Genomic DNA, 115,128 nt, shown 5'->3' with positions numbered 1-115,128 from the left:
TGCTTCGCCGTGAGCCTTCTTTTGGGTTGTTACAAAAGTAGAATAAACAAAAAAAACAGCAAAATAGACTTGGAATTTATCACAGAACCTCTGTGGCTTTCGCTATAAGTATTTTACTACTTACACGGGCAAGATAACGAGCAAACTAATGTTGTTAAATCAATGAATATTTATCCTATTAGAAGCTTATGATTGATGAATATTGAAATTGCTCTGTGTTATTCTGTGTTTCTGTGCCTCAGTATTTAGTCTTACTATTTCTAAAAATCTTAAATGCGGTTACCCTGGTTGTTTACTTCCCTTTTCATACTTCCCCAAGTTTTACTCGGGGCTATTAATGATGAAGTTTTGGTATTAGTAAAGTAGCCTTCGATTTATTCTTGCCTTTATTTAATGCAGCACAATGTCCTCAGAGAAATAATGCTGTAAGGGTTGAATGCGAATAGCCTCGCATGCTATGTGGGGGAATAACGCCCATACGACAATAACCGGAAGGAGGTTAAATAGCGTGCATAAAATTAGGCTGCAACTTCATTTTGCATGAATAATATGCTACAAGGCCCTAACCGTTGCTGTATACGTACTGTTCTATTTTGTCCGTAGGGCATAAAGATTTGTAGTAAGCAGCTATACCCCTATTTACTTCGTAGAGGTTAAGCTGGCTATTGGCTTATGGCAGCCTTTAGTAAGGCTGCTGCTTGCAGGAGAAGCTATTAAGGGGCTCGATGGTGAACTGTTTTGTGTTAGTTGGCATTGGTTTTATATAGCTTGTTTATCCTCCATGCTTGTATCTACGTAGTCTTTGTACTGCATGTCGGTGTGTAGAATGTGATTTAGAAACCACTTTTTCATAAACTCTAAAACTTTTTCATCTAAGAATTTTCCGTTGAAGTTGCTTTCTATCCTAAACTTTTCAACCTGCTGTGTGAAGTATAGGTGCTGGCTGATGTGTACATCAACATCTGGGTAATCAGTATTCTTGAAAAGATCTTCCTCTATTCTGAAGTGAAATATTAGGTAGTCTTCTAGTTTTTTTATTGTGTCATTTTCTTTAGAGCCATTTTGGGCAATGCTGTCGAGCATGTTAAAGAAAGTGGCGTGCTGCCTATCAATATGGTCAATTCCCAGCAGTGGGTAGCTAAATTTGTTGCTAATGTCGCTCATATCTATGGTTCGTTGAATTTTCTGTTTTACTCCTTACTCTTTTGGACGCCCAATCCTTCCCGGGTCATATTTCCCCATGATTTCTTTTTCTTTCGGAAAAAGAAATCGATGTTGCCTGAAATTGCAAAGTAAACGTTTAGCGGATGCGATACGAATAGCTCCAATACGGCTGTGTAAACAACCTTTACGAGGTAGGTAAAGCCTTTATAACGGGCAAAGAAGTAGGATTCGTAAAAAACGGAAATGGCGGTTAGCGCTAGCGAGAATAGAAATACCACAGCCAAAAGAAATAGGAATATTGGAAGGTTTACCTTTCCAAGGATAAGCATAACCGTAAAGTAAAGAAGGCCGATAAATTCGATAATTGGGGCGAGCCATTCGAAAAGCACCCAGAAAGGGTAGCTAAGTAGCCCAACAATGCCATACTTCGGGTTGAAGAAAAGATCGCGATGCTTTAAAACGGTATCTACCGAGCCTCTGGTCCATCTATTCCTTTGCCTCGAAAGGATTTTAAGAGACGATGGTACCTCTGTCCAACAAAGCGGGTCGGGGATAAAGGCAACTTGGTATTTTTTCTTCTCCACCTTGTGCATGTGCTTTCGCATTCTCACCACCAGCTCAAGATCTTCGCCCACCGTAGTTGTGTCGTAACCACCAACGGCCATCGCAATGCGGCGATCGAACATTCCGAATGCGCCAGAAATAATTAATATGCCATTAAGCTTGCTCCAAGCCATCCGGCTCATTGTAAAAGCCCTAAAGTACTCCAGAACCTGAAAGCGAGCCCACATGTTTTTAGGGAAAACCGCCTTAACGAGCTGTCCATTTTCGATGTGGCACGAGTTGGCTACTCGGACAGTGCCGCCAGATGCAATCACCTGCTTCCCTTTTTCCTCTTCAAGAAAGGGCTTTACCATTTTGTATATGGCATCGTGCTCTATAACGCAATCTACATCAACGGCAAGGAACAGGTCGCTGCGTGAAATATTAATACCTGCATTTAGAGCATCGGCTTTTCCTCCATTCTCCTTGTCTATAACAATCAGGTTCGAATAGGCTATGTTCCGCGATTTGTAAACGCCTCGGATGGTTGCTGTGGGTATGGTAGCTTCCCACGATTGATCAACCTTAACAAGATCGTAGTGCTCTATGGCTATTTCGAGGCTTCGGTCGCGGCTACCATCGTTCACAACTATCACATCGGCCTTGGGGTAGCTTAGCAGCAGTAGGCTTCGGATGTTGTCTATAATATTTTTCTCCTCGTTGAAGCAAGGCGCTATAATTGATACCGATGGAAGATGCTTGTATCCGGCCATTGTGTGGTACCTGAAGTGTTGGTTCTTGCGTATGTAAAACGAAACCTGAAAAGAGCTGAATATCCCTATAAGTATATAGAAGCTGAAAAGTACGACCCCATATACCAGAAATATGTTGTTTAAAGCTTCGAGTGCTATTTGAGTAATAAGTTCCATGGTGTGGTTATAGGTAAAAGTCAACTACTTCTTTGTATGCCTTCCCAATTTTGGTATCCTTGCTGGATGCATAGCTCGAGATTAATGCAATATCGTGCTTAAACAGGGCCTTCATTGCCGATGCTTTTATGGATAGCGACATGTCGAACTCAACAAGCCGCTTTAAAAAGCTTATGTACGACTCCGATTGTACCAGCATGCCTTTCGAAATAATCAGGTGCTTTACTTTATCCGATTGCAACGGGTAGTTGGCGACAATAGCTTCTTCCAGCTTTCGACCATCGTTTTCCAGTGAAAGAAATGCATCCCACGCTTCAAAACTAAGCTGCTCGTTGGTATGGTTAAGCAGAGGTATAAGCTTATCCTTTAGCGACCTAATTTCTTTATGCTTGATTATTTTAACGGCTATCATTTTCTTGTTCGGATGATCAGCCATTAGTAGCGAATCGTAGTCGATTTTGCTATTCGACGCTTTGAGTACCGCATTCACAATTATATTAACATCCATCATGGATACGATTGCCGAATGGTTAATTATATCCGATATGTTGGAGAAATCATCGTTCTCGGATAGCATGATTAGCGAAACTATTGCTTCCGTGCGTAGCGCATGGTTGTTGCTGTTGAGGTAGCTCTCAATCTCTTTGTTGTACTTCTGTATTTTAAGTGCCGAAATAATCTTGAAGGCTATTATCTTGTCGCTAAAGTCGTTGCTATAAAGCAAAACCTCTATTTTTTTTCTGATATCGAGGGTGTCAAGCAGAATTAAGAATTTATTGCTGAAGTCGACGGCAATAATTTCCTGTATTCTTGTGTAAACGACGAAAAAGGCGAGAATGTTCTTCTTGGAGCGAAGCTGCAATTTCAGCCGTTCTACCAGTTCGGGTGTCAGGTCGGTATTGTCGGTAAGGAGGTAATTTGTCAGGTAGCTTGTGAATAGGGTTTGTCTAAGTTTTGTTCTTCGCGAATTTCTTGCCTTCGCATACGTTATATAGGCTATTAGAGCACCAAGTGCAACTAAAGCGGTAGCAGAAACGATGGCGATGAATCCCATTGGGTATAGCCACCATGCTTCAGCACCGATAAGCGTAATGGCTGCTTTTTGTAAAAAGGCATCAGGAGTGCTCGTTTCTCGTAAAAAAACTAAGAATATCAGAGCGAAAAAAACTAACGCCGATGCTGCTTTTAGGAAAATCTTAAGTGCTGTTTTGATGCTGTTTATCCTGTGCTTTTTCATTAGAACCTTTTTTTGTACTGGATTTCTAGCATGATTTTGCTGCGGTAGCTGCCGGAGATTGTTTCTTCGGACCCAAAACCTACTGAAGGTTTTATCTCGTTGAGCCTTCCAATAATTATGTTCTTTTCGAGTTTTATGCTATAGCCTTGCATTCTAAGCGTTTCGGCATTTGTGCCTAGGTAGTAACGCTCGTCGGGCGAATTGCCGTAGCTTATATCAACTTTCCAGAATGCTCTTGGCTTCCCGGTGTAATACTTATAGGTAAGAACGGTGGACACCGAATTCCCTTTTTCTCCTTTTACATAAAAGGGCCTTAAGGCAATCCACGATGCTCCTACGCTTATTCCGGCCTGGCCTGTTAAAATGTAAACCGGATTGTCCTTAAATCCGAGATATCGACCGCCTAAGGAGACCTCTAGAGAGTGTGCGATGGGGAAAAAGAATTCGGCCCCTGCTTTATGTGCCGGAAACAGCTTTTGGTTTAGCGAGTAGCCATAGTTGAGGTAAAGGTATTTGCCTCCTGTAAATACATGATAGAAGTCTGCTTCGGCCTGTAGATCGTTACTAGGAGCCCAACTGGAGTAGTTTAGCTTAAACACTAGGCTGTTGCGGTTTATGTTGAATCCGTATTCTGCAAAAGTTAGGTGCTTTGAGCTAATGTCTGGAGAGTCAAATAAGTCGATGCCGTAAAAAAGCGACAGCTGCTTAATCTTCGTTTTAGAGTACATTTCGTTGTACAGCGCCTTAATGGTGGGATTGTCGAGCAGCTCGGGTTCCAGCTTTTCGGCATAGGCTATTCCTTCATGGAGCCGTTTCGTTCCACGAAAAGCTAGTAACATCTTTTGGGCTATGTTTTCGCCGTTGCTATACCCATTATTTTGCGCTATTTCGCAAGTTTTTGGTATTTCGGAGAATGATTGGCTCCAGAGCAGCATGTTTAGCCACGAATCGTAGATGTCCATATTTTTTGGGTCGGTAGCGTATGCCCTCTTGATGTAGTATCCTGCACTGTCGAATTTTGCCTGCCAGCCGTAAATGTTGGCTATATGTACCATTACCTCTGCTCGGTTCGGATTTGCCCTAAGGGCGGCGTTGGCATCGGCTAAGGCTTTGGCATAGCTGTTTTGGCGTGCATGGTTAAGTGACGACTGAAATAGCGAGTCGGCGTTTACTTGGCAAGTCCCTTTGATTACTGCTATAAGTAAGAGTAAGGTTATTGTTGATGTGATCTTTGTCATTCTACGCTCCCAAATTTTTCGTTACTACCGAAATAAGGTGGTCTGTTGCAATTGGCAATGTGATTATGAGGTTTGCTCCAAACTTTAGAGCTTTGACACTTTCGTCGTCAGAATTGTTGATGTATATGAGCGGGCCAATATATTTTTTTGCAAATCGGAGATGGTCGATAATCTCTAATCCCGTAGTCCCGTTAACAGTTCCGTCAACAATAATTGTTTTATCCTCGAAGCCATCATTAACATTAAAAGCCCCATTGCTGTCCATTTCGACGATGGCTATAGAGTTGATCTTGTCTGTCAGTATTTTCCGAATTAGAGCAACCATTATTAGGTCTTCGCCTATAATAAGAATTCTTTTCGTGTTCTTGTTCATGCCTAAAATTTGAATAAATGAAGTGAAAAATAACTAAAATAAGAACTCTTTTTACCCTTTTTTTAGTTGTTAGTTTACTGTTTAAGGATGGGTCCTTTGGCGTAAACATTGCTAAATGGCATACACCGTACGGTAACAAGGCTTTACATCGTACTATGTTGAGGCTTCAAATCGTGCGATAGCAAGGTCTAACATCATACGATAAAGAGGTGCGACATCGTACGATAACAAGTTCGAATATCTTACGATAGCAAGGTGCAACATTGTACGATAATGGGGCATTACATCGAACGATAGTAAGGTCTAATATCATACGATAACAAGGCTTTACATCGTACTATGTTGAGGCTTCAAATCGTGCGATAGCAAGGTCTGACATCATACGATAAAGAGGTGCGACATCGTACGATAACAGGTTCGAATATCTTACGATAGCAAGGTGCAACATTGTACGATAATGGGGCATTACATCGAACGATAGCGAGGTCCAACATCGAACGATAGCAAGGACTAACATCATACGATAATGGGGCATTACATCGAACGATAGTAAATTCCAACATCGAACGATAGCAAGGACTAATATCTAACATCTAATATCTAAAATCTAATTCCTTGCGTCTTATAACCAAAAAAGCCCCGGCGCTATGCCGAGGCTCTATGCTACTACCCGTGGGGGCGTGGAGATCTTTGCTGTTGCAGTCACTATTCTACTACAACCGACTTTTTGAGCGTACCGCTGCGGAGCTCCTTGCTGGTTCCGTATGCCTTGCGCACTTCCATATAGTACGCCCCTTTGGCAAGGGTTGGCTGCGTAAACATTAGTTCCGAGCTGGTGATCTTGCCGAAGTGCTCTACCTTAACTTCCGCGTCGTTCTCCTCGTTGATAATGAAAAGACCTTCGGAGGGGTTGGTCTCGTCGAAGTTAAGATCCTTACCTGCCAACTTGCCAATGAAACCGGAGGAGTAGGTAGACGAAGTACTGGTTTTACAGTCGGTGTAGAGCATAACTCTTGGACCACGTTCTATGGCTTCCTGACGGCTTACCTGTATGTTGCTAAGGCTACGTAGCACAAACTCGCCTGGGGTAACCCTTGGCAGTACGGTGTGGCGGCTACTATCGAAAGGCTCGATAGGGGTAGCGAAGCTTCCGCTAATAGCAGGTCGAATGTTCACAATTGGGAGGCGGATGCTCCCACCATCAGCAACAACATCGCCCACCACCGAGAAGAAGATCTCCATAACGGCCTTGATGTCGGCAAAGGTAGCCGTGCTATTATACTTCTGCATTAGGCGTACGATCTTGTTCAAATCGTAAACGCCGTTAGACTTTACACGTGCCATGTAGGCATCCTTATCCTTTATTAGAGGATTCTGTACAAGGTAGTAGTTAAGGCTACCTCTGTTCTCGTTAAGCTCTGCCATGAATTTTAATGTGTTTGGGGCAGTTTTAACAGTAATAATTTTCGTATATCGAACCTTTTAGTAGCTTTGCCGTTAAATTAACAAAGCATAAAAGATTGTCGGAGAGCTTAGGACAGAAGCATCCCCTTCGAAAGTTTACTTCTGAACTATGGGAGTTCATCTGATTTTTGACAATTGCTTTTTATTCGGCCATTGGTAATGGATGTTGCCGCATCTTTTACCAGTGGCTATATTTTTTGAGGGACGCTGCGTTCCTCAAAAAATTGTTCGTAATTCTACACTGTATATTCTTTTTCTTAGAGTTACATCTTTACATAGCAAGTATAAAAACATTTCTAATAAAAAGCAGCACTTTGCAAAAAAAAGATATCAACAGTGCTAGTAACACCTCCAGAAAAATAGCCACCTAATTACTCACTTTTGCGGCTTGAAATTTTTCTTTTGTACGATGTGGCTGTTGATAACTGGTAGAAATATCCAATTAGGCGAAGGCTTCATCCCGATGTTGTCAACTTAGGCACATCTCAAAATTGGTGCTGTCATGCCGGACTTGTTCCGGCATCTTAAATCGGAATCCAATAGATTCTAAAAAAACGCATCTCGGGATTTCGGCTTCGCTACAGCCTTCGAGCAACTCTTTAGATCTCGCGACAAGCATGGAATGACACTCCGAAGGAGCGTTGTCCATAAAGCAGACATCAATTGCTAGGTGTCTTAAAGTAAAGCGCTAAAACCTTGCGCCACTTTAGTCGCCGGGGTGTTAACTCGTGGCAGGTAAACGGCAATCTAGCCCCGAAGGGGCGGCCCCAAATGCATTACCTTCTTAATAAAAGGGGCGCCCCATTCGGGGCTGTTAGGATAGGGGGGTGTTCTGCATTCACGGATTTCATCCCCGTTTACTAGGCACTAGTTACTTCGTAGTAGGCTTTACGGCTACAGGTTTCTATGCCCATAGCAGAACATCGTCTATAAGGAATTCGGTTTCGCGTTACCCCCTTCTTCGTGCTATCCTTAGTGTGCCCTTCGTGGTTAAAAGATCAGCAAAAGATTCCACGTAGGTAACTTCGGGGCTCTGATGTCCAGAAATTATCGGCTAAAAGAAGGGGTAGTGCTAGCATCTGGGCTTTTAAAATACTTATTATACGATATTCCTATCGGTTTTTATAGCTGGCTCTTTATCCAAGCCTTAATGTCGTCGTCAGAGTTTGTTACGGCACTTCCTTTAATTGCTATACCTCTACGAACAGTGGCATTAGGGCACAACCTTTTGACGTCTTTTTCGCTTGTGCCTAGTCCGCTCCCTTCGTGGGTGCAGAATGGGATAATTGTTTTGCCAGAAAAATCGTACGATTCTAAAAATGTGGAAACTGCCATTGGGAAAGTTCCCCACCAATTGGGGTAGCCAAGGAAGATTACCGGATATTCGTTAATGTCTTTAGGGGAGTTGGAAAGTTTTGGACGTGCGTTTGATTGCAGTTCTGCTTTGGCAACTTTAGTTGCCTCTAGGTAGTCGCTGGGGTAGGAGTATGCTGTTGCTATTTCGAATAGATCGCCATTGGTTAATTCCTTTATCTTGTTTGCAACAGTAGCCGTATTGCCTACTGCTAGGCTTACAATGCTGCCGTTAACATAGTTGTTTCCTTTGCGCGAGAAGTAGGCTATCAGGCATTTGCTATTTGTATTTTCCATATCGAGTGCGGTGTTCAAAAATGCAGATCAGTATTAGAGAAATTCTCATTCAAATGTAGCAAAAGTGCTTTAATAGAGGTTTGCTGGAGGTTGTTTTGTCCTTTTACCTTTTTCATTATTCGGTGCTTTCATGTTTTTGAACATGTTGGTCGTTCTTTCTACTGTTAACCAATTCACCCTTCCTGAATTTTTTCATACTTTTGGCTCAACTTTAACAAAATAGTTTAGTTATGGCAGAAGATAAAGATGTTAAGTTATTTGCCGAATTTGCTCCTGTTACAACTGCGGAGTGGGATGCGGTGATTAACGTTGACCTTAAGGGTGCCGACTACGACAAGAAGCTGGTGTGGAAACCATTGGAAGGCTTCAGCGTACGTCCGTACTACCGTGCTGAAGATTTGAAGAAACTCAATCACCTTCAGTACCTTCCTGGTCAGTTTCCATACGTTCGTAGCAACAACACCAACAGCAATGCTTGGTTAGTACGTCAAGAAATCCTAGTTGAAGACGTTAAGGCTGCCAACGCAAAGGCGCTAGACGTTCTTATGAAGGGGGTAGACTCTCTAGGTTTCGTGTTCAACAGCTGCAAGGAACTTACCGCTGCTGAGCTTGACACCCTTCTTGAGGGTATCTGCGTAAGCGCTATCGAGGTTAACTTCGTTTGCTGCTGCAAGAGCCGTAACCTTGCTAAGCTTTTCATCGAAAAGATGAAGAAGGCAGGTGTGAACCTTGCTGATGTTCGTGGTTCGATCAACTACAGCCCACTTAGCAGCCTATCGCTTAACGGCGAGTGGTGCTCCGACGAAGCTGCTGCTTTCGCCAACACCAAGGAGATGATCGAGGCTGCTGCTACTCTTCCTAACTTCAAGGTTCTTTCGGTTGATGGAAGCATTTTCCACAACTCAGGAGCTACTTCAGTTCAAGAGTTAGCTTTTGCCCTATCAATGGGTAACGAGTACCTAGCAAAGCTTACCGATCTTGGAGCTTGCGCTACCATGGTTACTAAGGCTATCCGTTTCAACTTCTCGGTTAGCTCTAACTACTTCATGGAGATTGCTAAGTTCCGCGCTGCTCGTATGCTTTGGGCTGAAATCGTAAAGAGTTATGGTGTTGCAGAGAACGATGCTAAGATGAGCATCCACGCTGAAACATCAAAGTGGAACCAAACCATCTACGATCCATACGTAAACATGCTTCGCGGTACAACCGAGGCTATGTCGGCTACCATCGCTGGTGTTGACTCGCTAACCGTAGTTCCTTTCGATGCTGCATACCGTCAGCCAACCGAGTTCAGCGACCGTATCGCTCGCAACGCTCAGCTGCTGCTTAAGGAAGAGGCTCACTTCGACCTAGTGGTAGACCCATCGGCTGGTTCGTACTACATCGAAACCCTTACCGATTCTATCGCAAAGGCTGCTTGGGAACTATTCAAGCAAGCTGAAGAGAAGGGTGGATATGTTGCTGCATTCACTGCTGGATTCGTTCAGGAGACCATCAAGGCTACCGCACAGAAGCGCGATATGAACATCGCTACTCGTCGCGACATCCTACTTGGTACCAACCAATATCCTAACTTCACCGAGGTTGCCGAGGCTGAGGTTACCCTAGAGGCTATCACCCGTGCCGAGGCTAAGAAGGGCGCTGTTGCCGAAAGTCTTGCCCCATACCGTGGTGCAATGGCATTCGAGGCGCTACGCTTCAAGACCGATAAGAGCGGCAAGGAGCCTAAGGCTTTCATGCTTACCATTGGTGCTTTGGCAATGCGTCGTGCTCGTGCTCAGTTCGCTTGTAACTTCTTCGCCTGCGCTGGTCTTCGTACCATCGACCATAACGGTTACGCATCGGTTGAGGAAGGCGTTAAGGCTGCTCTAGAAGCTAAGGCTGACGTAGTTGTTATCTGTTCTTCGGATGATGAGTATACCACCTACGCTCCTGAAGCATACGAAATGCTTAAGGGTAAGGCTATCTTCGTTGTTGCTGGCGCTCCAGCTTGCGAAGAGGAGCTTAAGGCTAAGGGCATCACCAACTTCATCAGCGTAAAGAGCAACGTGCTTGAGACACTGAAAGGTTACCAAGCAGAGTTAGGGATTTAATTATTGAGATATTAGACGTTAGACATTAGACGTTAGAATATGCACAATTTTAAGGAGCTGAACGTATGGCAAAAGGCTAGGGCTTTCTCGAAAAGCATCTACGCTATGACATCTGACTTTCCTAAAGAGGAACTGTTTGGTGTTGTAAGCCAATTGCGTCGGGCTTCAATTTCTATATCATCGAACATTGCTGAGGGATCAGGAAGAGGTTCGGATAAGGATATGTGCAGGTTCTTAGATATCGCTTTAGGGTCAGCTTTCGAAGTTGAATCATTGCTATACCTTGCTTTAGATTTGGGCTATATCAATCAAAATGATTTTGATAATTTGAATTGTCAAGTGCTTGAGATTGGTAAAATGCTTTCGAGTTTAAATCAATGTTTAGTAAAGCGACAGCAGTCTAATATCTAAAATCTAACATCTAAAATCAAAAACAATTACCATGCGTCCTAAATTTGACGAACTTAAGATAGATAATACCTGGATGACTGCCGAGCAGATCCCGGTAAAGGAGGCATACTCTGCCGCCGACCTCGAAGGTATGGAGCACCTTAACTATGCTGCTGGTATTCCACCATTCCTCCGCGGACCATACTCAACCATGTACGTAAACAAGCCTTGGACTATCCGTCAGTATGCAGGTTTCTCTACTGCTGCCGAGTCTAACGCTTTCTACCGTCGTAACCTTGCTGCTGGTCAGAAGGGTCTTTCGGTAGCGTTCGACCTTGCTACTCACCGTGGCTACGATGCCGACCATCCACGCGTTGTTGGCGACGTAGGTAAGGCCGGTGTATCGATCTGCTCGGTTGAGGATATGAAGGTTCTTTTCGATGGTATTCCATTGAACGAAATGTCGGTTTCGATGACCATGAACGGTGCGGTACTTCCAGTATTGGCGTTCTACATCGTTGCTGGTATGGAGCAAGGCTGCTCGTTAGATCAGCTTGCTGGTACCATCCAAAACGACATCCTTAAGGAGTTCATGGTGCGTAACACCTACATCTACCCACCAGAATTCTCGATGCAAATTATTGCTGATATCTTCGAGTACACCTCTAAGAACATGCCTAAGTTCAACTCGATCTCTATTTCGGGTTACCACATGCAAGAGGCTGGTGCTACTGCCGATATCGAGCTAGCATACACCCTTGCCGACGGTCTTGAGTACCTACGTACCGGAACCAAGGCAGGCCTTTCAGTAGATAAGTTTGCTCCACGTCTATCGTTCTTCTGGGCGATTGGTATGAACCACTTCATGGAGATTGCCAAGATGCGTGCAGGCCGTCTACTTTGGGCTAAGATCGTTAACAAGTTCGGACCAAAGAGCGCTAAGTCGTTGGCATTGCGTACTCACTCGCAAACTTCAGGCTGGTCGCTTACCGAGCAAGATCCATTCAACAACGTTGGACGTACAGCTATCGAGGCTATGGCTTCGGCTCTTGGTCACACCCAGTCGCTGCACACCAACGCTCTTGATGAGGCTATCGCGCTACCAACCGACTTCTCGGCACGTATTGCACGTAACACCCAGATCTACCTACAGGAAGAAACCAACATCTGCAAGGCTGTTGATGCTTGGGCTGGTTCGTACTATGTAGAGGCGCTTACCCAAGAGCTTGCTGAAAAGGCTTGGAAGCTTATCGAAGAGGTTGAAGAGCTAGGTGGTATGGCTAAGGCTATCGAGACCGGTATTCCAAAGATGCGTATCGAGGAAGCTGCTGCTCGTAAGCAAGCTCGTATCGACTCTGGCAACGATGCCATCATCGGTATCAACAAGTACCGTCTAGAGAAGGAAGATCCATTGGATATCCTTGATGTAGACAATACCGCTGTTCGTCTTGAGCAGATAGAGCGTCTTAAGACTCTTCGTGCTAACCGCGACGAGGCTAAGGTTAAGGCTGCCCTTGCTGCCATCACCAAGTGCGTAGAGACTAAGGAAGGCAACCTGCTTGAGCTAGCTGTTGAGGCGGCTAAGCTTCGCGCTACCCTTGGCGAAATCTCTGACGCTTGCGAGGTAATCGTAGGACGCTATAAGGCTAAAATTCTTACCATCTCTGGTGTATACTCTAAGGAAGTGAAAAACGACGAAAGTTTTGCTCATGCAAAAGAGCTTTGCGAAAAGTTCGCTAAGCTAGAAGGTCGTCAGCCACGTATCATGATCGCGAAGCTCGGTCAGGACGGACACGACCGCGGTGCTAAGGTAGTTGCTACCGGATACGCTGATATAGGTTTCGACGTGGATATGGGACCATTGTTCCAAACTCCAGAGGAAGCCGCTAAGCAAGCCGTAGAGAACGACGTTCACGTAGTAGGCGTATCTTCGCTTGCTGCTGGTCACAAGACTCTCGTTCCTCAAATCGTTGCTGAGCTTAAGAAGCTAGGTCGCGAAGACATCATGGTAATCGTAGGAGGTGTAATTCCTCACCAAGACTACCAAGTTCTTTACGATTCTGGTGCTTCGGCTATCTTCGGTCCTGGAACTCCAGTTGCTACCGCAGCTATCAAGATTCTTGAGCTGCTTCTTGCCTCTACTGAAGAGTAATCTTTTACCTTCACATATAGAAAAGGTCTCCTGTTTTAGGAGACCTTTTTTTTTGATGCTAGCCTTTAGATGTTAGATCTTAGACGGTCAACACAGAGGCGCTGAGAATACAGAGGTCCACAGAGGTTTTTCTTGATAATTATTGGGAGAGGTGTTAAGCAGATTCGATCAAAGTTTATTGGAATAGGATAGTGACATGTAGTATTGTTTTATATCTTAAAATATTGATAAATAACAGTATCGTGTTTTAGAAGGGTGCTGTATCGTGCGGGTAACATTTTGCTTGCTAGGAATTTGTTCTCGTGAAAACGAATATGAATTCTGAGAGTGAAAGGTCCTACCTAGCGAAATCAACCGCTGCAGGTAGGCCTACCAGTATGATGTAAGCATCTTATAGAAGGATAATGGTGGCAAAGAATAGGGAAAAATAAAATTCGGTTTGCCTGTGCCTGAACTGGTGATGGTAGGCTTCGTGTGTTAAGCAGTGTGTATAATATCCTCCTAATAAGCTGTAATAATAGGCCAAAGATAGGTACTAATGTTTCACTAAAAGAAACGATTGGTTTTTGTATTTTGTTTTGATACAATAGTTTAGTGCTTGATTCTAGCTTGTGTGGATGGTTGTTAGCTTTAAATGTGTTAGCAAATGTGCTGTTTAAATTCTTTTTTCTTCGCTTGCGATTCTTCACTTTTGATACCACTGAACGCGTTTAGTTAGCCATGTTTTACGTCTTATTAGTGAATAAATGGATACAAAAGGAAGCATATCAAAATATGCATGGATTGTAGTTGGGCTACTATGGGTAGTGGCCATGCTAAACTACTTAGATCGTCTGCTACTAACCTCTATGCACGACCCCATTAAGGAGTCAATACAGATGACGGATGCCCAGTTTGGTCTGCTCACCTCTGTATTCTTATGGGTTTACGGATTTTTAAGCCCGTTTGGAGGTTACTTTGCTGATAGGTATAGCCGAAAGCTGGTGATCGTTTTCAGCGTGCTGATTTGGTCGGCAGTAACCTTGTGGACTGGTTTTGTAACTTCTTTCGAGGAGATGCTAGTGGCCCGTGCGCTAATGGGTATAAGCGAAGCCTGCTATATTCCTGCTGCTTTGGCATTAATAACCGACTACCATAAGGGTAGAACCCGATCGCTTGCTACTGGCCTGCACGTTAGCGGCCTGTATGCAGGTATGGCACTTGGCGGTATTGGCGGTTTTATTGCTGAGTTCTGGGGCTGGCGCTACGGATTCCATCTTTTTGGAGGTTTCGGTGTGGCCTATGCCGTGCTGCTGTTCTTCTTGCTAAAGAATTCTCCTAAAGAGGACGAGGCTCCTGATGTGGAGGTTAAGGAGAATAAGGGTAGTAATAATAGCGAGGGGCACATTGGTATTGTAGATTCGGTGCGTAACCTCTTTGGTAGCCGCTCGTTTTGGATACTTCTTTTCTATAATGCGGTACTCGGAATGTCGTTCTGGCTGATTAATGCTTGGCTGCCCACTTTCCTGAAGGAGCAGTTTAACTTGGGCTTGGGCGAAGCGGGTGTTTCGGCTACAGGATACATTCAGGTAGCATCGTTTGTAGGCGTGCTGGTTGGCGGTATTTTGGCCGATCGTTGGGCACGAACAAACGTTAGGGGCCGACTTTACCTGCCAATTATTGGCTTTACCCTTGGTGCTCCATGCCTGTACCTAATGGCTACAACCGGACTGTTTGGGGTTGCCATTGCCGGAATGATTGTGTTTGGTTTGGCTCGTGGCTTCCACGACTCTAACCTGATGCCGATCATGTGCCAGGTTGTCGATAAGCGATTCCGTGCTACCGGATACGGCGTTCTTAACTTCTTAAGTACGATTACCGGTGGAATTATGATATACATTGGAGGGGCAATGAAGGATGCAAACTTCAGCCTGTCCTTTGTCTTCCAGATCTCTGCTGTTGGGATGCTTCTCGCAAGTTGGTTTTTGTTTGCCGTTAAGCCAACTAAAAATAGTGATTAGAGTAGACTTTTTTGCGATCAGGCTAGTAGTAGCAGCTTCATCAGGTGTTAGGTTTGGTTTTAAGCGATCCATCTCAACGTGTTGATGAATTCGCGACGAAGTATCGTCAATAGGGTTAGCAGAGATGGATGAATTTTAAAGGGAGGAACAACTTTGTTGGACCTCCCTTTTTATGTTGAACGAATTATTATCCATCGCGGAGATAGCCTTCGGTATGGAGTTGTGCATTTCCCTAAGAGAAAGTTCTGTCGTAGCCCTCGGGTAGAGCATTTCCTTAAGAGAATGCTTCGTCGTAGCCCTCGGGTAGAGCATTTCCCTAAGAGAAAGCTCTGTCGTAGCCCTCGGGTAGAACATTTCCCTAAGAGAATGTTCTGTCGTAGATCTTGGGTAGAACTTTTCCTTTGGGAAATGCTCTAATGCCACCTTCGTGGTAAAAAGGATCAGCTGCGTCAGGCTTATACTCACCTACAACCACCCCTATCTACGGCGATCCCTCATTGAAAAGGGGAGGAGTCTCGTTAATTGTACGTTATGCTAATCCGCTAATAGTACCTTGAGCCTTACGTCTTTTGCCAAGCATCAAGTATCAAGTGTCAAGACGCAAGACTTTGATTCTGCAGAATCGTTAGACTATTATCTTGCATCTTGTATCTTGATACGTGCTCATTAGAAGTCGAAGTTAATGCTAGCCTTGTAGGTAACCGTTTCTTCTAGTGGCACCTTTACGGCATCGCCGTAGGCTACGAACGCCCCAGCGCCGAAGCCCAGGTAGAAGAATCCTAGCATCTTAAAGCGAAGAAGGCTGCCTAGTACCAATCCCGACTCGAAGTAGCCCTTGCGCATGTCCTTTACATCGAGGCCTTCGTATCGGACATGGTTGGCAAGCCGCGACCATCCTGCAGCCTGAAATATGGATACGGTGGGCTTAAAGTGCTTTGTGGATAATAGTAGCGAGCCAAGGTCGTAGTAAACAAATGTGCTGCCGTAGCGCGATGATGCGTACTCGAACGGCCTGGCACAGTTGAAGGAGTTGTTTACCAGAAATGGGAAGTAGCTGCTTTTGGTTCCGTTGGTACCGTACAGCAGCGAGTAGGGGACACTGCCGTTAATGCTACCTGCTAATGCGGTTATGCGTAGCACCCCCGCCTTTCTGATTACAAAACGCTTATACAGGCCCGCCTCGATGCTGGTGTAGCGGTAGCAGCCATTAAGCGCTCTTACTCCCTGTCGGATGCTTACGCCAACTACCGGGTAGCCCTGTGTTTCGTAAATGTAGGAGTTAAAGAATTTGGTCTCGCGCTCCTTGTACCCTAAGCGAACCGTAAGGTCGAGTTCCGAGTTGTTGGTCCATAGCCTATGCTGTTCTATGCCGTTGTAGCGATAGCTGTAGGTTGGTGCCAGCTGCTGCCGTTTAGCCCCAGCCGAAATGTCGAAATCCCATATCCTAAACGAGGCTTTTGCGGCGTATTCGATTATTCTGTCTGCCTTGTCGAGGAGAAATCGGTTGACGAGCACGTTTCGCTTCTCGCCTATCAGGTAAAAGTGCGTGGCCATCTCCACGTCGTTTCGGTAGCTTAGCCTTAGCGATGTTCTAGGATCGCCCGTTGGGAAAATGGTAATAAATCCTCCGTACTTCCATTCGGCATCCTTTGTTCCGTAGGCAAAATGACCTCCAATTGACGCATACTTGCAGAGCCTTCGGTTGGTTTCCAGCGCAAGGCCATAGCGGTTTTTCTCGTACTCGTTGCTGCTGTATATTGACGTGAGCGGTATGGATAGCCACCGCACCGGAATCTTGGCCTGGAATAGGTTTTCTGCTAGAAACTGAAATCTGTCTAGGTTGTACTCTCGGCTAATATCCTCGTAGGTTCGGTAGGTAGTCGAATCCTTTTTTGATAGCGGTAACGATCGGTAGTGCTCTATGGCTTTGTATGCCTTGTTGGCGGTGTCGGCAATTTCGACCGTGCTACGTGTTAGGTCTTTTGGTGCCGATTTCGAAATTACAACATCGTACACTGTGCCTACTCCTTCCATGTACGAGCACAGCCCGAAGCCCGGAGGATAGTTGTTTAGCGTAACCCTGTGACGGTATTGGCTGGGGAACCACTTGCCCTTTTGCAGGGTGTACTGCTGCTCTATGTTGATGTCGATACCTGCCTTATCAGCTCTTTCGGCAGCTACGTTCTGTATGGCCCAGCCGTTGCTGTTAATATGCAAAAAGCCCTTTAGCCCATCGAAGTTGGTGTTACGGCGGGGCGTAAACTGAATTACAAAGGTGGTGTCGTGTCCTGCAATGAGCGTGTCCTGCATCAGAAAGAAGTAGCTTTTGGTGCTATTGGGGCTTATTGGGTTCAAAAAGTTTTTGTCGAGTAGCGTTATGTTCGTTTTGTAGAAGTGTATGGGCTGAAAAGAGGTGGTGTTGAAACTGAATAGCGGATTCTTGAAGCCGCTCACCCTGTTGGCAACAACCTTTTCTTGGGTGATATCCTTGTATCGGTATACCCTGTCGGCAACCGATTCGGTAACCAGCACGTTCATGGTGTCGGTAAAGCTGCGGAAGGTTGCCTCGTTTTTCGATTTGGCGTAGGGCTCTACGCGGAGTATGGTCTTACTGTATATGCGGCAGCTGTACGAAGGGTTCTCGTCGGGGTTGTTATCGGGTACATGTGCAATTGCGTTGTTGATGATTCGGTGGGCGGGGTTTTCGGAAGGGTACACCGTTATTTCGTCGATGCTGTAATCGGAAGGCTTTAGCAGTATCTCGTTGCCTGAAGGCTTAAGGGTTAATGCCGCTACCATGCGGGATTCGTACCCCATGTAGCTAAACGTTAGGCTTTGATCGGAAAGCGAGGTGCTGATGGTAAACTCTCCGTGAAGATTGGTGGTAACCCCCTTTGTCTTGTTGTGCGATACTACAACAGTGGCAAAGGGTAGGGGTTTTAGCGTCACCGCATCGCGTACCGTTCCGCTATATCTGCCTTGCGATAATACCTGTGTTGAAGCCAGAATAAGGAGAATTGATAAAATTTTTTTCATCAGTTTATTTAGGCAATATTAGGCGTAGTGTTAACTGCAAGTTAAGCATAAAATGAATTGCTTCGAGCAGGGAGTTGTTTTTGTTGTCGATATTTGGGGCCTTATCATTGTTTAGAGGATGCTGCAGAACTGTTTTATTGGTTTGTCGCTTATTTTTTTGGGGGTGCCTTCTGCTAGTTGTAGCTATTGCCAATAGAACAGCCGAATGTGGCTCGTTGGCTCCTTAAAATGGGCGATGACCAGAGCGGCTAATAGATGTAATTAATGGGGCTAGAGTAGCCTACAACCTGTTGTAAAACCTTTGTTTTGGTGTTGTTGTGTCGAATTATTTCTTACTTTTGTGGGCATTAATACTGCCGCTTAGCGGTATTTTATTAAAATGAAAAAGTTTGTTCTAGTAGTAGTCGCAATTGTTGCATTGGTATCTTGTAAGGAAGACGGGCAGGTCTTGTCTAAGAATAAGATGGCCAGTGTTCTTCGCGATGTACACCTTTGTGATGGGGTATTTAACACGCAGAGGTATGCGGTAGGCAGACTTGAAAATCTTGATTCTCTCTATCTCTACGATGGTGTATTCAAGAAGAATAAGATAACCCGTGAAGAGTTTATTTATAGCTTGCAGTATTACAGCAAGTACCCTCGTAAGCTCGACGAAATTTATACGATGGTTGTAAACGACCTCTCGGCCCAGCAGGAAAAAATGCGAGAAGAACTCCGTAGTGCTGAGCCTAAAAGAAAGCCTAAGGCGAAAAAAGAGTAGGCGTTGGGGCTTGTTTTACACCACTTTTCTTTAGGTTTTACAGTATTGTACTTTTGGGAAACATGGCTACAAGCGGGAGTAGTGTCCTTTTTACTTCAGTGATTTAGGACTTTAGTTTTATTGAGAGTTCTGCTTGTTTTTTGAATTGTATGTAAGGAGATAACATAAATCAAAAGGCATTTTAAAAAGTTAAGGAGTGTTTTGAAAAGTTAATATTAATTTGTACTTTTCGGCGCTCTAGTTTCAGAAAGGCATCTAGCATTATTGCGTGAGGGCTTCATATATGCGATAGAGCCTAAAATAATGATTTTGCAATGAAAATATACAGCATGAGTGAATGCTACAAGATAACCCTTTTAAATGCAAGCGTGAAGCTTCCATAGTTAATTCCCTTGACTGCATAGTATCATTCCCTTAAAATCCCTATGCAGTTACACCTTTTTTAATCGTAATGAGCACCCTGTAGATTCAGCCCTACAGGGTGTTTTTTGTTTGGCTATAAATAGCACATTGGGCGACTCTTTAGATTACTACGATTAGCTTGCGTTGCTCGGTTCCGTGACAAGCGTGGGATGGCATTCCGAGGGTGAACTTTTCCTTTTAATGACATTGTTTTATCAGCCCTGGGTGGGGCTTAACCTTTTTGAATAGGAGTAGCGTCTTTGGGGGCCGCCCCTTCGGGGCTAGGCTGACGTTTGCTAAATGGTTTTGGTGTGACACCTTTGGTTGCCTAAACGGGGCTGTTCTAAAAAGAGAAGCAAGTGTCGAATGACGGGAGTGTCGCGTAGCTGTTATAACATGTAGAGGTGTGCCTTGTCGTTGTTATGCCAGGCTTCTTTGTGTATCTGAAGTGGGATTTAGTAGAGGAAAATATACTTCTGGCAATTTTATAGCAGAGCCATCTGCTCTGCTGCGTGATAAGTTCGGGTAGGCTGTCTCTTGGCTTAATCGATGTTTTGTTTGCCGGATGCAGGTGTAATTCCGATGGCACTAACAGGTGTTTTGTGCAGTGAATTTCGGTTTTTACGTGTTAGCTTACGGCACGTAAAAATAAACACAAATTAATTAAATGGTGCAATCTTTGGTGTGTAGTAAAAAATAACAAATAAGAAAAAACATCTCGAAATACAAGTAAACATGAGGGATTTGGCTCTTATAATGCTATGTTAAATTTGGGTTGTGCTCAAGATTTGATGTTGTATGTGTTTTTTTATTGAAAGTAAGTTTTATAAATTTAACGCACATTTATTAAACCAACAGTCAAATTTTATGAAAAATCTAAAGTTCTTGTTTGCCATGTTTGCGTTAGGCATATTCATGGCTAGTTGTGTAGACATTGAGGAACCAAAGGGGATCGAAGAGGTTCGCGGTGCCAAAGTTGAATTCCTAAAAGCACAGGCCGCGCTACAGCTTGCCGAGGCGAAGCTCACAGAGGCAAAAGCGGCTACCGAGCAGGCCAATGCTAAATTGCAGGAGGCCTATGCAAAGGGGCTCGAAATCCAAAACTCTGCCAATGAGGCACGTAATGCATTCGATAAAGCGAGGCTAGAGTTAGAACTGCAGCAGATGCAGGTTAATAATCAGCTGATGATTATTAATGTTCAAAGGCAAACAGCCGAGGCTCGCATTGCTTACGAGCAGGCGTTGGCCGAGTTGAAAATTGCCCAAACCGTAGGTATCCCTCAAATGTACATGGAAAAGCTCTATGAAGTGAAGGAAGAACTTGCCGATATTATGAGCGAGATTAGCGCAGTAGAAGGAGAAATTGTTATGGAAAACCTTCACCTTAACCTATGGGTTGCTAAGGATTCGGTGAACTACGACTATGCCCTTAGAAAAAGCATCGCAGCAAAGACTAAAGAGTTACAGGTTGCTAAGGATTACCTTGCGTTGATGACCGAAGTAAAGAATGCCAATCAGGCCGAAAGGGCTGCCCATAAGGCCTCCATTACTACAAAAATCAAGGATCTAACCCTAGAAAGAAATGCAGTTGACACCAAGATTGCCAACCTTAATGCCGAGATTACAAATTTGAATAACCAAAGCAGCGGTATAGGCTTCCAACTGAATTCTAAACAGGACTATTCTGCTACTGTTGCTGTTCCTGATGCAATTAAGGATGTTGTAAAGGGGGATTATTATAATTATATGAAGACAGATCTTGTTTCTGTTGTTTCTGTTGGTCGTTTGGGGAACCTGTTAATCTTTTTGAGTGACTTGAAAACTTACGCAAACAACAAGAAGGCTGCTAACCCTACAGTTGCCGAGTGGGATACATTCATTGCTTCTATTACTGCTGAGTACGATAGACTGAATGCAGTTGGGACAACCTTGCAAAATGAGCAGCACGATCTACTTATTACGATTGCTCAAAAGAATGCAGAGTTGACAACGCAAGAAGAATACCGTGACACTATTGATGGCTATATTGGATTCTATACAAGTGCTCTATCCAACATTGATATGATTGACTACAATTTTGAAGGCAGAGTTGAGGATGCTCAACGCAATGTAAATATGCATCAGTCTGATCTTGATGGGCTAAATATAGACCTAAAGGCATGGGAGAGCGGCTATAGCAAGGATATGGGTGGTAATTTCGAAAATGTAAAGGCAGAATACCAAAGGCAGCTGGCATCAATGGAGTCTTATCTGAATAGGTTGCACGATAGATTCAACGCTGTAACCAAGCAAAAGGACGAGCTGGTTAAGCTAATTAACGACTATAACAAATAGGAGAGGTCTCATGATGGTAAAAAAAACGGTAGCGATGGCATTTATATGCCTAATCTCTACAAGTCTTTTTGCCCAAGCTCCAACTGGTTCTGAGGATGTTTTTGCCCCTCGTAAGGGCGATTACCAGTTTTCGTTGGTGTTTGGTAAAGGGCAGTTTATAAACGAGAATACAACATACCTCCTTCCTGCCTACAATGCGACCTCGGTTGGGCTACCCAGCGGTAATGGGCAGTCGGGTTCGCCTGCTACCTACCTTAGGCTCGGTAGCATGAACAACAACTCGGTTGTAAATATGGTTGGTATACAAGGGAGGTATTTCGTAACCAATAATTGGGAAGTAAACCTAATGGTTAGCATGAACATCAACCGTACTCCAAAGGTAGACTATGGTGAGGGCGATCTTTCGGTTCCCGACATGCCAATCCCCGAGTACAAGTGGGTTGATGGGGTTTATGCCAATAACTACCTCTCGGTACTAGGCGTTAACTATTGGTTTAAAACTCGAAATCCAAGGCTTTATCCCTATTTGGGAGTAGCCGGTAGCGGTGCTATTGCTACAATTGCTACCGAGCGTCCTTATACGGGTGAGGTTGATAGCGACGGCGATCCTATTGCTGCCTCGTCGGCTTCGTCGAGGTCGGGTAGTGCATGGGCTGTAACTGGGGCTATTGTTGCCGGTGTCGATTACTCAATATCGCAGGGGTTAACCATCGGAATCGAGGTGCAGCCATTTGCCTACACCTATAGCGCGGTTACCATGGAGCCTACCGGATACTACAAGTTCTCGGCAACCAACCACGAGATGCGCGTCTTCCAGATGCCAATGCTCAAGTTGGGGGTTAGGTTTTAACGATTCAACGAAATTCAAAAATGAAAAAAATATTTTTAGTTATAGCAGCAGCGATATTTCTGTCGGGAATAACAACCAGCTGCGTGGATATGCCCGAAACCAAGGGCGTAGAGGAGGTATACTCCGCTCGAGCCGAGTTTATCAAGGCTCAAGCAGCACTAAAGAGTGCTGAGGTGAAGCTGAAGGAGGCTCAGGTGGCTACCCAAAATGCTCTTACAAAACAAAAGGAGGCCGCTGTTCGTGCCCAAGAGCTGGTTAACGCAAGAGATCAGGCTTATACCGATGCCGACAAAACGTATTACAACCTTCAGCTGGCCCAGATGCAAGCTATGAGCGAGCAGAATCTTGTTCAGGCTCAAATAGCGCTTACCAATGCTCAAAAAGAGTATCAGGCGGCTCTAGCGCAGCTCGAAATTGCTAAGGTATTCATCCCCGAAATGTATCAAGATCAGCTTATGCGTATCGTTCGGAGGTTAGATAGGATTTCGAGAAACATTGTAATGAATCAGTCGAGACTGGTTGGCCTAAACTTTACCTTGAACTCCTACATTGCTAAAGACTCGGTGCAAGTTGCTACTCTTCTAAAGGGCGAGGTTACCTCTGCTCAGCGTAATCTTGCGATGGTAACCGAGGTGCTAAACCTTGCCAAAGAGGCTAGAACCGGAGATTTAGAAACCGTTAAGGCTACTGTGGCTGCAAAAATTGTAGAGCAGAACAAGGCGGCCGAAGTAGCAATGTCTACGGCTGTAGGAATTGCTCTGGAGGCTAGAAAGATGGAAGAAAAAGTGGATAGCCTAGACTTTGAAAGATATGAAAAATCCGATTATAGGGTTAATGTGGCAATTCCAGAAGCTGTAAGGGCCGATTTTGATGCCTACTTTGCAATGTCTCTTGCCGCCAATTCTTCCAATAAGCTATCGGCGGATAAGGCCACTTACAGCTACATAGGAACCCTAGGTAACCTGATAGCGCAACTTCAAGCGGTGCTTACCGAGGTGGGAAACCGTGAAAGCGCCAACCCATCGGTTCCCGAATGGACAACCTTAAAGGAAAATGTACAAGCTCAGATTGACAGCTTTACGGCGGTACGTACAAAACTCGAGAATCTGATTAAGGATTTGAGCATTGATGCAAGAGCTAAAATGAGCGAGGCTCAAACATACGCTAATCAGTATGGCCTTTACTATGGTAATGCAGAAAGGTTGGATGACCTTAAAGACATGCTCGATAACAACATTAACGATATTAACGATTATATTGCCGCTTTAGAGCAAGATACCGTTGATGCACAAGTTCGCTACAACGAAGCGGTGGTTAAGTTCGAGGCGTTTAAGAAGAACGGCATTAGCGATATGTTCCCATCTTCTCAGATAAAGGGTATTCGCGATGCTATTGCCGAGCTAACCCAGTATATTGCCGATCAGCAGGTCGAATTTACCATGCTAGAGAAGCAAAAGAATGCTCTTGTTACGGTGATAAATAATCTTGGCAAGTAGCACTTGCTCCTTAATTCAATAAGCAGAGCATACAAGCAAAAATGTTTTGAGGGTACCACCGCAGGTGGTGCCCTCTTTAATTTTACGGGGCATACAGTTGGGCTAATCGGCGGGGCACGACACCACTCTGCTATTTGCATCCTACACCCGGCCCTATGGAAGCTGCAGAATGGCTCATTGGAGGCTTGCCTACAAAAAGCATTCCCGGCTACGAGCAGGCTGCTACGCTTAGCCGCTAGCGGTACCAAAACGGCAACTTTGAGAGCTCTTTTGGGGCGCTTCTGGCAGCTTATGGCGTAAAATGTAAGCGTCAGATTGAAAGCTGTTTTTGTTTTTAATGCACGATGCTTAAACGGGAAGCTTTGCAGAACTCGATTTTGAGCAGTGTGCAGGGATGGGGCTAATGTTACGTTTTACATTTCTGCGTGTAAAAGATCCAATATGGGTGTTTGTAAACGGATTTTTGCTGTTTTTTGGTCTACACCCGCTTTTTGACGTAGGTTAAACGAACTATAATCAACTTTAGGGATTGTTAATCGTGGTAGGGTGCTTGTGTTGCGTGTAAGGTGTTGAAAAACAGTATTTGCACTTTTTGATAGCACTGTTGAATGAAGATTTAACAAAACATACCTTAAAAATATTTGTTAGTATACCTTAAAGTTCTGAAATATTGTATTATTTTGCAGCGTACAATGTGGGGAAAAGTGTGGAAATGGAATTGTGTTGTGGAATGCGCGCCAATGCTAGGCCGTAAGGGATTCCCTCCTCAAAAATTACCCTCGAAACAGCAGCCAATTAATGAGAGAAAAATGTACCGTGCAGCCTCCGCTGTGCGCTGAATTTGGAATAGGTTTAACAACAATAATTAGTTTTAACACGCTTTTGGTATGAAAAAATCTAGAATCCTAGGGTATGCCCTTACCCTTGCTGCAACCCTTATGGTTGGTAGCGCAATGGGGCAAGTTGATAATACATTTGCTTCAGGAAAATTTATTGATTTTGCTACAGAGGCAACCGATTATGTAACGGTAAATACAACTACCGCATACTATGCGACACCAGATGCTGCATATCATCCAGGTTGGAATGCAGGTACTAAAACTTGGACTATTACTGCAGGTACAACTTGGGTTTGGACAGTTCCTACACCTCCTGGTGCTGCGCCTACAATTAATATTGCACCAGCGGCTACTCCTAAAAACTATGTGGAGGTTACTTGGAATGCAGTAGGTGATCATGATCTTACAGTGTATGAGAAGTTGCCAGATTCGTTTGGTGGATCATGTTTAACGAGTACTCCAGTTGTACACACAGTTAGAGTAATTGATGCACCAACTGTAGCGTTTACTACTAATTATGCTTCAGGGCAAACTGCGTTTGTTCATTGTTCTGGAGATGCTGCTCTAACTACACCTTCTCTAGGTGTAGCGTTTACTGAAAGTTCTCCTGGTACTGATGATAGGTATGTTTTAGGGTATACAATTAAGAAGGATGAATATTCTGCAGCTGGAACATGGACTGATAATGCCGCGGGTGCAGTTACTAAAGAAGTAATATCAGCAAAGACAGGTAATATAACCCTTCCTACATTAACCCTTACTGCGGGTTCTACAAGAACAAGGTATATTGTAACTTTGACATACTTGAGTTCTACCATCACGAGAAAAGGGAAGGTAGATATCCTTGCTAATTTATCTTATAATGGTCCAACTGCTACTGATGATGACTTAAAAGCAATAGATTGGAAGGATTTTTTAACAACAGAAACAGAGAATCGTGTATTCATTGTTAATGCTAAACCTGTTACAGGACCTATTTACCACATTGGAAATAATAAGGCGAAGTAATCTTTGCTAGCAACTATTTAGAACCACAAATCAGCAACAAACCGTTACACGATTTAATGCATAAACGACTCCACATACTTTTTTTTGTTGTGGTAGCCGCACTACTTACCACGGCGGCGTATGGGCAAAACCTGCCCTACGCCTGCCAAGGTAGTGTAGAGCGCTACTGGGTAAAGGGCTTTAACGGGGAGTCGAGCTTCGAGTGGAAGATTTCGTACACAGTAGGCAAGGATACCCGATGGGTGCCTGCCGAGGCCATTAAGGCGGTAAATGCCGGTTCCGATACCGTAGAGGTTAGCTGGAACTTTGCCAACATGACCGGCGGTATATATACGTTTCATATAGTAGAAAGAACAAAGTGGGGCTGTACGGGCGAGGAGTACACCCAGGACTTGGTGGTTAACACCCCCGAGATTTTTGTCCCAATCTCGCTATTTGCCAATACTAAGGATAACCTTATTAACCTCTGTAAGGGGAGCACCTACGAGCTGGAGGTGCAGCTTAAGGATGGTAAGCGAACCATTGCAACCAACCTAAGCAAGTGGATGGACCAGAACGAGGCCTTTGCGGTAAAGCGCATTGTGTCGGCTTCGGGTACCTATGCCGTAAAAGTGGTGGACGATTTGGCAACCTGCTCGTTCGACACCGTAAAAGTTATTTCACACGACCTTCCGAAGGTTGATCTTGGCGATGATGTTACCATCTGCAAGAATCAGCCAACTACCATAGTGCCCACCGTAGATAAGGGCAACCTGTACTCTTGGTACATCAACAACGAGCTGGTATCAACCGCTACCTCCTACTATGCCGATCGGGCTCCTGTAGATTTGGTGCTGTCGGTTACCGACGGTTTTGGTTGCGTAGGCTCCGATACCGTAGCCGTAAACCTGTGCAAGATAAACAGCGTACGCATCCCAGCCGCCTTTACGCCCAACGGCGATGGCTACAACGATAAGTGGACGATACCCGAGTTCGATCCTCAGATGAACGACTACAAGTACGACGTAGAGAATCTGGAGATGGAGGTGTTCAACCGTTGGGGTACGCGCATTTGGAAGTACAACAAGGGCAAGTACGCAAGCGAAGAGATGTGGGACGGAAAGGACTCGAGCGGTAGGCCTTTACCTGTCGACTCGTACCACTACATCATCCGATTTAAGTATAACGGCGTTACGGAAACCTTAAAGGGATCGGTAACCATCATTCTGTAAGTATAAACAGCCTAGGTTAACAATGATGACAAAACGGACATATACGCTATCGGCTCTTACCGGACTTCTTCTGGCTCTTGCCCCATTGGCAACAAGGGCGCAGCAGGAGCCGTTAATTGGGCAGTATATGTTCAATCCATACCTCATAAATCCGGGCTTTGCCGGATCGGAGGGCTTCACCAACTTTACGCTTACGGCCAGCAACCAGTGGGCGGGCTACTCTAAGGCGCCCAAAACCTACATTGCCTCTTTCCAGACGAGCCGGTTGGGTAGCGTGCTCAACATCTTTAACCGAAGCCGCGGATGGAGCAGCCGTATGCGCAGCAACCGTTCGGCAGCTACGGGTATTGGCGCCATGATCTACAGCGACTGGAACGGCGACGTATCGCGTAACGGCTTTCAGGCCACCTACGCCTACCACACCCCGCTGCAGCGCGACGACAGGCTGTCGCTGGGGCTTTCGATAAGCGTTTTCCAGTTTAGGGCCAACGTTACCAACGAAGATCTGCCCAACCCCGACAACGATCCGCTACTGATGCCGGGCAAGCGGGTGTCGCAGATGTCGCCCGAGGCCAACTTTGGCGCATACTATACCAACAAGGGGTTCTTTGCCGGGGTAACGGTGAATAACCTGCTGCAGTCTGCCGTTCGCTTTGCCGTAGACGACAAGGCCTCGAAGCCCGAGGTGCTCCGCCACTACTACCTAATGGGCGGCTACAAGATGAAGGTGAACTACTACGTAGACTTCGAGCCATCGACCATGATAACCCTTACCGAGCGCGGACAGTTTAACGCCGACCTCAACCTAAAGGGCTACTACCGCCAGGACTACTGGGCGGGGCTGTCGTATCGAACTGCCGGAGCCGTTCTGGTTCTTGTAGGGGCCAAGTATCAGGAATTTAAGTTTGGCTACGCCTTTAACTTCGGATTTGGCGATGTGTCCACCTTCTCGAAGTTTGGCTCGCACGAGTTTATGGTGGGCTACTCCATTGGCGACAGCCGCAGCCGCTACCGTTGGATGAGGCGACGATAGAAATCAGGTACAAAATTTTAGACAGAAACGATATAGGCGCTGAGAACACAGAGGTTCGCAGCGTTTTTTTTTGATGGCATTTGCGTAGCATATGCTGCATAGCCGTTAGGCTGAAGGCTAAAGGATAAACGCCCAATAGCAGCACGTAATCCCCTCCGTTGGAGGGTTAAGATTGCTAATTGGAGTGAAAAATGATGATTTAAGCGAACAAACCATCCCCTGCCCCCCTCCCAAGAGGGGATTGCGTGCTTCAATTATGCGTTGATGCTGGCAGCTAATCCTTTTCGTTCGAGAATATTACTATTCGTCGCTTAGCTATGACGGGCATAGGCAATACCCTATCCGTACGATGACCACGCTGTGCTTACCTCGCGGTGTTGTACCGCTCCTTGATTAGGCTCTCGATCTCCTCGAGCTTATCCAGGGGAACGGAGTTTAGCAGCTGGGTGAGGCCCTCCACCTTTTTGGCCCTTTCGAGCGGCTTAAGCGGATGATTCTCCACCGCAGCCTGTTCGGGCGATGGCTCCCACTCAATAAGGTCGTTGGGGGTGCAGCGGAACAGCTCGCACAGGCGCTCCACCATGTTGAGGTCCATTCGGCGGGTTTTGTTCTTGATGATGCGCGCCGAAAAATCGGAGGAGAAGCCTGACGCCACCATGTAGGCGTAGGGCTTCTCTACGCCACGGATCTTTAGAAGACGGTTGATGTTAAACGTTAGCATAGCCTTTGTTTTTGGGGTTAAGCTTTGCCCTAAAGTTACAAATAGTAGGCTAAAAGTCGGCTATTGCTACGGTAAAACCGTAGCCTGCTATCCCGAAAAGGAGATTGGTTGGTAGAAGTGGCTAAATGCTTTGCAGAAGTTGAATATCGATGGGTAAAAGTTGCTTTCCGATACGATTAAATTATTTATCGCTTTGCATAAATTAGATTCTGCTTTGCAGAAATCATTTTCCGATCTGCAGAAATGGTTTTCTGATTTGCAAAAACATCTTTCCGACTGGTAAAAGTGCTTTATCGGTATGTAGAAATTAGTAGTAGGCAGGTAGAAACTGTATTCCGATAGGTAGATCGGATATTATGCCTGTATAATCCATATTTTACTTTGCAAAAGCTATAAAATACTTCGCGAAAGGTGTGCTGAACTGGGATAAAAGCGAGTAGGGGTGAGTGCTGATAGTTGGAGGTTTTCTGCTATTTGGTGTGGGTAACCTTTTTTACTTCGCCATTCAACCGCTTCGCGGTTGTCGCTACATTGCACATGCCTTCCCCGCATTGCATGTGGGGCTATTCAGGTTCAATCCTTTCAGGATTGCTCTTCGTCAGCTTGTAGTTACCCTACTATTCGTGGATAAAAGCAAGCTGTACTACTTTTTACTGCTATTTGAAGCCCTTAAGGGCTTCAGTACGATTAGCCCCGAGTGTAATTCGGGGAAATTAAGAAGGGTAGGAGGTAACCACGTGGTGGTTGAATCTTGCCTTCAATAGGTATCGAATGATGCTAGACGACTCGCACCATTCAGCATAGGGCCAAAAAGGAAAAGGGCCTTGCGGGCCCTTTATCTATATTAGTCGATGAATGTTTTAATGCGTTCGGCTTTTACCTCGTAGGGGTCGTTGCTATCGTGGAGGTAGATAAGGCCGTCCCAGGCGCGCTTGCTCTTTGCGCCGAGCCACTTGTCGAATCCGTTGCGGAAGTCGAGCTGCTCCATGTCGCAGCCGTTCTGCAACCCTTCGAGGATTCCGGTAACGATAAGCTCCTTGGCATCGGTGCTGGGGTTTTGGAACGCCTCCTCGATGTTGGCAAAAATTGCCGAAAGATCGGAGGTGTCGTCGCTACGGAACTTCTCTATGATATAGTCAACAACGGTTATGATATCGATTAGGTCTTGACGGTTTTCCTCGTACGAACCTTCGTACTCCTCGTCGATGGTGTTATCCCAGTATGCTTTTAGCTCGGGGTTAGAGTTTACAATTAGAGCAATAGCCTCGTCAACGGTTGTTTTTCCCTCTTCGTTAATGGCTTCTTGTCCGATAGAATCCACATCTTGTTCCTGCATGTCGTCGTTTTTTGTAGCTTTTAATATCGATCAAAAGTACGAAAACATTGCTGAGAATGTTAAAAGGGAAATCTTATTTTTTTGATAAAATATCATATGGGGAGTAGGGAGTAGGGAGTAGGGAGTGTCCTACTTACTATTCCCTATTCCCTATTCCCTATTTAATCATCTCGGCCACGATGGGCTTAAGCCCGCTGAAGAAGAACTCCACCGCGATCACCATCACGATAAGGCCCATCAGGCGCATCATCACGTTGTTGCCGGTTTCGCCCAGCACCTTAAGGATGCGCGACGAGCTGTACAGGATGATGTAGGTGAGCAGCATTACCACCGTAAGGGCGGCAATAAGAATGATCTTATGGGGTATGGTGTTGGCGTCCTCCATTAGCACGATGGCGTTGGTGATGGCCCCCGGGCCGCAGATCATCGGAATGGCCAGCGGGGTGATGGAGATGTCGTTGACGTATGCCTTTACCTCCGACTTCTTTACCTTGGTGTGCACCAGCCTTGCCTTAAGCATGTCGAGGCCCATAATGAAGAAGATTACGCCACCTACGATACGGAAGCTGTTTACCGAAATGCCGAAAAACTTGAAGAGCAGCTGTCCCGAAAAGGCAAATGCCAGAATGGTGATAAGCGCCGCAATGGTGGCCTTCTTGGCGGTTCGGGTACGCTCGGCATCGTCTAGGGTCGAGGTCATGGTCATAAAGATGGTCATTGTACCCAACGGGTTGATGAGGGTGAAGAATGAGGTGAAGGCCAAGAGGCCAAAGGCGAGCAGCTCGTTGTTCATAAGAGGGGGTATTGGTGATTTGTAAGCTGCAAGGTAGAAATTTATGATGGGCGAAGGTGCATCTTGGGGTAGAAGAGGGGGGGATATAACAAATTTTTGAATACCGAAGCCCTGTGGAATGGTATTTCTACTCTTTTGGGCCAGCCAAAAATAATAGAAAGAGAATAAAATTCTAAGGCTAAAATTACAAACGCCATACACGATCCAACTGAATTTTGTTGTTAGATTTTTAAAAGCGAAGCCCTTTGCATATGCACTTTTTAAGTGGAGTAGGGATGCGTTAATTTAGGCGAAAGCCCTTTGGTGTCGGCGAAAATCATTATAATTTTGACCCGTTGACTAAAAAGGTCAAATAGTAAGAAAACGGAACAGCTATGGTACTAATTACCCATTGCGGGGGAAATACGGATAAGATAAACGAGATACTCGTTGCAGCACAGCGTCGTTTCGGAATGTACGGCTTCGAAAAGACGTCGGTATCCGAAATTGCGGCCGACCTGCACATGTCAAAGGCGTCGATCTACTACTACTTTGCCGATAAGGGAAAACTTTTTGGTGCGGTGATCGAGAAGGAGCACTCGGAGTTTATCGAAAGCGTTGAGCAGGAGTGTGAGACGCTAATCGATGCTTCGGATATGCTTCGTGCTTACGTGAACATCAACATCGAATTTTTCAGAAAACTGCTCAACCTAAGCCGGGTGAAGCATTCGGACATTATGGAGAATAGGTATGCGCAGGAGCAGATGGTGGAGCTGCGCCAGAAGGAGCTGGTAATAATAGAGAAGACCCTGACAAAGGGAAACGAGCAAGGAACGTTCAACGTCGAAAACTCTTTCGAGATGGCGCACCTATTTCTCGATCTTCTAAAGGGGCTTCGAAAGATGACAATAGGACGAAAGGATGTGTTTTACCTAAACGATGAGGAGTATAACGATCTGGTGAAGCGGGTACGCGATTTCACAGAGATCTTTATCAAGGGAATTAGCATTTAGTATTCGAATCGTAAAGAGAAATAATTGGAGCCATATAACATATTGTAATCAACCATGGGAAACCCAAAAAAGAAGAGTAAGAAGGTATTTATTCCGCTTGCTGCCGTTGTGGCATTGGCTATTGGCGGGGCATACTACTACTATGCCGAGTATTCGCGCTATATAAAAACTGACGATGCGCATGTCGATTCCGATAATGTTGCTGTTAGCGCAAAGGCGCTCGGACGTATTGCCAAGCTTTACGTAGACGAGCAGGATTCGGTAAAGCAGGGACAACTGGTGGCTGAGCTCGATAGCACCGATTTAATGGCGCAGAAGGGTCAAGCCGAGGCTATGATAAGCCAGGCACAGGCCAATCAGGTGCAAGCCGAGGCTAAGCTGGCATACGATCAGGAAAATATTAAGGTGCTGGAGGTAAACCTAGCACGTGCAAGGGAAGACTACGACCGTGCAAAGCAGCAGATAGCAGGGGATGTTATAACCAAGGAACAGTTTGGACATATCAAGAAAAGCTATGAGGCAGCAACTGCTCAGCTTGCGGCAGCAAAGACGCAGCTAAGCGTGTCGCGTTCGCAGATTGCCAGCGCCAATGCCGCCATCGGAAGCGCTAACGCGCAGGTTGGAGTAATTGTTTCGCAGCTTCGAAACGCTAAACTTTACGCTCCGATGGATGGCGTAATCGCAAAACGTTGGCTGCTTGCTGGCGATGTTGCCCAACCCAGCCAATCGATATACACCATAACCAACACCAGTAAGCTATGGGTTGTGCTGTTTATCGAAGAGTCTAAGCTATCCGGTGTCCACATTGGGCAGGCTGCCGACTTTACGCTCGATACCTATCCGGGGGTAACATTTACCGGAAAGGTGTACGCAATTGGTTCGAACACTGCCGGACAGTTTTCGCTAATTCCTGCAAATAATGCCTCGGGCAACTTTACCAAGGTAACGCAGCGTGTTTCGGTCAAGGTTTCGATTGATGGTACAAGGGGCGAAGAGCCTGTTTCGAAGTATCGAATCCTCTCTGGAATGTCGGCTGTAGTTAAAATCATTAAAGACTAACCATGCGAAGGAAGATAACACCTTCACATAGGATTCGAAAGCTCATCCGTAAGCGCGATTCCTCGTTCCACCCTAAGCACGAATCGTACAAGTGGTGGTTGCTAGGAAACGTGATGATCGGGACCTTTATGGCTGTTCTTGATGCAACTATCGTAAACGTGGGGTTGCCAAAGATTATGGCTTCGTTTGGGGTTGGACTCGACAAGATAGAGTGGGTGATTACCGCCTACATGTTGGCCATGGCCGTTATGCTGCCAACAGCGGGCTGGCTGGCCGATAAGTTTGGGTATAAGCGCATCTACTTTATGGGGTTGATGCTTTTTACCGTCGGTTCGCTCCTTTGCGGAATGTCGGGCAACGAGAATATGCTCATAATTTCGCGAATTATTCAAGGATTTGGGGCTGGAGCAATTCAGCCTGTAGGTATGGCAATCGTAACACGCGAGTTTCCGCCACAGCAGCGTGGGGTGGCCCTTGGTTTTTGGGCAATATCGGCTGCCGCATCGGTGTCGTTTGGTCCCCTTATCGGAGGGTATTTGGTAGATACCTTTAGTTGGCCGCTGATTTTTGACGTGAACGTTCCTGTTGGTATCATCGGATTGCTTGCAACAATTGTAATCCAGAGGGAGTACAAGAACCCTCGCATTAAGGGTTTCGATTTTTGGGGATTTATCACGGTGAGTACGTTCCTTCCGCTGGTGCTTTATGCTCTAACCGAAGGAAATGCCGCAACCAATTCTGCTGGTTGGCATGCTCCATATATTCTCGTTTGCTTTGCCATATCGGCAATTGCTTTCGTAGGATTTATCACGGCAGAGCTAACGGTAGAGAATCCGCTTATCGATTTACGGCTTCTGACCAACCATAACTTCGGATTGGCCAATTTGGTAACCTTCATCTTTAGTGTGGGGATGTTCGGGAGCACCTTTTTGCTACCTCTATATCTCCAAAACTCTTTAGGGTATACTGCAATTCAATCGGGAGCAGTTTTTCTTCCTGTAGGGATAATTCAAGGGGTAATGTCGCCGTTGTCGGGTTTGATGGGCGATAAGCTAAATCCAAAGATTCCTATTGCCACGGGGATAATACTGCTTGCTACCTCGTTCTTCTTGAACTCGAAGCTGTCGTATTTAACCGAGCACCACTACATAATGCTCAGTCTTTACATTCGAGGCTTTGCTTTAGGAATACTTTTTACCCCTCTTAGCGCTGTATCTCTTTCGGAGATCTCGCGCGAGAAGATGGGGCAGGCATCGAGCATTTCGAATGTGCTTCGTCAGCTGGCCGGTAGCTTTGGTGTCGCCATATTGGCAACCATGCTTACCACCCGTGTAACCTACCACTCGCAGATGTACGCACAAAGCGTCGATCCACAATCGCCCGCCTACAAAACGGTGATGGCAAAGTCGGCAACTCATATACAAACCCATGCGGGGAGTTCGCCTACCATTGCTCAGACACAAGCAAAGATGCTGGTGGTGCAGCAGCTGAACAAGGAGGCATACATTCAAGGTATCGACGACGATTTCCTGATTGCAGGGGTGATAACGCTTCTGGGAGGAATTCCACTATTTTGGTTACATACCAAAAAACGATCATCAACAAAAGAAAAACCAGCTATTCATGAATAAAATAAAAATAGCCAAAGGGGGTAGCGCTCTAGCCAAAGGGGTAATCGCTGTAATCTTGCTTGCTATTACAAACTTAAGTGCCGTTGCTCAAAGTGCCGATACGCTCTCAATAGATCAGGCTATCAAGGAGGCTGTTGATACGCATCCAACGGTTTTACAGGCCACTGAGGCTCTGAAAGCAGCCGATGCGCGCATTGCGCTATCTAAATCGAACTATCTTCCCACTGTAGATGGAGTGGCAACGGTATCGCATATTGGACCTGTTCCGAGCATCGACTTCGGAGGGAAATCGTTCAAAATGGCTCCAGATAACAGCTACAATGCAGGGGTAAACGTTAATCAGCTTATTTACGATTTTGGTAAAACCAAGAATGGCATCTCTGCCGAGATGCAAAGCAAGAACTTGGCCGCAATTACCATAGAGCAGGCTAAGCAGCGTATCGCTTCGTCGGTAGTAGGAACCTATCTCTCTTTGGTTTACCTTCAAAAGTCCAAGGACATTAAGGATGAGCAGCTGCGAACGCTTCGTAGCCATCTCGATTTTGTGTCTAAGAAGAAGGCAACCGGATCGGCTACGGAGTACGAGATCCTTACAACCAAGGTGAGAATATCAAACATCGAAAGTCAACGGTCGGATATCATCACCTCGTTGGGAGTTCAGCAAGCGGTACTAAACACCTTATTAGGACGTGAGGTTGGAAGTCCAATTGCCGTTTCAAAGAGTATTCCAGCAAATCAAGCAAATGTTGCTTCCGATTCGTTAGCCCAATATGCCTTTGCTAATCGAAACGAGTTAAAGGCAGCTTCCGAGAAGGCTACAATAGAAGAGATGAAGTATAAACTTGCGAAGTTGCAGAAAAATCCATCACTTTCATTTTTTGCAAACGGTGGGGTAAAGAATGGTTACGTTCCTTATCTAAACGATCCTAAGCTGAACTATGTCGTAGGCTTATCCTTCCGCATTCCCATTTTTGATGGTAATCGTACGGCGAACAATGCTACTATTGCGCATACAGCAGTAGTTAGCAGCGGTTACGAAACCGAAGCTATTCGTCGTAGCGTATCAGTCGAGGTTGCGGAGGCAAATCTAGGTGTGGATGCCGCACGGTCGAAGATCATCCAGTTTGAAATGCAACAGCAGCAGGCTCAAAAGGCGCTTCACCTGGCAGAGGAAAGCTACAAAGCCGGAGCCATTACAAACCTCGATCTGCTTGATGCTACAACATCGCTTTCCGAGAGCCAGCTGTACCTAATAAAGGCTAGAATTGATTATTGCAATAGCTTATATAAGTTGAAGGTAGCATTGGGCGAACGTCTTTACTAGCATTTGAAAGAAGAGAGCATAGATACTTCTTATGCTATAACAACGAGAAGGAGCACCAAAAAAATGAGTGCTCCTTCTCGTCGTTAATGCACGTTGATATTTCTATGCTAAAATGTGACTTTAAATTCAACGCGCCTATTTAGGGCTCGGCCTTTGGCCGTGTAGTTGCTGCTAACCGGTTCGGTATCGCCAAACCCGCTGGTTGTAATTCGATCTGGCGAAATTCCTTTAGAGGTGATGTACCGTTTTACCGCTTCGGCTCTATCCTGCGAGAGCTTTAGGTTGTGCTCGGCATTGCCCGTGTTGTCGGTGTGGCCGTTTATCTCGAGGTTGTAGGCGCTATTGTTGCTTAGCATCCGAACAATCTCGTCGATTATGGGGTACGAGGCTGTTAGGATGGTAGACCTGCCAGTTTCGAATTGGATACCCCGGAGAGCCTTGTCGAATAGGAGCTTTTCTGCTGCCGATATCTCTGGACAGCCCTTGTTGGCGGCAGTGCCGGCTTGGTCTGGGCATTTGTCGTCGATGTCCGGAATTCCATCGCCATCTTTGTCTGGACAGCCGTTTAGCGCAACAGCTCCTGGTATGGTTGGGCATCTATCCTTAGGATCGGGGATTCCGTCGCCATCGGTGTCGGGACAGCCTTGGTACTGGGGTAGTCCTTTTATAGTTGGACATTTATCCTCGGAGTCTTGAATGCCATCGTCGTCGGTGTCGGGGCATCCTTTAAATTTGGCAATGCCTTTTACGGTTGGGCACTTATCTTCGGAATCCTGAATCCCGTCTTCGTCGCTATCGGGGCAACCTTGGAATTGAGGTAGTCCTTTTAGGGTTGGACATTTATCCTCGGCATCCTTTATGCCATCGCCATCGGTATCGGGGCAGCCCTGAAATTGGGCTAATCCTTTAACGTTAGGGCATTGGTCTTCGTAGTCCATGATACCATCGTTGTCGGAGTCGGGGCAGCCTGATAGGTTTATTACGCCGGGGACGTCAGGACAAAGATCTAGCTTGTTAATTACGCCATCGTTGTCGTTGTCCTTGTTTTTGTTGCTACCAATGCTGAAAACCATGCCAAGTGCGTGCGAGGCAAACTGCTCGTTATGGTTGTTGGCTCGGCCATCGCGCTTGTCCTGGTCGGTAAAGTGGTAGAGGAGCTGGTACTGCAATGCAACGTGCTTCGAGATGTTGAACTTAATCCCGCCTCCTACCGGAACAATGTAGTCGCGCCCATTCCATATCCTATTGCCAGAGAGGTGTGCAAAGCCAAATCCAGCCGAGATGAAGGGTGCAAGCCTGACGTTTTCGTTAAAGATGTAGCCATTGGCTAGCTTGTAGGTAAGCAGCAAGCTGGCATCGGATTTGGTGCCAAAAAAGCTGTGGGTGTTGTCTTTTTTGTAGCCATATTCGCCGTAAGAGGCAAATATGCCTAGGTCGAAAGAGCCAGTAATGTATCGGTTGATCGATATTGCTCCGATTGGGTAGAATGCCTTGTTGAATTTAAGGAATGCGTTGCCCCAATCGCCATTGTACTCTGTTTTACCACCGAATACACCTATCGACCACCTGTTCTCTGCATTCTGTGCAAAAGATGCCGAAAGGAGGCATATTAGCAACGATGATAAAAAAATCTTCCTCATAATAGTTACTTCATTAGTTGGTTAGACTCCTACTTTTTTGCTTTTCGGATTCGCCCTTTTAAGTGGTTTGCTAGTATCCACCGGATGGGGTTGTTCGTAAAGTTGCAGCTCGATTGATCTTTAGGCGTTTTATTGCCTTGATTCTAGAAACGGTTGAGGGTGCGCGTTTGTTTATATTTAGTGTGTTTTTGTGATTTTTAGGATAAAAAAGTTGCATAAGCTGCGCGTTGCAACTTTTTAGTCTGTTAAAAACGGATTATATGCTAACTTCGCAGCATAATGCAATAGATGCTAATGGGTTTAAAACGAGCACTTGTTCTTACCTACTACTGGCCACCGAGCGGTGGTGCCGGGGTGCAGCGTTGGCTGAAGTTCGTGAAGTATCTTCGCGAATACGGCTACGAACCTGTGGTTTACACAGCCGCTAACGGCGAAATGCCGGTTTACGATCCTACGCTGGCAAACGACATTCCGGAGGGGGTAGAGGAGATACGTACTGAGATATGGGAACCGTACCATCTGTACAAAAAGATGGTTGGCGGAAACTCTAAAGAAAAAATTAATACAGGATTTCTTTCAGAAAGTGGGAACCCAAAGTTTACCCAAAAGTTGGGCGTTTGGATTCGGGGAAACTTCTTTATTCCTGATGCTCGCTGCTTTTGGATAAAGCCATCTGTAAAGTACCTTACACAGTACCTGAAGGATCATCCGGTGGATGTGATCATATCTACAGGGCCACCGCATACCATGCATATGATTGCATTGGGGTTAAAGCGTAAACTTGGGACTCCTTGGGTTGCCGATTTTCGCGATCCTTGGACAAATATCGACTTTTATAAGGATTTGATGTTAACCAAGCTGGCCGACTGGCGTCACCATAGCATGGAGAGGAGGGTTGTTCGTAATGCCGACTATGTGGTTACCGTTACCAAGCAGGATAGAGACGATTACCTTCGAATGGGGGCGAAGCGAGCAGTAACCATAACTAATGGCTACGACGAGGACGACTTTAAGCAGGATGGCATAACGCTCGACGAGTTGTTTACCCTTTCGCATATTGGGACAATACCTCCGTCGCGTAATCCCGAATCGCTTTGGAAGGCCATGTCGTTGTTGGTGAAAAAGAATGAGGATTTTGCCCGTGATTTTCAGCTTAAGCTGGTGGGCAAGGTTGATGTTTCCGTTCGCCAGATGATAGCCAAGTACGGGCTAGATGCTAACGTCAACTTTATAGACTATTTGCCACATGCCGAGGCGGTGAAGCAGCAGCTACAGTCGCGAGCGTTGCTTTTGCTGGTGAATAATACTCCCAACGCAAAGGGTATACTAACAGGAAAGTTCTTCGAATACTTGGCAACAGGTCGTCCGGTGGTGGCTATTGGCCCAACCGATGGCGAGGTGGCTGCCGTGCTTCGAAGTACAGGTGCCGGCTCGTGCTCCGACTTCGGGGATGCCGATACGTTAGCCCAAAGTATTGAAGTGCTCTATAGGCAATTTAAGGAACAAGGCGATTGCCGCAACGCATCGTCGGGAGCTAGCCAATTTTCGCGCCGCAACCTCACCGCCCAAATGGCAAAGGTGTTGGATGAGGTGGTTGGATGTAGACTTTAGACATTAGATGTTAGATATTAGATGACTGCCAACGGAAAGAGTAGATTTTCTTTAGGCTTTCCGATTTGTTTCGATTTGTTTTGCGAAGGGGAACTCTAACGTCTAAAATCTAATATCTCAATACTAAATTTTGTATGAAAAAAATCGTTACTATAGTGGGGGCTCGCCCACAATTCGTAAAGGCAGCAGCCGTATCTCGAGCAATCGCTCAGACGAGCATTAAGGAGGTGATTGTTCATACTGGACAACATTTTGATAAAAACATGTCGGATGTGTTTTTCCAGGAGATGGAGATTCCTAAGCCCGACTATATGCTCGATATCCACAGCCTTAGCCATGGAGCTATGACCGGGCGTATGATAGAGAAGATAGAGGATGTTCTTCTGTACGAAAAGCCCGATGGGCTGATGGTTTATGGCGATACCAACTCGACGCTAGCCGGGGCCATTGCCGCATCTAAGCTGCATATACCAATTATCCATGTCGAGGCAGGTTTACGCTCCTTTAACATGATGATGCCCGAAGAAATTAACCGAATTCTTACGGATAGAATATCGAGCCTACTTTTTTGTCCTACGGATGCTGCCATCGATAATTTAAAAAAGGAAGGATTCGACCATTACGGGATAAAGATCGTCAAGAATGGCGATGTGATGCAGGATGCTGCTATTTTTTATGCGGCACGTTCGGCCGAAAAGTCGAAGGTTATAGCATCGCTTGGTGTTGAAGAGGGTTTTGTGCTAGCCACCATTCATCGTCAGGAAAATACCGACGACCCTGCTAAGTTGCGTGCTATTGTTGATGGACTAAACATCATTAACCAAGAGCGTAGGGTTATTGTTCCGCTGCATCCTCGCACCCGAGGTATTCTTGCTGCACAAGGTATTGTTCCCGAGTTTACCATTATCGAGCCCGTGGGATACTTCGATATGGTAGAGCTGCTGAAGCATTGTGCTCTTGTGGTTACCGATAGCGGAGGCGTGCAAAAGGAGGCTTTTTTCTTTGGAAAGCCTTGTGTTACCGCTCGCGAACAAACCGAGTGGGTAGAGCTGGTTGAACATGGGTTTAACACCCTAGTAGGCTCCGATACTGATAAATTGGTGGATGCCTACCGCCGCTCGATGCAGCGCAGCTACAATTTTAGCATCGACCTTTATGGAAATGGTAAGGCTTCGGCTGTAGTAGCACAGGAGATAGAACGGTTTTAGAGGTTTTACGCCAAATCCATCGGCATAAAGCGAAATGTTTTTTACTTTTACGGATTAGTTGTTAGGATGGAATCCAAAGGGAGCCCATCGGCCAAAATATAATTGAAAAGAAAAGAGCCAATGCATCCATTTTTGAAGAAATCGTTGCCCCATGTTGCGGCAATTCTATTTTTCTTGGGGTTATCATATGTCCTGTTTTCGCCACAGCTACAGGGAATGCAGCTGCAGCAGAGCGATAATCAGCAATTTCAGGGAATGTCCAAGGAGCTAAACGATTATCGTGATCGAACGGGAGAAGAGGCCCTTTGGACCAACAGCATGTTTGGGGGAATGCCATCGTACCTAATATCTACGGTGTACAAAACCAACTATATTCGCTATGTAGATGGTTTCCTTCAACTAGGCCATTCGCGACCAGCCAGTTTTTTGTTCATAATGCTGCTGGGGAGCTACATCCTGATGCTTGCCTTGGGGATGAATCCTTGGTTGGGTGTTATAGGTTCGCTGGCTCTTTCTCTTTCGTCGTACTACTTTATTATAATAGCAGTTGGTCATAACTCAAAAATGATAGCCATTGCCTACCTCGTTCCTCTTATCGGAAGCATAATTCTAGCGTACCGTAAGAAGCTATGGCTGGGTGTTGCGTTGGCCGGACTGTTTCTTGGGTTGGAACTCTATGCTGGACATCCACAGATAACGTACTATGGGGCATTTGTCATCTTCTTCTTTATACTCGCCGAGGCGATTCGTTCGTATCGCGAAAAGATCATGAAGCATTTCGTAAAGGTATCTGCAGCACTTGGAATTGCGTTGGTGTTGGGCATAGGTGCAAACTTCTCGCACCTCTACTTAGTTTGGGATTACGGGAAAGACTCCATTCGAGGGAAGAGCGAGCTAACCCATAATGCTGAAAATAAAACATCGGGTCTCGATAAAGATTATGCGCTAAGCTGGAGCTATGGCATTGCCGAAACGTTCGACCTTTTTATTCCAAACCTAATGGGAGGTTCTTCTACTATTGGTCTTAAGCCCGATGGAGAAACAGCAAAGACGCTAACTGCAATGGGGCAGCCTGCCGAGATTGCTACCCAAATTCCTTCGTACTGGGGATCGCAGCCTAGCACCTCGGGGCCTGTATACATAGGCGCTGTGGTTATATTCTTCTTTGTGCTAGGGCTATTTCTTGTAGGAGGGGTAACGCGCTGGTGGCTTGTAAGCGTAACAGTACTTTCTATCTTGCTTGCGTGGGGAAGCAACTTTTTGGCGTTTTCCGAGTTCTTCCTTAAGTATGTGCCAATGTATAACAAGTTCCGTACTGTTTCGATGATTCTGGTTATTGCCGAAATCACCATCCCAATTGTTGCGTTGCTTGGCTTAAAGAAGATGGTTAATGGAGAAGCAGAAAAGGAACAGGCAATGAAAGGTCTAAAATGGGCTTTGGGTATTGCAGGTGGTGTCGCCCTATTCTTTGTGCTAATGGGTGGTTCTCTGTTTAGCTTCATATCGGATAACGATCGACAAATGTTGCCTCAGGAGGCGTTAAACATGCTTGCCTCTGCAATGTCTGCTGATAGAGCTGCGCTGCTATCGGCTGATGCTTGGAGAACGCTAATTTTTGTTGCTCTTTCGGCTGGCTTAGCATGGCTGTTTATTGCAAAAAAGATAAAGCCCGTTTACTTTATGCTCGCCCTTGGCGGACTTATTCTGGTGGATATGGTTCCGGTTAACCATCGCTACCTAAATAAGGATAATTGGGTTCCCGAGATGCAGGCTCAGGTACCATTTGCTCCATCGCCTGCCGATCTTCAAATAATGAAAGATCCTGGTAATTACAGGGTGTTAAACCTTACTGTAAGCCCTTTCAACGATGCATCAACCTCTTACTTTCACAAGTCTATTGGGGGGTATCATGGGGCCAAGATGCGTCGCTACCAAGAACTTATCGATTTCCACCTGTCTCAAAATAATATGGCTGCATTTAATATGCTTAACACCAAGTATATTATTGTACCTAACCAGCAAACACAAGCGCCCGAAGCTCAGCAAAATCCAGGTGCTCTTGGTAATGCTTGGTTCGTGAATTCCGTTAAGCTTGTGCCTAATGCCGACGTAGAAATTGAAGCGTTAAAAGGGTTTGAACCTCGCCGTATGGCTATTGTTGATAAGCGATTTGAGAAAGAGCTTAATGGCTTTATTTCAAATGCAGACACCACTGCTCGAATAGAACTTACCAAGTACGAACCAAATCACCTAACCTACAAATCGGACAATAAATCGGCGCAGTTGGCCGTTTTCTCTGAAATATACTATAGTAAAGGCTGGAATGCATATGTTAATGGGAAACCAGCATCACACCTACGTGCAAACTATGTGCTTAGGGCGATGGTTGTCCCCGCCGGAGAAAATACTATAGAGTTTAAGTTCGAGCCAAAAATGTTTAAGGTTGGCAAAACTGTCGACTTGTTCTGCTCTTTATCTATCCTGCTGTTGGCATTTGGGCTAATTGGATACGAACTTTCTAAGATATTTCGTGCACAAAAACTAGATAGCAAAACTAATGGTTAAAAGCGAAACTAAATCTATTCGAAGAGGCATCCGCAACTCCTACCTGTCGTCGATAGTGAGCGTAACGCTGGTGCTATTTCTCCTAGGCACTATGGGAATGATAATGCTAAACGCCAAGCAGCTTTCCGATAACGTTAGGGAGACTGTTGGGTTTAACATCTTTTTGAACGAAAACTTGTCGGATGCTGAGGTTAACCTTTTCAACAAGTCGTTGAAAAGCAAACCCTATGTTTTTGACACCAAGCTGACAACGAAGAGCGAAGCGGCTCAGCAGTTTTCGCAGGAGTTGGGCGAAGATTTTGTAACCTTTCTCGGGAAAAATCCGTTGCCTGCCTCGATAACAGTGCAGCTCAAGGCGCAGTATCTTATAGATGCAAATCTGAAAAGGGTTCGTGCTGATATAGAGCAAATGCCACAGGTTCAGGAAGTAGTGTTTCAGGATAATCTGGTAGAGGCTATAAATGCAAACGTAAAAAAGGTGAGCCTTATAATTATGGTATTTGCAGGTCTTCTTCTTTTTGTTTCATTAGTGCTGATCAACAATACAATTAGGCTAGCCGTGTATGCCCGTAGGCAAATTATAAACACCATGAAGTTGGTTGGGGCAACTTCGAACTTTATTCGTCGACCATTTCTGCTTCGAGGCGTTGCTCATGGCCTTTATGCAGGTCTGTTCGCTGTAATGCTACTTGTTGGCCTGTACTTCTTGGCCAAAGAGGAGGTTGGAGATGTAATTTATCTTAATAATATCCAATGGATCATTGTGTTGTTCGGTGCAATCATTGGCATTGGTGTTGTAATAAACTTTATTTGCACTTACTTTGCAGTAAGTAAGTTCCTTCGATTAAAATCGGACGAAATTCACTATTAAAAAAAGGAAAATTATGGCTAGCGAAACAAATAACGAACGCAAGAACTTTGCCCTAGGAAAAGAAAACCTGAAGCTCATTCTTATAGGCTTTGTCATCGTAATTTTAGGTTTTGTTCTTATGTCGGGTGGAGGATCGACAGATCCAAATGTATTTGATGAGAGCATTTTTAGCTTCAGAAGAATTACGCTTGCTCCAATAGTTGTTCTTGCAGGTTTTGGCTTTGTGGTTTACGCTATAATGAAAAAGCCAAAAGGGGAGTAGTTTCTTTTTGATTGCTAGCTAATTTGGGCTGTTTGATATATTGTATCTGTCCAGCTTATAGTCTTGTCATATCAGTTTTCGGATGTCTTAATTAAAGTATCGGAAAGTTGGTATGGCTTGTTTTTTAAAGTAATATTGATGAATACATTACAGGCAATTATTATTTCTATTGTTGAAGGAATTACGGAATTTCTTCCGATCTCGTCTACTGGACATATGATTATTACCCAAGAACTTTTGGGGATAGAGAGTACTGAATTTGTTAAAGCTTTTACCGTAAACATACAGTTTGGCGCTATCCTTTCGGTAGTGGTGCTCTACTGGCGCCGATTTATGCCTAAGCGTTTGGCTATTGGTGGCGATGTTGCTACCGGAGGGGGCGTTGTTGGTTTTGTAAGGAAGAAACTGCAGGAGTTTGAGCCGTCCATTACCTTTTATCTGAAGCTTTTTGTGGCATTTCTTCCTGCTGCAGTAATAGGTTTCACACTAAGCGATTTCATAGATAGCCTGCTCGAGAATGTTGTGGTAGTTGCAATATCGCTTATTCTTGGAGGAATTGTGCTGCTCTTTATTGACAATATGTTTGGCAAGGAAGATGCCGATCAGGAGGTAACCTATAAGAAGGCGCTTAAGATAGGATTCTTCCAATGTATTGCAATGGTTCCGGGTGTATCGCGTTCGGCAGCAACAATAATAGGGGGTATGGCCTCGAGGCTTACGAGGCAGAACGCTGCTGAGTTTTCGTTTTTTTTGGCGGTTCCAACGATGTTTGCCGCATCGGCTTATAAGTTGCTTAAGGATTACCAGATACTTTTCGAAGGGAATAATCTGTATATTCTGATACTAGGTAATGTAGCATCCTTTATTGTTGCAATGCTGTCAATAAAGTATTTGATGAAATACCTTACCAACCATGGGTTTAGGGTGTTTGGTTGGTATCGTATAGTTGTTGGAGCCGTTATTCTTATTTTGTTGGCTATGGGAGTTGATCTACAGGTAATGTAGGTTATCCTTACGGCTAAAATTTTCATTTTTTTGATGATAGTAAACCAAATTGATAGCACTACCAATTTTGAAGAAGGGGTAGTAATTACCATTGATAAGCCTTACAAGTGGACCTCGTTCGATGTAATTCGAAAGGTTCAGGCAATGTTGAGGTATAAGTTGGGTTATAAGAAGATAAAAGTAGGACATGCAGGAACCCTTGATCCTTTAGCTACAGGGCTGCTGATTGTGTGCATCGGAAAGGCAACCAAAAAGATTGAAAGCCTGCAGTCGGAGGAAAAAGAGTATATGGCAAATGTTTGCTTTGGTGCTACAACCCCCTGCTTCGATCTTGAAAAGCCTATAGATGCCGAATACCCCTTTGAGCATATTACCGAAGAGGGTATTCGGGAGATAATACCTCAATTTCTAGGGGAGCAAGATCAAGTAGCACCTCTTTTCTCGGCGAAGTTGGTGGACGGGATTCGTGCTTACGAACTTGCCCGTGAAGGCTCCGACCTGGAACTGAAGCCTCATCGCATTACCATTCATGAGATGAAACTGCTCCAATACAATGCTCCTGTGGCCGATTTTTTGGTTAGGTGCAGTAAGGGAACCTATATTCGCTCACTAGCTCGCGATCTTGGCCTAGCCCTCAATAGTGGAGCGCACCTTACTGGGTTGCGCAGAACTACCAGTGGCCATTTTCGGGTTGAGGATGCTTATTCTATGGAAAAAATCGAAAAAATATTCGATGAATTGAAACAAACACGAATCCGAGCCGTATAAAGGGTGCTTACTGTATCATATAAAGTATCACTAATGAAGCTTTCGCAATACAAATTTGATCTGCCGGCCGATTTAATCGCCAAATTTCCAACCCCGAATCGTGATGAATCAAGGTTGATGGTGCTCAATAGAAAAGAAAAAACTATTGAACATAAGGTTTTTAAGGATTTAGTTGACTATTTCGACGATGGCGACGTCATGGTTTTTAACAACACCAAAGTGTTTCCTGCTCGTTTGTACGGCAATAAGGAGAAGACAGGTGCTCAAATAGAGGTGTTCCTGCTTCGCGAGTTGAATCGTGAACAACGCCTCTGGGATGTTCTGGTAGACCCCGCTCGCAAGATCCGCATTGGTAACAAGCTCTATTTCGGTGATGACGACCTGTTGGTTGCCGAAGTGATTGATAATACTACATCCAGAGGAAGAACTCTTCGGTTTCTTTTTGATGGAAACTATGAGGAGTTTAAGGATGTGCTCTACAAGTTGGGTGAAACTCCGCTTCCCAAGTGGGTGCGTAAAGAGGTGGTTCCTGAAGATGCAGACCGTTATCAAACCATATTTGCAAAGCACGAGGGGGCTGTTGCTGCTCCAACGGCGGGGCTACACTTTAGCCGCGAGCTTATGAAACGTATGGAGATAAAGGGTATTGACTTTGCAGAGATTACTCTTCACGTAGGTCTTGGGAACTTTCGTACGGTAGATGTGGAAGATCTTACCAAGCATAAGATGGATTCTGAGCAGATCATCATTCCCGAAGAGGCTGTGGGCATCATAAATAGGGCAAAGGATGCAAGGAAAAATGTTTGTGCGGTAGGAACAACTGTTCTTAGAACCCTCGAAAGTTCGGTTGCAACTAATGGCCACCTAAAACCTTACGATGGATGGACGAATAAGTTTATTTTCCCTCCTTACGATTTTTCGGTGCCAACTAGCATGGTCACCAACTTCCACCTGCCATTGTCGACGCTGCTTATGATGGTTTCGGCTTTCGCAGGCTACGACTTCCTTTTTGAGGCTTACGAAATTGCGCTAAAAGAGAAGTATCGTTTTGGAACCTATGGGGATGCTATGCTTATTCTTTAGGTTGTTTAGAGTTTTCAATAATAAGAAAAGGCCCGCAACAGCGGGCCTTTTCTTATTATTGAAAGTGCAATCTGTTAAAAACAAAAAAGGCGCCGTTCCCGACGCCTTTTGCTCCTCAACTAGGACTTGAACCTAGGACCCCCTGATTAACAGTCAGGTGCTCTAACCGACTGAGCTATTGAGGAATTTTATATCACCTCGTTTTCGTAAGTGCGGTGCAAATATAGTTGCTCCTTTTAAATCTTGCAAGCCCTATTGCAACTTTTTTGTGATTAAAAGATAATAGGGTGTTACGTAAAAATATAAAAGCCCAAACTCAATGTTTGGGCTTTTGCTCCTCAACTAGGACTTGAACCTAGGACCCCCTGATTAACAGTCAGGTGCTCTAACCGACTGAGCTATTGAGGAATAGTGTGCTTGATTTCTCAAATGCGATGCAAATATAGCAGATCTTTTTATTTCCTGCAAGACTTAGGATGATAAAAGAACTATGCGCAATGTGTAAAATTCTGAGGTGCGTGTAAAATGCTTCTGTTATTCAGTGTTTTAAAATGAAGGTAAAATTGAATAAAATATGGCCTTCTGATTTTGTTTTCGCGTAAAGTAGGTATCTTTGGCCCTCAGTTATCAAAAAAAACAGAAATAAGATTTACTAGATGGCATCAGTATTAGGCTTAGGCAACGCTCTCGTGGACATCCTTTGTGGTGTACCTAATGACGATTTCCTTAATCAATTTGACCTACCTAAGGGTAGCATGCAGCTTATCGATGAGAATACAGCGCTAAAAATATCTCGACACGTAAAGGAGTATGAGCTGCGTAAGGCTCCTGGAGGTTCGGCTGCAAATACCATTAACGGCTTATCTAAGTTGGGGGTAAAGACTGGTTTTATAGGTAAAATTGGGCGTGATGAGATCGGAGAGTTTTTTAAGGCTGATATGATTAGAAGCGGCATTGCTCCTATGCTTACTGCTGGTAAAGCACCTTCTGGACGAGCTTTAGTTTTTGTTACTCCTGATTCGGAGCGCACATTTGCCACCTATCTAGGTGCCGCTATCGAGCTGGTTCCCGAAGAACTCGATGAAAAGGAGTTTAAAGGGTATGGCTACTTTCACATAGAAGGATACTTGGTTCAGAATCACGAATTGGTTAGACAGGCTGTTAAAATAGCCAAGAAGCATGGCTTAAAAATTACTCTTGACTTGGCCAGCTACAATGTAGTAGAGCAAAATATGGAGTTTTTGGATGAGATAATTCGCGATTATGTTGATATCGTATTTGCTAATCAGGATGAGGCAAAGGCATTCACTGGTCTTGATCCTGAAGGAGCGCTATCGGAGCTTGCGGGTCTTTGCGATATTGCAGTTGTAAAGGTTGGTCGAAAAGGGTCGCTTATTCAGCGCGGAACGGAAGTTCATAAGATAGGTATTATAGATGCAACACCTCTCGATAAAACGGGGGCGGGAGATCTATACGCTTCTGGCTTTATCTACGGGCTGATCAACAAGTATCCGCTCGGCATTTGCGGAGAGATTGGCTCTATTCTTTCCGGTAAGGTTATTGAGGTTATTGGTCCTAAAATGGACGATCATATTTGGGAAAGCATCAAGGAGATGATCTCTAAAGTTGTTCCAAAATAAGGGTTGATCTTTACGAAGCTTTCTATATATTTGAGAAGAAATGTTACTCTCAAATATTTACAAAAACGTAATTTTTCACGCCATGTTTCCAAAAGAAGTATATATAGAGCGCCGAAGCCGTCTTCGTAGCAAAATTCGTTCGGGGATTGCGCTGTTTGTTGGAAATTTTGAAATGCCAATGAACTATCGCTCCAACACCTATCGCTTTCGTCAGGATAGCAGCTTTCTTTACTTTTTCGGGCTCAATCAGCCAGAGCTAGTAGGGGTTATGGATTTTGATGCTGGAACCGATAGCATTTACGGTAACGATGTCGATATTGAGGATATTATCTGGATGGGACCCCAGCCAAGCCTTAAGGAGCAAGCAGCCGGGGTTGGTGTTGTTACTACGTGCCCTTTGAAGGATCTGCAAGGAAAAGTTAATGCAGCCATAAAGGCAGGACGAAAGATTCACTTTTTACCTCCATATCGTCATCAGAATATGATGGTGCTCAATGATCTTTTGGGCGTTAACTATGGTGTTTTGTCTAAGTACGTTTCCAAAGAGTTGGTTAAGGCTGTGGTTAGCTTGCGCTCCATTAAGGATAGCTACGAAATAGCAGAAATAGACAATGCCTGTAATGTTGGCTACCAGATGCATGTTGCCGCAATGAGAATGTGCAAGCCGGGCGTTTACGAGCGCGAGATTGCCGGATTTATCGAGGGAATTGCGCTTCAAGGTGGTGGTGGGGTTTCTTTCCCTGTTATTCTATCGCAGCATGGCGAGACCCTGCACAACCATTACCATGGAAATATGCTTGAGGCCGGTAAGCTGATGATTACGGACGCTGGGGCGGAAATTGCGTCTGGATATGCCTCTGATTTTACGCGCGTAACGCCTGTTGGAGGAAAGTTTACCCAAAAGCAAAAGGACATTTACAACATAGTGCTAGCAGCTAACAACAATACGACTATGCTAGCCAAGCCTGGTGTTAAGTATCAGGATGTACACCTTGCTGCTGCACGAACAATCACCGAAGGGTTGATGTCGCTTGGGCTTATGCACGGAAATGTTGACGATGCCGTAAAGAACGGGGCTCATGCGCTATTCTTCCCTCACGGGTTGGGGCACATGATGGGGCTCGATGTTCACGATATGGAAGATCTTGGAGAGGACTTTGTTGGCTACGATGAGGAAACTTCGCGTATCGACCAGTTTGGGACGGCCTACCTTCGCTTAGGGCGCCGACTAGAACCTGGTTTTGTTATCACCAACGAGCCCGGAATCTACTTTATTCCTGCACTAGTGCAGAAGTGGAAAGAGGAGAAGATCAACAGCTCGTTTATCAACTTTAGCAAGGTGGAGGAGTATCTCGACTTTGGTGGTATTCGTCTTGAGGATGACTTGCTTATTACCGATAAAGGATGCCGTCTTCTTGGAAAGAAGCGTATTCCAATTACCGTAGAGCAAGTTGAGGAAGCTGCAAATAGCTAACAGTATACTATAAGTAATAGGGAGAGCTGCTCGTTTTTGCGGGTAGCTCTTTGTTTTCAAATGGATGACAATGAAGATTTGTGTTTACTGCGCATCGAGCGATAAGGTTGCCGACAAGTACTTTGAGGTAGCAGAGATTCTTGGTAGGCAGATGGCAAGGGAAAAACATGTCCTTGTTTACGGAGGTGGTTCGATGGGACTAATGGGACGTATTGCTGATGTTATGATAGCGAATGGGGGGCATGTTCGTGGTGTAATGCCTCGTTTCATGGATCAGGTGGAGTGGAGCCATAAGAACATCAGCGAGATGGTGCTTGTTGAGGATATGCACGAGCGCAAGAAGCTGCTCGTAGAGGGTGTCGATGCTGTAGTGGCGCTTCCAGGAGGTTGCGGAACCCTGGAGGAGCTGTCGGAGGTGATTACCCTTAAGCGCTTGGGCAAGTTCACCAAGCCCATCATCATCCTTAACCTCGATGGGTTTTACGATCCGCTCCAAATGCTGCTCGATAGGATGGTGGAGGAGCGCTTCATGCGCCCCGAACATCAGCGCATGTACACCTTTGTTGAAAGGGCTGAGGATATCATTCCTGCCATAAAGAGCGCCCCTGTATGGGATGCCGATGCCATTGCGTTTGCTGCCGTATAGCTGCTGGGGGCGAGATGTGCTAACCCATCGGTGGTCGACCATTTTTTAGAGCAATTAGGTGGTCACCCCTCGATGGTCGAGCATTTTTTGGAGCGTTTAAATGGTCACCCCTCGACGGTTGACCATTTTTTGGAGCATTTAAGTGGTCATCCACCGGTGGTCGAGCATTTTTGGGGGCATTTAGATGGTCACCCATCGACGGTTGACCATTTTTTGGAGCGTTTAAGTGGTCATCCACCGGTGGTCGAGTATTTTTTAGAGCATTTAGATGGTCATCCATCGATGGTTTAGCATTTTTTCGGAGTAGGGGAGAGGTGTCGAACCGATGCCAGAAGAGCCAGCTCGGTAATGGGCTGGCTCTTCTGGCATGCGGTATTGGGCTACTGCTTGTCAGTAGCGCTGCTGTTGACGAGGTAGAAGAGGCGGGTGCCGTCGATCTCCTCGCTGCCAATGGGCTCTCCAACGATGGATGGCGCTTTCACCCCCTTAAAGAATAGCTTAGGACCGTAGAAGATGCGTGCCTCGTCCCAGTAGCCAAGCGTAATTAGGTTTTGCAGCGTTTTCGAACCTCCTTCAACGATGATCGATTGAATATTTTTCTGTACAAGGTAGTCCAGCATCTGCACCTCTGCATCCTTGGCAAAGTCTATCGAAACAACGTCGAGGAATGGAATGTGGCTGAAGAGCTCTTTCCTGGTGCTGGAACCCGAGTTTTTCCCGGTGAATACAACGGTTGGTTGGGTGCCATCAAAGATTGCTCTATCGTTGGGGGTAGCCAGCGTTCTATCAATAAGAATTCGGGTTGGATTGCTGCCATGCCAGTAGCGCACGTTTAGCTGGGGATTGTCGTTAATGACCGTCTTATTGCCTACGAGTATGCCATTTTCCTCGCTTCTCCAGCGGTGTACCAGCGTTCGGCAGGCGTTGTTGGTTATCCAGTTGGGCTCTATTGGCGAGTCGGCGGTGCGCTCGATGTCGATGAAGCCATCGAGGGTTTGTGCCCATTTTAAAATGATGTAGGGGCGTTTTTTTGTGTAAAAGGTGATAAATCTACGGTTTAGCCATTTCGCCTCGTCTTCAAGAATGCCAACGGTAACATCAACTCCGTTGGCTCTGAGCTTCTGGATTCCGCTGCCAGATACCTTTTCGAAGGGATCAACCATGGCAATAACAACCCTTGGGATTTTATGCTCAAGGATAAGATTGGTGCAGGGTGGGGTTTTTCCGGCATGGTTGCACGGTTCGAGCGATACGTATAATGTCGATTCGCGCAGCAGGTCCTTGTCTTCAACTGCGTTTACCGCATTAACTTCGGCATGAGGCTCTCCGAATTTACGATGATACCCTTCTCCGATGATCTTCCCGTTATGTACGATGACTGCTCCAACCATAGGATTTGGAGCTACGTTTCCCAATCCACACTCAGCCAGCTCGAGGCATCGCCTCATGTATTGCTCATGAATATTGTTAACCATCCCGTTTTATCTTACTTTTAAGATCCGAAAATTAGCAGATTTAGCAACGTAATCAAAGCCAATGAGCATAAAGAATCGCACCATATTTTGCCGCTACCAAAAGATGCTGGAGTCTATTTATCCTGCCGAAGAAGCAAAGGAAATGGTTTACAGGCTGGCTGAGCATTTTTTGGGAATCGCTAGGCCGCAGCTCCTATTGTTACTCGATCAGGCCGAGGATGTGGAGTTGTCAAGGTATATAGAGGTTTCAGCTCAGAGGCTGCTTCAGCACGAGCCGTTGCAGCACGTAATAGGCGAGGTGGAATTCTACGGATGTCGCATTAAGGTAAACCCCAAGGTGCTCATACCTCGCCCCGAAACGGAAGAAATGGTAGATACCATTATAAAAGACTGGAGGGGGAAGAATCCAAGAATCATAGATTTCGGAACCGGCAGCGGTTGCATTCCTATATCGTTGGCAAAGGCACTTCCCCATTCCGCAGTGCGTAGCGTCGATATCTCTGGGGAAGCCTTGGAAATCGCCCGCGAAAATGCGCTGTTAAACGGGGTTGATGTCGATTTTGTGCAGGCAGATATGCGAGCCTACAGCGATAGCGGCAGCTACGACATCATTGTAAGCAATCCGCCTTACGTGATGGACTCCGAAAAAGAGCAGATGCGCGATAACGTACTCCGCCACGAGCCCCATCTGGCGCTTTTTGTTGACGATGGCAACCCGCTTGAGTTCTATATCCCGATAGCCGAATTTGCCTCCCGCTCGCTTGCTGCCGAAGGGGCAGTCTATCTGGAAATAAACCAGCAGCTAGGGAAGCAAACCTCCGAGTTGTTTGCCGCTAAAGGGATGAATGCCGAGGTGAGGCAGGATATGTTTGGGGTCGATCGATTTGTAGTTGTGCGATGGAAGTAGGACGTCAGGGAAAAAGTCTCTCGAAGAAGGAGGCGCTGGAGCGCTTGGAACTGCTATGCTCTAAGCGCGAGGTGTGCATCTCGCAGGTAGAGGAGAAACTCTACCGATGGAATGTTGATCCTAGCGAGCGTCCGAGCATCGTGGAGTTTCTTGTAGGCAATAGGTATGTTGATGATAAAAGGTTTGCTGTTGCCTTTGCTCGCGATAAGTTTCGGTTTAGCAAGTGGGGGCCCCATAAGATAAAGGTGCACCTTCAGGCGAAGCGCATAGATGCCGAATACGTTGCCGAAGCGCTGCAGGAAGTTGAGTTGGATGAGCTGCCATCGGCTGTGGTTCGGGAGCTGCAGCGCAAGTCCGAGACGGTAAAAGCAAAGAATTCGTACGAGCTAAAGATGAAGCTGGTTGCGGTAGGGTTGCGCAAGGGCTTCGCGTACGATCTTGTAAGCAGGGCGGTAGACCAAATCCTCGAGAAATAAGAAAGGCTTACCGAAGTAAGCCTTTTGTGTGGAGAATATCGGAGTCGAACCGATGACCTCTTGCATGCCATGCAAGCGCTCTAGCCAGCTGAGCTAATCCCCCGTCGATTTTGGTAATGCAAAAGTAAATCTTTTTTGGAATAGGACAAGAGTTCGGGTGCATTTTTTGTAAAATGGAGCCTATTTAGAAAGTGAGTTTGTCTTTTTTTAAAAAACTCTTTTGATTTGTTTGTTTTTATAATAATGCGAAATATATTTGTGGTTATCTCTGTGAGTCTAGAACAAGGCTGCAGTAAAGTTGTTATAAGAATAAAAAGCCCTTAATAAAACAGACATGGAAATCAAAAAATCGCCTAAAGCGGATCTAGAGAACAAGCGTTCTTTATTTATTCAGTTAGGATTCGTTGTGGCAATTGGTCTTTCGCTTTTCGCATTTGAGTATGATTTTGGGGAAAAACAGGAAACCCAAAGTTTTGAGGCAAAAAGTGTTACAGCAGAAGAAGAAATTGTTCCACAAACACAGCAAGAACAGCAGCAACAACAACAGCCAGAAGTTGCTCCACAGCAGATCATTTCGGATGTGCTAAAGATTGTTCGTAATGATGTTAAAGTGAGCAATGAGATAGATTTTAACATGGAAGATACTAAGGAAGCTGCTCCAATCACCATTGCAACTGCCGTTGCAAAGACTGAAGAGCCAGTTGAGGAAGAAGAAATCTTCTTTGTTGCAGAAGATATGCCATTATTTAATGGTAAGGAAGCTTCTTTAGGCTTTAGGGAGTATGTAGGTAAAAATCTGAAGTATCCAGATGTTGCCGCAGAAAATGGTATCCAAGGAACTGTATATGTTCAGTTTGTTGTGGAGCCATCAGGTTCGGTTTCTAATGTAAAGGTTCTTCGTGGTGTAGACCCTGCACTTGACAAGGAGGCTATTCGTATCGTTCAGAGTTCTCCAAAGTGGACTCCTGGAAAGCAACGTGGAAAGTCTGTACGTGTATCGTTTACATTCCCAATCAAGTTCCAGTTGAACTAATTTCTAGTTAACCATATTGGAAAAAAGCCCTGAAAATCTCAGGGCTTTTTTGTTTACCTTTGCGTTATATTTAATCTGTATATATGGGATTTGTACCAACTAGTACTGCACCAGTTCAGGAGACTGCAATCCTTATCGGCGTAATTACCGATAAACAAACCGACTTTCAAACGAAAGAATACCTCGACGAACTTGAGTTTTTGGCCGAAACAGCAGGCGCTCGTACTGTGAAAAAGTTTATTCAGCGCATGCATGTTGCCAATTCGAAAACCTATGTTGGCGCAGGGAAACTCGATGAAATAAAGGCTTTCATTGAAGAGAATGAGATAGGGATGGCCATTTTTGATGATGAGCTAACGCCTTCGCAGCTTCGAAATGTGGAGCGTCATCTTAATTGTAAGGTACTAGATCGAACTAACCTTATTCTCGACATATTTGCAGCACGGGCACAAACAGCTTATGCAAAGACGCAGGTAGAGTTGGCGCAATACCAGTACTTACTTCCACGATTGACTCGCATGTGGACGCACCTTGAGCGTCAACGAGGGGGAATTGGTATGCGAGGTCCTGGTGAAACGCAGATTGAAACCGACCGCCGTATTATCTTAGATAAAATTTCGAAGCTAAAGGAGCAGCTTAAGAAGATAGACAAGCAGATGGCTGTACAACGAGGTAATAGAGGAAGCCTTGTTCGTGTTGCGCTTGTTGGATATACAAATGTTGGGAAATCAACCCTGATGAACTTGATTAGCAAGTCGGAGGTGTTTGCAGAAAATAAGCTGTTTGCGACTCTCGACACAACCGTTCGAAAGGTTGTATTCGAGAACCTTCCCTTCCTGCTTTCCGATACGGTTGGTTTTATCCGAAAGCTGCCACACCAACTGGTAGAGTCGTTCAAATCGACGCTTGACGAGGTTCGCGAAGCAGATTTGCTCATTCACGTGGTGGATATTTCGCATCCCAACTTCGAAGAGCAGCTTAACGTGGTAAAGGAAACTTTGGCAGAAATAAAGGCTGGTGACAAGCCAGTTTACCTTGTATTTAACAAGATTGATGCTTACAGCTATGTAGAGAAAGCCGAAGACGACCTTACTCCTAAGACGAAGGAGAACTGGAGCCTAGAGGATCTTATGAATAGCTGGATGTACAAGGAGAATAATCCAGCAATTTTTATGTCGGCTAAGGAAAAGTTAAATCTCGAAAAGTTTAGAACGGATTTGTATAAGATGGTGGCTGAGATTAGCCAGGGAAGATATCCGTTTGGAAACTTTCTTTGGTAGTTTGTTCTTTGTGATTCTTTTTAGGATCTTAATTATTTTACAGATATAAATAAAAGAAGCCAGAAACTCGATAGAGTTCTGGCTTCTTTTATGGAGTTTAATATTGTTAGGCCTTAATAAAACCTTGCTTTAGCAGGTACATCGCAATTTGAACTGCGTTAGTAGCAGCACCTTTGCGGAGGTTGTCGGCAACAATCCACATGTTAAGGGTATTTGGGTGCGATAGGTCGCGGCGGAGTCGACCAACAAACACCTCGTTCTTGCCTTCGGCATAAAGAGGCATTGGGTAAACCTTGTTTGCAGGGTCGTCTTGAACAACAACGCCTTCAGTTTTCGAAAGAATATCGCGAACTTCATCAAGATCATAATCATTGGCGAACTCAACGTTTACCGCTTCGGAGTGACCTCCCTTTACGGGGACACGAACTGTTGTTGGAGATACATTGATAGTATCGTCGCCCAAAATCTTTCGGGTTTCGTTAATCATCTTAAGCTCTTCCTTGGTGTAACCACTTTCGGTAAACACGTCGATATGGGGAAGACAATTCATATCAATAGGGTAAGGGTAAACCATATCGGCTTCTTGGCCGCTTCTTTCGGCAGACATCTGCTTAAGAGCTTTTGCACCAGTTCCCGAAACAGATTGATAGGTGGAAACAACGATACGCTTAATCTGATACTTTCTATGAAGTGGAGCCAGCGCAAGTACCATCTGAATGGTAGAGCAGTTTGGATTGGCTATAATCCTATCTTCGGGAGCTAGCTCGCACGCGTTGATTTCAGGAACAACCAGTTTCTTGGTGGGGTCCATGCGCCATGCAGAGCTGTTGTCAACAACATAGCACCCGATTTCAGCAAACTTAGGAGCCCACTCTTTAGAAGCATCTCCACCAGCAGAAAATATTGCAAGAGCAGGTTTCATCCCCAAACCAGTTTGTGCATTAACAACTTTGTATGGTTTCCCTTTAAAGGTAACCTCCTTGCCAACCGAACGCTCGGATGCAATTGGAATAAGCTCGCTTACCGGGAAATTCATTTCGTCGAGGACTTTGAGCATGACGCTTCCTACAAGCCCTGTTGCACCAAATACTGCTACTTTCATCGATTTTTCTTTGATAATGTGAGAAATACTAGACAATTGTTTGGGGAAGTCAAAACAATTGCCGTAAATTTATGAAACTCATTAGAGGATGAAAAAGTCTTAACTATATTTATTAATAACATATGAAGCATTGCTTACTCTTGCTGGCGTTGTTTGGGTGCTTTCCATTCTGCTCCTTTGGCCAGTTTAGCGATGATTTTTCGAGCGAGTCTCTTGGCTCTTGGCTTCAAATACCTTCGAATAGGTGGAATGCTACTGTAGATAATGGCAATTTTGTTCTCCATCATTGCTACGACAACTCTTCGGCGGGACGTGATTACATTACCTCGAAGGTTGTGGTATCTTCTTACGAGAACGGCAAACTTACATGGCGATTTAGGGTTAAACATGGCTATTCGCCTTCTTCAAGTAATGGATGGGCATTTATATTGGCGTCGGATACTGATGCTACGGGGCTATATAATGCCTCCCAAAGTTCGTGCTTGGTTGTTGGTGTGAACTTTGCGGGTTCCGATGATTTGCTGAAAATTTGGGAACAGACATCTTCTTCGACTGGAAGCAAATCCGTTAAAGTTATTTCCTCTTCTACCTTAAACTGGGAATCAAGCGTTGGAACGTCAGCGTATGGTTACGTTGAGGTGGTACGAAATGCTAATGGGGATTGGAGCATTGGTTATTCAAAGTCATCGTTTAGTGATATTACCTCGATAGGAACATTTTCGTATACTAACCCAATACATCTCAATAATCTTGGTGTTGTTTACTGGTATACTGCTACTGCTGATCAAAAGCTATGGGTTGACGATGTCTCGTTGTCGTACGTCGAGACAAATGCTGTAGATAAAGATTCAGGGTTCAGGTCCAATACTATGTTGGATACTATTGTTGCATCTACTGCAGAATCTCGAAAGGTAACGGCGTTGACTTTTTCTATTGTCGATAAAGGGACTAAGGATGGGATGCCAACAATTGTAGAAGCCCTAGAGGTATATGTGCATGCAACTCCTAAGATTGCATTTAAGCCTGAGGCTTGGCGAAATGCGGTACAGTTGATGGCAAATGGGAAAATCATTTCTTCTTATGTGAGTTTGATAGATACTTTACTTAGAGTTGATCTAGTTAAATCTGATACTATTGCAGATGGTACTTCTAAGGAGTATAGGTTGATGCTTAATCTTCCCGATACGTTGCCTGATGGTTTCTCTGTTGCCTTTAGCTTTAACGGAATTACCCCATTGTTTACAGCATCTAACTCATCCGTTATTGGTGATCTTTCGCTACAAAAGGGGAGAACTATTAGGGCAGATGCAGTTGCAGAAAGATTTAGGATGGAACCATCCCATAAAGCTCTTTTAAAGGGACAAAGTATAGCACCTTGTTTTTATGCTATAGACTGCTTTGGAAATGTTGATGTTGAATTCTCTCAGTCCTGCGAACTGGAAATGGTAGGTAGTCAATCTATAAAACGAATTAAAAATGGGAGTAGGGGAGTTGTTGATTTTGATAGCATCGCAGTCACCGGAGAAATGTATTTATTCATAAAACTTTCCTCTGAAAATATTTCTGCATTCGAACAAAAAATAGTTCTTCTTAACGATACAACGTCAGTAGTGTCTGGAGTTGTTAAGGATACGCTGGTGGCAACCGTTAAGAATGTAAGCCCCGATGCTGGTGTCGAAATTGCTTCTTTTTATCTTAAGGATACGGGTGGTGATAAGTTGCCTACTGCTGTTAGATCGTTTAATTTCTCGATCTCTTCCTTGAAGGTTGATGCTTCAAAGGTTATTGCGGGAGCAACATTACGTGTAGGCAACGAAAGTAGAGAATGCAGGATAGCTCAACTCTCGAAAGATCTATTGCAGATTGAGGTTTTTGATGGAACCCTTTCTATTAAGGATGGGGATAGCGCTGCTGTTAGACTTGGGCTGTACCTCAGTCCTGAAGAATTCGTTGATTTAGGAGTTCTCTCTTTTAAGATTAAAGGGGTAGTTGCTGATAGCATAGGTACTTTATTTGCATCATTTCAACCAATTTCAGTAAATACAATAAAGGTACATGTCCAAGCAGATACACTTAGTTTTTCGAAAGTTCCTTCTGCTGTTAAGGCGAATACTTTTTTTGATGTCACGGTAAAGGCTTGCGATAGGTTTGGAAATACAGATGCTGATTATGAGGGATTCTGTAAACTTGTTATTGCAGGGGCAAGCGTTGTTACTCATACCCAAAAATTTTCTTCGGGGGTAGCCAAATTTGTTGGGATAAAGCTTGCCAAAAGTGGTGAATATTCGATTGATGCATCTGCCGAAGGTCTAAAAACATTGGATAAGCTTATTGTAGCCGATGATGATTCATTCTTAAAGGTATCCAATTCCCCATTCCCATCGGTTTCTGCTACTTCTACATCCAACTTCGTCGATGTACTAAAGTTTTTGGTGGTGGATACAGGCGTGAGCGATACGCTTTGTACTCGAATCACGCAGCTCTCGCTGCATGGGGTTGATACTCTTGGAAAGTTGCTTTCAACTCGTCGAATAGAAAGTTTGAGAATATGTCTGAATGGTAGGCCTGTTGATTTCTCTAGCATTTTCTTTACAGGTGGAAAGGTAACGTTGAAATTTGCCGATTCGGTATTGGTTATTCCTAACAGATCGGAGGGTGAAGTTGTGATAAAGATTCAACTTTCAAAAGTAACAGCGATGTCTCCATTTTACCTGTCACTACCAGCTGACGGAGTATTGGTTGGTTTTGGATCGTCTAGGTTGTCAAAGACTTATAGTTATTCTATACGCTCTTCGATCATAAACTACACTGTAGTAGCCGAACAAATATTGTTAGTACCTCATCCTACTCTAGTTGCACTTGAAACATTACTAAGACTAAAGTGCCAAATATCCAATCGTGAAGGAGACGTTGTAACATCATTTGCAGGAAAGGTAGCTATAGAGCAGGAGGGCTTTTCGGAAGTAAAAACTGTTGTAAGTAATGGAACTATCAGCATAGAATCGTTGAAGGCTACGAGCATTGGGAATGCTAGTATTCGTATTGTGGTGAATGATACAATTTCGGAAAAGGTTTCGTTCAAAGTGGCTCGGCAGGTTGATACGTTGGTCGCTCATGGAACTGCTGCTTCAATAATTGAGGGTTGGCGGCGTATGGCATTGGGTGGATACGTACATTCAGGCGGCGAAGGGCGATCGTTACTTTGCTATTCGATCTCACCTAGTGTCAATGCTAGAAATGTACAATGGCATTTCCGCTTTAGGTTAGATAATTCAAATTTTTCTTCTGAAAATTTTATGCGGATAGTTCTTCTGACAGATAGGGTTCCATATAAGGATTCCTCGTATGCTGCAGTTGTCCTATCTTACAAGAAAGCAGGAGGTAAGTCATTTTTCCAACTCGAAAACGTAGTAAATGGGAGGGTAATTAGCTGTTCGGATACAATTTATACCGATAGAATTGAGGGGCGGCTGACTGAAGCGTATATATATAAGGATATTGAAGGCTATTGGATGGGGAGTGTTTATGCAGACGGTTATCAGTGCTGCCATTTTGAAAGTGTTAAAATGCCATTCGTAAAGGTAGCGGAGTATTGCGGAATTGAATATCAGTGTTCTTCCTCGAATGTGGGAAAAATGCAGATGGAATCGTTTGACTTTGTAGGGTCGGAGCAGTATTTGCATATTGTTGAGGGGTACTACTCCTCGAAAGGAAATGCAGTGCTAACGGTTAATCAGCCATTAACATCTGCTGATGGAATAAGCCTAACGGCAACAAGTTATAAGGGTAGTTCGTTCTCTATTTCTGATGTTCAAGCCGATGGAGGCAAACTTTATTTTCGGATGGCTGATCCCAAAGAATCATCCTATGGAATAAAGATAGAACAACGTGTTAATGGGCAAACTATTTCTGATACGGCAACAATTCGCATCAGGTCGGGATTAGAGTTTGGCGATGTAGCAATTTCGGAGGTCATGTTTGATCCAACACCATCAGTTGGACTACCAGAGGTGGAATACCTAGAACTGTACAATCGTGTTGCCGATACGCTGCTGATTGATGGTTGGACAGTTAGGGTCAATGGCAAAGTTTGGAGATGCAACCATGCTAAGATAAACCCCAAGGGATATTTGGCCATTTCTTCTGTAAGTGGAGCCAGTGCTTTGGGCATGTATGGAAATGCTGCAAGTTCTTCTTATTTCGATGGTTTTCCCAATGATGGGGCTGATATTGCCGTTCTTAACTCACAAGGAAAAATCATTGCTGCATCGTACTATAGCAGCGAATTTCTTTCTAAGGAAGGAGCTGAAGGAGGAGTGTCTCTTGAAAAGTTAGATATTTCCAGCACTACAGAATGCCGCGAGAATTGGGCCGCTTCGGAAGATGTAAGAGGAGGAACTCCTGGTTTTGCAAATTCTATATCGGGGAAGGTTGTAGATACAGAACCTCCCATAGTAGAGAAACTATCTGTTAGTGGTGTAAACACTGTAAGTATAACATTTAATGAGCCAGTAGTAGTTGGTCAAGGTTTTTCTATTATGCTAGATAATAGAAGAGTAGAGGCTACGCTTAAGCACAGTAAAGAGTCGGAGCGGGCTATATGTATAATCTTATCACGGGATTTGGAACTCAATGTTTCTCAATTACTCGTTATTGCTGATGTCGCAGACTATTCTGGAAACGTTTTTACTTTGCCGATTCAGGTTGCACGCTGTGAACCTCCCGTTAAGGGCGATTTAACCATTAATGAAGTACTCTTTAACCCCGAAGGGGATTGTTCTGATTATGTAGAATTGGTAAATATATCAGGTAAGCCTATCGATTTAAGCAGTGTTGTCCTTTGTCGGAGGAATGCAGAAGGGAAGTTAGATGAGAGGAAACGAGTTTCTGAAACTTCTTTCATTCTTCGACCTCAAGAATATGTGCTCCTTTGCTCTACTCCTGAGGTAATCGCGTTGATATATCCACGGAGCAACCCAACGAACTTTAAAAAACTTAGATCGATGCCTTCTCTTCCAAATGATGCTGGAGTTGTTGTGGTGGCTGATACCGCTTTGAATGTTATTGATGAGTTTGCCTATTCAGAACGGATGCATTTTAGAATGCTTCCTACATTTGATGGCGTGAGCCTTGAGCGGATTAACTTTAATGAATCGAAGTGGCAGTCTGCATCTAAAGAAGTGAACTATGGAACTCCTGGTGCTGAAAATTCTCAGCTTTTAAAAAAAGATGATTCAAAACGTATAATAAAGTTGGCGGCTTCTGTTATTTCGCCTGACGGTGACGGTGTGAACGACTATTTGGCGATGTCGTATCATTTAAAGTCGGCAGGCACTATGGCCGATGTTGGTGTTTTTACGGGAAGCGGTGTGCTCGTAAAAAAGTTGTGCCAGAACGAGTTGTTAGGAACCGAAGGAACTGTAGTTTGGGATGGTATAACTGATAATGGTACAAGAGCCTCTCGTGGTATCTATATTCTTGTCTCTAAACTAGTCTATTCCGATGGAAACAGTGAAGAGGTGCGACAAGTTTTTGCTGTGGCGTATCGATAACCAACTTTTTTGACCATATTTATACTGTCGTTGTTTAAGAAGAACATTTGAATCGTGGTTCGTTATGAAGATTAAGTGGGTAAAGAAGAATAAGAAGGTAAAGTTCGGAGAGCGAATTAGGGCTGTAAACCAGTTCTTATTTAGCGATATTTGGAAGATATCGCTCGCCCAAAATCCTAAGCAAAGGGGTGGTTTGTGGATACGATCTCTTCGTATTGCTATGCTTGCTGTGCGTGGGTTTAAGGAAGATAATGTGGCAATACGTGCTTCTGCACTGTCTTTTTTTACGACCATTGCCATAGTTCCCATATTTGCCATGTTCTTTGGCATTGCAAAAGGGTTTAACCTCGATAAGAATCTGGAAGCATTCTTAAAGAGTAAGTTTGAGGGTCAGCAGGAGGTGTTAAGCTGGATAATGAACTTTTCTAACTCTCTTTTAGAAAAGACTATGGGAGGTTTGTTGGCTGGGATTGGTTTTGTTGTGCTCTTATGGTCTGTCCTGAGGGTGTTTAATAATATAGAACTCTCATTTAATGCTATCTGGCATCTAGAAAAGGGGCGGAACCTTACCCGTAAATTTAGCGACTACTTTTCTCTGATATTGGTTGCTCCAATACTTCTGATTGCATCTAGCAGCGCTAACGTTTATCTGGCAACAACGCTACACAGCATATCTGAACAGTATGTGATACTCGATTTTGTGGCTCCAATTTTTTTGTTTCTGCTTAAGCTCATTCCGTACCTTCTTGTGGGTATCTTGTTTACTATCATTTATGTGGTGATGCCCAATACAAAAGTAAACTTTAAGGCTGCTTTAATTGCTGGAATAATTGCGGGAACTGCATTTGAACTTGTGCAGTGGGGATATATTTACTTCCAAGTAGGGATGTCGCGTAATAATGCTATTTACGGGAGCTTTGCTGCTTTGCCATTGTTTATGGTTTGGCAGCAAACTAGCTGGATTATTATGCTGGTTGGAGCCGAAATATCATTTGCCATACAAAATGCACATCTCTATGAGTACGAGTATGAGATTGAAAATGTAAGCAACAATGATAGAAGAACCCTATCGGTATTGTTGATGTCTAGGATTGTAAAGTGTCACATTAAAGGAGATAAGCCTTTTACCAGCGAAGAATTGTCGGAAGAGTTGCAAATGCCCGTTCGGATGGTTCGGTTGCTTTTAGGTAATTTGGTAAAGGGAAATCTTTTAGTGGAAACTTATACTGATGATCCGAAAAGTAGGGGGTATGTTCCTGCCATTTCTGACGAATCGATTACAATTTGTAAGATATACGATATTCTAGATCATCTTGGGGTTGATGATGTTATTCTTCCTTCTGCCGAAGCATACGCTAGGATTTGTAGTATTACCGATGAAATGGACCAAAAGATACGTAATAGTGACCTGAATGTTAGGGTTGCAGAACTATAGTTTGCTAAACTTAAACAATGCGAAGGGAGGCTTGATTAAGCCTCCCTTCGCATTGTTTAAGATGGTGCAGAATTAGTACTCATAATTCTTTTTACACCGTTTCTTTTTTTTAAATCCACTAATTATAAAGAGTATTCCAACGAGAATAGAAGGAAATGCAATTATTGCAACACTTCCTATGGCAGTAATGATAGAATGGCTCATGAGGTAGTTGTGCTGGTAAATTATGGGACTTAAGACAACTCCAACAATGGTAAAAAGTATACCACCTACAAGTTCTCGCTTCCATGCAATTGCCAAGAAGATTCCGATAATTGCAGGAGGACTTAGATGAACCAAGAAGCGGCCGATCTGTTCTGCAATGGTATAGCCGGAAGAAAAGGCGTCGAACGCAAAAAGGCTTAGGATGATTATTGCCAAAATGCTTATCATTCGGGGTATCCAGTGGAATTTGTTTAGGGATGCTTTCATAATCGTGGTTTTTTGATCTTGCGTTGTCAATGCTTTAAATTAGGCAGGTATGCATAACCCCTTCGTTTCATACATAAATGTAGCAAAAAACTTACATTATATAAGTATGCTGATTGTTAAAATTAAGGCTCTGAGAATTTAATGGATCAAGTTTTCTATTTTCTAATGGAGTATAGGTTAAAATTAACTTAGGGTATTGACATCTATTTTATCTTGACGTAAATTGATCAAGTATAACCAGTATTCTAGAAAAGTTGAGTGTTAAGTAAGTTGCTTCTGCAATTCTTACTGGGACACTAAAAATGAAGGCGAGCTTATTTATGTGTCATTAGTATTTTGGAATAAGGAACCCTGATATTATGCGAATTGAAAACCTCTATGTTAAAGAAGGAGGAGGTAATGGCGAGCAAATTTCAGTGCAACCTGTTGGAGGATCGAATAATGTTAGGTGTAGTGAAGGGCGGTTTACTAAAGCTGCAAGGGAAAGATTTTCATAGCCCTTTACGGTAAAATGGGATATTCAGTTTTTGTAAACCAGGGTTGAGGGCTTTTCATTCCTTGTTAGGAGGAGGTGCTTCTGCACCTCCTCTTTTATTCTATAATCTACCTATTGGTAAAGGTGACGTCGATAACGATGATTTCTGGTCTATTCCCAATTCTTATAGGTGGTCCCCACGATCCATAGCCGGTGGAAACAATTATGTGGGTATTGTTCTTTTTAATGTAACCGCTGCTTACTTCGAAAATTGATTTGGTAAGGTAGTTAAATGGCCATAGTTGTCCATGGTGGGTGTGCCCTGACAGTTGAATGTCTACATTAGCTTTCGAGGCTTCATTTAGGTTGAATGGTTGGTGATCGAGCAGGACTATAGGTTTTGTCCTATCTATTCCTACAAGTAGATCGCCAAGTTCTTTTCGCCCATGTCCACTCATTTTTGTGCCTCCTTTATCATCTCTGCCTACAATGTAGAATGCGTTGTTAATAAGCGCAGCAGAATCGCGAAGAATTGTTACTTTGTGATTTTCCAAATACTTTACAGCAGCATCAACCCCGCCAATGTACTCGTGGTTCCCTGTTACAGCGTAAACCCCATACTTGGCCTTAATTTGCTCTAGTTTTCGTCCGAGGTTGCGGCGTATTACCGGTCCCAAATCCTCATCTACAATGTCACCAGCAAATAGCACAATGTCTGGTTTTTGCTCATTAATAAGTCGAACTAGTTTGCCAACCCTCCGTTGGGAAATTATTGTTCCCATGTGAATGTCAGAGGCAGCAACAATTCTTAGATGTCCTTGTTTGCTCTCTTTTTTTTCGATGCTGATGTTGTAATGGCTAATTCTTGTACATATAGCATTGATATGTCCGACGATAATAATAAGGAAAACGAGCAAGACTGCTCCTCCCAACGTCCATAGGCGAACGGAGAAGATCGTGCTGCCGAACATTTTTTCAATCCAGGGAAAAGCGAAGTTGGAAAGGCGTACAATGTCTACCAGTAGAGTAATCAAAAACAGGTAGAGCATGGCCGCAAGCCAAAAGGATCCAACCCAAATGATAGCATCGGTAATAGGTGATGTCCAAAATCGTTCGATGATGCGGCCTAAAGGAAAGCAAGTTGCTAATATCCAGAAAACCCAAATGAAGATGGTGCGCAGCTGAGTTCCTTTCGGAATAGCCATTAATCCGAGGAGGTATATGTATACGTTTACCAATGCATAGATGGCAAGTACGATAGAAAAGAAAAGTATAAATGTGGCTATTTTCATAATTCGTGGTTGTGGTAAAAAGGAGGACTAAACCGTAAATATGGGGATTATGGATGATAAAGCAAAAGGGTGGCTTTTGGGCCACCCTACTTTATATTAAGAAATATTGCTAGAGCGTTTCTAAGAGTTTAGTCATGATCTGCGTCATTTTTGCTTCGGCTTTTTTGCCTACTTCTTGAACTTCCTCATGGGATACTTCTACGATCTTGCCTGGTACTCCAAGGTCTGTAATGATGGACATTGCAAATACAGGAATATCCATGTGACGGGCTACAATAACTTCCGGTACGGTAGACATGCCAACAGCATCGCCTCCGATTATTCGAAAGTATTGGTATTCTTTTGGGGTTTCAAATGTTGGGCCTGTTGTGCCTACGTAGCAGCCGCGCTGAACTCGTATCCCTAGTTCTTTTGCAATAGCCTCAGCCTTATCCATAAGGTTATGGTCGTAAGGCTTGCTCATGTCAGGGAATCGAGGTCCTAGCTCGTTAATGTTGGCTCCAATTAGGGGGTTAGGTAAAAGGTTGATGTGGTCGTTGATGATCATTAACTCACCAATCTCAAACTCGGGATTCATCCCTCCACTAGCATTTGAGACGAAAAGTGTTTTGATGCCGATCAACTTCATTACACGAACAGGAAAGGTAACCTGATTCATGTCGTATCCTTCGTAGAAGTGGAAGCGTCCCTTCATGGCAACTACATTTTTGCCTCCTAGCTTTCCGAAAATCAGCTTGCCCGAGTGTCCTTCTACTGTTGAGATAGGGAAGTTAGGTATTTCTGAATATTCGAGTTCTTTTTCTACATCAATTTTTGTCGCTAATCCACCTAATCCTGTCCCTAAGATGATGCCTACTTCTGGTTCATTGGGTATTCTTTCCTTGATGAACTCCGCAGTAGTCTGAATTTTCTTTAACATACTTTGCTATTTTGTTGAATAAAACATTATCGGAATTATCCGACAACCTTGCTTTAATCGGCACAAAATACAAATAATTCTTGATTTCTTCAGGTAGGTTTGCCTCTAAAAGACGCTTGGCATCTTTTTCGGTAGTTACTAGGTTTACAGACTGATGCTTTTTCCGGAATTCGCTTACTATAAGGTTAATGTCTTTTGATGTGAAGTTATGATGGTCTGGGAATATTAAAGGGGTTACCTTCGTATTCATCGACTTTACATGGTTGATGAAAGGCTGAGGAGCAGCAATACCTGCGATTACAATTGTTTCTTCGCTTTTTTCATAGGACTTGGAATCGGGGAAAATAGGTGCGGGTTGGCCGTATTCGATATGCGAAAAAAGCAAGGTCTGGTATGGGTAAAGCTGGAGTTTCTTGGTTAGAATCCGCTTGTCCATGGGTGATAGGTTTGCAGGGCATTTGGTGATTATAACAACATTTGCTCTACTTATTTGGTCGTAAGAGTCGCGGAGATTTCCAATTGGGAGCATGTTGTCTTCCCATATTGGGCGGTTGTAGTCAATAAGGATAATGTTTAATCCTGCTGCTATTTTTCGGTGCTGAAATGCATCGTCGAGTAGTATGATGTCTACATTAGGGTATGCAACTGCAATTTGAGCCACACCCTCAACTCGTTTGGCATTGACAAATACGGGAATATTAGGGAATTTTTGTTTGATCTGAAGGGGTTCGTCTCCAACATTAGAGTAGACGTCGCTGGTCAGAACTTCTCGGCTACCCTTGTACTTGCGCTTGTAGCCACGAGAAAGAACTGCAAGCCGGTAGTTTTTAGATAAAAGTTCTATAAGCAATTCTATGTGAGGAGTTTTTCCTGTTCCTCCAACGGTGATGTTCCCTACGCAAATCGTTGGGATTGAAGGTTTGTGGCTTTTTAGAATGTTGGCATTGTAAAGGGTGTGGCGTCCTTTGACTACTAAATAAAATAACCCAGCTACTGGTGCCAGCAATATTTTGCCTAAGCCTTTATCTCTTTCCACAATTTGTTTTTTTTCAAATGTATTAAATATACTTGATGGAGGTAACTGCCAGTTTTTATTAGCCGTTATTTGTGTTAAACAAGAAACACCCTCTGCTTTATGCTGAGGGTGTTTTATGTCAATTGGTTATGCTTGTTCTAGTTGTTCTGGTTTAATTTAGAAGTATTAAGTTTTTAGCAATGTTTAATCGTTAGGACTTTACTTCATTTGTATCCAAAATGGCATTCGGGCTTGTACTCCCTGATTTTTTACGAAGTTGCGAATCTCGTTGTAGCTTACAAATGCTTCTCCAAGTTGTCCCTTAGCAAAGTAGGTGCTAAGGGATTCTCCTGTAAAATCGGCAAGAATCTGCGAAAAGGCATCTTTTTGTTCTGGAAGCTCTGCAATTCGGTATTCCTTCACCTTTGCAAGTCTGGCCGCTTCTGATATAGCATCCGAGAGACCTCCAATTTTGTCAATGAGCTTTAGTTTTTGCGCCATTGTGCCACTCCATACTCTACCCTGCCCAACACTGTCTACGTATGATAAAGGAAGCCTACGACCTTTAGCAACATGTCCAGTAAAAGTCGCATATATACGCTCAATTTCCATTTGAATAACCTGATTTTCACTGGATGTTAAGGGGCGGAATGGAGTTCCTAAATCTGCATGCTCGTGAGTTTTTGCTACGTCAACAGATATGCCTAGTTTATCCTTTAATCCTTTTTGTACGTCAAAAAGAACTCCAAATACGCCAATTGATCCTGTAAGGGTGGTTGGTTGTGCATAGATAACATTTGCAGGAGCAGTTATGTAGTATCCTCCGGATGCTGCATAATCACCCATTGAAACCACTACGGGTTTCGATTTGCGGGCAAGATCCATTTCTCTCCAAATTATATCAGATGCAAGAGCACTTCCTCCTGGTGAGTTTACGCGGAGTACAATGGCTTTTGTTCTTTTGTCTTTGCGAGCTTCTCTTAAGGCGGTGCTAATTTCTTTTTCTGAAAGATTTTGCGAGTCAGAGCCCATTACCACCTCTCCATTTGCATAAATAACCGCAATTTTTTCATGTGCAAGTTTTTCGTCTTTTGCCGCTACTTGATCGTATTTGGTTATGCTAATCGCTTCTGGTTCTTCGTCTTTGCCTAGTTTTGCAAAGGTGGATAACTTTTTAATGAGCTCATCTTTATAGAGTAGATCATCAACAAGTCTTGCTTTTAATGCCGATTTTCCATCGGTAATAGTCATGTTATTCGCCATGCTGTTTATTTCTTCAGCAGAGATGTTACGGCTTTTGCTTATTTCAGAAGAAATGATACCCCAAATAGAACCTAGCAATGCGTCAAACTGCTCACGGTTGGCTGGACTCATCTTGTCGAGCATGAATGGTTCTACTGCGCTTTTAAACTTGCCATGGCGAATTATTTGAGCATTAATTCCTAGTTTTTCCAAGGCTCCTTTGTAAAACATCACCTGAGCCTTTAGTCCTAGCATTTCGAGATTGCCTTCTGGGTTAAGGTAGATTTTGTCAGCTGCAGATGCAAGGTAGTAGGCTGTTTGAGTGTAGGTTTCGCTATAGGCTACTACGAATTTTCCCGACTTCTTAAAGTCAATAATTGCATTGCGAATTTCCTGCACAGTCGCAAATCCTCCAGCATTTACAGTGGTAAGATCCATGTAAACGCCAGCTATGTTTTCGTCGGTTTTAGCCTTTTTGAGGCTTGCTATTATGGTGTTTAACCCAATTGGTTTGCTGCTTTTAAACTTGTTGAAGTTAAAGTTGTCGAGAGGATTTTTCGAGGTTCTTTCAACAATAGGTTGATCCAGCTCAATTTTGAGAATGGTTTTTGGGGATATTTTAACCTCCTCCTCTGCGCTTGATACGATAGCACCAATAATGCCTAAGCCTATAAGAATCAGCAGACCGAGAGATATTAAAACCCCTAAGCATGAGCCTAAAAATGCTCTAAAGAATTCTTTCATTGCGCTTAAATAGTTAAGTTGTTTATTTTTGTTGCCAATTTAGCGAATTTAAACAACAGCTAAACTTGGGAAACTGAAAATATTACCAAAATTAAGTTGGAAGGATTAATTAATGAGAGTATACCTGCTGATTGGCGGAAATCAAGGGGATAGGTTGTCGTTGATTGATACGGCAAAGCAGCTGATTGTTGATCGTATTGGACCATTGCTGCAAGAGTCTAGAGTATACGAGACGGCGGCATGGGGCTTTGAATCTACGGATCGGTTTCTTAATGTTGCATTGCTTGTAGAAACAAGTTTAAGTATACATGAGGTTATGGCTGCATGTCATAAGGTGGAAGAACAACTCGGAAGAAAACGCGATACATCAGTCAGGTATGGTTCACGGACAATGGACGTAGATATCATTTTTGCTGACGAAATGGTGGTTGACACTCCAGAACTACAGATTCCTCATCCTCGAATGCAGGATCGGAATTTTGTCCTTGTTCCCTTGAATGAGATTGCATCGGATTATGTTCATCCTGTTTTTCATAAAACTGTTTCTTTATTATTGGGTGAGTGTAAGGATGCTGGGGGAGTTGTAGTGTTTGATTCAACCTTAGGATAAAAGCGAAAGCCCCAGAATATTCTGGGGCTTTCGCTTTTATGTGTATTTTCTATAGTTTTTTTCCAAATGCCAGATCGCCTGCATCGCCAAGGCCTGGCACAATGTATTTTTTTGGAGATAGTACGGGGTCTACCGCTCCTGTCCAAATAGTCACGTTTTTTGGATCTGTGTTTGCAACGGTATAGTCAAGACCATCTTTGCTTGCAATTACCGAAACAATGTGAATATGCTCTGGCTTTCCGCGCTCGAGAAGGGCGTTAAGTGCAAGCACCATAGAAGATCCAGTGGCAAGCATAGGATCTACCAAGATTAGATGCTTCTTGTCTACGCTTGGGCTCGACAAATTGTCAAATTGAATGCGGAAGGTGCCATCAGGATTGTAGACGCGGGCTGCGGAAATAAATGCATTTTCAGCTTTGTCGAAGTAGTTGAGGAGCCCGTCGTGTAATGGAAGGCCTGCTCGTAGAATTGAAGCAATAACAGGAGGCGGTGATGGAATCTTTACTTTGGCAACTCCGAGGGGGGTTGTAATCTCCTCAATGCCGAAAGGCATCGTTTTGCTAATCTCGTAGGCGAAGATCTCGCCAATTCGCTCTAGGTTTCTTCTAAATCGGAGGCTGTCGCCTTGGATGTTGACATCCCGAAGTTCTGCGATGAACTGGTTTAGGAGAGAACTTTGCTCCCCAAGATTGATGACCATATTTTTTTGTTGTAAAAATCTTCCAAAGGTATTAATTTCACATTATATCCATTTTGTAAATATCAAATTATCAGTTTTTCTAAGATAATTTCACTAAATGAGTCCTTCGTCGGCAAAGCTAAAGCATTGAGATGCGGTTACGATAATGTGATCGATGAGTTGAATGTCGAAGGTCGCTGCTGCAAGTTTTAGCTTTTCTGTGATGTTTTTATCCGCATCAGACGGAAATCGATTTCCTGAAGGATGGTTATGTACTGCGATAATGCTGCTGGCAAGATTGTCTAAAGCTAGCTTCATTATGATACGGATGTCTGTTACAGTGCCGCTCATGCCTCCCTGTGATATGCGATGCTTGTCTATGATCTTGTTGGAACGGTTAAGGAGCATTACCCAGAACTCTTCGTGAGGTAGATCAGCCAGTAGCGGTTGGAATATATCTGTCACATCGCTACTAGCCGAGATGCGTTTTCGTTCGAGTGGTTCTACAATGCTTCGGCGTCGGCCTAGTTCTAGTGCTGCTACAATGGTAATGGCACGAGCTTCGCCTATTCCTTTTATCTTGCAAAGGTCTTTTATGGATTGCTTTCCGAGTTCCGCGAGGTTGTTGTTGCAGCTGTAAAGTATTCGCTTTGCAACCTCTACGGCGGTTTCGTCTTTAGTCCCTGAGCCAATAAGGATTGCTAAAATCTCGGCATCGCCAAGTGCCGAAAATCCTTTGGAAAGAAGTTTCTCTCGAGGACGATCTTCAACAGACCATTCTTTGATGCTTAACTTTTTGGATATGTAGCTATCTTCCATATGCATTGTGTGTTTATGGTAAATATAGCATTTTTATTTTATCAAAGATTTAGTTAAAACAAGTTAGGCCGTACTGAAAAGTACGGCCTAAAGCAATATAATTAAAACTAATTATGCTAACTTGTTAACGTGAAGTTGTATGCTGCTTTTTAGGTTTGCAGCCTTATTCTTGTGGATCACGTTGATCTTTGCTAGTTTATCTAGCATTGCGCTAACCTTTGGAAGAAGTTTTAAAGCAGCTTCCTTCTCGGTAGTGTTTCTCAATGCCTTTAGAGCATTGCGAGTCGTCTTGGCATAGTACCTGTTGTGCAGTCTTCTAGAGATGCTTTGACGATTTCTTTTTTCAGCTGACTTATGATTTGCCATTGTACAAAACGTGCTTTTGAATTAGTAGTCCATAGGGGAATCGAACCCCTGTTACAAGAATGAAAATCTTGCGTCCTAACCCCTAGACGAATGGACCTTTTTGTTTTGCCAACCCCTTAGGGGGTATTGCGGGTGCAAAGGTAAGTCAAAAATTTATATCTGCAAGTATTCTTGTGGAAAAATTGTAGATATATTTTGGGTTGATTGCTTAAGCGCTCGTATTCATGAGTATGAGCACGAGCGCATGTTGTGGAGTTTATTTGTTTGAAATCTCTTGGGCAAATGCTTTTAGGTCAACACCTGAAAAATTCCCAGATGTCATAATTAGTAGGTTTGTGTCGTTGTAGCACTGCTTGTTAAGTGTGGCTATGAGTTTGTCGCTTTCAGTAAATACTTCGGCATTCCCTCCAAAATTTGCTTTTACTTCTTCGGGAGTGATTTCAGGGAGCTGCTTGTGCTTTATAGTTTCTGGGTTAAAGTAAACGTAGGCAATATCGGCTTTGCTCATAGTTCCTTTGTATTCCGAAAGAAATTCTTTGTTTAGGCTGCTAAAGGTGTGAAGCTCCATGCATGCAATTAGCTTCCGATTGGGGAACTGTTCTTTTACAGCTTTAGTGGTTGCCATTAACTTTGATGGCGAGTGGGCAAAATCGAGGTAGATGTTTGATGATTTATTACAGGCAAGTAGTTGGAGTCGTTTCGCGGCTCCCGCAAAAGTCGATATTGCATCGTAGAAGATGCTGTCGTTAATGCCAATAGTGTTGCAGATGGTTTTTGCCGCTGAAATATTCTGTAGGTTATGCTCTCCAAAAATTTTAAGAGGAATTCTTAGATCGCCTGCGATTAGTTGGCAAACACCTTCATTTACTTCGTAAGGATGAGTGGTGTACGACTTTTTGTTGATAGTAGACTTGGCGCTAGCGGCAATTTTAGCAAGATGCTCGTCATTGCTGAAGTAGATGAATGTGCCTCCATCTTCTACCAAATCTGAAAAGATTTCAAATTGTTTGACGTAGAAGTCAAAGGTTGGGAAAACGTTTATGTGATCCCACGAAATTCCAGTAACGAGCCCTATGTTGGGCTTGTATAGGTGAAATTTTGGGCGTCTGTCAATAGGAGAGGTAAGGTACTCGTCGCCTTCAAAAACTGCGAATTTGGTGTCGTCGCTCAAACTTACCATGGTGTCAAATCCGTCGAGTTGCGCACCGACCATGTAGTCGAACTTTATGTTAGCATGGCGGAGTACGTGCATTACCATTGCAGTTGTCGATGTTTTACCGTGGCTTCCGCCAACTACAATGCGACATTTGTTTTTGGTTTGTTCATATAGGTATTCCGGATAGGAGTAGATTTTCACTCCTAATTCTTTGGCCCTAATTAGTTCAGGATTGTCCTCACGCGCATGCATCCCAAGGATAACAGCATCTAGTTCGTTGGTGATCTTTTTAGGAAACCATCCTGTTTGAGGCGGCAGTATGCCTTTCTGCTCGAGCCTTGTGCGCGATGGTTCAAAAATTTCGTCGTCAGAACCTGTGATGGTATATCCTTTTTGATGTAGGGCCAATGCGAGATTGTGCATTGCGCTACCGCCTATGGCAATAAAATGTACTCTCATAGCTATTGTGGAAGTTGCCTTGCTGCTGCAAGTTTTACAGCTGTCAAAGATATGCGAAACTGGAGTAGAGTGGATGCTTGCTATAATTATTTATCGTTGTATTTTGACGAATAGTTTATTTTTACGCACAAATAAACTTAAGATTATAACGATGAAGCTTTCACCTATTAACATTACGAACTTCAAGATTGATGGTGGTGCCATGTTTGGAGTTGTGCCAAAGGTGCTTTGGCAACGAGTTTATCCTGCTAATGCTGCAAACCTTTGCTCTTGGTCGCTGCGTAGTTTAGTTGTGGAGGCCGGCAATCGTGTTATTCTTATCGACGATGGTTTTGGTGATAAGCAGGATGCCAAATTTTTTAGCCATTTTCACCTTTTTGGCGGTGATGGATTGCTTGGTGGCTTGTCTAAATTGGGATATGATCCAAGTGATATTACCGATATTGTTCTAACACATTTGCATTACGACCATTGTGGAGGAGGAATCCGCGTTAATCAGAATAATGGCAACTATGAGGCTGTTTTTCCTAATGCAAAGTTCCATATCTCGCGTGCGCAGTGGGAGTGGGCTATTAACCCTAATGCTCGAGAGGCTGATTCGTTCTTAGAGGAGAATATTTTGCCTATGCAAGAATTGGGGCTGGTTAATTTTATTGATGATGAGTGTTTTATAACTGAAGGTGTCGAATTGAGGATTTTTAATGGGCATACCAAGGGGCAGATTATCCCAATTGTTCATCATCAAAATGGAGGGCTTGTTTTTGTTGCAGACCTGTTTCCTTCTACTGCGCATATACTGCTTCCCTATATAATGAGCTACGATGTTGAGCCAATGATTACCTTGCAGGAAAAGGCGGATTTTCTCGAAGAATCCTTAGCAAAAGGATTTACCTTCTTTTTTCAACACGACTTTTATACCGAATGCTGTACGCTACAACGGACACAGAAAGGGATAAGGGCTGATCGTTTATTCTCTTTAGATGAGTTTTTGGGGTGATGTATTCCCATGGTAAGAGCTGCTAGAGCCTTACCATGGGTGTGCTTGATCGAAATTTGTTACCTCGCAACGAATATGAACGAATAGCTGTCGGAAAGAAGTCCGTCTCCGTTAAATGCTCCATAAAGATCAATGTCGTAAAATCCAGCATTTTCAAGGAAAAACAGAGCCTCTTCGGGCAAAAGAGGGTATAGAACTTCTTTGTTTTCAAGAATTTTTCCGTCCTTTTTTGTTAGAAGCCGAGTCTTAAAGTAAAGGGGTTCTCCTGGTCCTGTAAATTGGTATCCACGTTCGAAGCTAATATGCTCATTGTCGATAGTTGGAAGCCCTGTTACCATTTTGTCGAATATACGACGATAGTTTATTATTTGTCCTAAAAACTTTCCTCCTGGCTTAAGAAGAGTCTTTGCCGTTTGGAACAGATTTTCGATGTCATCGGGGTTGCTAAGGTGCACTAACGAGTTGCCAAAGCTGTAAATGGCATCGAATGATTCTGCTTTGAAACTTCGTTGTACCTTAGTCATGTCTTCAACTAAGAAGACAGGATTCTTCCCTTTTACTTTAGATTGTGCTACATCGATCATGTTAGGATCGTTGTCTATTCCTACAATGTTGTAGTCTTCTTCCTCAGCCAACGCAATGGCTAGGCTTCCTGTTCCACACCCAAGATCCAGCACCGAAATGTTTTTACCAGAAGGAATTCTGCTTGTTAAAAACATTTTTTGTAGCGGATTAAGGGGGAATATGTAATCGTAGTTTTCCGCGATACTGCTATATGAGTCGCTCATCGTTTTTGGTTTTAATATTTAGTCATTGGTAGCTATAAAATTTCACCATTAAGTTAACACAAAATCGAGATAAACGCAATTTTATGCTAAAAAATATTATAGTAATGACTATGTGTGGATTATACAATTAAAAATCGTTTGGGCTTGATTTAAAAGTTCAAGTTATAACGTTTGCAAAGGTATTTTTTATTGGGGTAGATTTAAAGAGTGGTGGGCTACACGATGTTTAAAGTTGCTAAATGGAAGGTGTTAAATAAAAAGGTGGCATTGCCACCTTTTTATTTATTTTATAGTCTTGCTCGTAACTTTTTGCCTTCTTCCTCGAATCCTGGTTTGTCGAGTAGTGCAAACATGTTTGCTTTATAAGCTTCAACTCCGGGTTGGTTGAACGGATTAACCCCAAGCATGTACCCGCTGATGCCGCAGGCCTTTTCGAAAAAGTAAATAAGACTACCTAGGTTTGTTTCATCAACTTTTTCGATGCCTAGGCGAATGGCAGGAACTCCTCCGTCGATGTGTGCAAGAATAGTCCCCAACTCTGCCATTTTATTTACATCGTCGATGTGCTTGTCTGCAAGGAAGTTTAACATATCTAAGTTCTCCTTATCCATAGGGACACGGAGGTCTCTGCTTACGTTTTCTATGCCTAGGAATGTTTCGAATAGTATTCTTTCCCCTTCCTGAATGTATTGCCCCATGGAGTGAAGGTCGGTAGAAAAATCTGCTGCTGCTGGAAATATTCCTTTGTTTTCTTTACCCTCGCTTTCTCCATAGAGCTGCTTCCACCATTCGGACATAAAGTGCAGCTTAGAATTGAAGTTTACGAGCATTTCAATCTTTTTCCCTTTTTTATAAAGTACGTTTCGGATTGTTGCGTATTGTTCAGCAGGGTTTTGTGCAAATGCAATTTCGGGTTTGCATTGTTCTGCCATTAATCTTGCTCCTTCTACAAGTTTGGCGATGTCGAATCCGGCTACAGAAATAGGTAAAAGACCTACAGGGGTAAGAACAGAGTAGCGTCCTCCAACGTTATCTGGAATTACGAATGTTTTGTAGCCTTCTGTATCTGCAAGTTGTCGAAGAGCACCTTTTGATTCGTCGGTGATGGCAACTATTCTGCGCTTTGCTTCCTCTTTTCCGTACTTCTCCTCAATATGCTGTTTGATAAGACGGAACGCTATTGCAGGCTCGGTTGTTGTTCCCGATTTTGAAATTACGATGCAGCTAACCGATTGTGTTTTTATAAAGTCTAGCAATTCTGCATGGTACTCTTCTCCAATGTTCTGACCTGCGTATACGATATGGGGATGTGCTCCTTTGGTATATTGTGAGAAGCTGTTAGAAAGTGCGTCAATAACGGCCTTTGCTCCTAGATATGAGCCTCCAATACCAATAACAACTACCACGTCAACATCCTTCGAAAGGGTTGCTGCGGCTTGTTTTATGTCAAGGATGTGCTCGTTTGTGATTTCAAAAGGGAGGTTGACCCACCCGAGGAAGTCGTTGCCTTTACCGGTGCCATTGTGCAATGCTTTGTTGCTCTCTTTTGCAAGGTGGCTCAATCCTTCAATCTCCGGAGCAGCCACAAATGGGGCAGTTTTGCTGAGATCTACGTTGACTTTTACCATTTCATTAGTCTTTTTGTGAAAATATGATCGTTACTCTTAATCTTATTTTAGCTGATCAACCAATCTTTTAATAGTTGGCCTAGGATTGGCATGCTGGTAGAGGATGCTGTAAACTGCATCGGCAATAGGCATGCTTATATGGTACTTGTCGTTTATGGAGTATATACAACTGGTTGCATAGTAACCCTCTGCAACCATGTTCATTTCTGCCATTGTTGCCTTAACGGTGTATCCTTTGCCAATCATGTTGCCGAATGTCCTATTCCGGCTAAAGTTCGAGTAGCAGGTTACCAGGAGGTCGCCTAAGTAGGCAGATGTGTCTACGTTACGCTTGCTTGGGTAAGTTCCGTCAAGGAATCTTTTAAGTTCCCTTTGGGCGTTTGAGACCAACACTGCTTGGAAGTTATCGCCGTAACCTAATCCGTGGCAAATGCCAGATGCAATTGCATAGATATTCTTTAATACGGCAGCGTATTCAACTCCGTAAATGTCTGTTGTTGTTGTTGTTTTGATGAAGTGACATTCAAATTTGTCCGCCAGCATTTGCGCGTTTTCTCTACTTTTGCAGGCAAGTGTTAGGTACGATAAGCGCTCTAGAGCAACTTCTTCGGCATGGCATGGGCCTGTTACAATTCCTATGTTGTCGAAAGGTATCTCGTAGTGCTGGTTGAAGTATTCGGCAATTGTTAGGTTGTTGTCTGGGATGATCCCCTTTACTGCCGATACGATAAACTTATCTTTTATGGATGTGGTTATTTCTTTTAGGGTGTCTGTCAAGAACGCAGATGGAATAGCGACTATCAGCACATCTGATTTTTCTATAATTTGATTGATGTCGTTGGTAAGCCATACCTTCTTGGTGTCGATGTTTATCGAACTTAGATATTTGGGGTTGTGTCCAAACTGTTCGATGTGCTTAAGGGTATCTTCCGATCGTACATACCACCCAAGTGATTCTATGCTGTAGCTTAGTATCTTTACTATGGCTGTCGCCCAGCTACCGCCTCCAAGAACGGCATAGCGTGAAGATGGTGATAGCGATATACTGCTTTTTCGTTGCATTATCAGTTTGTTTTCTAGTGTTTTCTGTGGTCGCTAAATCGCTTGATGTTGAACTTTGGGCAATCGCAAGCTTTTTTTTTGCCAGCCGAACTTGCATTACGGGAGGTTGAGCATCCTACTGTGAGTAGGCTTGCTACCACGAACCAAATGCAAAGATTTCTAATATTGGCTTTTGGACGCATTGGGCTTCCTTTTTGCTTGTAAATTTACAATAAAACGATCGATTAAGACATCTAGGTTTTGTTAATCAAAGAAGGTGCGTTCCTCCCATAACACAAAAAGGCACTGCAGAGTGCCTTTTTGCAGAATTATGCTGTCGTTTAGCTTTCAATCCAGCCTTTTACGGCCTCGGCTGTTGGATTTGTCAGCCCTAGTTTATGTTTTTTGTTCATGCCACAGAGGTCGTTGAAGAGTTTTCCAGGATTTGCTTTCTTCAATGCTTCTACTGTGGTGTAGCCCATTTTTTGGATTACAGAAACCCATTCTTCAGAAATACCAAGGGTAGTGTAGGCTTCTGTACTATCTTTTACCACCTTTTTTTCTGGACGCATTTGTGGGAAGAAGAGGACGTCCTGAATTGAAGGCTGGTTTGTCATGAACATGGTTAGGCGATCGATTCCTATACCCATTCCAGAGCAGGTTGGCATTCCGTATTCAAGAGCTCTAACAAAGTCCATGTCTATAAACATGGCCTCGTCATCTCCCTTTTCCGATAGTCTCATCTGTTCTTGGAATCGTTCAAGTTGATCGATAGGGTCGTTTAGCTCTGAGTAAGCATTGCAAAGTTCCTTCCCATTTACCATTAGTTCGAATCGTTCTGTTAGGTCGGGGTTGCTGCGGTGACGCTTGCAAAGCGGCGACATCTCTATAGGATAGTCTGTAATGAACGTTGGTTGTATGAAGCTGCTTTCGCATCTTTCTCCAAAGATTGCATCAATAAGCTTTGCCTTGCCAAAGGTTTCGTCAACCTCAATATCCAGATTCTTGCAAACTTTTCTGATCTCATCCTCACTCATTCCCGAGATGTCAACACCAGCGTATTCTTTAATGGCATCGAGCATGGTAATGCGACGGAAAGGGGCTTTAAAGTCGATGGTGTTGTCGCCAACTTGAACTTTGGTTGTGCCGTGGAGGGCCATTGCTACCTTTTCGAGCATTTGCTCGGTAAACTCCATCATCCAGAAGTAGTCCTTGTAGGCTACGTATATTTCCATCACCGTAAATTCGGGGTTGTGGGTGCGGTCCATCCCTTCGTTACGGAAGTCTTTTGCAAACTCATAAACTCCGTCAAATCCTCCAACGATTAGCCTTTTTAGGTAAAGTTCGTTGGCAATACGAAGATAAAGAGGTATGTCGAGCGCATTGTGATGCGTAATGAATGGCCTTGCAGATGCTCCTCCTGGGATTGGCTGAAGGATTGGGGTTTCCACTTCGAGGTAGCCTTTGGAGTTGAAGAACTCGCGCATTGTGCTAATGATTTTTGCACGTTGAATGAATACCTCTCGTACCTGTGGGTTTACGATCAGGTCAACGTAGCGCTGGCGGTAGCGTTGTTCTGGATCGGTAAAGGCGTCAAAAACCTGTCCTTCCTTCTCTTTTACGATAGGAAGTGGACGCAATGATTTGGATAGAAGCTTAAGCTCTTCGGTGTGGATGGAGAGTTCTCCAGTTTTGGTGATGAAAACAAAACCTTTAACGCCAACAATATCTCCAATGTCCAGTAACTTCTTAAAGAAGGTGTTGTAAAGGGTTGAATCGCCTTCTGGACAAATGTCATCGCGACGAACGTAAACCTGAATTTTCCCTTTTTCATCTTGAAGTTCAAAGAAAGATGCGCTGCCCATGATGCGACGAGTCATCATCCTTCCTGCGATGGTTACTTCCTGAAAGTTGCCCTTTTCTGGATCGAATTGGTTGCGGATTTCTTCGGTGTTGGTGTTTACTTCGAATTGCTCTGCGGGGTATGGGTTGATGCCCATCTTTTGCAGCTCCTCCAACGAGTTGCGGCGTATTATTTCCTGTTCGCTTAAGTCTAAATTGATCATCTCGGGATTGACAATTTTGTTTAATTGGCAAATATAGTAATTATTAGTCTTTTTATATTTCTAATGAGAGGTTCTTGTTTGGTGGTTGAGCCTTGGTTAAAATGATGAAAGGGCGACCTCACGGTAGCCCTTTTCATGCTGGCTGTTGGATTAATTTGCTAGCAACAGAGATTTATGGGATATGTTCTGTTGCTTTTCTTCGTAAGTAATTCTCTTGAACGAAGAATAACTTAAGAGGGAATTCTTAAAAGCAAAATTATAAAATCGCCAAAATTAGATGCCTTTAATCTAAACTATTTAAATAACTGGTCGAATTTTGGCAATAAGTGGTCGAAAATGGGCGATAAGTGGTCGAAAATGGGCAATAAGTGGTTTTAGATATTGGCGGTTTTTGTTAGGAACTCATTTTTTCGTCTTCTCGATATCTCAATTTTCGAGTCGTCGCTCATTATGGCGAATCCTCCGCCCCCATTAATGTAGGCTTTTACATGGCTTAGGTTGATGATGGAAGATACGTTGACCCTTAGAAAGTTATACTCGTATAGCATTTCTTCGAAGTCTTTTAGAGACTTTGGACTGTGGTGCACCCTGTTGCCTGTGAGGTAGATTGCTGTGCTCGTTTCGTCAAACTCAAACCGAATGATCTCCTTTATTTCTACGAATATAGTTTGCTTGTTACCAATAAGAGCAACTTTCCTAGAGTCAGACTTTAGGGTTTTAAGGTTGTCTAGTAGGTTGCCTATTTCAGGTACGTTGATAATTACATCTTCCTTTATTTTTTGCATTATTTTGGATACGGCAACTTCTAGCTCGTTAAGATTTATAGGCTTTAAGATGTAGTCTATAGCGTTAAACTTGATCGCTTTTAGAGCATAGCTCTCATGGGCCGTTATGAACACAACGTGAAAGTTGTGCTTTTTTACGTTTAAAAGAAAGTCGAAGCCCGTTCCGTTGGGCATTTCCACGTCAAGAAAAACTACTTGGGGATTGTATAGGTCCATGCAGTCAATGGCTTGCTGTATTGATGTGCATTTTGCCACAACTTTTATTTCGTCACCGAACTTTCTGTCGAGAATTATCGATAAAGTGTCTATGCAGTTTATCTCATCATCAAGAATTAATGCCTTTATCATCGTTAGTAAATTTCTTTATATGGTATTGTAATTGTTGCAATTGTACCATGTTTTGAGGGGTCAATTGCTGATAAATCCGTTATTTTAATGTAGTCAGACTTTTTAATGTTGTTTACCTTGTACGACATCTTTAGGCGTTCTGCTGTTATTGTCATGCCTGCCGATTCGTGAACTTTTGATAGTGAAGACTTGTACGTTTGGGATTGGTTTATGCCTACGCCGTTGTCTTCTATTTGGACAATCAGAAATCTTCCTTCTAGAGAATAGGAGATGAGTATTGACCCCTTGCTGTTTTGTAAAATAGGGGCAACTCCATGCCAAATGGCGTTCTCCACGAATGGTTGAATAATGAGTGGAGGAATATCTATGTTGTCTGGATTTATGGTATTGGGGATGCTTATTTTATACTCAAAATTTTCTGACAATCGTTGTTTCTCTAGCTCAAGGTAAAGCTTGAGATGCTCAATATCTTTAGACAGAGGGGTAAGGTTCTGCCTCATAGACTCCATTGTCTTTCGCATCAGCATCGAAAAGTTTGATAGGTACACAGAGGCTTTTTCTGGGTTGTTGGACCAGATAAACTTCTGTATAGAGTTTAGTGAGTTAAAAATGAAGTGGGGGTTAATTTGTGATCTTAGCAACTTAAGTTCTATGTCGTTGGAGGCCTGAATTGCTTTGTTGGTAATTTTTCTTGAGAATAAAAAGGTTATCATTAGCGCTAATGTTGAGCAGAGTACTACAATAATAAGCGTATGCTCGCTTTTTGACTGCTCTAAATCTTTTATTTTATTCTCGGTAACAAGTTGCTTAATTTGGGCATCCTTCCTTTCAATGTCGGAGATTTGTTGTAGTTCTACGATTTCTTTTTGAGCATACTCCCTATTAACAGAATCTTGATACTTTAGGGCTAGTTCGTAAGCATTTAGGTAACTTGTATACTTGTTTGTGTTTTTGTAAATGTCTGAAAGAATCTTGTAGGCCTCGTTATTGGTGCTTTTTGATCGTATTCGCTTTCCGATAGTAGAGGCTTTAGTGGCATTTTTTTCGCTAAGCTTATACTCTTTTTGGATAAGTTGGATTCTTGCAATTGTTAGATAAAAGTTGGCAGAGTCAATAGGTTCTGTCCTTCCGCTTTCAGCAAGTGCTTCCTTTGCTAGTGCAATGGCTTTGTCGTTTCTGTTTATTTTTAGGAAAACATTGCATATCTCGGAGTAACAAATGCGGATACCTCGCTTATTGTTTAAGCGTCGGTTTACATCAAGAGATTTGAAGTAGAAACTTAGTGCTAAACTGTAATTTTTTTTTAGTACGTAAGCAGCACCAAGGTTTGCGTAATTGATTGCTTTGCTCAAAGGATTATTCCTTGAGTTGGCTATGTCAAGGGACTCTGTAAATATTTCGATGGCTTTATCCGCCTGCTTAAGTGTGAGGTATATGTTCCCAAGTCCATTAAGTGCATATCCCTTAATCCTAATATCTTTGGACTGAGTCGCTGTCTCCAGTGCTTTTTTGTGGTAAATGAAGGCGTTCTTTAGATCGTCTAGTTGTCTGTATGCTGTCCCTATGCAGTTATAGATTATGGCGGTAAGTTCGTTGTCCTTTGCCTGTTGGGCGTATTCTATGGATTTAAAGTAGTATGATATAGCAAGGTGGTAGCAGGCTTCGTTGTACCTAATAGAGCCTATTTTTGCATATGTTTTTGCAGCTAAAGAGTTGTCCTTGAATATAGATGCGCTATCTAAAAGATGTTGTAGGTAGGCCGATTCTTGTTTGGTTTTTTGAATGTGCTGAGGAATGATCAGGAATCCATCTTTGTCTGTTTCTACTCCATAGCATTTGCCAGAAAAAGTAAGTAGAATGGAAAAAAGAACTACAGGCATTAAATAAATGCACAAAAGGCGACCTTGTGTAATCGTTTGCTTATAACATTTGCCCATAGAGAAGAATAACTAACTGCAAAATTAAAAGTATTTAGTTAGCATGGGTGTTTTTTCACCATAACGAATTAACATTTTCTCTTTTTAAGAAAGATTTAAGAAGCGAGCATGTGTCCATTTTTTTTGCTTACTTTGCTACTTTAAAAAGTAGTAACTTGGAAAAACGCCAACAACGATTAAAGAAACCCGAATGGCTTAAAATAAAACTTACAGAAGGCGAAAACTACGCAAGTACGAGTGAAACCGTAAAGGCTCACAACCTGCATACCATTTGCAGTAGTGGGCGTTGTCCTAATATCGGCGAGTGCTGGGGGAAAGGAACGGCAACGTTTATGGTTCTTGGTGAAATATGTACTCGATCTTGCAAGTTTTGCGCAACCCATTCAGGGCGTCCTCTTCCTGTAGACAGAGAGGAACCATCGCGCGTCGCTCAGTCGGTGCGATTGATGGGGGTAAAATACTGTGTAATAACTTCAGTTGATAGGGATGATCTTCCTGATGGTGGTGCTGAGCATTGGGCTGCTGTTATTTCAGAGGTCAAGCGCGTAAATCCTAGTACAGCCGTTGAAATTCTGATTCCCGATTTCGATGGTCGTGGAGATCTAATCGATACTGTTCTAGCCGCAAATCCAGATGTAGTAGGGCATAACCTCGAAACTATAAAGAGGTTGACGCCTTCGGTTCGAAGTCGTGCACAGTACGATGTTAGCCTGAAAACCCTTAAGCATATAGCAGATAGGGGGGCAGTGGCGAAGTCGTCGTTGATGTTAGGACTTGGGGAGACCGAGGACGAAATACTAGAAGCAATGGACGATATGCTCGCTGCTGGATGTAGGCTACTTACTTTAGGGCAGTACCTACAGCCAACTCACAAGCATCTTCCTGTTCAAGCCTATATTCACCCTGATAAGTTTACCGAACTGAAAGAGATTGCTCTTCGTAAGGGGTTTAAATATGTAGAGAGTGGGCCTTTGGTTCGTTCGTCTTACATGGCCGAGCGTGCTTACGAAGGCATGATAAACCCATTAAATCTTCCTTGAACGATGAGACGTGAAGTGGCATTTATGGATTTCGGGCTTGTCGATTATAAGGAGGCTTGGGATAAGCAGAGCGAACTGTTTAGCCTTCTACTTAGTCGGAAGATTAATTCTACGGAAGATGCTAATGGGTACTTTGTGCTTTGTGAGCATCCTCATGTTTATACGCTTGGTAAAAGTGGCGCTGCTGCTAACTTGCTCATATCAAACGACTTTCTTAAAAGAATTGGGGCTACCTATCATAAGATTGATAGAGGTGGGGATATAACCTACCATGGACCTGGCCAGATTGTTGGCTACCCAATTATCGACCTCGAAAAGTTTGGTGTTTCGTTAAAGGGTTATATCCACAAAATAGAGGAAATGGTCATTCGAACTGTTGCCGAATATGGGATTATGGGTGAGCGGCTTGATGGGGCTACGGGGGTTTGGCTCGACACTAAAATTCCTGGTAAAGCTCGCAAGATTTGTGCTATTGGAGTAAAGGCAAGTCGTTTTATAACAATGCATGGTTTTGCGCTCAATGTTAATACTAATCTCGACTATTTTAGCTACATAAACCCTTGTGGTTTTGTTGATAAAGGAGTAACTTCTATAGGAAGAGAGTTGGGGAAGATTGTGGATTTTGATGAGGTGAAAAAGGTCATCGCTAAAAAATTCGAAGAGGTTTTTGGTGCAGATTTGTATAATAGTGCGGAGGTGAGGTAGATGGTAAAATCGTGGGTTTTAAAAGAACAAGGCAATCCTGAAGTTGTTGCTGAATTGGCAGCCTCTTTGGGTATTGATTCTGTTTTGGCCAATCTGCTTGTTCAACGCGGGGTAACCAGTTTTGATGATGCAAAAGCCTTCTTCCGTCCATCTTTAAGCGATTTGCATGACCCGTTCTTGCTTACCGACATGGATAAAGCAGTGGAGAGACTTCATGCTGCAATGGCAAACAATGAAAAGATACTCGTTTATGGCGATTACGATGTGGATGGAACAACTGCCGTTGCTCTCATGTACTCGTTTCTTCGCGAAAGGTATTCTAATGTATCGTACTATATCCCCGATAGGTATAGTGAAGGGTATGGAGTCTCTTTTAAAAGTATAGAGTACGCTGCTCAAAATGGATACACCCTTTTTATTACACTTGACTGTGGTATAAAAGCTGTGGAAAAGGTTGCTCATGCTAAAACTTTGGGTATCGATTTTGTTATATGCGATCACCATTTTCCGAGCGATATAATTCCTGATGCAGTTGCTGTTCTTGATCCAAAACGTACGGATTGCACGTACCCATTTAATGATTTATCTGGTTGCGGCGTTGGCTTTAAGTTGCTTCAGGCTTACTGCCAGAGGTATGATATCCCGTTTTCGGAGTTAGAAGGATTGCTCGATCTTGTTGCTGTGAGCATAGCCTCTGATATTGTTCCTGTTATTGGAGAAAATAGGGTGCTTGCCTATTTCGGATTAAAAAGGTTGAACGAGAACCCTCGTTATGGGCTCAAATCAATCATTAAGCTTTCGGGGCTCGACCATCATAGCATTGCTATTGACGATATTGTATTTAAGATAGGTCCCCGAATTAATGCAGCAGGACGAATGGAGTCGGGTAAAACGGCTGTAGACCTGCTTACTGCATCCAACGAGGAAGTTGCAAAAGAGATGGCTAATATCATCAACGAGTGCAATAACGACCGCAAGAATGTGGATAGGACTATTACGCTTGATGCCTTTAAGTTCATAGAAACCAATCCGGAGTTTGCAAATCGAAAAAGCACGGTGCTCTTTAACCCTACATGGCACAAGGGCGTTGTTGGGATTGTTGCATCGCGTCTTATTGAAACCTATTACAGGCCAACCGTGGTGCTTACGCTTTCGAGTAATGGTTTTGCAACTGGATCTGCTCGAAGTGTGCCTGGTTTTGACCTTTACCAAGCTGTAGAGACATGTTCTGACCTGCTTGAGAATTTTGGAGGGCATATGTATGCGGCAGGCTTAACGCTCAAGGTTGAAAATGTGGAAAAATTTTCGAAGCGCTTTGAGGAGGTGGTTTGCTCGATGATAAAACCAGAAATGCTTGTTCCCCAAATTGAAATAGATTCGAGGTTGAACTTGGATGAGATATCTCCTAAATTTTATAGGATACTTAAACAGTTTCAACCTTTTGGCCCTGGTAATATGTCGCCAGTATTCCTTACGGAGGAAGTGTACGATAATGGTGATGGAAGGAAAGTAGGCAATGGAGCAGAGCATCTTAAACTCGATCTGATACAAGAGAATAACCCGTATAAGCCTATAGGTGCAATTGGATTTGGATTGGCGGATCATTACAACAATATCAAAAATGGTATGGCCTTTAAGGTTTGCTATGCCGTTGTTGAAAACCATTTTAGAGGAGTTTCTACCATTCAGCTTAGGCTTAAAGATATAAAGATGCAGAATGAGCCATTTTAGATTGTTATAAGTCTAGAGTGGCCTGCAGCTTGATTTCTGTTTTTCTGTTGCCGCTAATTTTGTCAATCCCTTCTCCAATACTTGTTGTTGACGATGAGTAGAACGTTTCAGCCAGCTTTAACCAAAGGTTAAGCTTGTTTCTGAGTTTGGCTCTTACCATTAGGTACGCTCTATTTCCTGCCTGATAAAAAGCAGAGGATGCATACATGCCTGGGAGATCGTTTTCGTAGCAGTAAAGGGCAACATCCCAACTAGGAGCATCGAAGGCTGCAAAACGGGTGTATAAGCGGAAGGGGACTTTACTGAATTCGAATTGAAAATCGGCATAGGCTAGGTATCCTAGTTTTGATCTTTGAGATTCAGTGGAGTAGCTGCTGATGGCTCCACTTAGTCCAATCTCTAGTTTCTTGTCGGGTATGTACCGTAGTTTTGCATCTCCTTTGTAGCTGTTCACACGTTCTGTTAGCGTATAGCTACCATTAGGCTGCCTAACATCCATCTCCTTTGTTTTGTACCTTAGCCTGATCCTGCTTTCTATAAGAGGCGTAATTGCACCGGAGGCACTTATGCCTGCTTCTGTGCCATCAGATGGCTTGCTTGTTCGATATTTTGGTGCACTTGCCTGAAACATGTCTACATATCCTAGAACTGAGTACTTATATTTGGGGGATATCTTAATCCCTAGGTAAAGTCCCTCTTCGTTACTTGCGTTAGAGTTTTCCCCAAAGGCGTTGTTCGATTTTATGGAAAACGCTTTGGGGTATTTCCGGTATGATGCGGTTAGAAAGGCTTGATAGCTAAGCTTGATAGTTGCACCTGCAAACATTGAAATGTTTTTGTCCTGATCGATTGCAACCTCTCCGAATGCGGTGTGCTTCTTCCATTTTCCATAGAAGTCGATGCTTGATCCTTGCTCGCATTCCTTTAGTGATTTAGTGCTAGTCTCTTTTGAAAAGAAGTTCATGCAGATGTTGCTCTGCTTGTATGTGTATGATATTTTGGAGGCAAACATGCGTTGCTGTATCGAGGATCGGTCTTGTATTTCGCTCGATGTGCGGTGTAGCCCGCTAGGCAGGATTACGATTCCTAAGGAGTCGGACGTAGATGGATGCCCATCTATCCATCTGTTAGATGCTGCAACTGCTAACGAGATTGGCTTATAGTTGATCTCCGTTGCAATACCTCGGTAGAAGTTTATTTCGTCAAATGATTTGAAGGCGCTAAGATTCGGTTTTTTTCTTAGTAGGGTAGGATCGCTGCTTTTGCTGGTTGAAAAGCCTGACCAGGATAGAAGTCCTTGCCCTAAGTTGATGCGGTAGTCGCCAACAATTAGCTTGCCGATATGCTTTGTTGGCTCAACTGCCATTACGCTTCCTCCAAAGCTGTCGAAGCCACCTTTGCTTATTGTTGCACGCTCCCCTGCATCCTTTTCGGAGTGAATGTTGATGAAGATGCTTTTACCTAATGAGATATTGCTTGCAAATGCGTATTGAGGTTTACTGCCCAAGAAGCGATTGCTGGAAGTATCATTAAATCCTTTTGAGTTTTGGGTTATGAGTGTACTTCTAGCCATGAAATTAGAGCGAATCTTCTTTAAATCGGCTAGCGATATGTGCTTTTTGGTGGGTATAGTTGTAGTGATGAATGGGGCTATTAGGGTTGTTAGTTCAGCATCGAATCCAGGAACATATTGCAGCTCGTTCAGCGATTTAACATCACCATTTGCTGCAATGTATTCCGCCAAACTTTCTATTTGAAAGTCGGATAGTAATAAGAGCTTCTCTAGATTTTCATCTGTTGGAATGTTGATACAAACAGGGTTTGCTCTAAGAGCCTCGAAGTGGTTGGATAATTCTTCGACATCCGTAGGTAATTCTGCGTTTACGTTTAGCAGATATTCTACCATTTGCTTTATGGGATCGTGGCTGCTATTCTGTCCTTGAGCGGTTAGGATCGTAATGGTTGAGAGAAAGATTAAGTAAAAGAACCTTCTCATTCGTGTTTATTTTTATTTAGATTTTTTGTTGAACCATATAGTGGTTGAGGCTTGAGGTGAGTAGCCTAGTGTTTGATGTTTGGATATTGCTATGTCGAATGATAGAATGTTTGCTGTGTAGCCCAATCCTACACTTAGCATATTGGGTGAAGAGCGGAATCCTACACGTGCACAGAGACCTTTGTACATGCTCCATTCAAAACCGGTGTGGAATGCGGCTTTTTGTTCGAGTGGTTTATTTATGTCCGAGAATACGGTAAATCCCCAAGATGATAGGTAAGATACGCCAAAGGCTAGAGAGGATGGTAGCGTTTCTTTTACTTCTTTTCCAATTCTTTCGTGCGTGGGATTTTTTATATGGATTCCAACCGTAACGCTTTTGGACAGCTGTGCGTTAACGCCAAATTCGCCGGTGAAAGCCGCGACCGATCCATATCCATCGGCAACCTGAATGTAGTTGTAGCAAACTTTACCTCCAACGCTTATATTCTTCCATATGTTTTTGCCGACAATAAGTGCAGCATTGCCTTGGTTGTATGAGGTTATCCCGAAGCGAGACAGGAATATGCCTGCATTTAGGTGTTTTGAGGCGTAAGAAAAACCAATGCTTGATCGATTTAGCTCCTTGATAAGGTAGGAGTTCTCGTAGTAAACTCCTGCTGCATATTGGTTTGCCTGATAGGCTATGTTGGCGGGGTTGTTAAGCGACGACCAGAAGTCGGTTAGGGTAACATAGGTAGACCCAAGTGCCGTAGCACGGCTTCCGAAGGGGCTTGCATCGGCAAGTATTTGTCCTTGGGTTGCGGTTGGTAATGCTAAAGGAATGGCTACCGAAAAAATCAGCAAGTGAATCTTCGATATGCCATCCCTTATATTCATTTCGGTTTAGTTGGTCTTATACTCGTACTTTACTTTTGCAAGTTCAATGTTTGCAGAACTTATTTTCTTTGCTAAATCTGCCTTGAAAGCTTTAATTTTTTCAAAAATAGCAGGTTCTCCTGTGCCTATGATTTGCGCAGCAAGAATACCTGCATTTTTAGCGCCATCAAGAGCAACAGTGGCAACTGGAATTCCTGCTGGCATTTGAAGGATTGAAAGGATTGAGTCCCAGCCATCAATAGAGATTGAAGATCTACAAGGGACTCCAATTACAGGAAGTGGAGTAAGGGCTGCAACTACACCTGGAAGGTGTGCTGCACCTCCTGCTCCGGCAATAATAACCTTAATGCCTCGGGTATGGGCGTTTTTTGCAAAATCAAGTACCATTTCGGGTACACGGTGTGCTGATAGGGCGTTGATTTCGAACGGAATTTGCATTTCGTTCAAGAATTTTGCGGCTTCTTCCATAATCTTAAGGTCGGAAGTGCTCCCCATGATAATGCTTACTTTTGGTTGCATAAAGCGCTCAAGCTTTTAAGTTGAAATTAAACAATTATTCTTACTTTCGCAAGATACTTAAAATTTCTACTCCCTTTATGGAACGTATCAAACTTCATGATAAAGTTTTTGAAGTTTCAATCCCCTCGGATCGAATTCAAGATGCTGTAAAAAAAGTTGCAGATCAAATCAATAGTGAGTATACTGATGCTGATCTCCCCGTTTTCTTAAGTGTACTTAACGGGTCGTTTATGTTTACGGCAGACCTTATTAAGAACATCAACTTTCAGTGCGAAATATCCTTTACAAAGCTGGCTTCCTACCAAGGGACTTCGACTTCGGGAAAGGTTAACGAACTTATTGGGCTTACAAAAAGTTTAAAGGACAGGGTTGTGATTATTGTAGAGGACATCATCGACACTGGAACTACTCTTGAGAAACTGCTTGAAGTTGTTGGAGAACAGCAGCCAAAGGAGATTAAGATTGCAACTTTCCTGTTTAAGCCCGAAGCATATACAAAAGATTTGAAGATTGACTATGTTGGGATGGAAATTCCTAACGACTTTATTGTAGGATATGGCTTAGACTATCAAGAGCTTGGTCGTAACTACAAGAGCATTTACACCTTGGTAGAGTAGTCATATTAAAGTTCACTTTTTAATCATGCTAAATATTGTCCTATTTGGAGCACCTGGTGCCGGTAAGGGTACGCAGGCGAATCTGCTTGCAAAAGAGTTTGGGTTGATGCACTTGTCGACAGGAGACATGCTCCGTGAGGAGATCGCCAAGGGCACAGAGCTTGGGATGCGAGCAAAAAGCATCGAGGCGGGTAACTTTGCACCCGACGAGGTGGTGATTACGCTGCTTGAGAAAGCGGTTCAGGAGAATAAGCATGGTAATGGCTTTGTTCTTGATGGGTTTCCTCGTAACATTGCGCAGGTTGGTGTGCTCGATTCTATTCTTGCATCGGTAGGCTCGTCGGTTACCTTGATGGTTTCGCTTGATGTTGCCGAGGATGAGCTGGCACAGCGTCTGCTTAAGCGGGGAGAAGAGGCTCATCGCCCTGACGATAGTAACATCGATATTATAAGAAAGCGTATTCGAATCTACCACGAGCGAACTGAGGCCGTAATGGGGCTCTATAAAAATGCCGGTAAGTACTATGAGGTGGACGGTGTTGGAACCCTCGACGAGATCCTTAACCGCATTAAGGAGCAGGTTGCCGTGGCTACCTCTAACTTAAAGGTTTAATCGCTAAGTTTATTATTCGTACCTTTGCCACTTAGTTCCCGAAAAAATAGCACATGCAATCTAACTTTGTAGATTACGTAAAAGTCTTTTTGCGCTCTGGTAACGGTGGCGCTGGTTCCTCGCACTTTCGTCGCGAGAAGTTTGTTGAGTTTGGTGGACCCGATGGCGGCGATGGCGGCGTTGGGGGTAGCATCATTCTTCGTGGTAGCCATCAGCACTGGACGCTTATCCACCTAAAATACCGTAAGCATATACACGCCGATAATGGTGAGTGCGGCCATGGCCAGCGCCGAAGCGGCAAGTCTGGCGAAGACGTTATTCTTGAGGTTCCGCTTGGAACCATTGCCAAGGATGCCGAAACCGGCGAGGTGCTTCTCGAGGTAACCGAAGATGGCGAAGAGAAGGTGATTGCTCCCGGTGGAATCGGAGGCTTGGGCAACTGGCACTTTAAGACGGCAACCAACCAGGCGCCTCGCTATGCGCAGCCCGGTATGCCGGGTGTTGAAGGCTGGTTTATCCTAGAGCTTAAGATACTTGCCGATGTAGGGCTTGTTGGATTTCCGAACGCCGGAAAGTCGACCTTGCTTTCGGCCATATCTGCCGCAAAGCCAAAAATTGCCGACTACGCCTTTACCACTCTGGAACCTAACATCGGTATCGTAGAGCATCGCGACGGCAAGTCGTTTGTGATGGCCGATATTCCTGGTATCATCGAGGGTGCACACGAGGGGCGTGGGCTTGGACTGCGCTTCCTTCGCCATATTGAGCGTAACTCGATGCTCCTCTTTATGATTCCTGCCGACAGCAAGAATATCCACGAGGAGTATAACGTGCTGGTTAACGAGCTGAAGATGTACAATCCGGAGCTGCTCGACAAGAAGCGTATCCTGGCCATCACCAAGTCGGATATGCTCGACGAGGAACTGATGGCGGAGATCGAACAGGATTTACCCGGTATCCCTCATGTATTTATTAGTTCGGTGGTGGGGTACCACATGCAGGAACTGAAGGATATGATCTGGAAACAACTTAACAACGAATAGACTATGGGCTGGCTTTTAGGGGTTGATACGCAGATTCTCTACTTTATTAATGGGCTGCACTGCCCTTTTCTGGATGCGGTAATGTGGCAGCTGTCGAAGCCGTTGGTTTCGCTACCTGTGTACGCCTACTTCATCTACCTACTATATAAGGGTGAAGGGAAAAATTTGTGGCGCCCCCTACTGGCTATTGCGCTGGTCGTTCTGCTCGCCGATAGAATTTCGGTGGAGTGTTTTAAGGATGTGGTTTGTCGGCTTCGGCCAAGCCACACTCCGGGAGTAATGGAAAATCTTCACTACCACATAAAGCCTAATGGCGATGCCTACCATGGTGGGCTGTACGGATTCGTATCGTCGCATGCAGCCAACACCTTTGGCGTGGCTGTCTTTATTGCTCTTTATGCAAGGCGTAAGGCTGTTACCGCTATCGCCCTATCGTGGGCTGTCGTAGTATCTATTAGCCGAATTTACCTTGGGGTTCATTTCCCTACCGATATACTAGCAGGTGGAGCCCTCGGTGCTTTAATTGGGTGGCTGTGCTACTATGGCTACCAGCGCTTGGCTAGAAAGTACGGCTGGGGGAACTCTGCGAAGTAGCTCACGGGGGCGTCGGATACGTTGTATAGCCCCTCTGGATACGTCCAACGACGCATCGACCCGGTTCCGAACCCCAATGGATCGCCTCCGAACCACCCCGGATACGTTGCATAACGCCTTCGGATACGTCCCGGACCACTCTGGATACGTCCAACGACGCATCGACCCGGTTCCGAACCCCAACGGATCGTCTCCGAACCACCCCGGATACGTTGCATAACGCCTTCGGATACGTCCCGAACCACTCTGGATACGTTATATAACCACCCCGGATACGTTGCATAAGCCCTCTGTATACGTCCAACGACGCGTCGACCCGGTTCCGAACCCGATCGACCACCTCAGAATCCCTGCCTCCTTCACGAGCATTCTTGTTCAACCATTAAAGCATCCTTTATGCTACTTCCAGCTTAGGGCAGACTATTTAACGAATAGCTATTGGGGGTTTCTGGTATTTAACGCGGAAAGCTTCCCTCGTTTAGCGCGGTTTTCATAATTTGTTGCCGATTGTTGGGGCTGCTTGTTGGGGTAGAGGGCAATGAATCTACCAAAAATGGCTTCGAAATGAAGGACGTTTGCTTCTACTTTCAGGTTCATCAGCCGTTTCGGCTAAGGCGCTTCCGCTTTTTTGACATTGGTAAAGGGGTGGGCTACTTTGACGATTCGGCCAACCGAAGCATCATGAATAAGGTTGCGGAGAAATGCTACCTGCCCGCCAATAGCTTACTCCTAAAGCTGATTAAGCGGTACGATGGTGAGCTTAAGGTTGCCTTTTCGATTTCGGGGACAGCCCTCGAACAATTTGAGCAGTACTCGCCACGGGTGCTCGACTCGTTCAGGGAGCTTGTCGAAACGGGTTGCGTTGAGCTGCTGTCCGAAACCTACTACCATACGCTTTCCTCGATTGTTGGCACTGCCGATTTTGAGCATCAGGTAGGCAAGCATCAGAAAAAAATAACAGCCCTTTTTGGGGTTACTCCTGCGGTATTTCGCAACACCGAGTTCTTGTACTCCGATCGAATTGGAGCGCGGGTAGGCGCGATGGGCTTTAGGACAATCCTTACCGAAGGCGCCGAAAAGGTGCTGGGTACACGGAGCCCCAACGTTCTCTACGCGCATCCCAACGACCCTTCGCTAACGCTTCTTCTGCGCAACTACAGGCGTAGCGACGATATCGCCTTCCGCTTCTCCAATAAGGGTTGGGAGGAATGGCCCCTTACCGTCGAAAAGTACGTGGCGTGGCTAAACCGAACTCCCCAAACCGACGAGGTGATCAACCTATTTATGGATTACGAGACTTTTGGCGAGCACCAGTGGGCTTCTACCGGCATCTTCGATTTCTTGGGGATGCTGCCTGATGCAATACTAAAAACCAACCAACTGAGGTTTGCAGCTCCATCGGAGGTGGCCACGCGCCGAACGCCGATAGGTGCGCTAAGCGTGCCATCGAACCTTTCGTGGGCCGATACGGAGCGCGATCTGTCGGCATGGTTGGGCAATGGAATGCAGGATGACGCCTTTGATAAGGTGTACGCCCTCTCCAAGAAGGTAAACCTGCTAAACGACGAGGCGATACGTAGCGTTTGGGGAAAGCTGCAGTCGAGCGACCACTTCTACTACATGTGCGTTAAACAGCACTCCGACGGCGAGGTGCACCGCTACTTCAACCACTTCGGCTCGCCCTTCGAGGCGTACATTACCTATATGAATGTGCTAACCGACTTCGAAGCGCGTGTTGATAGAGCACTAAACGAGCAACGGCAGCGTATGCCAATGCCCGAGGTTACACCGCCTGGCAGCAAAGGCTCCACAAGTCAGGCCAGCGATCCTACTTTATATCTGGAATAAAATTAGCGCGGTACACGATGAGCACGACTAACGACATTATACCTTCCTACCTTTTTGAAGTATCGTGGGAGGTGTGCAACAAGATAGGGGGAATTCATACGGTTATCTCGACCAAAGCCCTTCAGCTATCAGAAAAGCTGCCCGATAGGCATATCTGCATTGGCCCCGACCTGTTTAAGGATATAGGCGGAACCTCCGAATTTATCGAGGATAAGGAGATGTTTAAAGGTTGGCGCGAGCGGCTGCACCACGAGGGGCTTCGTTTCCGAGTCGGGCGGTGGAATATTCCCGGTAACCCAATCGCATTTTTGGTGGATACATCGTCCTACGTAGAGAAGAAGGATGAGCTCTTTAAGTGGTACTGGGAGCAGTACAACCTCGACTCGCTAACCGGTCAGTGGGACTATATTGAGCCCGCTATTTTTGGATTTACCGTAGGGCGTGTTATCGAAAGCTTCTACCACTATATGCTAACCGGCGATAGCCGGGTGGTGGCCCATTTCCACGAGTGGATGACCGGCTCGGGGCTTTTGTACCTAAAGGCCCAGCTGCCCGTAGTGTCAACCGTGTTTACAACCCATGCTACCGTGTTGGGGCGTTGCCTAGCGGGTACAAATATGCCTCTTTACGATGGAATGCTTAGCGTGAACCCCGATCTGGCGGCAAAGGATAATAACGTGCAGGCAAAGCATTCGCTCGAAAAGATTGCCGCGATGGAGGCCGATATCTTTACCACCGTAAGCGGCATAACGGCCCGAGAGTGCTCCCACTTTCTGAATCAAACGGTGGATATGGTCACCCCCAACGGCTTCGACCTATCCATTGTTCCCGACCGCGAGGAGCTAAAGCTTATGCGGATAGAGGCTCGGGTGGCAATGCTCGAAGCTGCAGAGGCGCTCTTGGCCTACCCCGTTTCTCCCGATTGTATGCTTGTAGGAACATCCGGGCGGTACGAGTTTAAGAATAAGGGGCTCGACGTGCTTATCGAATCGCTTGGACGTTTAAATAAGGACGAGCGCTTGACGCGCGAGGTTTTGGCGTTCCTGTTTATTCCGGCCAACCAGCATGGTCCTCGCCGAGATCTGGTTCGCAACCTTCACGATAGGAATCTTACCGATGCGGCAGCTCTTCACGATCCATTCCTTACCCATTACTTGGCAGATGCCGATGTCGATCCCATAATGGGCAAGATTCGACAGGCTGGCCTTACCAATAAGAAAACGGACAAGGTGAAGGTGTTTTTTGTACCAAGCTACCTAAATGGCAACGATGGCATCTTCAATAAGCGGTACTACGATTTGCTGGTGGGGCTTGATGTGAGCGTATTTGCATCGTACTACGAGCCTTGGGGCTACACGCCGCAGGAAAGCCTCGCCTTTTATGTCCCAACGGTAACCACAAGCCTTGCCGGTTTTGGAAGGTGGATGGATGCCCACCGGTTCCCCAACAGTTCGCTTGTGGTAATTCCACGAACCGATGGTAATGCCCCAGAGGTTGTTGCCGGTATAGAATCTACCATTCTCGATCTTTCTAAGGTTGGTGTGGAAGAGTATGAAAAGCTGCGTAGGGATGCGAATACGCTGGCAACCAAAACGCAGTGGAGCTCGTTTGTGAAGTTCTACTTGCGGGCCTATTCGCAGGCCGTAAGCAAGTCGTTTGGTAGGGCCAATAGGCTTGTCGGAATGGATAAGAGCGATCTACTTTCGTTTGTCGATAAAGCGCAGGAGCTGAGTAGGCCTAGGTGGAATAAGGTGTTCGTTCAGAAGAATATTCCAGATAGAATTAAGCCGCTTGAGGAGATATCGCGAAACTACTGGTGGTCGTGGAATCAGGAAGCACTGGAGCTTTTCGAGATGGTTGATCCTGCTCTTTGGGTGTCGTGCAACAAGAACCCGTTAGATTTTCTTAACAAGCTCAGCTACCTGAGGTATCGGTCGCTGGAGTGCGATAACCGCTTCTTAAAACGGCTCGATGAGGTTTATGGACATTTTAGAGCCTACATGGATAAGAAGGCGGAGGGGGCCTACAAGATAGCCTACTTTAGCATGGAGTATGGAATTGATCGTTCGCTCAAAATCTATTCGGGAGGTTTAGGTGTACTTGCCGGCGACTATCTAAAGGAGGCTAGCGATCAGAATGCGGGCATTGTTGCGGTTGGCTTACTCTATCGAAACGGCTATTTCTCGCAGCAGCTATCGTCTTCGGGGCAGCAAATATCGCTGGTAGACTATCAGGACTACTCCAAGCTGGCCATAACGCAGGTGAAAGATTGCGAGGGGTGTCCGCTTGCCATCTCAGTGCCGTTGCCTGGGCGTAGGCTTTTTGCTCGGGTATGGCGGGTTGATGTTGGCCGCACGGAGCTCTACCTTCTCGATGCTGACTACGAGGCAAATCTTCCCGAAGATAGGGCAATTACCTATCAGCTTTATGGTGGCGATTGGGAAAACAGGCTGAAACAGGAGATACTACTCGGAATAGGAGGAATGCGTGCACTTAGGCGCATGTGCATAACCCCCGATGTTTTCCACTGCAACGAGGGGCACGCCGCATTCATTGGAATAGAAAGAATGCTCTATCTTATAGAGGAAGAAAAGCTATCCTATGCAGAAGCTATAGAGGTTGTTCGGTCGTCATCGATATTTACAACGCACACACCCGTTCCTGCTGGGCACGATGCATTCCCCGAAGAGATGCTCGCTCCATATCTGAGCTTTTTACCCGCACGGTTAAAGATATCGTGGGAGCAGCTGATTCGTCTTGGGGGACTAAAGCCCAACAGCCCCGCAGATAAGTTTTCGATGAGCATGCTTGCTGCCAATCTCTCGCAGGAGATTAACGGTGTGAGCATGCTGCATGGCGATGTGAGCAGGCATATCTTTAAACGGTTATACAACGGCTACATGTCCTCTGAATTGCACATAGGCTATGTTACCAATGGGGTACACTTCCCAACATGGGCATCGACAGAGATCGTACAGCTAATAGAAAACGAAGAAATGCCTAGTGCAGCAGAAGCAATAGGAACGCCTGCATGGAAGGACAGGATAGAGGTTATAGACGATAAGCAACTATGGCATACCAAATGCGGGTTGCGCTCTAAGCTCATGGGTGTTGTTAGAGATCGGTTGTTTAACCCCGCCTATTCGTCGTATGGCGATCCTAAGCAGACGCTTCGTATTGGTGAAATCGTGCGCGATGATGTGCTGACAATAGGCTTTGCCCGTCGTTTTGCAACCTATAAACGAGCAGCGCTGCTCTTTAGGGATCTGAAGAGAATAGAGGAAATCCTGAATAATCCTGAGCGTCCGGTGCAGCTGCTGTTTGCAGGAAAGGCGCATCCAAACGATGGGCCAGGCCAGTCCTTAATCAAGTATATAGTTGAAATATCGAAGCGCCCAGAATTTGAGGGTAAGGTGGTTTTCCTTCAGAACTACGACATGGAACTTGCCCGCAGCATGGTTCAGGGTGTTGATGTTTGGCTGAACAACCCAGCTCGTCCGATGGAAGCATCGGGTACAAGCGGACAAAAGGCGGTACTAAATGGTACGCTCCATTTTAGCGTTCTCGATGGATGGTGGGTTGAAGGATACCAGAAGAATGCGGGTTGGGCCTTAGCCCAAGAGCAGTACTACCAGAACGAGGAGTACCAAGATCAGTTTGACGCTGAAAGTATCTACTCTATTATTGAGGATGAGATTGTGCCGGCATACTACGATCGGGATAAGGATGGAGTGCCCCATAGGTGGGTAGAGTACATGAAGAACTCCCTGAAGGATGTAGCCCCTCAGTTTACCACCAAGCGTATGCTATTCGACTATCAGAAGAAGTACTACAAGTGGCTTACCAAACGTTCGAAAGAGATTGCGTTGAACGATTATGAGATGGCGCGCGAATACGCGGATTGGAAACGGAAGATGCTTCGGAATTGGTCTAGTATCAGCATCCTTTCTGTATCGCAGTTTCAGAAAGAGAAGGAAGAAATCGTAGTTGGCAAAAAGTACTTTTCGTACGTCAAGTTCGATTTAAAAGAGCTGTCAACCGACGATATTGGCGTAGAGATGGTTGTCGCAAAACCTCTTGATGGCGATGAGGTAGAAGTAATGCTTAAGAAGGAGTACGAACTTGTAGAAGCAGAAGGCTCTATTGCCACCTACAGGGTCGAAATAATTCCAATTAATCCTGGTATATACGAGGTTGGAGTTAGGATGTTTGCAAAGAGCAAGCTTATGCCCAATCGGCAAGACTTCTGTCTAGCCCGATGGTTGTAGGAGATAAATCAAAAAAGGAGGCATTAGCCTCCTTTTTTGATTTACTGCTTATTTCTTCTTTTGCTTATCTACTTCGTTCTTCATCTCCTGATCGTTGGGTAGAGGCGATTCCCCGTAAACTTCGGCTTCGAGGTAGTATTTGGGAGTTTCTCCGTATCCTCCCAGCTCTTTTCTGTTTTTCACGAGTAGGTACATGCCCCCGTTATTGGCGGCCTTCTTTTTGGCCATTACCTCTGCGCTTTTCTTTGCGCTGGCTGCCGAGGTAACGCTACTTGCCGATTTTCCAATAACGACAGCTCTAAGGTGCATGCCGTCGACATCGGCCGGATTGTCGGTTATAATAATAGAGCGCCAGTCGGTGCTGGATACGCTAACAAAAACAGGCTTATTGTACTGCTCTACCTTTCCCGATGCGTAAACAATTCTTTGAACAACCTTTCGCTGGATAGACTTTTCGATGTTGGCAGAGTCGGGTTGGGTGTAGAATATTTTGGTAGAAGATACGCTGGTGACGTTAGCGACTACCGTGTCGCGCATAAGGGTAAAAATGGTATCCTGTGCTACCTTAACTTGTAGCGTTTGAGCCTGCGCCTGTCCGCTGAAGGCGTAGGTGCTAGCAAAAAAACATACTAGGTATCCGAATCTTTTTAGCGTGCTAATCATTTTCATTGGCAGTTACCGAAGGCGTAAGCCTTCACAAAGGGTTAGACATCTATAAAAAACGATTATTTGTCGTTTCAAAAGTATAAATAATTAGCAACATACGTAATTGTGCGCTTGCAATTCTTGCTGTTTAGGGATATGTAATACGTTGTATGCTCGGCTATTCTTGCTGCAAAAGAGTTTTTTAGAAGACTAGAGTACTAACAGCCTGCATTAGCGATATTTAGTACAAATAGAATTGGCGCCCTTAGTAATTCCAAAAAATGATGTAAAATTGCACCGGGGAAAATGGCTATTTATTCAAGTATTTAAAATGAAGAAATTTCTTGTTCTGATTTACCTAGTTCTGTACATAGCATTGTCCTGTGCGCTATTTATTCCGGTAGTTCCTCTGTGGCTGGTTTGCCTGCTATGCAACAAAGAGATAGCCTGGCTTAACTCCTACCGTTTTTGGTGGGGACGCTTATACTTTAATATTAGCCCGGGATGGATCGTACAGACAGAGGGAATGGAGAACATCGATACAAGAAAACCCTACATTATTATATCGAACCACCAATCTGCACTTGATATACCCTTCTCGGCCTTCATTCGTACCCAGTTTAACTGGGTGTCGAAGTTTGAGGTGCTGTACATTCCTATTATTGGCTGGCTGATGTGGATGTGCCGCGACATTCCTATTAAGCGCGGGCAGTCGCGAAGCGCAAGAATGATGATTCATCAGGTTGCCAATAAGGTGGCACATCGCAGGTCGGTGCTGCTCTACCCCGAAGGAACCCGCTCTAGCGATGGGCAGGTGAAGCGATTTAAAGAAGGAGCTTTTGTGGTGGCAAAAGCAAATAAGATAGGTATACTTCCCGTGGTAATCGACGGAACATTTGATGCTATGCCCAAAGGAAAGTTTGGGTTTAAGCTGAAGCAGGTTTTTAGGATGAGGGTTTTGCCAGAGTTTACCTACCAGCAGATGGAAAATCTTTCGCCTCGCGAGATTGCCCAGCAACTCGAAAATGTCATCCGTAAGGAGCACATGCTTATGGCCCCAGATAAGTACCGCAAGTAGAAACCTTTTACCGCTAAATAATTCCTTTCTATGCCTTTGCTCAGATTTAAATCGGTTGACCAGCAGAAACTGATCAAGATTAGCACTGATCTGGTTGACGATCTTGTAGAAATTGTTGGTTCGCCCCGTGATTACTTTAGCCTGGAGCACGTTGATGCGACCTTTATTATGGACGGTGCTGTTGTTAAAACAAATCCGCTTGTTGAGGTTGCCTGGTTTGCCCGTACCCAAGAGGTGCAGGACAAGGTGGCCCAGTGCATTACCAAGCACCTAATTGGCGCTGGCTACCTGTCGGTAGACGTTTACTTTGTAAAACTAAAGCGCGAACGCTACTACGAAAACGGAGAGCATTTTTAACAGCTGCGTTAATTCATTAAGGGCTTGCCATGTTATCGCTAGCGGTGATGCGGCAGGCCTTTTGCGTGTTTGCCGTTTGGCTTGGACCAAATTGTTCAAATTGTTCGGTTTAAGGCCATCGGTTAATAACTTGTTGATAATTTGTAGGAACGAGCATTTCGATTTTCTTATATCTTTGCATTAAGCAACCTATATAGCCAATATGACTGCAATCTATTCTGAAGATAGTATTCAGACACTCGACTGGAAAGAGCACATTCGTCGACGTCCAGGTATGTACATCGGTAAGCTGGGTGATGGTTCATCGCCCGACGATGGCATATACATCCTGCTAAAGGAGGTTCTTGACAACTCGATTGACGAGTTTGCCATGGGCTTTGGTAAACGCATTTCCATCAAGATAGAGGATAAGACGGTTACCGTTCGCGACTACGGTCGTGGTATTCCGCTCGGGAAACTGGCCGATGTGGCCTCGAAGATGAATACTGGTGCGAAGTACGACTCGAAGGCCTTCGTTAAGTCGGTAGGTTTGAACGGTGTCGGTATCAAGGCGGTAAATGCGCTCTCCATCAGCTTTAGGATTCAGGCTTTCCGCGAGGGGCAGTATCGCGAAATCCTTTTCTCGAAAGGGGAGATCGTAAGTGATAGCGGTATCGTAGCCGACGAGGAAAACCGTTCGAACGGCACGCAGGTGAGCTACCTAGCAGACGAGTCGGTGTTCGGGAAGTACGCCTTCAACCTCGACTTTGTTGAGGCGATGGTAAAGAACTACATCTACCTGAATACCGGTCTTACCTTAGAGTTGAACGGTACGCCTCACGTTTCTAAGAACGGATTGCTCGATTTGCTCAACGATAACATTTCAGATGAGCCTTTATATGCGCCAATTCACCTAAAGGGCGAAGACCTCGAGCTGGCCATTACCCACGGCACTTCGTACGGCGAGGATTACTACACCTTCGTAAACGGCCAGAATACTACGCAAGGTGGAACACACCTGATTGCCTTTAAGGAGGCGTACGTTAAAACCATCCGCGAGTTCTACAAGAAAGATTTTGATGCTGCCGACATCCGTAACTCGCTTGTTGCGGCCATCAGCATAAGGGTGATTGAACCCGTGTTTGAGTCGCAAACCAAGACAAAGCTGGGCTCTAAGGATATTGGTCCTGATGGTCCTTCGGTGCGCAACTTTATCGTCGACTTCGTAAAGGAGAAGCTAGACAACTACCTGCATAAGAATCCTGAAGCCGCCGATGCGCTGCAAAAGAAGATTCTGGAATCGGAAAAGGACCGTAAGGCTATTTCGGGTATTCAGAAGCTGGCTAAGGAGCGTGCCAAGAAGGCCAACCTTCACAACCGTAAGCTGCGCGATTGCCGTCTGCATAATGGGGATAAGGATCCCCGTTCGGAGAACAGCACGCTGTTTATCACCGAGGGTGATTCGGCGAGCGGTTCCATCACCAAAAGCCGTGATGTGAATACGCAGGCCGTGTTTAGCCTTAAGGGTAAGCCGCTTAACTCGTATGGGCTTACCAAAAAGATTGTTTACGAGAACGAGGAGTTCAACCTGCTTCAGGCTGCGCTGAATATCGAAGAAGATATAGATAACGTTCGCTACAACAAGGTGGTTATCGCTACCGATGCCGATGTCGACGGTATGCACATTCGCCTGCTGCTTATCACCTTCTTCCTGCAGTTCTTCCCCGACCTTATTCGTCGCGGGCATCTTTTTATACTTCAAACGCCGCTCTTCCGCGTGCGCAACAAGAAGCAAACCTTCTACTGCTACAGCGAGGAGGAGCGCCTTTCTGCAATAGAAAAGGTTGGGGCTAATCCCGAGATCACCCGATTTAAAGGTCTTGGTGAAATTTCGCCCGATGAGTTCCGCAACTTCATTGGCGAGGATATCCGCCTCGATCCGGTTCGCCTAACCAAGGAGGATTCGGTGCACGACCTGCTCCAGTTCTATATGGGTAAGAATACGCCCGAGCGTCAGGATTTCATCATCGAAAACCTCCGTGTTGAGGAGGATATTGTTGAAGATATCGAGAAGATGGAGCGAATGGGTGAGGTGCTCGAGGAGATTGAGCTGCTAGCTGAGGGCATTGAAGAGATTAAGGAGCGCCAGAGCGTGCTCGAATAGCAAATAGGTAGAAACTATCAAAGAATAGCCAAATAAATGAGCGAAGAGCTTGACGACCGCATAGAACTAGAGGGCGATACCGTAAAGGCCTCTAGTGCTGAGGAAAAGGCCCACTACCAAAAGCTGATGGGCGAAACCAAGAAGTACCGGCTGTCGGGGATGTATAAGGACTGGTTTCTCGACTACGCCTCGTACGTTATTCTGGAGCGTGCCGTGCCGCACATCGAGGATGGCCTAAAACCGGTACAGCGCCGCATAATGCACGCCATGAAGAAGATGGATGATGGCCGCTACAACAAGGTGGCAAATATCATCGGCTACACCATGCAGTACCACCCGCACGGTGATGCCTCCATTGGCGATGCGCTGGTGCAGCTCGGACAAAAGGATTTGCTGGTTGACTGTCAGGGTAACTGGGGTAACATCCTAACAGGAGATAGCTCGGCAGCACCTCGTTACATCGAGGCGCGCCTTTCGAAGTTTGCTGGCGACGTTGTATTTAATCCCAAAACTACCGAGTGGATGGCCTCGTACGACGGCCGTAACCAGGAGCCCGTAACGCTTCCCGTAAAGTTTCCGCTGCTATTGGCTCAGGGCGTTGAGGGTATTGCGGTAGGCTTGGCTTCCAAGATACTTCCCCACAACTTTATTGAACTGATAGATGCATCTATCGCACATCTTCGCGGCGAGGATTTTGAACTGTACCCCGACTTCCCTACCGCTGGAATGGTAGACGTGCTGCGCTACAACGATGGCTTACGCGGTGGTGCCGTTAAGGTTCGCGCCAAGATAAACAAGCTCGACAAGAAGACGCTGGTGATCACCGAAATCCCATTTGGGAAGACCACCTCTTCGGTCATCGAATCGATCATTAAGGCCAACGATAAGGGTAAAATCAAGATAAAGAAGGTTGACGACAACACGGCGCGCGATGTAGAGATTGTGATCCATTTGGCCAACGACGTTAGCCCCGACATCACCATAGATGCGCTGTACGCGTTTACCGATTGCGAAGTATCCATCTCGCCAAATGCCTGCGTTATCATCGACAAGCGCCCGCACTTTATTGGGGTGAAGGAGATGCTGCGCCGATCTACCGACCGTACGAAGGAGCTATTGCGCATGGAGCTCGACATCCGCCTGCGCGAGCTGGAGGAGGGGTGGCACATGTCGTCGCTCGAAAAGATATTTATCGAGAACCGCATCTACAACTCCATCGAGGAGTGCGAGACATGGGAGGCGGTAATCGAAACCATCGACCGTGGGCTCGATCCGTTTAAGCCAATGCTTAGGCGCGAGGTTACCACCGACGATATCGTTAAGCTTACAGAGATCAAGATTAAGCGCATCTCGAAGTTCGACACCAAGAAGGCCGACGAGTACATCCGTGGGCTGGAGGTGGAAATGGATGAGGTGAAGAACCATTTGGCGCATCTAATCGAGTACACCATCGCCTACTTCGAGAATATCCGTAAGAAGTACGGTAAGGGACGCGAGCGTAAGACCGAGATCCGCAGCTTCGACGTGATACAGGCAACCCAGGTGGTGGTGGCCAACGAGAAGCTGTACGTTAACCGCAAGGAGGGCTTCTTTGGCACCAACCTCAAGAAAGAGGAGTACGTGTGCGATTGTTCGGATATCGACGACGTAATCGTGTTCCTGCGCGATGGAAAGTACATCATCACCAAGGTAACCGACAAGGGCTTTGTGGGCAAGGATATCATCCACATCGCCGTATTCAAGAAGAACGACAGCCGTACCATCTACAACATTGTTTACAGGGATGGAAAGAACGGCCCGATATACATGAAGCGCTGCGCCATTACGGGCATCACTCGCGACAAGGAGTACGATATGACCAAGGGAACTGCAGGGTCGAGCATCCTCTACATGAGCGCCAACCCCAACGGCGAGGCCGAGGTGCTAAAGGTGTACTTCAAGCCACGCCCAAGGCTCAAGAAGCTTATCGTAGACCTCGACTTCTCGGAGCTGGCCATTAAGGGGCGCTCGTCGATGGGTAACATCTTTACCCGCTACGCCATCCATAAGGTGGTGCTCAAGGAGAAGGGCGTGTCGACGCTTGGTGGGCAGAATATCTGGTTTGACGACACCATTCGCCGTCTGAATGCTGAGGGAAGGGGCACGCATCTGGGCGAGTTCCTCTCCAACGATAGGATTCTGGTGGTTGCCAAGAACGGCACCTACTACACCACCTCGTACGAGCTAACCAACCGCTACGAGGATGAAATTCTCCGAATTGAGAAGTTCGATCCCGAAAAGGTATTCTCCATAACCTACTACGACGGCGAGCAGAAGTTCTTCTACGTGAAGCGCTGCTCGTTGGAGGCCAGCGACCGCCCATCGGAGCTGGTAGGCGAGCATAAGGCATCGTACATAGTGGAGGTGAACGACGACGACTATCCTCAGCTGGAGGTTACCTTTGGCGGAGCTAACGCCAGCCGTCCAGCCGAGCACATCGACGTGGATGAGTTCATCGGCGTGAAGAGCTCCAAGGCCAAGGGCAAGCGCGTATCCACCTACGAGGTTGGCAAGCTGGAGTTCATCGAACCGCTGGATAAGGCTCCCGAACCCGAAGAGGAGGAGCTGGAGGAGGGCGAAGATGGGCCAATCGACCTATCGGTAGATCCCGAGGACTACAGCAACGCCAAGCAGATGGATTTGGGGTTGTAGCCTGTAGAAGTAGATCTTTATCTTTTACCATAAGCCTAACAGAACTTTGAAGCTGTTAGGCTTTTTCTTATTCGTTTAGCACTATTTTAAAAGAGCCAACTAGCACCCTAACAAAAGCCCGCGAGCTTTCATTTAAGAGCTCGCCAGCTCTCGATTAAAAGCTCGCCAGCTTTTGCTCAAGAGCTCGCGGGCTTGTGATTAAGAGCTCGCGAGCTTTTTGAGATATGGTCTTTGGTCAAAGAAAAAAGCCCGATTTACAGAGGTAAGTCAGGCTTTTATGTTAGGTAAGGTTGGTCTACTATTCGTCGGCATCATCAGGTTGTCCGGCCACCTTTTTATACTCTAGGTTGTTGAGGATGGCCTTAAGGTCTTTGCCTGGACGAAAGTTAATCTTAGAGCTCTTGATGTGGCTGCTGTTGAATTTTTCCATGGTATCGGTGCCTACACTCGATATGGATAGCTGCAGCGATCCAAAATCACCAAGTCGAACAATACGACCTTCTGAAATTTCGCGGTTCATAACCTGAGTTAGTACATCCAGAACGTTGTAAACATCACCAGAGTTGAGCGACGACTTGCTGGCGATCTCCTTAGCAAGCGTCTTAAAGGTAATCTCACCGGTAGACTTGTTTTGCGCGTAGTACTTTTTGGGTTCCTCTGGTTTTGCAGGGTTTCCCTTCTCGATGAGTACGTACTGTACTGCCATAATAATTAGGTTTAAAAGGTTAGAATATGGTTAATTAGCGGAGAGAACTCCGCTTGCTAATTTATAAATAAATTAGAATCTCAAAACAAATGTGTAATAAATAATTTGCATAAAAAGTCTATAGTGTGAATAAATCTTTAAAGCGTTTTTGTCAAAGCCAGATTTAAGCTATAAAAGGTTACTTTTGCCATCTGTTAATTTTGGAATAATTATAAAAAACATCATATGAAAGCATTCTTTTGGCGCACCCTGCTGGCGTGCCTCTTTGGGCTGACGCTTACGACCCCTTCGATGGGGCAACCTCTTGTTTACAGCAATTATGAGGTTGGGAAATTGAGGGAATTTCTCAACCAGCCATCAGCGGTAGCTGGTAAGACTAATGGTAAGCAGGTGAATGCTGCTTACAATCCGGATGATCCCTCCACCTTTGGGGTTACATGGACATCATGGGCTAACTCTGATAGGCAAGTATCAAGTATAGACTGGAATTGGAAAAGTTTGGCGGGCAATTTGAGTTTTTCCAACTTTACTCTGTTAGAAAGTTTATGGGTGATTGGCAACCAGTTTACTACGGCTAATGTAAGCGGTTGTACGAAACTAAATAGGCTAGAGGCAAGTGCCAATCAGCTAACCAGCCTTGATGTTTCGGGCTGTAGCCAACTTTCGATGTTAATCTGCGGAAATAATAAGCTTACGTCGTTAAATGTTAGTTCGCTAACAAAACTTACTACTCTTGACGTGCGTAACAACTCGCTAAAGGAGCTTGTACTTAGCTCAAATACGCTGCTTAGTGAACTAGAATGTGGGGATAATCAGCTTACCCGCCTTGATGTCTCTGGCTGTAGCCAACTTTCGAGGTTAAGCTGCGAAAGGAATATGCTTTCGTCGTTAAATGTTGGTTCGCTAACAAAGCTTACCTACATTCAAGTGCATTTTAATTTGCTAAAGGAACTCGACCTTAGCTCAAATACGCTGCTTAGCAGCCTAGATTGCAGCTCTAATCAGTTTATGTTCTCTACCCTGCCGATTAAGTCGAATCTTACATATTACAGATATTCTCCACAAGCGTTGATTACTATAGGCAAGGATATAACCGTAAACGGATTCACATTTAAGCATGTGGGTGTTGATGAAGTTATCGATTTAAGTACCGAGGCTTCCATAAATGGCAAGAGTACTACTTTCGTATGGAAGAAGCGCAGGGATGGCTCGGAGGTAAAACCAACAAACAGCGCAGGTGCCAAGTTTACCTTCGATGCATCACTAGAAAAAGAGACCATCTATTGCGAAATGAGGAATGATGCATTCCCCAACTCTACTGTTAATGATTGCCTTAAAACAGTAGATGTGGCTATCGGAAATTCTTTTGATATCTATAATGCCTACGAGGTGGGCAAGCTACGCGCCTTCCTCAATCAGCCTTCTGCAATAGCAGGTAAAACCAACGGTCAGCAGGTGAATGCCGCCTACAATCCTAATGATCCCTCCACCTTTGGGGTTACCTGGACATGGCCTGCTGTTGGGAAGCGAGTTAATAATATAAATTGGACATCGAAAAGTTTATCGGGAGATTTGGATTTGTCCAATTTTATAGATCTAGGTTGGTTTTATATTTCTTTTAACCAACTTAAAACGGCTAATTTTAGTGGCTGTACAAATCTTCAAAGTCTTTGGTTGGAAAACAATCAATTAACCAGTATCGACGTTTCTGGCTGTAGATGGATTAATCAGTTTAGATGCCAAAATAATAAGCTTACATCGTTAGATGTTAGTTCACTAACTAAACTTGCCACCCTTGATGCGTACAGCAATTCGCTAGTGGAGCTTAACCTTGGTTCGAATATGCGACTTAGCGAACTACGATGTGCAAATAATCAGCTTACTAGCCTAGAGGTTTCTGGCTGTAGCCAGCTTTTGTCGTTCGGATGCAATAATAATAAGCTTACATCATTAAATATTGGTTCGCTAACAAAGTTGACTTCCCTTGATGTGCAAAATAATTTGCTAAAAGAACTCGACCTTAGCACAAATACGCTGCTTAGCAGCCTAAATTGCAGTAATAATCAGTTTGAATTCTCCTCTCTGCCTGTTAAGTCGAGCCTTACAACTTATAACTATTCTCCTCAAGCGTTGATTGCTATCGGCAATGATCTGACGGTAAACGGATCAACCTTTAAGCATGTGGGTGTAAACGAATCTATAGATTTAAGTTCTGAGGCCACCATTGAAGGCAAGAATACCATTTTTGTATGGAAAAAGCGCAGCGATGGGTCGGAGGTAAAACCAACAAACAGCGCAGGAGCCAAGTTTACCTTCGATGCGTCGCTAGCAAAAGAGACCATCTATTGCGAAATGAGGAACGATGCATTTCCCAAATTTACGGGTAATGATTGTCTTAAAACGGTAGATGTTACTGTCGGAAATTCTTTTGATACCTACAATGCCTACGAGGTGGGTAAGCTACGCGCCTTCCTCGATCAGCCATCGGCGGTAGCAGGTAAGACCAACGGTTTGCAGGTGAATGCGGCTTACAATCCAAACGATCCTTCCACCTTTGGGGTTACTTGGACAAAGGCTGCCTATGAGAAGCGAGTTGAAGGCATATCATGGCAACTGAAGAGCTTGTCGGGAGATTTGAACTTTTCAAACTTTGCACAGCTAGGTTGGATTTACGTGAACGGCGGCCTGCTTAAAACAGTTAATGTTAGTGGTTGTACGATGCTGAGAGATCTATGGGTAAGTAACAATCAGTTAACCAGAGTTGAAGTTTCTGGTTGTAGCCAACTTTATCGAATTTTATGCGACTACAATAAGCTTACATTCTTGAATGTAGGTTCGTTAACAAAACTTAAATACATTAATACGTATAACAATTCGCTAAAGGAACTGGACTTTAGTTCAAATACGCTGCTTAGCGAATTACAATGTGGAAATAATCAGCTTACCAGCATTGTTGTTTCTGGCTGTAGCCAACTTTCGTTGATTGAATGCCAAAATAACAAGCTTGCGTCGTTAAATGTTGGTTCGCTAACAAAACTAGCCACACTTAATGCGAACAATAATTTGCTAAAGGAACTCAACCTTAGCTCAAATACGCTTCTTCGCAGCTTAGATTGCGGGAATAACCAACTAAGGCTCTCTACTCTACCCGTTAAGCAGAATTTGACAAATTACACTTATGTCCCACAAGGTCTAATTTCTATTGGCAAGGATATTGTCGTAAGCGGCAAGACCTTTAAGTATGTTGGGGTAGATGAGATGGTAGACTTAAGCGCTGAGGCAACCATAGGCGGTAAGCCCACTACTTTCGCATGGAAGAAGCGACGCGATGGGGCAGTGGTAACACCTACAACCAGCAACGGTGGTATGTTTACCTTTGGCGCATCGCTGGCCGGAGAGGTAATCTACTGCGAAATGAGCAATGCCAATTTCCCCTACTTTACCGGAGATGTGGCTTTTAAAACCGTAGATGTTGTTGTCGGAAATACCTTTAATATCTACAATACCTATGAAGTAGGTAAGTTGCAGGCTTTCCTAAATCAGTCTTCATCGGAAATAGGCAAGTCAAACGGACAGTTGCTTAACTCTAATTATAACGCCAACGACCCGTCAACATTTTGGGTTACTTGGTCGAACTCGCCGGTTGAAAAAAAGGTAATCAGCATCTATTGGTCAGGGCTGGGGGTGACCGGAAGCCTTGATTTAAGCAATTTTGCAGAATTGTCTCAATTGCGTATTGCGAACAATTACCTGTCGAATGTAAATATAGCAGGTGCGAATAAGCTGTCGAGTATGTCTTGTACGGGGAATTATCTTAAGTTTTCCACGCTACATCTGGGTAGTCCTTCACTTGCTAGCCCTTGCTCATACGCACCCCAAAGGACGTTAAGCATTGGCCGAGATACCACAATAAATGGTTATAACCAAAGGTATATTGAAACATATAAAGAAGTTAATCTAAGCTCCGAGCAAACAGTTGGAGGTAAACCTACCATATACACTTGGAGGAAAAGTAGCGATAAAACAGTTGTAACGCCCTTGAAATCAGAAAATGGAGTCTTCGTTTTTTCTGAAAACTTGGCAGGTCAAATGATTTACTGCGAATTAACGAATGCTGCTTTCCCCGATTTTGCGGGACAAAATGTGCTAAGTACCGAGACTGTGAGGGTTGAAGGTCGATACAACTCTAATGATGTAGCTAAACTTAAGAGTTTCCTACAACAAGAATCCGCAATTTCCGGGCAAAAGAACTATCAAAGAATTGGATTGGAGGTTGATATAAACGACCCTTCATCGTGGCCATTAGTAGTGTGGACAGCTTCTTCAACTAATAAAAGAGTGGAATCAATCAGCTGGATGCGAAAAGATTTGGCCGGTAATTTGGACTTCTCTGGGTTGGATAACCTAAAGTCGGTTGAACTTACTACTAATAAGATCGCTTCGGCAGACTTTAGTGGTTGCTCTAAGCTCGAAAAGATTTGGTTGGATGAGAATACAATAACCGCCATTAATACGTCAACGTTAGCCAGCCTTAAGAGGATAAATGTAAATTACAATAAAATCACGCAGCTCGATCTTTCTGCAAATGTGAAGCTCGAAGAAGCCGAGTTTGCGAGCAACCTGCTTAGTACGGTTAAGCTGCCGAATACAGCGACGCTAGGTTTGGTACGCGCGACACGAAACAACTTTAAGTTGTCGACATTGTCTCCTGCATTAAGTCAGTATTATAGCTATTTCTATCAGCCTCAGAATCCGATGGTAATTGGAGATGCTGTGCAAGAGAATGACAAAACTATCTATAAGGTTGGATCATATACTACTATCGATTTAAGTAGCGAATTGACCATTGGTGGTAAAACAACAAACTACTCATGGTACAATGTTAGCAAGAAGACGGATATTACTCCAAGAACTTCAGCAAACGGTAAGTTCTCCTTCGATAGCTCTGTTGAAGGAGATACGCTGATATGCTATATGCGCAACGAGTCACTTCCTGATTTTAGTATGCTCTACCCATTCGAGACCGTGAAGGTGCTGGTTGCATCAGGGTATAACCAATATGAAGTGGGTAAGCTAAAAGCCTTTTTAGATCAGCCGTCAGCATTAGAGGGTAAAACAAATGGTCAGGTGGTGAATCCTACCTATAATTCAAATGACCCCTCTACCTTTGGAATAACATGGACAGGGGCTGCTATTGAAAAGCGGGCCGCAAGCATTTCATGGTGGGGAAAGAACTTGTCGGGAGACCTAGACTTCTCCAACTTTTCACAACTAAGCGGGCTTACTATTTCCTATAGCCAACTAAAAACAGCGAACTTAAGCAGTTGTGTGTTGCTAAGTACTCTTCAGTTAGATAACAACAAACTAATCAACGTTGACGTTTCTGGATGTAGCCAACTCTCGTGGTTTTCATGTCAAAGCAATAAACTTGCGTCGTTAAATGTTGGTTCGCTAACAAAGCTAACTACTCTTATTACCCAAGGTAACTCACTAAAGGTACTTGACCTTAGCTCAAATACATTGCTTCGTAGCCTGTACTGCGGCGATAATCTGCTTAAGTTCTCGACTTTGCCAGTTAAGTCGAGCCTTACAACGTACGCCTATGTCCCACAAGGGGTGATTTCTATTGGTGAGGACATAACCGTAAACGGAACCACCTTTAAGCATGTAGGTCTAGGCAAAGCTATCGATTTAAGTGCTGAGGCTACCATTGATGGTAAAGCTACCACCTTCGTATGGAAGATGCGTCGCGATGGCTCTGTGATAACACCAACAACCAGCGAGGGAGGTATATTTACTTTCGATGCTTCGTTAGCAAACCAGACCATCTACTGTGAGATGAGCAATGCCACTTTTCCTTCCTTTACTGGGAATAACACTCTTAAAACGGTAGATGTGGTAGTAGGAGACTCCTTTGTTGCCTACAATGCCTACGAAGTTGGGAAACTCAAAGCATTCTTAGATCAACCATCTGCTGTCGCTGGAAAAACGAATGGACAACAGGTGAACTCAGCCTACAATTCTGAAGATCCATCTACCTATGGAGTTGTTTGGAACTCGAATCTTTTTGATAAGAAGGTAACGTTAATAGACTGGCAGTCTAAGTCGCTGTCTGGCTCTATAGCTTTAAATAAGTTTTCAGAACTCGTAACTTTCTATTTAGGAGATAACGGTATAAGTAACGTTGACATGTCAGAATGTGCCAAACTAGAAGGGTTACATTTTGAACGTAATCAAGTTGCTACTTTGAATGTTTCAGGGTGTTCTAATCTTTACCTTTTAGTTTGCGATAATAATCGTCTTACGAATGTAGATCTGAGTCAGGCTCCTAATCTTGTTAGTTTTAATGCGATGCGTAATAAACTAACAGTTGTAGATTTCTCTGCTAATCCTAAACTTCAAAGTATAGGTTTGCGCGGAAATCAAATTGGAAATGTAGAAGTTAATTCGCTTACTCAATTAAAGCAGTTAGTCGTTGGAGAGAATAAAATAGCAAATTTAAACCTGAGTAATCTCTCTAACTTAGAAGTACTTTGGGGTGATAATAACAACTTACGACTTTTAGATATTGCTGCTAATACTAAGTTGACTAGTTTATATTGCTATAACAATAGTTTTACCTATTCTACTTTACCTGGGAAACCAGCATCTGTAACTGCTTTTGGTTGTGCACCTCAGAAATTGGTGGAAATTGGTGAAAAGCAGATTTCAGGAACGTCTGAAAAGTATTTTATAGGAGCAGATCATGTTGTTGATCTTGGTAAGGAAAATATAGTGAACGGTGTTCAAACTACATTTACATGGAAAGAACAGTATGGCTCCGTTGTAACTCCAACTTCTTCAAATGGAGGTAAGTTTACCTTTAATAGCAAGTTTGTTGGTAAAAAATTGTATTGCGAGATGGCTAATGCTGGCTTCCCCGATTTTGTAGGGTATAACATTCTTAAGACTGTAGTAGTCGAAGTTGTTCCTGCCTATAATCAGAATGACGTAGATAAACTGAAGGCGTTCCTTAACAAACCTTCGCAGGAATCGGGGAAGACTAACGGTCAGCAGTTAAATGCAGCCTACAACCCTGAAGATCCTGCGACCTACGGAGTGGCATGGAGTAGGCATAATGTCAATAAGCGAGTAATTAGCTTCCAATGGTATGATAAGAAACTTTCGGGCGATTTAGACCTGAGTGGCTGTGAGTTGTTGAATGATGTGTTTATTTCGAACAATAAGATTCCATCAGTTAACTTTAAAGGATGCTCATCGCTGGTAAATCTTTATGCTGAATCAAACGAAATCGCTTCGGCTTCATTTGATAAGCATCCATTACTTGAATCGGTTGACATTTCTCTAAATAAGCTAACTTCTCTTACAATACCAGAGGCTCCAATGCTCTCTTTCCTTTTTGCAACAGACAATAAGCTATCCCAAATAGATTTGAGTAAGATGGCTTCTTTAACCAGAGTCAAATTAATGAGAAACGAGCTTTCTTCAATGGATGTCTCTGATCTTACCAAACTGCAGATGTTGAAGGTTGAAGGCAATAAAATTACTGGGGTAAAGTTCGGAGGTAACGAGCAGCTAGTATTGTTAAACCTTGATAGTAATCAGCTGCTATCTGTTGATGTTTCTAGCCTTACTTCTCTAACCGATCTTACTCTATCGAATAATAAGCTATTGCTTTCTAGGTTGCCTCTTGGCAAGGCGGCGTATACAAACTATTCTTATGCGCC

Annotated in this window: 83 protein-coding genes, 4 tRNA genes and 1 pseudogene (1 of these 88 only partly in view); 50 read left to right on the top strand and 38 right to left on the bottom strand. The window is 44.4% G+C overall.

Annotated features, from left to right (window positions below):
- Positions 1-759: 759 nt before the first annotated feature.
- The 7 genes from CLV25_RS02755 to CLV25_RS02725 form a co-directional block, all read right to left on the bottom strand.
- A complete protein-coding gene (locus CLV25_RS02755) occupies positions 760-1,164 on the bottom strand; it encodes a bacteriohemerythrin (protein WP_131838101.1) in 405 nt (134 codons plus the stop codon).
- Positions 1,165-1,190: 26 nt separating this feature from the next.
- On the bottom strand, positions 1,191-2,636 hold the full coding sequence (locus CLV25_RS02750) for a glycosyltransferase family 2 protein (RefSeq protein WP_131838100.1): 1,446 nt from the start codon (positions 2,634-2,636) through the stop codon (positions 1,191-1,193).
- A gap of 7 nt (positions 2,637-2,643) precedes the next feature.
- Entirely contained in the window at positions 2,644-3,873 is a 1,230-nt protein-coding gene (locus CLV25_RS02745; RefSeq protein ID WP_131838099.1) for a hypothetical protein, read from the bottom strand.
- On the bottom strand, positions 3,873-5,111 hold the full coding sequence (locus tag CLV25_RS02740; RefSeq protein ID WP_131838098.1) for a YaiO family outer membrane beta-barrel protein: 1,239 nt from the start codon (positions 5,109-5,111) through the stop codon (positions 3,873-3,875). The genes CLV25_RS02745 and CLV25_RS02740 overlap by 1 nt, the downstream gene beginning before the upstream one ends.
- A gap of 1 nt (position 5,112) precedes the next feature.
- A complete protein-coding gene (locus CLV25_RS02735) occupies positions 5,113-5,484 on the bottom strand; it encodes a PleD family two-component system response regulator (protein WP_131838097.1) in 372 nt (123 codons plus the stop codon).
- Between the two features lie 705 nt (positions 5,485-6,189).
- Positions 6,190-6,909, bottom strand: a complete 720-nt coding sequence (locus CLV25_RS02730) for a DNA-binding domain-containing protein (protein ID WP_131838096.1) — start codon at positions 6,907-6,909, stop codon at positions 6,190-6,192.
- Positions 6,910-8,070: 1,161 nt separating this feature from the next.
- Positions 8,071-8,598, bottom strand: coding sequence for a flavodoxin (locus tag CLV25_RS02725; RefSeq protein ID WP_131838095.1), 528 nt, complete (start codon positions 8,596-8,598; stop codon positions 8,071-8,073).
- Between the two features lie 230 nt (positions 8,599-8,828).
- On the opposite strand from CLV25_RS02725, the gene CLV25_RS02720 reads away from it, so the two are divergent.
- The 4 genes from CLV25_RS02720 to CLV25_RS02705 all read left to right on the top strand — a co-directional run bounded on the left by CLV25_RS02720 (position 8,829) and on the right by CLV25_RS02705 (position 15,233).
- Positions 8,829-10,691, top strand: a complete 1,863-nt coding sequence (locus CLV25_RS02720; RefSeq protein WP_131838094.1) for a methylmalonyl-CoA mutase family protein — start codon at positions 8,829-8,831, stop codon at positions 10,689-10,691.
- 39 nt (positions 10,692-10,730) lie between these two features.
- Entirely contained in the window at positions 10,731-11,102 is a 372-nt protein-coding gene (locus tag CLV25_RS02715; protein ID WP_131838093.1) for a four helix bundle protein, read from the top strand.
- Positions 11,103-11,133: 31 nt separating this feature from the next.
- Positions 11,134-13,233: a methylmalonyl-CoA mutase gene (gene scpA, locus CLV25_RS02710; RefSeq protein WP_131838092.1), complete on the top strand. Its 2,100-nt coding sequence runs from the start codon at positions 11,134-11,136 to the stop codon at positions 13,231-13,233.
- A gap of 746 nt (positions 13,234-13,979) precedes the next feature.
- Complete coding sequence (locus CLV25_RS02705; protein ID WP_131838091.1) at positions 13,980-15,233, top strand: MFS transporter; 1,254 nt, start codon at positions 13,980-13,982, stop codon at positions 15,231-15,233.
- Between the two features lie 666 nt (positions 15,234-15,899).
- Here CLV25_RS02705 and CLV25_RS02700 read toward each other — a convergent pair.
- Positions 15,900-18,269 carry a DUF5686 and carboxypeptidase-like regulatory domain-containing protein gene (locus CLV25_RS02700; protein ID WP_131838090.1) on the bottom strand — a complete coding sequence of 790 codons (2,370 nt, stop codon included), beginning with the start codon at positions 18,267-18,269 and terminating at the stop codon, positions 15,900-15,902.
- A gap of 379 nt (positions 18,270-18,648) precedes the next feature.
- Between CLV25_RS02700 and CLV25_RS02695 the strand changes: the two genes are divergently transcribed.
- The 7 genes from CLV25_RS02695 to CLV25_RS02665 all read left to right on the top strand — a co-directional run bounded on the left by CLV25_RS02695 (position 18,649) and on the right by CLV25_RS02665 (position 28,202).
- Entirely contained in the window at positions 18,649-19,029 is a 381-nt protein-coding gene (locus CLV25_RS02695) for a DUF4296 domain-containing protein (protein ID WP_131838089.1), read from the top strand.
- Positions 19,030-20,298: 1,269 nt separating this feature from the next.
- Positions 20,299-21,765 (top strand): hypothetical protein, encoded by a 1,467-nt coding sequence (locus tag CLV25_RS02690; protein WP_131838088.1) that lies wholly within the window; start codon positions 20,299-20,301, stop codon positions 21,763-21,765.
- Positions 21,766-21,775: 10 nt separating this feature from the next.
- Positions 21,776-22,615, top strand: a complete 840-nt coding sequence (locus CLV25_RS02685) for a BT1926 family outer membrane beta-barrel protein (protein ID WP_131838087.1) — start codon at positions 21,776-21,778, stop codon at positions 22,613-22,615.
- 20 nt (positions 22,616-22,635) lie between these two features.
- Complete coding sequence (locus CLV25_RS02680) at positions 22,636-24,111, top strand: HlyD family secretion protein (protein WP_131838086.1); 1,476 nt, start codon at positions 22,636-22,638, stop codon at positions 24,109-24,111.
- An 887-nt stretch (positions 24,112-24,998) separates the two neighbouring features.
- Positions 24,999-25,958 carry a hypothetical protein gene (locus CLV25_RS02675; protein WP_131838085.1) on the top strand — a complete coding sequence of 320 codons (960 nt, stop codon included), beginning with the start codon at positions 24,999-25,001 and terminating at the stop codon, positions 25,956-25,958.
- 56 nt (positions 25,959-26,014) lie between these two features.
- Complete coding sequence (locus tag CLV25_RS02670) at positions 26,015-27,169, top strand: T9SS type B sorting domain-containing protein (protein WP_131838084.1); 1,155 nt, start codon at positions 26,015-26,017, stop codon at positions 27,167-27,169.
- Positions 27,170-27,191: 22 nt separating this feature from the next.
- Positions 27,192-28,202, top strand: a complete 1,011-nt coding sequence (locus tag CLV25_RS02665; protein WP_131838083.1) for a PorP/SprF family type IX secretion system membrane protein — start codon at positions 27,192-27,194, stop codon at positions 28,200-28,202.
- 364 nt (positions 28,203-28,566) lie between these two features.
- Here the strand turns inward: CLV25_RS02665 and CLV25_RS02660 are convergent, their stop codons facing one another.
- Positions 28,567-28,923 carry a helix-turn-helix domain-containing protein gene (locus CLV25_RS02660; RefSeq protein WP_131838082.1) on the bottom strand — a complete coding sequence of 119 codons (357 nt, stop codon included), beginning with the start codon at positions 28,921-28,923 and terminating at the stop codon, positions 28,567-28,569.
- A gap of 446 nt (positions 28,924-29,369) precedes the next feature.
- Here CLV25_RS02660 and CLV25_RS02655 point away from each other — a divergent pair, with 446 nt between their 5' ends.
- Positions 29,370-29,687, top strand: a complete 318-nt coding sequence (locus tag CLV25_RS02655; RefSeq protein WP_131838081.1) for a hypothetical protein — start codon at positions 29,370-29,372, stop codon at positions 29,685-29,687.
- An 80-nt stretch (positions 29,688-29,767) separates the two neighbouring features.
- Here CLV25_RS02655 and CLV25_RS02650 read toward each other — a convergent pair whose 3' ends face one another.
- Complete coding sequence (locus CLV25_RS02650) at positions 29,768-30,259, bottom strand: DUF7674 family protein (protein ID WP_131838080.1); 492 nt, start codon at positions 30,257-30,259, stop codon at positions 29,768-29,770.
- A 157-nt stretch (positions 30,260-30,416) separates the two neighbouring features.
- On the bottom strand, positions 30,417-31,052 hold the full coding sequence (locus tag CLV25_RS02645; protein ID WP_131838079.1) for a MarC family protein: 636 nt from the start codon (positions 31,050-31,052) through the stop codon (positions 30,417-30,419).
- 374 nt (positions 31,053-31,426) lie between these two features.
- On the opposite strand from CLV25_RS02645, the gene CLV25_RS02640 reads away from it, so the two are divergent.
- The 4 genes from CLV25_RS02640 to CLV25_RS02625 all read left to right on the top strand — a co-directional run bounded on the left by CLV25_RS02640 (position 31,427) and on the right by CLV25_RS02625 (position 36,058).
- Positions 31,427-32,044 (top strand): TetR/AcrR family transcriptional regulator, encoded by a 618-nt coding sequence (locus CLV25_RS02640; protein ID WP_131838078.1) that lies wholly within the window; start codon positions 31,427-31,429, stop codon positions 32,042-32,044.
- A gap of 54 nt (positions 32,045-32,098) precedes the next feature.
- Positions 32,099-33,103: an HlyD family secretion protein gene (locus CLV25_RS02635; protein WP_131838077.1), complete on the top strand. Its 1,005-nt coding sequence runs from the start codon at positions 32,099-32,101 to the stop codon at positions 33,101-33,103.
- 113 nt (positions 33,104-33,216) lie between these two features.
- Positions 33,217-34,734 carry a DHA2 family efflux MFS transporter permease subunit gene (locus CLV25_RS02630; protein WP_243649589.1) on the top strand — a complete coding sequence of 506 codons (1,518 nt, stop codon included), beginning with the start codon at positions 33,217-33,219 and terminating at the stop codon, positions 34,732-34,734.
- Positions 34,727-36,058, top strand: a complete 1,332-nt coding sequence (locus tag CLV25_RS02625) for a TolC family protein (RefSeq protein ID WP_131838075.1) — start codon at positions 34,727-34,729, stop codon at positions 36,056-36,058. Before CLV25_RS02630 ends, CLV25_RS02625 begins: the two co-directional genes overlap by 8 nt.
- Positions 36,059-36,165: 107 nt before the next feature.
- Here CLV25_RS02625 and CLV25_RS02620 read toward each other — a convergent pair whose 3' ends face one another.
- A complete protein-coding gene (locus CLV25_RS02620; RefSeq protein ID WP_131838074.1) occupies positions 36,166-37,698 on the bottom strand; it encodes an OmpA family protein in 1,533 nt (510 codons plus the stop codon).
- 294 nt (positions 37,699-37,992) lie between these two features.
- On the opposite strand from CLV25_RS02620, the gene CLV25_RS02615 reads away from it, so the two are divergent.
- The 8 genes from CLV25_RS02615 to queA all read left to right on the top strand — a co-directional run bounded on the left by CLV25_RS02615 (position 37,993) and on the right by queA (position 47,071).
- Positions 37,993-39,309, top strand: coding sequence for a glycosyltransferase family 4 protein (locus CLV25_RS02615; RefSeq protein WP_131838073.1), 1,317 nt, complete (start codon positions 37,993-37,995; stop codon positions 39,307-39,309).
- A 134-nt stretch (positions 39,310-39,443) separates the two neighbouring features.
- Entirely contained in the window at positions 39,444-40,517 is a 1,074-nt protein-coding gene (wecB, locus tag CLV25_RS02610; protein WP_131838072.1) for a non-hydrolyzing UDP-N-acetylglucosamine 2-epimerase, read from the top strand.
- Between the two features lie 120 nt (positions 40,518-40,637).
- Complete coding sequence (locus CLV25_RS02605; protein ID WP_131838071.1) at positions 40,638-43,082, top strand: YfhO family protein; 2,445 nt, start codon at positions 40,638-40,640, stop codon at positions 43,080-43,082.
- Complete coding sequence (locus tag CLV25_RS02600; RefSeq protein ID WP_131838070.1) at positions 43,075-43,953, top strand: cell division protein FtsX; 879 nt, start codon at positions 43,075-43,077, stop codon at positions 43,951-43,953. The genes CLV25_RS02605 and CLV25_RS02600 overlap by 8 nt, the downstream gene beginning before the upstream one ends.
- Before the next feature lie 13 nt (positions 43,954-43,966).
- Positions 43,967-44,215: a DUF3098 domain-containing protein gene (locus CLV25_RS02595; RefSeq protein WP_131838069.1), complete on the top strand. Its 249-nt coding sequence runs from the start codon at positions 43,967-43,969 to the stop codon at positions 44,213-44,215.
- Between the two features lie 138 nt (positions 44,216-44,353).
- Entirely contained in the window at positions 44,354-45,220 is an 867-nt protein-coding gene (locus CLV25_RS02590; RefSeq protein WP_131838068.1) for an undecaprenyl-diphosphate phosphatase, read from the top strand.
- A 33-nt stretch (positions 45,221-45,253) separates the two neighbouring features.
- Entirely contained in the window at positions 45,254-45,988 is a 735-nt protein-coding gene (gene truB, locus CLV25_RS02585) for a tRNA pseudouridine(55) synthase TruB (protein ID WP_131838067.1), read from the top strand.
- 33 nt (positions 45,989-46,021) lie between these two features.
- Positions 46,022-47,071 (top strand): tRNA preQ1(34) S-adenosylmethionine ribosyltransferase-isomerase QueA, encoded by a 1,050-nt coding sequence (queA, locus tag CLV25_RS02580; RefSeq protein WP_131838066.1) that lies wholly within the window; start codon positions 46,022-46,024, stop codon positions 47,069-47,071.
- A 111-nt stretch (positions 47,072-47,182) separates the two neighbouring features.
- On the opposite strand, the gene CLV25_RS02575 is transcribed toward queA, so the two are convergent.
- Positions 47,183-47,256, bottom strand: a tRNA-Asn gene (locus tag CLV25_RS02575).
- A gap of 149 nt (positions 47,257-47,405) precedes the next feature.
- Positions 47,406-47,479, bottom strand: a tRNA-Asn gene (locus CLV25_RS02570).
- A 248-nt stretch (positions 47,480-47,727) separates the two neighbouring features.
- Here CLV25_RS02570 and CLV25_RS02565 point away from each other — a divergent pair.
- From CLV25_RS02565 to CLV25_RS02550, 4 genes are all read left to right on the top strand, one after another.
- Positions 47,728-48,711, top strand: coding sequence for an adenosine kinase (locus CLV25_RS02565; RefSeq protein WP_131838065.1), 984 nt, complete (start codon positions 47,728-47,730; stop codon positions 48,709-48,711).
- Between the two features lie 82 nt (positions 48,712-48,793).
- Positions 48,794-50,185 carry an aminopeptidase P family protein gene (locus tag CLV25_RS02560; RefSeq protein WP_131838064.1) on the top strand — a complete coding sequence of 464 codons (1,392 nt, stop codon included), beginning with the start codon at positions 48,794-48,796 and terminating at the stop codon, positions 50,183-50,185.
- A gap of 70 nt (positions 50,186-50,255) precedes the next feature.
- Positions 50,256-50,831 (top strand): LOG family protein, encoded by a 576-nt coding sequence (locus CLV25_RS02555; RefSeq protein ID WP_131838063.1) that lies wholly within the window; start codon positions 50,256-50,258, stop codon positions 50,829-50,831.
- A 30-nt stretch (positions 50,832-50,861) separates the two neighbouring features.
- Positions 50,862-51,122 (top strand): hypothetical protein, encoded by a 261-nt coding sequence (locus CLV25_RS02550; protein ID WP_131838062.1) that lies wholly within the window; start codon positions 50,862-50,864, stop codon positions 51,120-51,122.
- An 89-nt stretch (positions 51,123-51,211) separates the two neighbouring features.
- On the opposite strand, the gene ribD is transcribed toward CLV25_RS02550, so the two are convergent.
- Positions 51,212-52,306 (bottom strand): bifunctional diaminohydroxyphosphoribosylaminopyrimidine deaminase/5-amino-6-(5-phosphoribosylamino)uracil reductase RibD, encoded by a 1,095-nt coding sequence (gene ribD / locus CLV25_RS02545; RefSeq protein ID WP_131838061.1) that lies wholly within the window; start codon positions 52,304-52,306, stop codon positions 51,212-51,214.
- Positions 52,307-52,367: 61 nt separating this feature from the next.
- Between ribD and prmC the strand changes: the two genes are divergently transcribed.
- Together prmC and CLV25_RS02535 are read left to right on the top strand one after the other, a co-directional pair.
- Positions 52,368-53,213 carry a peptide chain release factor N(5)-glutamine methyltransferase gene (prmC, locus tag CLV25_RS02540; RefSeq protein ID WP_131838060.1) on the top strand — a complete coding sequence of 282 codons (846 nt, stop codon included), beginning with the start codon at positions 52,368-52,370 and terminating at the stop codon, positions 53,211-53,213.
- The gene (locus CLV25_RS02535) at positions 53,204-53,689 is read left to right on the top strand and encodes a regulatory protein RecX (protein WP_131838059.1); all 486 of its coding nucleotides are present in this window, start codon (positions 53,204-53,206) and stop codon (positions 53,687-53,689) included. Before prmC ends, CLV25_RS02535 begins: the two co-directional genes overlap by 10 nt.
- A gap of 29 nt (positions 53,690-53,718) precedes the next feature.
- On the opposite strand, the gene CLV25_RS02530 is transcribed toward CLV25_RS02535, so the two are convergent.
- Positions 53,719-53,792, bottom strand: a tRNA-Ala gene (locus CLV25_RS02530).
- A 231-nt stretch (positions 53,793-54,023) separates the two neighbouring features.
- Here CLV25_RS02530 and CLV25_RS02525 point away from each other — a divergent pair.
- Together CLV25_RS02525 and hflX are read left to right on the top strand one after the other, a co-directional pair.
- A complete protein-coding gene (locus tag CLV25_RS02525) occupies positions 54,024-54,722 on the top strand; it encodes an energy transducer TonB (protein ID WP_131838058.1) in 699 nt (232 codons plus the stop codon).
- An 83-nt stretch (positions 54,723-54,805) separates the two neighbouring features.
- A complete protein-coding gene (gene hflX, locus CLV25_RS02520) occupies positions 54,806-56,002 on the top strand; it encodes a GTPase HflX (RefSeq protein ID WP_131838057.1) in 1,197 nt (398 codons plus the stop codon).
- A gap of 106 nt (positions 56,003-56,108) precedes the next feature.
- On the opposite strand, the gene CLV25_RS02515 is transcribed toward hflX, so the two are convergent.
- The gene (locus tag CLV25_RS02515) at positions 56,109-57,104 is read right to left on the bottom strand and encodes an aspartate-semialdehyde dehydrogenase (RefSeq protein WP_131838056.1); all 996 of its coding nucleotides are present in this window, start codon (positions 57,102-57,104) and stop codon (positions 56,109-56,111) included.
- Positions 57,105-57,226: 122 nt separating this feature from the next.
- Here CLV25_RS02515 and CLV25_RS02510 point away from each other — a divergent pair, with 122 nt between their 5' ends.
- Positions 57,227-62,656: a lamin tail domain-containing protein gene (locus CLV25_RS02510; RefSeq protein WP_131838055.1), complete on the top strand. Its 5,430-nt coding sequence runs from the start codon at positions 57,227-57,229 to the stop codon at positions 62,654-62,656.
- A gap of 64 nt (positions 62,657-62,720) precedes the next feature.
- The gene (locus tag CLV25_RS02505) at positions 62,721-64,091 is read left to right on the top strand and encodes a YihY/virulence factor BrkB family protein (protein ID WP_131838054.1); all 1,371 of its coding nucleotides are present in this window, start codon (positions 62,721-62,723) and stop codon (positions 64,089-64,091) included.
- Positions 64,092-64,163: 72 nt separating this feature from the next.
- On the opposite strand, the gene CLV25_RS02500 is transcribed toward CLV25_RS02505, so the two are convergent.
- From CLV25_RS02500 to sppA, 5 genes are all read right to left on the bottom strand, one after another.
- Positions 64,164-64,562, bottom strand: coding sequence for a DUF7670 domain-containing protein (locus CLV25_RS02500; protein ID WP_131838053.1), 399 nt, complete (start codon positions 64,560-64,562; stop codon positions 64,164-64,166).
- 603 nt (positions 64,563-65,165) lie between these two features.
- Positions 65,166-66,329, bottom strand: a complete 1,164-nt coding sequence (locus tag CLV25_RS02495; RefSeq protein ID WP_131838052.1) for a metallophosphoesterase — start codon at positions 66,327-66,329, stop codon at positions 65,166-65,168.
- Positions 66,330-66,438: 109 nt separating this feature from the next.
- On the bottom strand, positions 66,439-67,248 hold the full coding sequence (locus tag CLV25_RS02490) for a purine-nucleoside phosphorylase (RefSeq protein WP_131838051.1): 810 nt from the start codon (positions 67,246-67,248) through the stop codon (positions 66,439-66,441).
- Complete coding sequence (lpxK, locus tag CLV25_RS02485; protein WP_165876963.1) at positions 67,193-68,284, bottom strand: tetraacyldisaccharide 4'-kinase; 1,092 nt, start codon at positions 68,282-68,284, stop codon at positions 67,193-67,195. Before lpxK ends, CLV25_RS02490 begins: the two co-directional genes overlap by 56 nt.
- 198 nt (positions 68,285-68,482) lie before the next feature.
- Complete coding sequence (gene sppA, locus CLV25_RS02480) at positions 68,483-70,249, bottom strand: signal peptide peptidase SppA (RefSeq protein ID WP_131838049.1); 1,767 nt, start codon at positions 70,247-70,249, stop codon at positions 68,483-68,485.
- A gap of 112 nt (positions 70,250-70,361) precedes the next feature.
- Between sppA and folK the strand changes: the two genes are divergently transcribed.
- Positions 70,362-70,859, top strand: coding sequence for a 2-amino-4-hydroxy-6-hydroxymethyldihydropteridine diphosphokinase (gene folK / locus CLV25_RS02475; protein ID WP_131838048.1), 498 nt, complete (start codon positions 70,362-70,364; stop codon positions 70,857-70,859).
- Between the two features lie 49 nt (positions 70,860-70,908).
- Here folK and upp read toward each other — a convergent pair whose 3' ends face one another.
- From upp to CLV25_RS02450, 5 genes are all read right to left on the bottom strand, one after another.
- A complete protein-coding gene (upp, locus tag CLV25_RS02470; RefSeq protein ID WP_131838047.1) occupies positions 70,909-71,559 on the bottom strand; it encodes a uracil phosphoribosyltransferase in 651 nt (216 codons plus the stop codon).
- Positions 71,560-71,652: 93 nt separating this feature from the next.
- Positions 71,653-72,357, bottom strand: a complete 705-nt coding sequence (gene radC, locus CLV25_RS02465) for a RadC family protein (RefSeq protein WP_131838046.1) — start codon at positions 72,355-72,357, stop codon at positions 71,653-71,655.
- Between the two features lie 111 nt (positions 72,358-72,468).
- A complete protein-coding gene (gene rpsT, locus CLV25_RS02460; protein WP_131838045.1) occupies positions 72,469-72,723 on the bottom strand; it encodes a 30S ribosomal protein S20 in 255 nt (84 codons plus the stop codon).
- A gap of 25 nt (positions 72,724-72,748) precedes the next feature.
- A tRNA-Glu gene (locus tag CLV25_RS02455) sits at positions 72,749-72,820 on the bottom strand.
- Between the two features lie 159 nt (positions 72,821-72,979).
- Positions 72,980-74,338 carry a UDP-N-acetylmuramate--L-alanine ligase gene (locus CLV25_RS02450; RefSeq protein WP_131838044.1) on the bottom strand — a complete coding sequence of 453 codons (1,359 nt, stop codon included), beginning with the start codon at positions 74,336-74,338 and terminating at the stop codon, positions 72,980-72,982.
- Here CLV25_RS02450 and CLV25_RS02445 point away from each other — a divergent pair.
- Positions 74,316-75,335: an MBL fold metallo-hydrolase gene (locus CLV25_RS02445; RefSeq protein ID WP_207895572.1), complete on the top strand. Its 1,020-nt coding sequence runs from the start codon at positions 74,316-74,318 to the stop codon at positions 75,333-75,335. The genes CLV25_RS02450 and CLV25_RS02445 overlap by 23 nt on opposite strands.
- Before the next feature lie 59 nt (positions 75,336-75,394).
- Here the strand turns inward: CLV25_RS02445 and CLV25_RS02440 are convergent, their stop codons facing one another.
- From CLV25_RS02440 to CLV25_RS02415, 6 genes are all read right to left on the bottom strand, one after another.
- On the bottom strand, positions 75,395-76,123 hold the full coding sequence (locus tag CLV25_RS02440) for a class I SAM-dependent methyltransferase (protein ID WP_131838043.1): 729 nt from the start codon (positions 76,121-76,123) through the stop codon (positions 75,395-75,397).
- Between the two features lie 287 nt (positions 76,124-76,410).
- On the bottom strand, positions 76,411-77,751 hold the full coding sequence (locus CLV25_RS02435) for a glucose-6-phosphate isomerase (protein ID WP_131838042.1): 1,341 nt from the start codon (positions 77,749-77,751) through the stop codon (positions 76,411-76,413).
- A 42-nt stretch (positions 77,752-77,793) separates the two neighbouring features.
- Positions 77,794-78,813, bottom strand: a complete 1,020-nt coding sequence (locus CLV25_RS02430) for an NAD(P)H-dependent glycerol-3-phosphate dehydrogenase (protein ID WP_131838041.1) — start codon at positions 78,811-78,813, stop codon at positions 77,794-77,796.
- 320 nt (positions 78,814-79,133) lie between these two features.
- Entirely contained in the window at positions 79,134-80,855 is a 1,722-nt protein-coding gene (lysS, locus tag CLV25_RS02425; protein ID WP_131838112.1) for a lysine--tRNA ligase, read from the bottom strand.
- A 377-nt stretch (positions 80,856-81,232) separates the two neighbouring features.
- Positions 81,233-81,991: a LytR/AlgR family response regulator transcription factor gene (locus CLV25_RS02420; protein ID WP_131838040.1), complete on the bottom strand. Its 759-nt coding sequence runs from the start codon at positions 81,989-81,991 to the stop codon at positions 81,233-81,235.
- Positions 81,992-81,993: 2 nt separating this feature from the next.
- Complete coding sequence (locus CLV25_RS02415) at positions 81,994-83,871, bottom strand: tetratricopeptide repeat-containing sensor histidine kinase (RefSeq protein ID WP_165876962.1); 1,878 nt, start codon at positions 83,869-83,871, stop codon at positions 81,994-81,996.
- 173 nt (positions 83,872-84,044) lie between these two features.
- Here CLV25_RS02415 and lipA point away from each other — a divergent pair, with 173 nt between their 5' ends.
- Genes lipA through recJ form a run of 3 tightly spaced genes read left to right on the top strand, consistent with a single transcriptional unit; the run spans position 84,045 to position 87,404 of the window.
- A complete protein-coding gene (lipA, locus tag CLV25_RS02410) occupies positions 84,045-84,968 on the top strand; it encodes a lipoyl synthase (RefSeq protein WP_262709455.1) in 924 nt (307 codons plus the stop codon).
- 3 nt (positions 84,969-84,971) lie between these two features.
- Positions 84,972-85,673, top strand: a complete 702-nt coding sequence (gene lipB / locus CLV25_RS02405; RefSeq protein ID WP_207895571.1) for a lipoyl(octanoyl) transferase LipB — start codon at positions 84,972-84,974, stop codon at positions 85,671-85,673.
- Positions 85,674-87,404 (top strand): single-stranded-DNA-specific exonuclease RecJ, encoded by a 1,731-nt coding sequence (recJ, locus tag CLV25_RS02400; RefSeq protein ID WP_131838037.1) that lies wholly within the window; start codon positions 85,674-85,676, stop codon positions 87,402-87,404.
- A 4-nt stretch (positions 87,405-87,408) separates the two neighbouring features.
- Here the strand turns inward: recJ and CLV25_RS02395 are convergent, their stop codons facing one another.
- The 3 genes from CLV25_RS02395 to purE are packed head-to-tail and all read right to left on the bottom strand — an operon-like array spanning position 87,409 to position 90,798.
- Positions 87,409-89,400, bottom strand: a complete 1,992-nt coding sequence (locus CLV25_RS02395; protein ID WP_131838036.1) for a hypothetical protein — start codon at positions 89,398-89,400, stop codon at positions 87,409-87,411.
- A 12-nt stretch (positions 89,401-89,412) separates the two neighbouring features.
- The gene (locus CLV25_RS02390; protein WP_131838035.1) at positions 89,413-90,279 is read right to left on the bottom strand and encodes a PorV/PorQ family protein; all 867 of its coding nucleotides are present in this window, start codon (positions 90,277-90,279) and stop codon (positions 89,413-89,415) included.
- Between the two features lie 6 nt (positions 90,280-90,285).
- Complete coding sequence (gene purE / locus CLV25_RS02385; RefSeq protein ID WP_131838034.1) at positions 90,286-90,798, bottom strand: 5-(carboxyamino)imidazole ribonucleotide mutase; 513 nt, start codon at positions 90,796-90,798, stop codon at positions 90,286-90,288.
- 77 nt (positions 90,799-90,875) lie between these two features.
- Here purE and hpt point away from each other — a divergent pair, with 77 nt between their 5' ends.
- The 6 genes from hpt (at position 90,876) to glgP (ending at position 99,781) form a co-directional block, all read left to right on the top strand.
- Positions 90,876-91,415, top strand: coding sequence for a hypoxanthine phosphoribosyltransferase (gene hpt, locus CLV25_RS02380; RefSeq protein ID WP_131838033.1), 540 nt, complete (start codon positions 90,876-90,878; stop codon positions 91,413-91,415).
- A gap of 25 nt (positions 91,416-91,440) precedes the next feature.
- Complete coding sequence (locus CLV25_RS02375; protein ID WP_131838032.1) at positions 91,441-92,028, top strand: adenylate kinase; 588 nt, start codon at positions 91,441-91,443, stop codon at positions 92,026-92,028.
- 53 nt (positions 92,029-92,081) lie between these two features.
- Positions 92,082-93,071, top strand: a complete 990-nt coding sequence (gene obgE / locus CLV25_RS02370; protein ID WP_131838031.1) for a GTPase ObgE — start codon at positions 92,082-92,084, stop codon at positions 93,069-93,071.
- Between the two features lie 3 nt (positions 93,072-93,074).
- Complete coding sequence (locus CLV25_RS02365) at positions 93,075-93,665, top strand: phosphatase PAP2 family protein (protein ID WP_131838030.1); 591 nt, start codon at positions 93,075-93,077, stop codon at positions 93,663-93,665.
- 564 nt (positions 93,666-94,229) lie between these two features.
- Positions 94,230-95,513: a glycoside hydrolase family 57 protein gene (locus CLV25_RS02360; protein ID WP_131838029.1), complete on the top strand. Its 1,284-nt coding sequence runs from the start codon at positions 94,230-94,232 to the stop codon at positions 95,511-95,513.
- A gap of 17 nt (positions 95,514-95,530) precedes the next feature.
- Positions 95,531-99,781, top strand: coding sequence for an alpha-glucan family phosphorylase (gene glgP / locus CLV25_RS02355; protein ID WP_131838028.1), 4,251 nt, complete (start codon positions 95,531-95,533; stop codon positions 99,779-99,781).
- Between the two features lie 48 nt (positions 99,782-99,829).
- Here glgP and CLV25_RS02350 read toward each other — a convergent pair whose 3' ends face one another.
- Positions 99,830-100,444, bottom strand: a complete 615-nt coding sequence (locus CLV25_RS02350) for a hypothetical protein (RefSeq protein WP_131838027.1) — start codon at positions 100,442-100,444, stop codon at positions 99,830-99,832.
- Between the two features lie 313 nt (positions 100,445-100,757).
- On the opposite strand from CLV25_RS02350, the gene CLV25_RS02345 reads away from it, so the two are divergent.
- The 4 genes and pseudogenes from CLV25_RS02345 (at position 100,758) to CLV25_RS02330 (ending at position 106,695) form a co-directional block, all read left to right on the top strand.
- Positions 100,758-101,504 carry a lysophospholipid acyltransferase family protein gene (locus CLV25_RS02345; RefSeq protein WP_131838026.1) on the top strand — a complete coding sequence of 249 codons (747 nt, stop codon included), beginning with the start codon at positions 100,758-100,760 and terminating at the stop codon, positions 101,502-101,504.
- A 30-nt stretch (positions 101,505-101,534) separates the two neighbouring features.
- Positions 101,535-101,861 carry a DUF1904 family protein gene (locus tag CLV25_RS02340; protein ID WP_131838025.1) on the top strand — a complete coding sequence of 109 codons (327 nt, stop codon included), beginning with the start codon at positions 101,535-101,537 and terminating at the stop codon, positions 101,859-101,861.
- A 202-nt stretch (positions 101,862-102,063) separates the two neighbouring features.
- A pseudogene (locus CLV25_RS02335) lies at positions 102,064-103,893 on the top strand (DNA topoisomerase IV subunit B); the annotation flags it as partial.
- A gap of 147 nt (positions 103,894-104,040) precedes the next feature.
- Positions 104,041-106,695, top strand: coding sequence for a DNA gyrase/topoisomerase IV subunit A (locus CLV25_RS02330; RefSeq protein WP_131838023.1), 2,655 nt, complete (start codon positions 104,041-104,043; stop codon positions 106,693-106,695).
- 298 nt (positions 106,696-106,993) lie between these two features.
- Here the strand turns inward: CLV25_RS02330 and CLV25_RS02325 are convergent, their stop codons facing one another.
- Positions 106,994-107,401, bottom strand: coding sequence for an HU family DNA-binding protein (locus CLV25_RS02325; RefSeq protein WP_131838022.1), 408 nt, complete (start codon positions 107,399-107,401; stop codon positions 106,994-106,996).
- Positions 107,402-107,626: 225 nt separating this feature from the next.
- Between CLV25_RS02325 and CLV25_RS02320 the strand changes: the two genes are divergently transcribed.
- A protein-coding gene (locus tag CLV25_RS02320) for a T9SS type A sorting domain-containing protein (RefSeq protein WP_131838021.1) crosses the window boundary here: on the top strand, positions 107,627-115,128 show its 5' portion. 1,204 nt of this gene lie beyond the right edge of the window; 7,502 of the gene's 8,706 nt are visible here — the first part of the coding sequence; it begins with the start codon at positions 107,627-107,629; its stop codon lies off the right edge, out of view.

The organism is Acetobacteroides hydrogenigenes (assembly GCF_004340205.1).
Lineage (GTDB): Bacteria > Bacteroidota > Bacteroidia > Bacteroidales > ZOR0009 > Acetobacteroides > Acetobacteroides hydrogenigenes.
The sequence above is the reverse complement of the archived record's forward strand: the minus strand, read 5'-3'. Positions and strand labels throughout refer to the sequence as shown.

What these genes read in the sequence shown, in the direction of transcription:
- CLV25_RS02645 (WP_131838079.1), bottom strand. Translation starts at nt 31,052, where the DNA reads ATGAACAACGAGCTGCTCGCCTTTGGCCTCTTGGCCTTCACCTCATTC.
- CLV25_RS02625 (WP_131838075.1), top strand. Translation starts at nt 34,727, where the DNA reads ATGAATAAAATAAAAATAGCCAAAGGGGGTAGCGCTCTAGCCAAAGGG.
- CLV25_RS02330 (WP_131838023.1), top strand. Translation starts at nt 104,041, where the DNA reads ATGAGCGAAGAGCTTGACGACCGCATAGAACTAGAGGGCGATACCGTA.
- CLV25_RS02660 (WP_131838082.1), bottom strand. Translation starts at nt 28,923, where the DNA reads ATGCTAACGTTTAACATCAACCGTCTTCTAAAGATCCGTGGCGTAGAG.
- rpsT (WP_131838045.1), bottom strand. Translation starts at nt 72,723, where the DNA reads ATGGCAAATCATAAGTCAGCTGAAAAAAGAAATCGTCAAAGCATCTCT.
- purE (WP_131838034.1), bottom strand. Translation starts at nt 90,798, where the DNA reads ATGCAACCAAAAGTAAGCATTATCATGGGGAGCACTTCCGACCTTAAG.
- wecB (WP_131838072.1), top strand. Translation starts at nt 39,444, where the DNA reads ATGAAAAAAATCGTTACTATAGTGGGGGCTCGCCCACAATTCGTAAAG.
- CLV25_RS02695 (WP_131838089.1), top strand. Translation starts at nt 18,649, where the DNA reads ATGAAAAAGTTTGTTCTAGTAGTAGTCGCAATTGTTGCATTGGTATCT.
- truB (WP_131838067.1), top strand. Translation starts at nt 45,254, where the DNA reads ATGATAGTAAACCAAATTGATAGCACTACCAATTTTGAAGAAGGGGTA.
- CLV25_RS02755 (WP_131838101.1), bottom strand. Translation starts at nt 1,164, where the DNA reads ATGAGCGACATTAGCAACAAATTTAGCTACCCACTGCTGGGAATTGAC.
- CLV25_RS02430 (WP_131838041.1), bottom strand. Translation starts at nt 78,813, where the DNA reads ATGCAACGAAAAAGCAGTATATCGCTATCACCATCTTCACGCTATGCC.
- radC (WP_131838046.1), bottom strand. Translation starts at nt 72,357, where the DNA reads ATGGAAGATAGCTACATATCCAAAAAGTTAAGCATCAAAGAATGGTCT.
- CLV25_RS02565 (WP_131838065.1), top strand. Translation starts at nt 47,728, where the DNA reads ATGGCATCAGTATTAGGCTTAGGCAACGCTCTCGTGGACATCCTTTGT.
- CLV25_RS02595 (WP_131838069.1), top strand. Translation starts at nt 43,967, where the DNA reads ATGGCTAGCGAAACAAATAACGAACGCAAGAACTTTGCCCTAGGAAAA.
- CLV25_RS02365 (WP_131838030.1), top strand. Translation starts at nt 93,075, where the DNA reads ATGGGCTGGCTTTTAGGGGTTGATACGCAGATTCTCTACTTTATTAAT.
- CLV25_RS02590 (WP_131838068.1), top strand. Translation starts at nt 44,354, where the DNA reads ATGAATACATTACAGGCAATTATTATTTCTATTGTTGAAGGAATTACG.
- CLV25_RS02615 (WP_131838073.1), top strand. Translation starts at nt 37,993, where the DNA reads ATGGGTTTAAAACGAGCACTTGTTCTTACCTACTACTGGCCACCGAGC.
- CLV25_RS02750 (WP_131838100.1), bottom strand. Translation starts at nt 2,636, where the DNA reads ATGGAACTTATTACTCAAATAGCACTCGAAGCTTTAAACAACATATTT.
- CLV25_RS02340 (WP_131838025.1), top strand. Translation starts at nt 101,535, where the DNA reads ATGCCTTTGCTCAGATTTAAATCGGTTGACCAGCAGAAACTGATCAAG.
- CLV25_RS02375 (WP_131838032.1), top strand. Translation starts at nt 91,441, where the DNA reads ATGCTAAATATTGTCCTATTTGGAGCACCTGGTGCCGGTAAGGGTACG.
- CLV25_RS02505 (WP_131838054.1), top strand. Translation starts at nt 62,721, where the DNA reads ATGAAGATTAAGTGGGTAAAGAAGAATAAGAAGGTAAAGTTCGGAGAG.
- CLV25_RS02740 (WP_131838098.1), bottom strand. Translation starts at nt 5,111, where the DNA reads ATGACAAAGATCACATCAACAATAACCTTACTCTTACTTATAGCAGTA.
- upp (WP_131838047.1), bottom strand. Translation starts at nt 71,559, where the DNA reads ATGGTCATCAATCTTGGGGAGCAAAGTTCTCTCCTAAACCAGTTCATC.
- CLV25_RS02390 (WP_131838035.1), bottom strand. Translation starts at nt 90,279, where the DNA reads ATGAATATAAGGGATGGCATATCGAAGATTCACTTGCTGATTTTTTCG.
- CLV25_RS02350 (WP_131838027.1), bottom strand. Translation starts at nt 100,444, where the DNA reads ATGATTAGCACGCTAAAAAGATTCGGATACCTAGTATGTTTTTTTGCT.
- CLV25_RS02605 (WP_131838071.1), top strand. Translation starts at nt 40,638, where the DNA reads ATGCATCCATTTTTGAAGAAATCGTTGCCCCATGTTGCGGCAATTCTA.
- CLV25_RS02720 (WP_131838094.1), top strand. Translation starts at nt 8,829, where the DNA reads ATGGCAGAAGATAAAGATGTTAAGTTATTTGCCGAATTTGCTCCTGTT.
- scpA (WP_131838092.1), top strand. Translation starts at nt 11,134, where the DNA reads ATGCGTCCTAAATTTGACGAACTTAAGATAGATAATACCTGGATGACT.
- CLV25_RS02445 (WP_207895572.1), top strand. Translation starts at nt 74,316, where the DNA reads ATGGCAATAAAATGTACTCTCATAGCTATTGTGGAAGTTGCCTTGCTG.
- CLV25_RS02620 (WP_131838074.1), bottom strand. Translation starts at nt 37,698, where the DNA reads ATGAGGAAGATTTTTTTATCATCGTTGCTAATATGCCTCCTTTCGGCA.
- CLV25_RS02490 (WP_131838051.1), bottom strand. Translation starts at nt 67,248, where the DNA reads ATGTTAAAGAAAATTCAGACTACTGCGGAGTTCATCAAGGAAAGAATA.
- CLV25_RS02705 (WP_131838091.1), top strand. Translation starts at nt 13,980, where the DNA reads ATGGATACAAAAGGAAGCATATCAAAATATGCATGGATTGTAGTTGGG.
- CLV25_RS02515 (WP_131838056.1), bottom strand. Translation starts at nt 57,104, where the DNA reads ATGAAAGTAGCAGTATTTGGTGCAACAGGGCTTGTAGGAAGCGTCATG.
- recJ (WP_131838037.1), top strand. Translation starts at nt 85,674, where the DNA reads ATGGTAAAATCGTGGGTTTTAAAAGAACAAGGCAATCCTGAAGTTGTT.
- CLV25_RS02435 (WP_131838042.1), bottom strand. Translation starts at nt 77,751, where the DNA reads ATGGTAAAAGTCAACGTAGATCTCAGCAAAACTGCCCCATTTGTGGCT.
- glgP (WP_131838028.1), top strand. Translation starts at nt 95,531, where the DNA reads ATGAGCACGACTAACGACATTATACCTTCCTACCTTTTTGAAGTATCG.
- CLV25_RS02555 (WP_131838063.1), top strand. Translation starts at nt 50,256, where the DNA reads ATGAAGATTTGTGTTTACTGCGCATCGAGCGATAAGGTTGCCGACAAG.
- CLV25_RS02415 (WP_165876962.1), bottom strand. Translation starts at nt 83,871, where the DNA reads ATGCCTGTAGTTCTTTTTTCCATTCTACTTACTTTTTCTGGCAAATGC.
- CLV25_RS02345 (WP_131838026.1), top strand. Translation starts at nt 100,758, where the DNA reads ATGAAGAAATTTCTTGTTCTGATTTACCTAGTTCTGTACATAGCATTG.
- CLV25_RS02735 (WP_131838097.1), bottom strand. Translation starts at nt 5,484, where the DNA reads ATGAACAAGAACACGAAAAGAATTCTTATTATAGGCGAAGACCTAATA.
- CLV25_RS02600 (WP_131838070.1), top strand. Translation starts at nt 43,075, where the DNA reads ATGGTTAAAAGCGAAACTAAATCTATTCGAAGAGGCATCCGCAACTCC.
- CLV25_RS02440 (WP_131838043.1), bottom strand. Translation starts at nt 76,123, where the DNA reads ATGAGCGACTCATATAGCAGTATCGCGGAAAACTACGATTACATATTC.
- queA (WP_131838066.1), top strand. Translation starts at nt 46,022, where the DNA reads ATGAAGCTTTCGCAATACAAATTTGATCTGCCGGCCGATTTAATCGCC.
- CLV25_RS02510 (WP_131838055.1), top strand. Translation starts at nt 57,227, where the DNA reads ATGAAGCATTGCTTACTCTTGCTGGCGTTGTTTGGGTGCTTTCCATTC.
- CLV25_RS02535 (WP_131838059.1), top strand. Translation starts at nt 53,204, where the DNA reads ATGGAAGTAGGACGTCAGGGAAAAAGTCTCTCGAAGAAGGAGGCGCTG.
- CLV25_RS02670 (WP_131838084.1), top strand. Translation starts at nt 26,015, where the DNA reads ATGCATAAACGACTCCACATACTTTTTTTTGTTGTGGTAGCCGCACTA.
- CLV25_RS02680 (WP_131838086.1), top strand. Translation starts at nt 22,636, where the DNA reads ATGAAAAAAATATTTTTAGTTATAGCAGCAGCGATATTTCTGTCGGGA.
- CLV25_RS02420 (WP_131838040.1), bottom strand. Translation starts at nt 81,991, where the DNA reads ATGATAAAGGCATTAATTCTTGATGATGAGATAAACTGCATAGACACT.
- CLV25_RS02730 (WP_131838096.1), bottom strand. Translation starts at nt 6,909, where the DNA reads ATGGCAGAGCTTAACGAGAACAGAGGTAGCCTTAACTACTACCTTGTA.
- CLV25_RS02665 (WP_131838083.1), top strand. Translation starts at nt 27,192, where the DNA reads ATGATGACAAAACGGACATATACGCTATCGGCTCTTACCGGACTTCTT.
- CLV25_RS02500 (WP_131838053.1), bottom strand. Translation starts at nt 64,562, where the DNA reads ATGAAAGCATCCCTAAACAAATTCCACTGGATACCCCGAATGATAAGC.
- CLV25_RS02690 (WP_131838088.1), top strand. Translation starts at nt 20,299, where the DNA reads ATGAAAAATCTAAAGTTCTTGTTTGCCATGTTTGCGTTAGGCATATTC.
- CLV25_RS02525 (WP_131838058.1), top strand. Translation starts at nt 54,024, where the DNA reads ATGGAAATCAAAAAATCGCCTAAAGCGGATCTAGAGAACAAGCGTTCT.
- sppA (WP_131838049.1), bottom strand. Translation starts at nt 70,249, where the DNA reads ATGAAAGAATTCTTTAGAGCATTTTTAGGCTCATGCTTAGGGGTTTTA.
- CLV25_RS02495 (WP_131838052.1), bottom strand. Translation starts at nt 66,329, where the DNA reads ATGAAAATAGCCACATTTATACTTTTCTTTTCTATCGTACTTGCCATC.
- prmC (WP_131838060.1), top strand. Translation starts at nt 52,368, where the DNA reads ATGAGCATAAAGAATCGCACCATATTTTGCCGCTACCAAAAGATGCTG.
- CLV25_RS02450 (WP_131838044.1), bottom strand. Translation starts at nt 74,338, where the DNA reads ATGAGAGTACATTTTATTGCCATAGGCGGTAGCGCAATGCACAATCTC.
- CLV25_RS02685 (WP_131838087.1), top strand. Translation starts at nt 21,776, where the DNA reads ATGATGGTAAAAAAAACGGTAGCGATGGCATTTATATGCCTAATCTCT.
- CLV25_RS02560 (WP_131838064.1), top strand. Translation starts at nt 48,794, where the DNA reads ATGTTTCCAAAAGAAGTATATATAGAGCGCCGAAGCCGTCTTCGTAGC.
- CLV25_RS02725 (WP_131838095.1), bottom strand. Translation starts at nt 8,598, where the DNA reads ATGGAAAATACAAATAGCAAATGCCTGATAGCCTACTTCTCGCGCAAA.
- CLV25_RS02745 (WP_131838099.1), bottom strand. Translation starts at nt 3,873, where the DNA reads ATGAAAAAGCACAGGATAAACAGCATCAAAACAGCACTTAAGATTTTC.
- CLV25_RS02360 (WP_131838029.1), top strand. Translation starts at nt 94,230, where the DNA reads ATGAAGGACGTTTGCTTCTACTTTCAGGTTCATCAGCCGTTTCGGCTA.
- lipB (WP_207895571.1), top strand. Translation starts at nt 84,972, where the DNA reads ATGAGACGTGAAGTGGCATTTATGGATTTCGGGCTTGTCGATTATAAG.
- ribD (WP_131838061.1), bottom strand. Translation starts at nt 52,306, where the DNA reads ATGGTTAACAATATTCATGAGCAATACATGAGGCGATGCCTCGAGCTG.
- CLV25_RS02715 (WP_131838093.1), top strand. Translation starts at nt 10,731, where the DNA reads ATGCACAATTTTAAGGAGCTGAACGTATGGCAAAAGGCTAGGGCTTTC.
- CLV25_RS02700 (WP_131838090.1), bottom strand. Translation starts at nt 18,269, where the DNA reads ATGAAAAAAATTTTATCAATTCTCCTTATTCTGGCTTCAACACAGGTA.
- CLV25_RS02325 (WP_131838022.1), bottom strand. Translation starts at nt 107,401, where the DNA reads ATGGCAGTACAGTACGTACTCATCGAGAAGGGAAACCCTGCAAAACCA.
- CLV25_RS02630 (WP_243649589.1), top strand. Translation starts at nt 33,217, where the DNA reads ATGATCGGGACCTTTATGGCTGTTCTTGATGCAACTATCGTAAACGTG.
- CLV25_RS02635 (WP_131838077.1), top strand. Translation starts at nt 32,099, where the DNA reads ATGGGAAACCCAAAAAAGAAGAGTAAGAAGGTATTTATTCCGCTTGCT.
- hpt (WP_131838033.1), top strand. Translation starts at nt 90,876, where the DNA reads ATGGAACGTATCAAACTTCATGATAAAGTTTTTGAAGTTTCAATCCCC.
- obgE (WP_131838031.1), top strand. Translation starts at nt 92,082, where the DNA reads ATGCAATCTAACTTTGTAGATTACGTAAAAGTCTTTTTGCGCTCTGGT.
- CLV25_RS02650 (WP_131838080.1), bottom strand. Translation starts at nt 30,259, where the DNA reads ATGCAGGAACAAGATGTGGATTCTATCGGACAAGAAGCCATTAACGAA.
- folK (WP_131838048.1), top strand. Translation starts at nt 70,362, where the DNA reads ATGAGAGTATACCTGCTGATTGGCGGAAATCAAGGGGATAGGTTGTCG.
- CLV25_RS02395 (WP_131838036.1), bottom strand. Translation starts at nt 89,400, where the DNA reads ATGAGAAGGTTCTTTTACTTAATCTTTCTCTCAACCATTACGATCCTA.
- CLV25_RS02640 (WP_131838078.1), top strand. Translation starts at nt 31,427, where the DNA reads ATGGTACTAATTACCCATTGCGGGGGAAATACGGATAAGATAAACGAG.
- CLV25_RS02675 (WP_131838085.1), top strand. Translation starts at nt 24,999, where the DNA reads ATGAAAAAATCTAGAATCCTAGGGTATGCCCTTACCCTTGCTGCAACC.
- hflX (WP_131838057.1), top strand. Translation starts at nt 54,806, where the DNA reads ATGGGATTTGTACCAACTAGTACTGCACCAGTTCAGGAGACTGCAATC.